This is a genomic window from Kitasatospora sp. GAS204B (assembly GCF_029892155.1).
GTDB lineage: Bacteria > Actinomycetota > Actinomycetes > Streptomycetales > Streptomycetaceae > Kitasatospora.
This window is the reverse complement of the sequence record NZ_JARZAG010000006.1, coordinates 1-114,186: the sequence shown is the minus strand read 5'-3', so window position 1 is coordinate 114,186 and position 114,186 is coordinate 1. Positions and strand designations below refer to the sequence as shown.

At 73.0% G+C, this 114,186-nt stretch carries 99 protein-coding genes, 1 tRNA gene and 3 pseudogenes; 53 read left to right on the top strand and 50 right to left on the bottom strand.

Annotated elements, in window-relative coordinates:
- Positions 1 to 72 precede the first annotated feature (72 nt).
- From P3T41_RS10380 to P3T41_RS10370, 3 genes are all read left to right on the top strand, one after another.
- Entirely contained in the window at positions 73 to 3,582 is a 3,510-nt protein-coding gene (locus P3T41_RS10380) for a BTAD domain-containing putative transcriptional regulator (RefSeq protein WP_280689368.1), read from the top strand.
- A 65-nt stretch (positions 3,583 to 3,647) separates the two neighbouring features.
- The gene (locus tag P3T41_RS10375) at positions 3,648 to 4,076 is read left to right on the top strand and encodes an RDD family protein (protein ID WP_280689367.1); all 429 of its coding nucleotides are present in this window, start codon (positions 3,648 to 3,650) and stop codon (positions 4,074 to 4,076) included.
- Between the two features lie 169 nt (positions 4,077 to 4,245).
- A complete protein-coding gene (locus P3T41_RS10370) occupies positions 4,246 to 5,130 on the top strand; it encodes an alkaline phosphatase family protein (protein ID WP_348533639.1) in 885 nt (294 codons plus the stop codon).
- A gap of 77 nt (positions 5,131 to 5,207) precedes the next feature.
- Here P3T41_RS10370 and P3T41_RS10365 read toward each other — a convergent pair whose 3' ends face one another.
- Positions 5,208 to 5,750, bottom strand: a complete 543-nt coding sequence (locus tag P3T41_RS10365; RefSeq protein WP_280689366.1) for a GNAT family N-acetyltransferase — start codon at positions 5,748 to 5,750, stop codon at positions 5,208 to 5,210.
- 146 nt (positions 5,751 to 5,896) lie between these two features.
- Here P3T41_RS10365 and P3T41_RS10360 point away from each other — a divergent pair, with 146 nt between their 5' ends.
- The 4 genes from P3T41_RS10360 (at position 5,897) to P3T41_RS10345 (ending at position 11,501) form a co-directional block, all read left to right on the top strand.
- Entirely contained in the window at positions 5,897 to 6,988 is a 1,092-nt protein-coding gene (locus P3T41_RS10360) for a hypothetical protein (RefSeq protein WP_280689365.1), read from the top strand.
- 21 nt (positions 6,989 to 7,009) lie between these two features.
- Positions 7,010 to 8,458 (top strand): pyridoxal-dependent decarboxylase, encoded by a 1,449-nt coding sequence (locus P3T41_RS10355; RefSeq protein ID WP_280689364.1) that lies wholly within the window; start codon positions 7,010 to 7,012, stop codon positions 8,456 to 8,458.
- A gap of 93 nt (positions 8,459 to 8,551) precedes the next feature.
- Positions 8,552 to 9,988, top strand: a complete 1,437-nt coding sequence (locus P3T41_RS10350; protein ID WP_280689363.1) for a GNAT family N-acetyltransferase — start codon at positions 8,552 to 8,554, stop codon at positions 9,986 to 9,988.
- Positions 9,989 to 10,229: 241 nt separating this feature from the next.
- Positions 10,230 to 11,501 (top strand): MurT ligase domain-containing protein, encoded by a 1,272-nt coding sequence (locus P3T41_RS10345; protein WP_280689362.1) that lies wholly within the window; start codon positions 10,230 to 10,232, stop codon positions 11,499 to 11,501.
- Here P3T41_RS10345 and P3T41_RS10340 read toward each other — a convergent pair.
- A complete protein-coding gene (locus tag P3T41_RS10340) occupies positions 11,456 to 11,908 on the bottom strand; it encodes a hypothetical protein (protein WP_280689361.1) in 453 nt (150 codons plus the stop codon). The genes P3T41_RS10345 and P3T41_RS10340 overlap by 46 nt on opposite strands.
- An 18-nt stretch (positions 11,909 to 11,926) precedes the next feature.
- Between P3T41_RS10340 and P3T41_RS10335 the strand changes: the two genes are divergently transcribed.
- The 4 genes from P3T41_RS10335 (at position 11,927) to P3T41_RS10320 (ending at position 16,254) form a co-directional block, all read left to right on the top strand.
- Positions 11,927 to 12,658, top strand: coding sequence for a glutamine amidotransferase (locus tag P3T41_RS10335; protein WP_280689360.1), 732 nt, complete (start codon positions 11,927 to 11,929; stop codon positions 12,656 to 12,658).
- A 440-nt stretch (positions 12,659 to 13,098) separates the two neighbouring features.
- On the top strand, positions 13,099 to 14,124 hold the full coding sequence (locus P3T41_RS10330) for a 6-phosphofructokinase (RefSeq protein WP_280689359.1): 1,026 nt from the start codon (positions 13,099 to 13,101) through the stop codon (positions 14,122 to 14,124).
- A 195-nt stretch (positions 14,125 to 14,319) separates the two neighbouring features.
- Positions 14,320 to 15,285 (top strand): cytochrome c oxidase assembly protein, encoded by a 966-nt coding sequence (locus P3T41_RS10325; protein ID WP_280689545.1) that lies wholly within the window; start codon positions 14,320 to 14,322, stop codon positions 15,283 to 15,285.
- 276 nt (positions 15,286 to 15,561) lie between these two features.
- Positions 15,562 to 16,254 carry a phosphoribosyltransferase gene (locus P3T41_RS10320; protein ID WP_280689544.1) on the top strand — a complete coding sequence of 231 codons (693 nt, stop codon included), beginning with the start codon at positions 15,562 to 15,564 and terminating at the stop codon, positions 16,252 to 16,254.
- Between the two features lie 115 nt (positions 16,255 to 16,369).
- On the opposite strand, the gene P3T41_RS10315 is transcribed toward P3T41_RS10320, so the two are convergent.
- Both P3T41_RS10315 and P3T41_RS10310 read right to left on the bottom strand, forming a co-directional pair.
- Entirely contained in the window at positions 16,370 to 17,005 is a 636-nt protein-coding gene (locus P3T41_RS10315; RefSeq protein WP_280689358.1) for a DUF2637 domain-containing protein, read from the bottom strand.
- Positions 17,006 to 17,093: 88 nt separating this feature from the next.
- Positions 17,094 to 17,351, bottom strand: a complete 258-nt coding sequence (locus P3T41_RS10310; protein ID WP_280689356.1) for a hypothetical protein — start codon at positions 17,349 to 17,351, stop codon at positions 17,094 to 17,096.
- Positions 17,352 to 17,875: 524 nt separating this feature from the next.
- Here P3T41_RS10310 and P3T41_RS10305 point away from each other — a divergent pair.
- Positions 17,876 to 19,081: an IS21 family transposase gene (locus P3T41_RS10305; RefSeq protein ID WP_280689355.1), complete on the top strand. Its 1,206-nt coding sequence runs from the start codon at positions 17,876 to 17,878 to the stop codon at positions 19,079 to 19,081.
- Positions 19,082 to 19,120: 39 nt separating this feature from the next.
- Here the strand turns inward: P3T41_RS10305 and P3T41_RS10300 are convergent, their stop codons facing one another.
- The 3 genes from P3T41_RS10300 to P3T41_RS10290 form a co-directional block, all read right to left on the bottom strand.
- Positions 19,121 to 20,257, bottom strand: a complete 1,137-nt coding sequence (locus P3T41_RS10300) for an oxygenase MpaB family protein (RefSeq protein WP_280689354.1) — start codon at positions 20,255 to 20,257, stop codon at positions 19,121 to 19,123.
- A gap of 167 nt (positions 20,258 to 20,424) precedes the next feature.
- Positions 20,425 to 20,910: an SRPBCC family protein gene (locus P3T41_RS10295; protein WP_280689353.1), complete on the bottom strand. Its 486-nt coding sequence runs from the start codon at positions 20,908 to 20,910 to the stop codon at positions 20,425 to 20,427.
- Positions 20,910 to 21,446, bottom strand: coding sequence for a gamma carbonic anhydrase family protein (locus P3T41_RS10290; protein ID WP_280689352.1), 537 nt, complete (start codon positions 21,444 to 21,446; stop codon positions 20,910 to 20,912). The genes P3T41_RS10295 and P3T41_RS10290 overlap by 1 nt, the downstream gene beginning before the upstream one ends.
- 266 nt (positions 21,447 to 21,712) lie before the next feature.
- Here P3T41_RS10290 and P3T41_RS10285 point away from each other — a divergent pair, with 266 nt between their 5' ends.
- Positions 21,713 to 22,423 (top strand): DedA family protein, encoded by a 711-nt coding sequence (locus P3T41_RS10285; RefSeq protein WP_280689351.1) that lies wholly within the window; start codon positions 21,713 to 21,715, stop codon positions 22,421 to 22,423.
- A gap of 29 nt (positions 22,424 to 22,452) precedes the next feature.
- Here the strand turns inward: P3T41_RS10285 and P3T41_RS10280 are convergent, their stop codons facing one another.
- Both P3T41_RS10280 and P3T41_RS10275 read right to left on the bottom strand, forming a co-directional pair.
- A complete protein-coding gene (locus P3T41_RS10280; protein WP_280689350.1) occupies positions 22,453 to 23,520 on the bottom strand; it encodes an AI-2E family transporter in 1,068 nt (355 codons plus the stop codon).
- On the bottom strand, positions 23,517 to 23,642 hold the full coding sequence (locus P3T41_RS10275) for a hypothetical protein (RefSeq protein ID WP_280689349.1): 126 nt from the start codon (positions 23,640 to 23,642) through the stop codon (positions 23,517 to 23,519). The genes P3T41_RS10280 and P3T41_RS10275 overlap by 4 nt, the downstream gene beginning before the upstream one ends.
- A gap of 309 nt (positions 23,643 to 23,951) precedes the next feature.
- Between P3T41_RS10275 and P3T41_RS10270 the strand changes: the two genes are divergently transcribed.
- The 4 genes and pseudogenes from P3T41_RS10270 to P3T41_RS10255 all read left to right on the top strand — a co-directional run bounded on the left by P3T41_RS10270 (position 23,952) and on the right by P3T41_RS10255 (position 28,489).
- Positions 23,952 to 24,614 (top strand): transglycosylase family protein, encoded by a 663-nt coding sequence (locus P3T41_RS10270; protein ID WP_280689348.1) that lies wholly within the window; start codon positions 23,952 to 23,954, stop codon positions 24,612 to 24,614.
- Between the two features lie 152 nt (positions 24,615 to 24,766).
- Positions 24,767 to 25,351: pseudogene (locus tag P3T41_RS10265) on the top strand (GNAT family N-acetyltransferase); the annotation flags it as partial.
- A 69-nt stretch (positions 25,352 to 25,420) separates the two neighbouring features.
- Entirely contained in the window at positions 25,421 to 26,119 is a 699-nt protein-coding gene (locus tag P3T41_RS10260; protein ID WP_280689543.1) for an alpha/beta fold hydrolase, read from the top strand.
- A 138-nt stretch (positions 26,120 to 26,257) separates the two neighbouring features.
- A complete protein-coding gene (locus P3T41_RS10255; protein WP_280689347.1) occupies positions 26,258 to 28,489 on the top strand; it encodes a trehalose-6-phosphate synthase in 2,232 nt (743 codons plus the stop codon).
- Here the strand turns inward: P3T41_RS10255 and rpmF are convergent.
- The 4 genes from rpmF to rpmB form a co-directional block, all read right to left on the bottom strand.
- On the bottom strand, positions 28,455 to 28,619 hold the full coding sequence (gene rpmF, locus P3T41_RS10250; protein ID WP_280689346.1) for a 50S ribosomal protein L32: 165 nt from the start codon (positions 28,617 to 28,619) through the stop codon (positions 28,455 to 28,457). The genes P3T41_RS10255 and rpmF overlap by 35 nt on opposite strands.
- A 62-nt stretch (positions 28,620 to 28,681) precedes the next feature.
- Complete coding sequence (locus P3T41_RS10245) at positions 28,682 to 29,869, bottom strand: GTP-binding protein (protein ID WP_280689345.1); 1,188 nt, start codon at positions 29,867 to 29,869, stop codon at positions 28,682 to 28,684.
- A 14-nt stretch (positions 29,870 to 29,883) separates the two neighbouring features.
- Positions 29,884 to 30,189 (bottom strand): 30S ribosomal protein S14, encoded by a 306-nt coding sequence (rpsN, locus tag P3T41_RS10240; protein WP_280689344.1) that lies wholly within the window; start codon positions 30,187 to 30,189, stop codon positions 29,884 to 29,886.
- Entirely contained in the window at positions 30,189 to 30,425 is a 237-nt protein-coding gene (gene rpmB, locus P3T41_RS10235; RefSeq protein ID WP_280689343.1) for a 50S ribosomal protein L28, read from the bottom strand. Before rpmB ends, rpsN begins: the two co-directional genes overlap by 1 nt.
- Positions 30,426 to 30,585: 160 nt before the next feature.
- On the opposite strand from rpmB, the gene rpmG reads away from it, so the two are divergent.
- Positions 30,586 to 30,750 carry a 50S ribosomal protein L33 gene (rpmG, locus tag P3T41_RS10230; protein ID WP_280689342.1) on the top strand — a complete coding sequence of 55 codons (165 nt, stop codon included), beginning with the start codon at positions 30,586 to 30,588 and terminating at the stop codon, positions 30,748 to 30,750.
- 40 nt (positions 30,751 to 30,790) lie between these two features.
- Here rpmG and P3T41_RS10225 read toward each other — a convergent pair whose 3' ends face one another.
- The 8 genes from P3T41_RS10225 to P3T41_RS10190 form a co-directional block, all read right to left on the bottom strand.
- A complete protein-coding gene (locus P3T41_RS10225) occupies positions 30,791 to 31,108 on the bottom strand; it encodes a metalloregulator ArsR/SmtB family transcription factor (RefSeq protein ID WP_280689341.1) in 318 nt (105 codons plus the stop codon).
- A gap of 111 nt (positions 31,109 to 31,219) precedes the next feature.
- Positions 31,220 to 31,522 (bottom strand): hypothetical protein, encoded by a 303-nt coding sequence (locus P3T41_RS10220; RefSeq protein ID WP_280689340.1) that lies wholly within the window; start codon positions 31,520 to 31,522, stop codon positions 31,220 to 31,222.
- A 228-nt stretch (positions 31,523 to 31,750) separates the two neighbouring features.
- Positions 31,751 to 32,539: a class I SAM-dependent methyltransferase gene (locus tag P3T41_RS10215; RefSeq protein WP_280689339.1), complete on the bottom strand. Its 789-nt coding sequence runs from the start codon at positions 32,537 to 32,539 to the stop codon at positions 31,751 to 31,753.
- A gap of 158 nt (positions 32,540 to 32,697) precedes the next feature.
- Complete coding sequence (locus tag P3T41_RS10210) at positions 32,698 to 33,999, bottom strand: MFS transporter (RefSeq protein ID WP_280689338.1); 1,302 nt, start codon at positions 33,997 to 33,999, stop codon at positions 32,698 to 32,700.
- Positions 34,000 to 34,065: 66 nt separating this feature from the next.
- A complete protein-coding gene (locus P3T41_RS10205) occupies positions 34,066 to 35,331 on the bottom strand; it encodes an ATP-grasp domain-containing protein (protein WP_280689337.1) in 1,266 nt (421 codons plus the stop codon).
- Between the two features lie 39 nt (positions 35,332 to 35,370).
- Positions 35,371 to 36,555 carry an aminotransferase class V-fold PLP-dependent enzyme gene (locus P3T41_RS10200; RefSeq protein WP_280689336.1) on the bottom strand — a complete coding sequence of 395 codons (1,185 nt, stop codon included), beginning with the start codon at positions 36,553 to 36,555 and terminating at the stop codon, positions 35,371 to 35,373.
- Between the two features lie 13 nt (positions 36,556 to 36,568).
- Positions 36,569 to 37,888 carry a pyridoxal-phosphate dependent enzyme gene (locus P3T41_RS10195; RefSeq protein WP_280689335.1) on the bottom strand — a complete coding sequence of 440 codons (1,320 nt, stop codon included), beginning with the start codon at positions 37,886 to 37,888 and terminating at the stop codon, positions 36,569 to 36,571.
- On the bottom strand, positions 37,885 to 39,348 hold the full coding sequence (locus P3T41_RS10190) for a Y4yA family PLP-dependent enzyme (RefSeq protein WP_280689334.1): 1,464 nt from the start codon (positions 39,346 to 39,348) through the stop codon (positions 37,885 to 37,887). The genes P3T41_RS10195 and P3T41_RS10190 overlap by 4 nt, the downstream gene beginning before the upstream one ends.
- A 182-nt stretch (positions 39,349 to 39,530) precedes the next feature.
- Here P3T41_RS10190 and P3T41_RS10185 point away from each other — a divergent pair, with 182 nt between their 5' ends.
- From P3T41_RS10185 to kdpA (P3T41_RS10135), 11 genes and pseudogenes are all read left to right on the top strand, one after another.
- A complete protein-coding gene (locus P3T41_RS10185) occupies positions 39,531 to 39,701 on the top strand; it encodes a hypothetical protein (RefSeq protein ID WP_280689333.1) in 171 nt (56 codons plus the stop codon).
- A complete protein-coding gene (kdpF, locus tag P3T41_RS10180) occupies positions 39,698 to 39,787 on the top strand; it encodes a K(+)-transporting ATPase subunit F (RefSeq protein WP_280689332.1) in 90 nt (29 codons plus the stop codon). Before P3T41_RS10185 ends, kdpF (P3T41_RS10180) begins: the two co-directional genes overlap by 4 nt.
- Before the next feature lie 9 nt (positions 39,788 to 39,796).
- Positions 39,797 to 41,458 (top strand): potassium-transporting ATPase subunit KdpA, encoded by a 1,662-nt coding sequence (gene kdpA, locus P3T41_RS10175; protein ID WP_280689331.1) that lies wholly within the window; start codon positions 39,797 to 39,799, stop codon positions 41,456 to 41,458.
- On the top strand, positions 41,455 to 43,566 hold the full coding sequence (gene kdpB, locus P3T41_RS10170; RefSeq protein ID WP_280689330.1) for a potassium-transporting ATPase subunit KdpB: 2,112 nt from the start codon (positions 41,455 to 41,457) through the stop codon (positions 43,564 to 43,566). Before kdpA (P3T41_RS10175) ends, kdpB (P3T41_RS10170) begins: the two co-directional genes overlap by 4 nt.
- A gap of 15 nt (positions 43,567 to 43,581) precedes the next feature.
- Positions 43,582 to 44,211, top strand: a complete 630-nt coding sequence (gene kdpC, locus P3T41_RS10165; protein ID WP_280689329.1) for a potassium-transporting ATPase subunit KdpC — start codon at positions 43,582 to 43,584, stop codon at positions 44,209 to 44,211.
- Between the two features lie 43 nt (positions 44,212 to 44,254).
- Positions 44,255 to 45,379 (top strand): annotated as a pseudogene (locus P3T41_RS10160) (universal stress protein); the annotation flags it as partial.
- Positions 45,380 to 46,174: 795 nt separating this feature from the next.
- Complete coding sequence (locus P3T41_RS10155; RefSeq protein WP_280689328.1) at positions 46,175 to 46,594, top strand: SAV_915 family protein; 420 nt, start codon at positions 46,175 to 46,177, stop codon at positions 46,592 to 46,594.
- Between the two features lie 123 nt (positions 46,595 to 46,717).
- Complete coding sequence (gene kdpF / locus P3T41_RS10150) at positions 46,718 to 46,807, top strand: K(+)-transporting ATPase subunit F (protein WP_280689327.1); 90 nt, start codon at positions 46,718 to 46,720, stop codon at positions 46,805 to 46,807.
- Positions 46,807 to 48,957, top strand: a complete 2,151-nt coding sequence (kdpB, locus tag P3T41_RS10145) for a potassium-transporting ATPase subunit KdpB (protein ID WP_280689326.1) — start codon at positions 46,807 to 46,809, stop codon at positions 48,955 to 48,957. The genes kdpF (P3T41_RS10150) and kdpB (P3T41_RS10145) overlap by 1 nt, the downstream gene beginning before the upstream one ends.
- Before the next feature lie 2 nt (positions 48,958 to 48,959).
- The gene (locus tag P3T41_RS10140; protein WP_280689325.1) at positions 48,960 to 49,859 is read left to right on the top strand and encodes a potassium-transporting ATPase subunit C; all 900 of its coding nucleotides are present in this window, start codon (positions 48,960 to 48,962) and stop codon (positions 49,857 to 49,859) included.
- A 3-nt stretch (positions 49,860 to 49,862) separates the two neighbouring features.
- Entirely contained in the window at positions 49,863 to 51,515 is a 1,653-nt protein-coding gene (kdpA, locus tag P3T41_RS10135; RefSeq protein ID WP_280689324.1) for a potassium-transporting ATPase subunit KdpA, read from the top strand.
- A 67-nt stretch (positions 51,516 to 51,582) separates the two neighbouring features.
- Here kdpA (P3T41_RS10135) and P3T41_RS10130 read toward each other — a convergent pair whose 3' ends face one another.
- Positions 51,583 to 52,164, bottom strand: a complete 582-nt coding sequence (locus P3T41_RS10130; protein ID WP_280689323.1) for a nuclear transport factor 2 family protein — start codon at positions 52,162 to 52,164, stop codon at positions 51,583 to 51,585.
- Positions 52,165 to 52,286: 122 nt separating this feature from the next.
- On the opposite strand from P3T41_RS10130, the gene P3T41_RS10125 reads away from it, so the two are divergent.
- Positions 52,287 to 52,835 (top strand): MarR family transcriptional regulator, encoded by a 549-nt coding sequence (locus P3T41_RS10125; protein WP_280689322.1) that lies wholly within the window; start codon positions 52,287 to 52,289, stop codon positions 52,833 to 52,835.
- 7 nt (positions 52,836 to 52,842) lie between these two features.
- On the opposite strand, the gene P3T41_RS10120 is transcribed toward P3T41_RS10125, so the two are convergent.
- Positions 52,843 to 53,685 carry a hypothetical protein gene (locus tag P3T41_RS10120; RefSeq protein ID WP_348533638.1) on the bottom strand — a complete coding sequence of 281 codons (843 nt, stop codon included), beginning with the start codon at positions 53,683 to 53,685 and terminating at the stop codon, positions 52,843 to 52,845.
- A 312-nt stretch (positions 53,686 to 53,997) separates the two neighbouring features.
- Between P3T41_RS10120 and htpG the strand changes: the two genes are divergently transcribed.
- Positions 53,998 to 55,920, top strand: coding sequence for a molecular chaperone HtpG (gene htpG, locus P3T41_RS10115; RefSeq protein ID WP_280689321.1), 1,923 nt, complete (start codon positions 53,998 to 54,000; stop codon positions 55,918 to 55,920).
- A gap of 187 nt (positions 55,921 to 56,107) precedes the next feature.
- Positions 56,108 to 56,980 (top strand): polysaccharide lyase, encoded by an 873-nt coding sequence (locus P3T41_RS10110; protein WP_280689320.1) that lies wholly within the window; start codon positions 56,108 to 56,110, stop codon positions 56,978 to 56,980.
- A gap of 13 nt (positions 56,981 to 56,993) precedes the next feature.
- Here P3T41_RS10110 and P3T41_RS10105 read toward each other — a convergent pair whose 3' ends face one another.
- Complete coding sequence (locus P3T41_RS10105; RefSeq protein WP_280689319.1) at positions 56,994 to 57,434, bottom strand: MarR family transcriptional regulator; 441 nt, start codon at positions 57,432 to 57,434, stop codon at positions 56,994 to 56,996.
- 159 nt (positions 57,435 to 57,593) lie between these two features.
- On the opposite strand from P3T41_RS10105, the gene P3T41_RS10100 reads away from it, so the two are divergent.
- Both P3T41_RS10100 and P3T41_RS10095 read left to right on the top strand, forming a co-directional pair.
- Complete coding sequence (locus P3T41_RS10100; protein ID WP_280689318.1) at positions 57,594 to 59,591, top strand: aldehyde dehydrogenase family protein; 1,998 nt, start codon at positions 57,594 to 57,596, stop codon at positions 59,589 to 59,591.
- Positions 59,592 to 59,702: 111 nt separating this feature from the next.
- Positions 59,703 to 60,599, top strand: a complete 897-nt coding sequence (locus P3T41_RS10095) for a universal stress protein (protein WP_280689317.1) — start codon at positions 59,703 to 59,705, stop codon at positions 60,597 to 60,599.
- A gap of 192 nt (positions 60,600 to 60,791) precedes the next feature.
- On the opposite strand, the gene P3T41_RS10090 is transcribed toward P3T41_RS10095, so the two are convergent.
- Positions 60,792 to 61,229: a universal stress protein gene (locus P3T41_RS10090; protein ID WP_280689316.1), complete on the bottom strand. Its 438-nt coding sequence runs from the start codon at positions 61,227 to 61,229 to the stop codon at positions 60,792 to 60,794.
- Between the two features lie 98 nt (positions 61,230 to 61,327).
- On the bottom strand, positions 61,328 to 62,368 hold the full coding sequence (locus P3T41_RS10085) for a nitroreductase family protein (protein WP_348533637.1): 1,041 nt from the start codon (positions 62,366 to 62,368) through the stop codon (positions 61,328 to 61,330).
- 134 nt (positions 62,369 to 62,502) lie between these two features.
- Between P3T41_RS10085 and P3T41_RS10080 the strand changes: the two genes are divergently transcribed.
- A complete protein-coding gene (locus P3T41_RS10080; protein ID WP_280689315.1) occupies positions 62,503 to 63,513 on the top strand; it encodes a zinc-dependent alcohol dehydrogenase family protein in 1,011 nt (336 codons plus the stop codon).
- Positions 63,514 to 63,572: 59 nt separating this feature from the next.
- Here the strand turns inward: P3T41_RS10080 and P3T41_RS10075 are convergent, their stop codons facing one another.
- Positions 63,573 to 63,986, bottom strand: a complete 414-nt coding sequence (locus P3T41_RS10075; RefSeq protein WP_280689314.1) for an ArsI/CadI family heavy metal resistance metalloenzyme — start codon at positions 63,984 to 63,986, stop codon at positions 63,573 to 63,575.
- Positions 63,987 to 64,073: 87 nt separating this feature from the next.
- Between P3T41_RS10075 and P3T41_RS10070 the strand changes: the two genes are divergently transcribed.
- The 3 genes from P3T41_RS10070 to P3T41_RS10060 are packed head-to-tail and all read left to right on the top strand — an operon-like array spanning position 64,074 to position 65,671.
- Complete coding sequence (locus tag P3T41_RS10070; protein ID WP_280689313.1) at positions 64,074 to 64,463, top strand: metalloregulator ArsR/SmtB family transcription factor; 390 nt, start codon at positions 64,074 to 64,076, stop codon at positions 64,461 to 64,463.
- Positions 64,460 to 65,206 carry an MIP/aquaporin family protein gene (locus P3T41_RS10065; protein WP_280689312.1) on the top strand — a complete coding sequence of 249 codons (747 nt, stop codon included), beginning with the start codon at positions 64,460 to 64,462 and terminating at the stop codon, positions 65,204 to 65,206. Before P3T41_RS10070 ends, P3T41_RS10065 begins: the two co-directional genes overlap by 4 nt.
- A gap of 45 nt (positions 65,207 to 65,251) precedes the next feature.
- A complete protein-coding gene (locus P3T41_RS10060) occupies positions 65,252 to 65,671 on the top strand; it encodes an arsenate reductase ArsC (RefSeq protein WP_280689311.1) in 420 nt (139 codons plus the stop codon).
- Between the two features lie 156 nt (positions 65,672 to 65,827).
- Here the strand turns inward: P3T41_RS10060 and P3T41_RS10055 are convergent, their stop codons facing one another.
- From P3T41_RS10055 to P3T41_RS10025, 7 genes are all read right to left on the bottom strand, one after another.
- Positions 65,828 to 66,556, bottom strand: a complete 729-nt coding sequence (locus P3T41_RS10055; protein ID WP_280689310.1) for a hypothetical protein — start codon at positions 66,554 to 66,556, stop codon at positions 65,828 to 65,830.
- A gap of 43 nt (positions 66,557 to 66,599) precedes the next feature.
- The gene (locus P3T41_RS10050) at positions 66,600 to 67,196 is read right to left on the bottom strand and encodes a hypothetical protein (protein ID WP_280689309.1); all 597 of its coding nucleotides are present in this window, start codon (positions 67,194 to 67,196) and stop codon (positions 66,600 to 66,602) included.
- A gap of 1,133 nt (positions 67,197 to 68,329) precedes the next feature.
- On the bottom strand, positions 68,330 to 69,157 hold the full coding sequence (locus tag P3T41_RS10045) for a hypothetical protein (RefSeq protein ID WP_280689308.1): 828 nt from the start codon (positions 69,155 to 69,157) through the stop codon (positions 68,330 to 68,332).
- Positions 69,158 to 69,237: 80 nt separating this feature from the next.
- A complete protein-coding gene (locus P3T41_RS10040) occupies positions 69,238 to 71,067 on the bottom strand; it encodes a serine/threonine-protein kinase (protein WP_280689307.1) in 1,830 nt (609 codons plus the stop codon).
- 420 nt (positions 71,068 to 71,487) lie between these two features.
- Positions 71,488 to 72,084 (bottom strand): dihydrofolate reductase family protein, encoded by a 597-nt coding sequence (locus P3T41_RS10035; protein WP_280689306.1) that lies wholly within the window; start codon positions 72,082 to 72,084, stop codon positions 71,488 to 71,490.
- 177 nt (positions 72,085 to 72,261) lie between these two features.
- Positions 72,262 to 73,194 (bottom strand): peptidase, encoded by a 933-nt coding sequence (locus P3T41_RS10030; RefSeq protein WP_280689305.1) that lies wholly within the window; start codon positions 73,192 to 73,194, stop codon positions 72,262 to 72,264.
- A gap of 20 nt (positions 73,195 to 73,214) precedes the next feature.
- Complete coding sequence (locus P3T41_RS10025) at positions 73,215 to 74,561, bottom strand: VWA domain-containing protein (protein WP_280689540.1); 1,347 nt, start codon at positions 74,559 to 74,561, stop codon at positions 73,215 to 73,217.
- 182 nt (positions 74,562 to 74,743) lie between these two features.
- Between P3T41_RS10025 and P3T41_RS10020 the strand changes: the two genes are divergently transcribed.
- Positions 74,744 to 75,001, top strand: coding sequence for a DUF6296 family protein (locus P3T41_RS10020; RefSeq protein WP_280689304.1), 258 nt, complete (start codon positions 74,744 to 74,746; stop codon positions 74,999 to 75,001).
- 323 nt (positions 75,002 to 75,324) lie between these two features.
- Positions 75,325 to 77,538 carry an alpha-galactosidase gene (locus P3T41_RS10015; RefSeq protein WP_280689303.1) on the top strand — a complete coding sequence of 738 codons (2,214 nt, stop codon included), beginning with the start codon at positions 75,325 to 75,327 and terminating at the stop codon, positions 77,536 to 77,538.
- Positions 77,539 to 77,637: 99 nt separating this feature from the next.
- Here the strand turns inward: P3T41_RS10015 and P3T41_RS10010 are convergent, their stop codons facing one another.
- Positions 77,638 to 80,430: a SpoIIE family protein phosphatase gene (locus P3T41_RS10010; protein ID WP_280689302.1), complete on the bottom strand. Its 2,793-nt coding sequence runs from the start codon at positions 80,428 to 80,430 to the stop codon at positions 77,638 to 77,640.
- A 133-nt stretch (positions 80,431 to 80,563) separates the two neighbouring features.
- On the opposite strand from P3T41_RS10010, the gene ligA reads away from it, so the two are divergent.
- Complete coding sequence (gene ligA / locus P3T41_RS10005; RefSeq protein ID WP_280689301.1) at positions 80,564 to 82,639, top strand: NAD-dependent DNA ligase LigA; 2,076 nt, start codon at positions 80,564 to 80,566, stop codon at positions 82,637 to 82,639.
- Between the two features lie 133 nt (positions 82,640 to 82,772).
- A complete protein-coding gene (locus P3T41_RS10000) occupies positions 82,773 to 84,263 on the top strand; it encodes a glutamate synthase subunit beta (protein ID WP_280689300.1) in 1,491 nt (496 codons plus the stop codon).
- Positions 84,264 to 84,299: 36 nt separating this feature from the next.
- On the opposite strand, the gene P3T41_RS09995 is transcribed toward P3T41_RS10000, so the two are convergent.
- Positions 84,300 to 85,202, bottom strand: coding sequence for a hypothetical protein (locus P3T41_RS09995; protein ID WP_280689299.1), 903 nt, complete (start codon positions 85,200 to 85,202; stop codon positions 84,300 to 84,302).
- Positions 85,203 to 85,463: 261 nt separating this feature from the next.
- On the opposite strand from P3T41_RS09995, the gene P3T41_RS09990 reads away from it, so the two are divergent.
- Positions 85,464 to 86,555, top strand: a complete 1,092-nt coding sequence (locus tag P3T41_RS09990; RefSeq protein ID WP_280689298.1) for a right-handed parallel beta-helix repeat-containing protein — start codon at positions 85,464 to 85,466, stop codon at positions 86,553 to 86,555.
- Positions 86,556 to 86,643: 88 nt separating this feature from the next.
- On the top strand, positions 86,644 to 87,675 hold the full coding sequence (locus P3T41_RS09985) for a methyltransferase (protein ID WP_280689297.1): 1,032 nt from the start codon (positions 86,644 to 86,646) through the stop codon (positions 87,673 to 87,675).
- 237 nt (positions 87,676 to 87,912) lie between these two features.
- Here the strand turns inward: P3T41_RS09985 and P3T41_RS09980 are convergent, their stop codons facing one another.
- The 10 genes from P3T41_RS09980 to P3T41_RS09935 are packed head-to-tail and all read right to left on the bottom strand — an operon-like array spanning position 87,913 to position 97,010.
- A complete protein-coding gene (locus tag P3T41_RS09980; RefSeq protein ID WP_280689296.1) occupies positions 87,913 to 89,298 on the bottom strand; it encodes an acetyl-CoA carboxylase biotin carboxylase subunit in 1,386 nt (461 codons plus the stop codon).
- 35 nt (positions 89,299 to 89,333) lie between these two features.
- Positions 89,334 to 89,927, bottom strand: coding sequence for a biotin/lipoyl-containing protein (locus tag P3T41_RS09975; protein ID WP_280689295.1), 594 nt, complete (start codon positions 89,925 to 89,927; stop codon positions 89,334 to 89,336).
- The gene (gene accD, locus P3T41_RS09970) at positions 89,924 to 91,630 is read right to left on the bottom strand and encodes an acetyl-CoA carboxylase, carboxyltransferase subunit beta (RefSeq protein ID WP_280689294.1); all 1,707 of its coding nucleotides are present in this window, start codon (positions 91,628 to 91,630) and stop codon (positions 89,924 to 89,926) included. Before accD ends, P3T41_RS09975 begins: the two co-directional genes overlap by 4 nt.
- Before the next feature lie 34 nt (positions 91,631 to 91,664).
- Positions 91,665 to 91,997 (bottom strand): TcmI family type II polyketide cyclase, encoded by a 333-nt coding sequence (locus P3T41_RS09965; RefSeq protein WP_280689293.1) that lies wholly within the window; start codon positions 91,995 to 91,997, stop codon positions 91,665 to 91,667.
- Between the two features lie 18 nt (positions 91,998 to 92,015).
- A complete protein-coding gene (locus P3T41_RS09960) occupies positions 92,016 to 92,501 on the bottom strand; it encodes an SRPBCC family protein (RefSeq protein ID WP_280689292.1) in 486 nt (161 codons plus the stop codon).
- Between the two features lies 1 nt (position 92,502).
- Entirely contained in the window at positions 92,503 to 92,760 is a 258-nt protein-coding gene (locus tag P3T41_RS09955) for an acyl carrier protein (protein WP_280689539.1), read from the bottom strand.
- A gap of 55 nt (positions 92,761 to 92,815) precedes the next feature.
- Complete coding sequence (locus tag P3T41_RS09950) at positions 92,816 to 94,072, bottom strand: beta-ketoacyl synthase N-terminal-like domain-containing protein (protein WP_280689291.1); 1,257 nt, start codon at positions 94,070 to 94,072, stop codon at positions 92,816 to 92,818.
- Positions 94,069 to 95,337, bottom strand: coding sequence for a beta-ketoacyl-[acyl-carrier-protein] synthase family protein (locus tag P3T41_RS09945; RefSeq protein WP_280689290.1), 1,269 nt, complete (start codon positions 95,335 to 95,337; stop codon positions 94,069 to 94,071). The genes P3T41_RS09950 and P3T41_RS09945 overlap by 4 nt, the downstream gene beginning before the upstream one ends.
- Positions 95,334 to 95,762 (bottom strand): cupin domain-containing protein, encoded by a 429-nt coding sequence (locus P3T41_RS09940; RefSeq protein ID WP_280689289.1) that lies wholly within the window; start codon positions 95,760 to 95,762, stop codon positions 95,334 to 95,336. The genes P3T41_RS09945 and P3T41_RS09940 overlap by 4 nt, the downstream gene beginning before the upstream one ends.
- Positions 95,763 to 95,765: 3 nt before the next feature.
- A complete protein-coding gene (locus P3T41_RS09935; protein WP_280689288.1) occupies positions 95,766 to 97,010 on the bottom strand; it encodes a SchA/CurD-like domain-containing protein in 1,245 nt (414 codons plus the stop codon).
- Positions 97,011 to 97,246: 236 nt separating this feature from the next.
- Between P3T41_RS09935 and P3T41_RS09930 the strand changes: the two genes are divergently transcribed.
- Positions 97,247 to 98,875 carry an FAD-dependent monooxygenase gene (locus P3T41_RS09930; protein WP_280689287.1) on the top strand — a complete coding sequence of 543 codons (1,629 nt, stop codon included), beginning with the start codon at positions 97,247 to 97,249 and terminating at the stop codon, positions 98,873 to 98,875.
- A 24-nt stretch (positions 98,876 to 98,899) separates the two neighbouring features.
- Here P3T41_RS09930 and P3T41_RS09925 read toward each other — a convergent pair whose 3' ends face one another.
- Entirely contained in the window at positions 98,900 to 100,027 is a 1,128-nt protein-coding gene (locus P3T41_RS09925) for a multicopper oxidase domain-containing protein (protein ID WP_280689286.1), read from the bottom strand.
- 261 nt (positions 100,028 to 100,288) lie between these two features.
- Between P3T41_RS09925 and P3T41_RS09920 the strand changes: the two genes are divergently transcribed.
- Positions 100,289 to 100,690 (top strand): SHOCT domain-containing protein, encoded by a 402-nt coding sequence (locus tag P3T41_RS09920; RefSeq protein ID WP_280689285.1) that lies wholly within the window; start codon positions 100,289 to 100,291, stop codon positions 100,688 to 100,690.
- Between the two features lie 110 nt (positions 100,691 to 100,800).
- The gene (locus P3T41_RS09915; protein ID WP_280689284.1) at positions 100,801 to 102,831 is read left to right on the top strand and encodes a glycoside hydrolase; all 2,031 of its coding nucleotides are present in this window, start codon (positions 100,801 to 100,803) and stop codon (positions 102,829 to 102,831) included.
- A 58-nt stretch (positions 102,832 to 102,889) separates the two neighbouring features.
- Here P3T41_RS09915 and P3T41_RS09910 read toward each other — a convergent pair whose 3' ends face one another.
- A complete protein-coding gene (locus P3T41_RS09910) occupies positions 102,890 to 103,579 on the bottom strand; it encodes a response regulator transcription factor (protein ID WP_280689283.1) in 690 nt (229 codons plus the stop codon).
- Between the two features lie 151 nt (positions 103,580 to 103,730).
- On the opposite strand from P3T41_RS09910, the gene P3T41_RS09905 reads away from it, so the two are divergent.
- Positions 103,731 to 103,804, top strand: a tRNA-Met gene (locus tag P3T41_RS09905).
- Positions 103,805 to 103,875: 71 nt separating this feature from the next.
- Here the strand turns inward: P3T41_RS09905 and P3T41_RS09900 are convergent.
- Positions 103,876 to 105,354, bottom strand: coding sequence for an FAD-dependent monooxygenase (locus tag P3T41_RS09900; RefSeq protein WP_280689282.1), 1,479 nt, complete (start codon positions 105,352 to 105,354; stop codon positions 103,876 to 103,878).
- A 294-nt stretch (positions 105,355 to 105,648) separates the two neighbouring features.
- Between P3T41_RS09900 and P3T41_RS09895 the strand changes: the two genes are divergently transcribed.
- The 4 genes and pseudogenes from P3T41_RS09895 (at position 105,649) to P3T41_RS09880 (ending at position 112,277) form a co-directional block, all read left to right on the top strand.
- On the top strand, positions 105,649 to 107,262 hold the full coding sequence (locus P3T41_RS09895) for a peptide chain release factor 3 (protein ID WP_280689281.1): 1,614 nt from the start codon (positions 105,649 to 105,651) through the stop codon (positions 107,260 to 107,262).
- A 317-nt stretch (positions 107,263 to 107,579) separates the two neighbouring features.
- Positions 107,580 to 109,526: pseudogene (locus P3T41_RS09890) on the top strand (APC family permease); the annotation flags it as partial.
- Positions 109,527 to 110,173: 647 nt separating this feature from the next.
- Positions 110,174 to 111,448, top strand: a complete 1,275-nt coding sequence (locus P3T41_RS09885; protein ID WP_280689280.1) for a bifunctional GNAT family N-acetyltransferase/ATP-binding protein — start codon at positions 110,174 to 110,176, stop codon at positions 111,446 to 111,448.
- Positions 111,449 to 111,530: 82 nt separating this feature from the next.
- Complete coding sequence (locus P3T41_RS09880) at positions 111,531 to 112,277, top strand: class A beta-lactamase-related serine hydrolase (protein ID WP_280689279.1); 747 nt, start codon at positions 111,531 to 111,533, stop codon at positions 112,275 to 112,277.
- 245 nt (positions 112,278 to 112,522) lie between these two features.
- Here P3T41_RS09880 and P3T41_RS09875 read toward each other — a convergent pair whose 3' ends face one another.
- Entirely contained in the window at positions 112,523 to 112,816 is a 294-nt protein-coding gene (locus tag P3T41_RS09875) for a hypothetical protein (RefSeq protein WP_280689278.1), read from the bottom strand.
- Positions 112,817 to 113,035: 219 nt separating this feature from the next.
- Between P3T41_RS09875 and P3T41_RS09870 the strand changes: the two genes are divergently transcribed.
- Entirely contained in the window at positions 113,036 to 114,043 is a 1,008-nt protein-coding gene (locus tag P3T41_RS09870) for a DUF3048 domain-containing protein (RefSeq protein WP_280689277.1), read from the top strand.
- The last annotated feature ends 143 nt before the right edge of the window (positions 114,044 to 114,186 follow it).

Below are 114,186 nucleotides of genomic sequence, written 5' to 3'. Positions count from 1 at the left end.
GGCACCAACCCGGCCGGGCTCGGTTGCCCTGAGCCTGCCGGAGGCCGCTCACGGGCGGGTAACATCCGGATAATGGACCATCAACAAGGGCCCGCAGACGCCGTTTCCCCCACCCCTGGCTCGACCGACCTGGCTTCGGCCGAGCCCGTGCGCACCGGCCCCCGCCTGCGGTTCGGCCTGCTCGGGCCGCTCACGGTCCAGGAGCAGGGCGGCGCCACGTTGCCGGTCAGCTCGCCCAAGTGCCGAGCCCTGCTGGCGATGCTGCTGCTGGAGCCGAACCGGGTGGTCTCCAGGGACCGGCTGACCGCGGCACTGTGGGGCGAGCACCCGCCGGCCACCGCACCGACCTCGCTCAACAACCACGTGGTCCAGCTGCGCCGGCTGCTCGACCGCGGCAGCCGGGGCCGCCTGCGCACCGTGCCGCCCGGCTACCTGCTGCAGGTCGACGACGAGGAGCTGGACAGCCGGCTCTTCACCACCCAGCTGGACGCCGCCCGCACCGCTCGCCGGCAGGAGGACTGGCAGGGCGTCAGCCGCCAGGCCGGCGCGGCGCTGGCGCTGTGGCGCGGCACCCCGCTGTCGGATCTGCCGACCCTCGCCGAGGAGGCGCTGCCGCACGTGCAGCGGCTGCAGGAGCTGCGACTGCAGGGCCTGGAGTGGTTCATCGACGCCGAGCTGGAGCTGGGCCGACCGCACGCGGTGGTCCCGGAGCTGAACCGGCTGACCGCCCAGCACCCGCTGCGCGAGTCCTTCCACCGCCAGCTGATGCTGGCCCTGCACCGCACCGACCAGCGGGCCGAGGCGCTGGCCGTGCACCGACGGCTGCGCCGCACCCTGGTCGAGGAGCTCGGCATCGAACCGGGGCCGAGCGTGCGGGCCGCCCATCAGGAGATCCTGCGGGCCGAGGCCACGACCGCCCCGCCGATGGTGCCGCCGCAGCGCACCGCCGAGCCCGTCCGCCCGGCGCCGGCCGAGGCGCCTGCGGTGGTGGCCGCCGGCGCCGGGCTGCCCAGGGACGTGGCCGGCTTCACCGGGCGCTCCGAGGAGCTGGAGCGGCTGCTCGCCGCCTGCCGGGCCGACGGCGCGGACGGCCAGGTAGTCGGGATCCACGCGGTGGACGGGATGCCCGGGGTCGGCAAGAGCGCGCTCGCGATCCACGCCGCGCACCGGCTGGCCGCCGACTTCCCGGACGGGCAGATCTTCCTGCCGCTGCACGCCCACACGCCCGGCACCCCGGCCGTGGAGCCCGCGGACGCGCTCACCGCGCTGCTGCTCACCATCGGCGTCTCCCCGCAGCAGATCCCGCCGGACCTGGACGCCCGGGCCAACCTGTGGCGCAGCCGGCTGGCCGGGCGGCGGATGCTGCTGCTGCTGGACGACGCCCGCAGCAGCGAGCAGGTCCGCCCGCTGATGCCCGGCACCCCCGGCAGCCTGGTGCTGGTCACCAGCCGGCGCCGGCTGCCCGCGCTCGGCGACGCGCTGCCGGTCACCCTCGGGGTGCTGCCGCCGCACGAGGCGGCCGCGCTCTTCACCGCCACCGCCGGCCGCCCCGACCTGGCGCCGGACCAGGAGGCGGTGATCGAGGTGGTGCGGCTCTGCGGCTACCTGCCGCTGGCGATCCACCTGACCGCCGCGCGGCTGCGGCACCGGCGTGCCTGGTCGGTGGCCGACCTGGTGCCAGACCTGGCCGCTGCGGCGGGCCGGCTGGGCGCGCTGCGCGCCGAGGACGTCTCGGTGGCCGCCGCCTTCGACCTCTCCTACCGGGATCTGACGCCCGCTCAACGCCGGCTCTTCCGCCGGCTCGGCCTCTTCCCGGGCGACGACTTCGACGCCCGGGCGGCGGCCGCGCTGGACGACAGCGAACTGCCCACCGCCCGGCGCCTGCTGGAGGAGCTGGAGGACCACCACCTGGTCGACGAGCCGGTGCGCGGCCGCTACCGGATGCACGACCTGATCCGCGAGCACGCCCGGGCGCTGAGCACCGAGGACGAGCCGGCGGCCCGGCACGCCGCGGTGGCCCGGCTGCTGGACTCCTACCTGGCGCTCGCCATCGAGGCCGGCGGACACCTGGCGATCCGCTGCCCGGGCCGGCCGAGCAGCGGCGAGCTGCCCACCGAGGAGGCGGCCCGGGCCTGGCTGCGCGCCGAGCGCGGCAACCTGCGGGCCGCCGTCGAGTACGCGGCCAGCCACGGGCACCCCCGGCACGCGGTGCAACTGCCCTCCGCGCTGCACGACTTCCTGCGCACCCAGGGCCACTGGAACCAGGCGCAGGCGCTGCACCGGATCGCGCTGGAGACCGCGCGGCTCACCTGCGACTGGCGCGGCCTGGCCGAGGCCCTCACCCACCTGGGCACCTTCCAGCGGCTGACCGGCGAGCACGAAGCGGGTGCCGACCACCTGCGCCAGGCGCTGGACCTGTTCCGGTCGCTCGACGAGCCGGGCGGGCAGGTCGCCGTGCTGATCCAACTCGGCGCGATGGAGCGCACCTTCGGGGACAACGGCAGGTCCCGGGAGCACTTCGCGCAGGCGCTGACCCTGGCCAGGAGCGCGCAGGACCGCCCCGGCGAGGCCGAGACGCTCAGCCAGCTGGCCATCCTGGGCCGGATCACCGGCGAGCACACCGAGGCGACCGAGCACGCGGTACGGGCGCTGGCGCTCTTCCAGGAACTCGGCAACCGCACCGGCCAGACCGCGGCGCTCAGCGAGCTGAGCCTGATCCAGCAACTGACCGGCGACCTGGCCGGTTCCGAGGCCAGCCTCTGCCAGGCGCTGGAACTCTGCCGGGCCCGCGACGACCGGCCCAGCGAGGCGTACGCGCTGGCCAGCCTGGGCTCGCTGCAGCAGCTGACCGGGCGCTTCCAGGAGGCCGAGCGGACCCACCAGCAGGCGCTGACCCTCTATCAGGGCCTGGGCAACCGGATCGGGCACGCCAACGCGCTGATGGCGCTGGGCGCGGTGCGGCTGGTCACCGGGCAGTACGCGGCGGCCGAGCGGGACCTGGGGCGGGCCGGCCTGATGTACCACGAGCTGGACGAGGCCCGCGGGCGGATGAACACCCTGGCGTACCTGGGCGTGCTGCGGCAGGCGACCGGGCGGCACCAGGAGGCGGTGCTGAACCTGCGTCAGGCGCTCGCGCTCTACCGCGAGCAGGGCGACCTGCTCGCCGAGTCCCGGGTGCTCGCCTACCTGGGCGACGCGCTGGTCTCCACCGGTGAGCACGCGGCCGCCGCCGACCACCTCGGGCAGGCGCTGACGATCTGCCAGGAGCGCGGGGACCAAGCCGGCGAGGCGGAGGTGCGCAACCTGCTGGGCCACCTGCTGACCGTGACGGGCGAGCAGGCCCGGGCGCACACCGAGTTCGCCGGCGCGCTGAACAGCGCGCTGGCCGCCGGCTCTCCGCTGGAGGAGGTCCGCGCGCTGGCCGGGCTGGGCGCCGGCGACCTGCGGGCCGGGCGCCGCTGCGAGGGCACCGGCCGGCTGCGCCAGGCGCTGACCCTGGCCCGCCGGCTGGGCGTCCCGGAGGCGGCCCGGATCGAGGCGTTGCTGGCGGAGCTGCCGGCGGGCCTGGCCGCCGCCGGCTGACGGCGGGTCAGCCCGGCCGGCGCAGCCGGGCTTGCGGCGCACAGGTCGACTGGCAGGCTGGAGGCGTGGCGGACCTGGAGGAGAGCACGGTGAGCAGCGCGCTGGCCTATACCCACTGGTCGGTGCGTGTGGTGTCCTTCGTGATCGACATGCTGGCCTGCTGGTCGCCGAACATCATCGCGGGGGCGATCGACTCGCACAACGGCGCGCTGCAGGTGGGCATGCTGGCGGTCTCCGTGGCGCTGCTCGGGTACAACCGCTGCCACCTGGCCGGGCGCACCGGGCAGAGCTGGGGCAAGCGCCTGATGGGGACCGACCTGGTGGGTCTGGACACCCAGGAGCCGATCGGTGCACGGCGGGCGTTCCTGCGTGATCTGGCGCATCTGCTGGACACGCTGTCCTGCTTCCTGGGCTGGCTCTGGCCGCTCTGGGACGACCGGAAGCAGACCTTCGCGGACAAGCTGGCCGCCACCGCGGTGCTGGGCGGCGACTGAGCGCGCCGCGCACCGCCGCCGGGCCCCGGTCACCGCCCCGATCCGGGCACCCGGTTCCGGTCCTGCCGGCGTGGCGGTTAGGGTGCGGTTCACGTCCGGTTGGCTGTGCAACTCCGAGCTGTGCAACTCCGACCGGATGACGTCTGCACCTGAACGATCGGAGTCACCCGTGTCCAGCCTCTGGCCCGCCGGCCCGCGCCGCGTCCTGGTCGTCGGCATCGACGGCGTCCGCCTCGACCTGCTGCCCGAGCTGGACACCCCGCATCTGGACGCGGTGGCGGCCGACGGCTTCCTGGCCCCCGTCGAGGTGGACGAGGCCACGCCCACCATGTCGGGACCGTGCTGGGCGACCATCGTCACCGGGGTGACGGTGGCCAAGCACGGCGTCTTCGGCAACCACTTCGGCGGCAACCGGCTGGACGTCTTCCCGGACTTCACCACCCGGCTGGCCGAGGTGCACCGGCGCCGGACCTTCGCGGTGGGCGGCTGGGAGCCGCTCTTCCTGGCCCGCCAGGGCGGCCCGCTCTTCGCCGCGCCCGGCCGGCTCTCCTACATCGCCCCGCTCGAGGACACCCCGCAGGCCTGGGAGGTCTGCGACGAGCGGGCCACCACCGAGGCGGTCGCCGTGCTGACCGGTGACGAGGAGCCGCAGGCCGGCTTCGTCTACCTGGGCGCGGTGGACGAGACCGCGCACTTCCTGGGCTGCGGCGAGGAGTACCGCCGCTCGATCGAGGCCGCCGACGTGCGGCTCGGCCGGCTGCTGGCCGCGCTGCGGGCCCGCCCGGGGTACGCCGAGGAGGAGTGGACGGTGATCGTGGTGACCGACCACGGCCACGTCGACCAGGGCGGCCACGGCGGGCGCAGCACCCTGGAGCGCACCGCCTGGGTGGCCGCCAGCGGCCCGGGGCTGCCGCCCGGCGGCGAGGTGCTGCCGGTGCGCCACGTGGACGTGGCCGCGCACGTCTACGCGGCGCTGCAGATCGTCCCCGACCCGCACTGGACCCTGGACGGCCGGCCGTTCACCCCGGTGAGCGCCATGGAGCCGGCCCGCTGAGGCCGGTACGGGCCCAGACTTCGACGGGCTCAGACTTCGACGGGCCCGGACTTCGATAGGCCCGGACTTCGACAGGCTCAGACCAGCGCCTTGACCAGCCGCTCGAAGGCCAGGTCAGGGCGCTTCGGCACACCGAAACGCTCGTCGCCGTACGGGAACGGCGAGAGTTCACCGGTGCGGGTGAAGCCACGGCGCTCGTACCAGGCGATCAGGTCCTCGCGCTGCACGATCACCGTCATCTCCAGCTCGCCGGCGCCCCACTCGGCGCGGGCGAACCGCTCGGCCTCGGCGAGCACCGCCCGGCCCACCCCGCCACCCTGCTGGGCGGGCCGGACCGAGAACATCCCGAAGTACGCGCCGCCCGGGCGCCGCTCCACCGTGCAGCAGGCCAGCAGCTCGCCGGTGTCGGCCCGCTCGGCGAGCAGCACCCGGGTGTCGGGGCGGGCCAGCGTCTCGGCGACGGAGTGCTGGTCGGTGCGCTGCCCGTCCAGCAGGTCGGCCTCGGTGGTCCAGCCGACCCGGCTGGCGTCGCCGCGGTAGGCGGACTCCACCAGGTCGACCAGTGCGGGGATGTCCTGCTCGGTCGCGGGACGGAAGGCCAGCGGGGCGGCGGTTGCCATGGGCGTGCTCCAGACGGCAGACAAGGCGTCCTGGCATGGTGCCACGGCGACCCCCCGGATGGACCAGTAGGGCGCGGGGCTGGGCCGGTCGCGGGTGAGGATGAGACGGTCCGTAACCGTCCGATCACCCGGGAGTGCTGAGCCGCATGCAGCCGCGCGTCTTCGCCATCATCACCGCGGTCCTGCTCGGGGCGCTCGGCCTCGGGGCGGTGGCCGTCACCGACTGGACCCCGAGCGCCGCCTCGACCGCGGGCCGGGCCGCGCCGGCCGCGAAGGCGGTCGCCGCCTCCGCCTCCCCCACCGGCGATCCGGCGGTCTGGACCCGCAGCACGCTGCGCAACAAGCTGATGGCCGAGATGGCCGCCACCGACCCGGGTGTCGCGCTGGCCGACCTGGACAAGATCACCAAAGCGAAGCCGTACACCGTCCGGTTCTGCCACCCGATCGCGCACGAGCTGGGGCACACGGCGGTCAAGCGGTACGACTACGACTTCGCCAAGGTGCTCTCCTTCCCGCACGACACCTGCGCGTCCGGGTACCTGCACGGCGCGGTCGAGGAGATGCTGGCCGCCTCCACCGACCCGGGCACCGACCTGCTGAAGCTCTGCCAGCCCCAGATGACCGGCCCCTGCGTGCACGGCACCGGCCACGGCACGATGTTCGTCACCAAGCAGAACGTGCCGGCCGCGCGCGACCTGTGCAGCAAGTACGGCTCGCAGAACCGGATCATCACCTGCTCCGAGGGCCTCTTCATGCAGCTCTTCGGCCCCGACGAGGAGGACGAGAACGCCAAGGCGCAGCTGCCCGCCGACAAGCTGGCCGCCGAGCCGCTCTATCCCTGCCCCGAGCAGCCGTCGCTCTTCCAGTCGGCCTGCTACTTCTACGCGCCGACCTTCTTCCTCTCCTCGCACGACTACCCGAACCACCCCGAGGTCTACGCCCAGGCGCTCAAGTGGTGCCTGAACGCCCAGGCCACCGGCGGCGCGGGTGACTGCAGCCGCGGGGTCGGCTCGCGCACCATGAAGTACAACCTGGACCGCGAGGACTGGGTGGGCCAGCAGTGCGCGAGCGCGGCGGACAGCTGGCAGCGCAAGTCCTGCGTGGACGGGATGGTGAGCTACTACACGGTCAACTACACCGACCCGGGCGCCGCCGGGCGGCTCTGCGCCAAGCTCACCGACCAGGAGATCGCGCGGGACTGCCGCTCCTCGGCGCACCTGTCCGGATCACTCGACTGACCGGCACGTAGCATCGGCGGCATGTCCGAGCCGTCCTTCCGCGAAGCCGCCCACGCCACCGCCGACCTGGTCGCCGACTACCTGGCGGCGGTGCCCGAGCGGCCGGTCTGGCAGCCGATGGACCCCCGGGCGCGGGCTCGGCTGCTGGACGCGCCGCTGCCCGGCGGCGGGCGCGACCTGGCGCAGCTGCTGCGGGTGATCGAGGCCGAGGTGCTGCCCGCGCCGATGGGCAACGGGCATCCGCGGTTCTTCGGGTGGGTGAACTCGGCGCCCGCGCCGGCCGGCGTGCTGGCCACGCTGGCCGCCGCCGCGATGAACCCGAGCTCGGCGGGCGGCGACCACGCGGACGTGCACCTGGAGCGGGCGGTGGTGCGCTGGCTGGCGGAGCTGGTCGGCTTCCCGCACCAGCCCGGCGCCGGGCTGCTCACCTCGGGCACCTCGATGGCGACGATCGTCTGCCTGGCCGCCGCGCGCGGCCGGGCGGCGGCCAGGGCCGGGCACGACGTGCGGGCCGACGGGTTGGCCGGGCTGCCCCCGCTGGTCGGCTACCTCAGCGCGGAGACCCACTCCTGCGTGCGCAAGGCCGCCGAACTGCTGGGCCTGGGCAGCCGGCAGCTGCGGGTGGTCGCGGGTGACGCCGAGGGGCGGCTGGACGCCGCGGCGCTGCGCGCGGCCATCGCCGAGGACCGGGCGGCCGGGCGGCTGCCGTTCCTGGTGGTGGCCTCGGCCGGGACGGTCAACACCGGCGCGGTGGACCGCTTCGAGCCGATCGCCGACCTCTGCGCCGAGCAGGGCCTGTGGCTGCACATCGACGGCGCGTACGGGGCGTTCGGGGTGCTGGACCCCGCGATCGCGCACCGCTACGCGGGTCTGGCCCGGGCCGACTCGCTGGCCCTGGACCCGCACAAGTGGCTGGGCGTGCCGGTGGACTGCGGCTGCGCGCTGGTGCGGGACGCCGAGCAGCTGCGCGGGACCTTCAGCCTGGTCCCGGCCTATCTGCGCGACGAGGAGGCCGGCGGTCTGGGCTGGTCCTCCGGGTTGGGCTGGTTCTCCGAGTACGGCATCGAGCAGACCCGCCCGTTCCGCGCGCTCAAGGTCTGGGCCACCATCGCGCACCGGGGCCGCGACGGCCTCGCGGCCGACATCGCGCACTGCACCCGGCTGGCCCGCCGGCTCGGCGAGCTGGTCGAGGCCGATCCCGAGCTCGAGCTGCTGGCGCCGGTGGAGACCTCGATCGTGGCCTTCCGGGCCCGCCCGGCCGGCCTGGCGCCGAGCGAGCTGAACGCGCTCAACCAGGCGCTGCCGCTCGCGGTGCAGCGCCGCGGGCAGGCCTTTGTCACCGGCACCGTGCTGGCCGGTCGGGAGGCGTTGCGCGCCTGCCTGCTGAACGCCGCCACCACGGAGCCGGACCTGGCCGTGCTGCTGGCCGAAGTCCACGCCGCGGCAAGCGATCTGACTACCCGACAGTAGGGACGACCAGCACCGTTGGTTTCTTCGCAGACATTTACCGTCCGGTCATAACAGATTCGTGATCGTGAAACACCAGCGCGTCATGGTGGGGGCATGACTCGATCGCCGTTCCCTGCCCAGCACCCCGACCAGCCCGCCGGCCGGCCGGCCCAGCGGCCCTCCCGGGCCCAGCGCCGGCGGGCCAGGGCCGACCGCTGGCGCCGCGAGACCGTGGAGCTCGCGGCCGTCTTCATCGCGGTGGCCACCGCCGACCTGATCGCCAACGTGGTGGTGCACGGCCACGACGGCCCGGTGCTGCTGGCCGCCTCCGCCGTCGCACTGCTCGGCACAGCGGTGTTCCACAGCTGGTGGGCACACCGCCATCCCGAAGGACCGCCGGGCCCCGATCCACTGGCCGGGCCGGAGCCGGCCGCCGTCGGCCCGGCCGGCCCGCTGCCCGAGCAGACCCGGCTCTGGCGGCTGCGGGCCACCGTCTCGGACGCGCCCGGCTCGCTGGCGGCCGTCAGCACGGCCCTGGCCGAGCTGCGGATCAGCATCATCTCGCTGCAGACCCACCCGCTGCCGGACGCCACGGTGGACGAGTTCCTGCTGCGCGCCCCGCGCTCGCTGCCCCGCCCCGCCCTGACCGAGGCGGTGGCCCTGGCCGGCGGCCGGGAGATCTGGACCGAGCCGGCCGACGCGCACGACCTGGTGGACGTGCCGACCCACGTGCTGGCGCTGGCCACCCGCACCGCGCTGGACGCCGCCGAGCTGCCGGTCGCGCTGCGCCAGCTGTTCGGGCAGGTCACCATCCGGCAGTTCCCGGCCCGCGGCGAGGACCAGCGGCCCGCGCCGAGCCTGGCGGGCCCGGTGATGCTGCTGCCCGCGCCCGGCGGCGAGCTGATCGAGCTGTCCCGTCCGCACCTGCCGTTCACGCCGACCGAGTTCGCCCGGGCCAAGGCCCTGGTCGAGCTGGACACGGTGCTCGGCCCCCGGGTGCCCAAGGTCGAGGACCACCTGCGGCTGCCGGGCGGCGGGCCGCACGGCGAGGAGCTGACGGTCCGTCGGGCCCGCTCCGACGACCGGGCGGCGGCGCTGGCCATGCACCGACGCTGCTCGCCGGCCACCCTGCGCCGCCGCTACCACGGCCCGGTCGCGGACGCCGACCGCTACCTGGGCCACCTGCTCGACCCCCGGCACGGCCAGACCCTGACCGTGGAGACGGCCGACGGGCGGCTGGTGGCGCTCGCCCACCTGATGTGGGACGGCGACAGCGCGGAGCTCGCCGTCCTGGTGGAGGACGCCTGGCAGCGCCGGGGTCTGGGCCTGGACCTGCTACGCCGGATGGCCGCGCTGGCCGCCGAGGCCGGCGTGGCCACCGTCTACGCGGTCACCCAGGCCGGGAACACCGCGCTGATCAGCGCGATGCGGCGGCTCGAACTGCCGCTGGACTACCAGGTGACCGACGGCACCCTGGTGATCACCGCGCACCTGGCGGGCGCGGCGGAGCAGCTGCCGAGCCCGTGGCCGTCGGTGCCCGGGGGACGCTGAACGGACGCGTCGGTGCGGGCGGGCCCGGTGGACCGGGCCCGCCCGCACGGCGTTCGCACCGGGCGGCGGCCGCGCGTTCGCGCCGGTCGAAGGGGTGTCAGGCGCCCGACCAGGCACGGCAGCAAGGGGGCCGTGGCTCGGTCTGCTTCCGATGAGCCGTTAGGCTGGCCCCGTCCATGCCACCCGACGGCCCCGTGCGAGGTCAGAGGGGGGTCGTCGCCTAGAGGAGGAACCCCTGAGCATGCCAGGCACCGGATCGGAGGCCGCAGCCACCGGCGCGCGCGACTCCTCACTGCCCGCCCGCTCCAAGCTCGCCGTCACGGCGGGCAAGGTGGCTGCCGCCGCCTCCCGCTCGGTCGGCCGCGGCAGCGGCTCGGTGATCGGGGGCAAGGTCGCGCTCAGGCTCGACCCCGACCTGCTCGCCCGCCTCGCCGACCACCTGGACGTGGTCCTGGTCAGTGCCACCAACGGCAAGACCACCACCACCCGGCTGATCGCCGAGGCGCTGCGCGCCGCCGGTCCGGTGGTCTCCAACGCGCTGGGCGCCAACATGCCGGCCGGCATCACCTCCGCGCTGGCCGGCGGCTCGGACGCGCGCTACGGCGTGATCGAGGTGGACGAGAAGTACCTGGCGAACGTCGCCCGGGACACCCACCCCAAGGCCATAGCGCTGCTCAACCTCTCGCGCGACCAGCTGGACCGGGCCGCCGAGACCCGGATGCTGGCCGAGAAGTGGCGCGAGGGCCTGCAGGGCACCGACGCCGTGATCATCGCCAACGCGGACGACCCGCTGGTGACCTGGGCCGCCTCCTCCTGCCAGCGGGTGGTCTGGGTGGCCGCCGGGCAGGCCTGGAAGGAAGACGCCTGGTCCTGCCCGTCCTGCGGCGGCGTGATGCAGCGCCCCGGCGACGACTGGTACTGCCAGGAGTGCGGCTTCCGCCGACCGCAGCCGCACTGGGCGCTGCAGGGCGGCCACGTGATCGACCCGAACGGCGCCGCCTGGCCGATCCACCTGCAGCTGCCGGGCCGGGCCAACCTGGCCAACGCCACCAGCTCGGCCGCGGTGGCCGCGGTCTTCGGCGTGCCGCCGCAGACCGCCCTGGAGCGGATGCAGTCGGTCACCGCGGTGGCCGGCCGCTACGACGTGGTCAACTACCAGGGCCGCGACGTGCGCCTGCTGCTGGCCAAGAACCCGGCCGGCTGGCTGGAGACCTTCTCGCTGATCGACGGCCCGCCCGCGCCGGTGATCCTCTCGGTGAACGCGCTGGACGCCGACGGCACCGACACCTCCTGGCTGTGGGACGTGGACTACGAGCGGCTGCACGGCCACCCGGTCTTCGTGATGGGCCAGCGCCGGCTGGACCTGGCGGTGCGCCTGGAGGTGGCGGGGCTGCAGTTCCACGTGGTGGAGACGCTGGAGGAGGCGGTCCGGATGGCGCCGCCCGGGCGGATCGAGGCGATCGCCAACTACACCGCGTTCCAGCAGCTGCGCAAGGCGGTGGCCGGGTCATGAGCACTCCCCCGCAACAGCCCGGCTACGGTCAGCAGCCCGGCTATCCGCAGCAGCCGGGCTACCCGCAGCACCCCGGCCACCCCCAGCAGGGCGGCCAGCAGCAGGGCCACCCCCAGCAGGGCGGCCAGCAGCACCCCGGATACCCGCAACAGCAGCCCGGTCAGCCGTACCCGGGGCAGCCGTACCCGGGCCAGCAGCCGCCCGCCGGCTACCCCCAGCAGGGCGGGCCCCAGCACGGCGGCCCCCAGCAGGGCGGTCAGCACCCCGGATACCCGCAGCACGGCGGCCAGCAGCCGGCCTATCAGCAGCCGGGCCAGCAGCCCGGCTACCCGGCCCAGCCCGCCCAGCCCCAGGCCGTCCAGCAGCAGCCCGCGCAGCCGGGCCGGCCACAGCCCGACCCGCAGCACTATGGAAGGCCTTCCAGGATGAGCGACAGCAGCCTGCGGCTGGTCTGGATCTACCCTGACCTGCTCAGCACCTACGGCGACCGCGGCAACGCGCTGGTCGTGGAGCGCCGGGCCCGCCAGCGCGGGCTGAACGTGCAGCGGGTCGACGTGCGCTCCGACCAGCCCGTCCCGACCAGCGGCGACATCTACCTGATCGGCGGCGGCGAGGACCGCCCGCAGCGCCTGGCCGCCGAGCGGCTGCGCCAGGACTCCGGGCTGCCGCGCGCGGTGGACAACGGCGCGATCGTCTTCTCGGTCTGCGCGGGCTACCAGATCCTGGGCCACGAGTTCATCAACGACCTGGGCCAGCGCGAGCCGGGCCTGGGCCTGCTGGACGTCTGGTCCACCCGCGGCGAGGGCGCCCGCAACGTCGGCGACGTGCTGGCCGAGCCGGACCAGCGCCTGGCCCTGCCCACCCTGACGGGCTTCGAGAACCACCAGGGCGTCACGCACCTGGGCCAGGGGGTCGCGCCGCTGGCACACGTCACCGCGGGCGGCGGCAACGGCGACGGGACCGGCACCGAGGGCGCCTGGCGGGACACCGTCTTCGGCACCTACCTGCACGGCCCGGTGATGGCCCGCAACCCCGCGGTCGCCGACCTGCTGATCAAGCTGGCGCTGGACGTCAACGCGCTCCCGCCGGCCGACACCACCTGGTACGACGCGCTGCGCACCGAGCGGATCGCGTCCACCAGCCGCCAGCCCGCCTGACCCGCCCGTCTGACCGGCCCGCCTGACCAGCGGGTCGCACCGGCCCACCGGGCGGACCCGCCGGCCCGCGACGTTCAAGGGATCGTCGATCGGGCCGGTCCACCCTCGGGGGCGTCCTGACAGCCCGTCAGTCGGTCCGAGTGAACGTTCTCCGCCCGCCGGGTGTCCAGCATCCGGCGGCGGAAGATTCCGCGTCGCGAAATTGCGACAATAAGCTCGTCGGATGCAACCCTCCTCGGCAGCCGGCACTTCAGCACGGACGCGCCGACGACGCCGCCCTCCGTGCCTGCTCCCGCCCGGCCGGAGGTGGGGGCCGCTAGGATCAGTTTCGGGCCGATATGCCCGATTCTGACCCCGCCCTTCCAGGTGGTAGTCCGGCCATCCGGTCCTTCCCCCAGCCTGCCGGCTGGGAGGTGCCCCCAGGGGAGTTGCAGAGAACGATGCGTATTGGTGTGCTGACCAGCGGCGGCGACTGCCCCGGCCTGAACGCCGTGATCCGCTCCGTGGTCCACCGGGGAGTGGTCGACCACGGCGACGAGATCATCGGTTTCCAGGACGGCTGGCGAGGCCTCCTCGAAGGTGTCCACCGCCCGCTGACCCTCGACTCGGTCGGCGGCATCCTGGCCCAGGGCGGCACCATCCTGGGCTCCTCCCGCGTCCAGCCCAGCCACCTGCGCGACGGCGTGGAGCGGGCCAAGCGCTACTGCGCCGACCTCGGCATCGAGGCGGTGATCCCGATCGGCGGCGAGGGCACCCTCAAGGCCGCGAAGCTGATGAGCGACGCCGGACTGCCGGTGGTCGGGGTGCCCAAGACCATCGACAACGACATCGCCTGCACCGATGTCACCTTCGGCTTCGACACCGCCGTCTCGGTGGCCACCGAGGCGCTGGACCGGCTGAAGACCACCGCCGAGTCGCACCAGCGGGTGATGGTGGTCGAGGTGATGGGACGCCACACCGGCTGGATCGCGCTCAACGCGGGCATGGCGGCCGGCGCGCACGCGATCGTGGTGCCCGAGCGCCCGTTCCACATCGACAAGCTCACCGAGGTGGTGCGCGCGCGCTTCGAGCGGGGCAAGAAGTTCGCCATCGTGGTCTGCGCGGAGGGCGCCAAGCCCGAGGCCGGCACCATGCACTGGGAAGAGGGCACCCGGGACATCTACGGCCACGAGCGCTTCACCGGCATCGCCACCCAGCTCTCCGGCGAGCTGGAGCACCGCCTGGGCAAGGAGGCCCGCCCGGTGATCCTCGGCCACACCCAGCGCGGCGGCACGCCCACCGCGTACGACCGGGTGCTCGCCACCCGGTTCGGCTGGCACGCCGTGGAGGCCGCGCACAAGGGCGCCTTCGGGCACATCACCGCGCTGCAGGGCACCCAGATCAACCTGGTGCCGCTGGCCGAAGCGGTGGCGGACCTGAAGACGGTCCCCGCCGAGCGCTACGTCGAGGCCGAGATGGTCATCTGAACCACCCTTCGTCCCGGCGCCTCCTGATGCCCCGCCACCGCGGCGGGGCATCAGCCGTCGACGCCCCGGGGGCGCCCGCAGCCGCCAGGTAGGACGGCCGTAGTCTGGGTGCCGACGAAAAACGGACGAACCGGACCTGAGGCGGGGCCGGGCCGGCCGCGGGCACGACGGAAAGCGGGACCGCCGATGGACGGCATGGCAGGGATGCACCACGGGAACGAGCTCGGCCCGTTCTCGCTCCACTCGGTGCTCACCTGGTCGCCCGACTGGCCGTTCCTGCTGGGCTGCCTGCTGGCGCTCGGCCTGTACGGCGCGGGTGTCGTGCGGATGGCCAGGCGCGGCGACCGCTGGCCGATCGGGCGCACGGTCGCCTGGACGCTCGGCGTGCTGACCGTTGTCGCGGTGACCTGCTCCGGGCTGAACGACTACGGCATGGTGCTGTTCAGCGCGCACATGATGCAGCACATGGTGCTCAGCATGCTGGTGCCGATCCTGCTGCTGCTCGGCGCGCCGATCACGCTGGCGCTGCGGGCGCTGCGCCCGGCCGGCAAGGGGCGCCCGCGCGGGCCGCGCGAGCTGCTGGTGGCGTTGCTGCACAGCCGGTACGTGAAGATCATCTCGCACCCGGCCTTCACCATCCCGCTCTTCATCGCGAGCCTCTACGGCCTCTACTTCACCCCGCTCTTCGACACGCTGATGCAGACCCGGATCGGACACATCGCGATGATGGTCCACTTCCTGGCGGCCGGCCTGCTCTTCTTCTGGCCGATCATGGGCGTGGACCCGGGCCCGAACCGGCCCGGGCACGTGATGCGGATCATCGAGCTCTTCATGGGGATGCCGTTCCACGCCTTCTTCGGCGTGGCGGTGATGATGGCCACCAGCCCGCTGGTGACCACCTTCAGCTCGGCCATGGCCCCGCCCGGCACCGATCTGATGGCTGATCAGAAGATGGCCGGCGGGATCACCTGGGCGTTCGGCGAGATCCCGACCGCGGTGGTGCTGATCGCGCTGGTCTTCCAGTGGGCCAAGTCCGAGCAGCGGCACGCCGTCCGCACCGACCGGGCCGCCGAGCGGGACGGCGACGCGGAGCTGGTCGCGTACAACGCCTACCTGGCCTCGCTCGACCAGCGCGGCAAGCGGTCGCCCCAGGCGGGCTGAGCGCCGCGCGACAGCTGACCGAGGACCCCGTTCGCCGACCAGGCGGGCGGGGTCCTGCGGTGTGGTGGTGCTTCGCCGCAGCGCGGAGCGAGCGGGCTGATCAGGACGCGAACGGTGACCGTGACGGTGACCGTGTCGGGGTCGGCGCCCGGAGAAACCCCCCAAGGCCAATCTGACAGGCCGTCAGGTGTCTCCCGGACCGACCGCCCGGGCGCCGCGCTCGTCCTCGGCCGCCGGATGGTGGCAGGCTGGAGGGGCTGGCAGGCGGTGATCGCGATGACGGTGTTCTACGGCAACACGCACCACGGACGGACCTTCCGGGACCGCGCCGAGGCGGGGCGGCAGCTCGGCCGACGGGTGCTGGAGTGGGGCTCCGACGCCCCGATCGTGGTGGGCCTGCCCCGGGGCGGCGTCCCGGTGGCCTACCAGGTGGCGCTGGCGCTCGGCGCGCCGCTGGACATCCTGGTGGTCCGCAAGATCGGCGCACCCGGCCAGCCGGAGCTGGCGCTGGGCGCGGTCGGCGAGGGCGGCATCCGGCTGTACAACCACGACATCATCGCCGCGCTCGGGATCACCCCCCACCGGCTGGAACGGCTCACCGACGCGACCGCCACCGAGGTCGCCGAGCGGACCGAGCGGCTGCGCGGACCGCTGCCCCCGCTGGAGGTGACCGGGCGGGCGGTGCTGCTGGTGGACGACGGGATCGCCACCGGCGCGACCGTGCGGGCCGCGATGGCGGTGCTGCGCCGCCGGGAGGTGAGCGAGCTGCTGCTGGCCGTCCCGGTGACCGCGCCCGAGGCGCTGCGGCTGCTGGGCCCGCTCGCCGACGACCTGGTCTGCCTGACCGCGCCGCCCTCGTTCCAGGCCGTCGGCCAGTTCTACAACGACTTCGAGCAGACCACCGACCACGAGGTGCGCCGGCTGCTCGACCTGGCGGCAGCCCGGGACGACACGGGCGCCCCGGGGTGACGCGCCGGGGAGATCTCAGCCGACCCGTGCGGGGACGGGGGTCACCCCGATCTGGTTCTGACGCTCCGTCAGGCCATTCCGCGGCGGTCGAGCCATCGGGCGCCGTGTGCCGCCCTCAGCGCGGTGCCCGATGGGTGGCCGGGCTGCCCGGCGGGCGGCGCGCGCCCCGGGTGGTGATCAGCTGGCGGACCAGCTGGTGCAGCGAGATGACGGCGGTGAGCGGGGGCAGTCCGGCGACGACCAGGTCGGGCACCGTCCGCGAGACGTCGGCGATGCACAGTCCGGTCGCGAGGCCGGAGAACAGCACGACCACCACCCAGGAGTGCACCGGCTGGCGCCCGTGCAGCGCGGCCCGCAGGACGGACAGGCAGCCCACGAGCCACGGCCCGTAGACGATCACCGGCCACAGCTGCGACAGTCCGCGCGGCACCCGGGAGAGGGCCAACTCCCGCAAGGGGTCGTAGGAGAGGGCCCAACCGAGCACGCACACCGCGGTCACCGTCACCGCCGTCAGCGCGCCGAACACCGAGCCGACCACGTCCGGCCAGGACGGCGCGGGCGGCCGGGTCCGGCGCCGGTGCCGGGAGACCGAAGGCTCGGCCGACATCGGCGCGGGCCGGTCGGCCGACAGCCGATCGGGCTCGCCGTAGACCGGGGCGGTTGCGTAGGCGAGGTCCCACAACTCGTCCGCCGGATCGGCGTAACCGGTCATCGCGCGCGCCGCGAGAAGGTCACTCAGCTGGTCGTACATGGCACATCCCCCACTCGATCGTCATGCCGCGGCTCGCTCCGCTCCGGCATCCCGGCGCCCGCCGGGAACCCCGGCCCCGGCGAGGGCGTCATGCCTCGACCGGGAACGCGAGGGAGCCGATCCGCGCGGCGAAATCGCTCTCCAGCTGACGGAGCTTCCTCAGGTAGGCGGCCAACAGGCCCGAGGAGTGCGGCAGGACGACCCGCTCGCCGTTGCGCGACAGGTAGCCGGTGCGCACGTCACCCGCGGGGTTCTGCCGGTCGGGGACGAAGAGCCACGTCCCGACGCTGGTGACCGGGTCCCGGTCGGGGTGCGGGGCGGTGTAGGGCAGGCATGGTGAGTTCACGCTTGATCAAACGAGAGGGCGGCAAACGGGTTTGTACCCCTCCCGGGCGTCGTTTCATATTCGCCACCGGAGATACTCTCCGAAATTAACCCGGGGTGGCGCGTGGGGTGGTACTTTCCGGTCCACCGTTCACCATGTCCGAGATGCCCGAAAGCCAAAGGTCATCCCATAATCCCGAGTGATGCCGCTCGCCGAAACTCCGCAGCAAGATAATTCAGCCGAAACGTTTCTCCAGGTTGACCGTCCGCCCCGCCGTGCTATATTTCCGGATTGCCTCCGGCATATTCAGCGTATTGACGGCACACCGATGTGAACGATCAGGGGATCTCTTGCTCAGCTGGGAGGAATACATGGAAGCGCTCCGACTCAGCGGTCACGGCTGGTCCGTCGCCCGGATTTCCCGACAGCTCGGGCGCGACCGGAAAACGGTCGGATCGTACCTCAGCGGAAAGCGGATCCCGGGCCTCCGAAGTCATTCCCAGGACGGTTTTCTCCGTTTCCTGCCGTACTGCCGCCAGCGGCTCGTGGACGATCCGCACCTGCTGGCCACCACGCTCTTCGAGGAGATCGTCGAACTGGGCTACACCGGCGGCTACTCGACCTTCACCCGCGCGCTGCGCAAGCAGCAGGCGCGGCCGGTCTGCGGGGAATGCCAGGAGACCGGCCCGACCGGCAGCGGGCCGGCCGCCGCACGATCGAGCGAGCAGGCCATCCGCTTCGACTGGCTCGAGCTCCCCACCCCGCCCGCCGGGTGGGGCTGCGGAAATCAGGTGCACCTGCTGCTGGGCCTGCTCACCCCCTCCGGCCGCTGGCGTGGGGCGCTGGCGGCCGACGAGGAGTTGCCGCAGCTCGTCGAGGCCATGGAGCACGTGCTCAGACGGCTGGGCGGCACCCCCGAGTGCTGGCGGTTCGACCGGACACCGGCCGTGCACAGCCCCAGCACCGGACAGCTGACGCCCGACTTCCGGCAGGTGGCCAGGTACTACGGCGTGCGCGTCGAGTACCGCCCGCGGGACGACCGGCCGAGCCCGGCGTACGACACGGTGGAGGAGATCGCCCGGAACTGGTGGCACGCGATCGGGCGCGACTCCACCGTCCAGGCGGCACAGGACAGCCTGGACCGGCTCGCGAGCCGGCTGGAGGCGCCCGGCTCGACCGCCGACGGCGCACCTGCCGCGGACGACCCGCGCGCGGCCACCCAAGGCCTTCGTGCCCTGCCTCCCGCACCGTTCCCGATCTGGATCCACGCCCGCCGCACCGTCGACGCCCAGGGCCTGGTTCCGTTCGAAGGCAACTTCTACGCCGTGCCGGAGCACCTGGTCGGCGCCGTGGTGGAGGTTCGGCGGCGCCTCGACGAGCCCTACCTGTCCATCGCCGCCACCGCCGGCGCCGTCATCGCCCGCTACGCGCTCGCTCCCGCCGGGGCCGGATCGGTGGTCGTCGAGCGCAGCGGCGTCGTCGTCGTGCTGGAGCGGCACCCGACGCCCGTGCAGCCCGACGTCCCGGCCTGCCGACAGCTGACGCCGCGTCCGCTCTCCGAGCAGGCGCTGGCCGAGGCCGACGCGCTGCGCGGGTCGGCCGAGCACCCGTCGTCCGACGGCAGGCCGGCTGACAGTGCTTCGCCCGACCCGCCGTCCGACCACCCACCGCCCGACCACCCGACCGTCTGCCGGCAGCGGGCGGCGCCGGGCAGCACGACCGGGCGGGTGCCGCCCCAGCGGGAGCGCTGAGGCAGGGCCGCGATGGCGGAGCCGGGCAGCACGGCCCGGCTACCCGGCTCCGCTGCCGCGGGCCGTCGGAACCTGCGGGGCGGCGAGGGTGGCAAGGCTCGCCGGGATGTCGAACTCGGTGCTCTGCCCGTGCGTCACGCGCCGGACCTCACCCTTGAGCAGCACGCGGCCGACCTGGTCGAGCACCCGGCGCGCCAGCACGTGGTGCTCCTCCGCCTGGTGCACGTGCTGCTCGACGTGGGCGAACTCCGCCACCGCCTTCTCCCAGTGGCTGTGCGGCACCTGCATCCAGTCCGCGATCTGCGGGCCGACCATCTGGCGCAGCACGGCCGGGATCGCCCCTCGCGTCCCCGGCGGCGCGAGGTGGCGGTAGAAGTCCAGCAGGCCCTGGGTGAGTTGGATGCCCTCCGGGGACGGTCCGAGGTGGCGCGCGGCCAGCTCGGCCCGCACCCGGCGCCCCTCCGCCAGGGTCGGCGGCATGACCTCGGGCCGCAGCCCGAGCAGCACGGCGACCACCCGCCAGACGTAGTAGTAGTCCTCGGCCGCCTGCTCGGTGCAGTGGACGCCGATCCGGTCCATCCCGTCCAGGGTGTCGACCGAGAAGCTCAAGGTGGCGCCGAGCAGGTCCTCCTGGCAGATCGGGACGCCGTGCCCGGCGACGTCCCAGTGGCGGCCACGGATCAACAACTGCCGTACCGCCGCGTGGATCAGGCGCACCTTCTGGATGGTGGGGATCAGCTCGCCGTGCGGCCCCAGCGGATCGTCGGCCATCAGGTGCAGCATGAACTGCGTGGTCTCGGACAGCCGCCGGTGCGGGTGGTCGAGGCGGTGGGTCGCGGACAGCTGCTTGGCGCCCAACGGCGCCGCGTAGCTGCAGACCAGGGCGCCGAGCGAGAGGGCGGAGACGACGTGCACCCCGTCGTGCCGGAAGAAAGCGTGCACCCGCGCGATGCGCTCCGCGTCCACCCAGTCGGGCACCGTCCGGGTCCCCGCGAGGTGCTCGCGCAGCACGGCCGGCAGGTCCTGCGGCACCAGCTGGTCGTTCTGCCGCAGTCCGTGCAGCACCTGGTTGGCATGGGCGATCTCGCCCGAGTCCAGCAGCTCGGCGACCACCCGGTCGGCCGGCGGATCCCCCTCGATTCGCAGCTCGTCCAGCGACGATGTGGCGAACTCCACAGCAGACACTCCCGCCCTCGGCACCAGGGCGGCCCCTGACGTGCCGACCCTGCCTCCAGCTTGGCGACGCGCGGGCCGGGCGCGACCACGAATCCGGCACACCCCATCCGATCGGGTGGATCGCCGACCGCCGGGGTTTGCGGCGGACGTCCGACGTGCCGTTCGGGTCAGCCGGCGGCGCCCGCCGCCGCCTGCGCGAGGCGGGCCAACGTGGTGCGCATCCCGGCGCGGTTGACCTCGATCCGGCGCTCGGCACCGGTGCCGGCGAAGAGCACGCCCAGCAGTCGGGCCAGGCCCCCGGCTCGCCCGGTACGCAGGTCCTCCCAGGACTCGGTGACCCGGGTTCCGGTGCCCGCCGGCTCGAACCGGTAGCGCCAGCGCGCTATCGGCAGGCCGAACACACCCACGTCGAAGGCGAATTCGGCGGCCTCCCGCGCCGCGATCACCCGGCCCGTGGTGCACCAGACGAACGGTCCGCGCCGGTTGAAGCCGACGAACCGCGAGCCCGCACGGACCGCCGGCCCCGCCGACCAGACGCGGCGGCACTCCGGACTCCAGCGGCCCATCTGCCGCAGGTCGGCCACCAGCCCGTACACCGTCGCCGGGGCGGCGTCCACCAGGATGCTCTCCGACAGATCCGGCTGACGCTCCATCAGCTCTGCCGCCCGTCCGGGATCGCGGCGTGCGCCTCGGCGAGCAGCAGGTAGCCCGCCGCGTTCGCCTTGATGCCGGCCGTCTCCTCCGCGGTGAGCGGGCGCCGGACCTTGGCGGGCACGCCGGCCACCAGCGAGCCGGGCGGCACCTCGGTGCCCTGGGTCACCACGGCACCGGCCGCGACCAGCGAACCCGCGCCGATCCGGGCGCCGTTGAGCACCCGCGCCCCCATGCCGACCAGCACGTCGTCCTCGACCGTACAGCCGTGCAGGACGGCGTTGTGCCCCACCGTGACCCGCTCGCCGACCGTGAGCGGGAACCCCGGGTCGGCGTGCAGCGTGCAGTTGTCCTGGATGTTGGAGTCCGCGCCGACGGCGATCGACTCGGCGTCACCGCGCAGTACGGCCTGGTACCAGACGCTCGACCGCGGCCCCAGCCGCACCGAGCCGACCACCACGGCCGTCGGCGCGACGAAGGCCGCCGGGTCCACCTCCGGCTCGCGTCCTGCCACGCCGATGATCAGCGCCTCAGCCATGGGCTCACTGCTCCCTCTTCGCTCTCGTGGACCGGCGACTCGGGGCCGGCGGGCCTCACCCTACCGACCGGTAGGCCGCGCGGCTTCGGGCCCCGGGTCACTTCGCCGACCCACGCGGTGACCGGCCCGTTCACCGCGTTCCTCCGGGTGTCGAGCGGCAACCGCGCGCAGTCGCCGGTGCGATGATGCTCTGACGCACTCACGGGCGGCGCGGCCCCGGTCAGGACCGTGCGGCGGAGATCGCGAAGCAGAGATGGAGCGCGCTGATGCACTCGATCACCGACTGGCTCGGCCGCCTGTCCGGACCGGTCATCTACGCGGTCGTCGCCGGCCTGGTCTTCGCCGAGGACGCGCTGTTCGTCGGCTTCGTGCTGCCTGGCGAGAGCGCGGCGGTGATCGGCGGCGTGCTCGCCCACCAGGGCAAGGTCTCGATCGGCTGGCTGACCCTCGCCGTGGTGGCCGCGGCCATCCTCGGCGACACCGTCGGCTACGCGATCGGCCACCGGTTCGGCCCGACGATCCTCCTGGTGCGACCGCTGCACCGCCATGCCGACCGGATCGGCAAGGCGCAGGACCTGATCCGGCGGCGTGGACCGGCCGCCGTCTTCTTCGGCCGCTTCATCGCGTTCTTCCGCGCGATGATGCCCGCGCTGGCCGGCATCTCGCGGATGCCGTACCGCCGCTTCCTGCTCTACAACGCGCTCGGCGGCCTGGTCTGGGGCGTCGGCTTCACCCTCCTCGGGTACTTCGCCGGCGCCGCCTACTCCCGGGTCGAAGCGCAGGTCGGCCGGGCGCTGGCCCTGGTGCTGGCCGCGGTGGTCGTCATCGCCCTGATCGGATGGCGGCTGCGCCGCCGGCGCGCGGAGAACCGCGAGTCGGGGCCCGGGCCGGGGCCCGACGACGGCGACGGCATCGACGGCATCGACGGCAGCGACGACGGCAGCGACCGCGACGACGACGGTGCCGGCGGGCCCTGAGCCGCCGGTCGGCGGTGGCTCCGCCGACCTCAGCGGGCCCGTAGCTCCCGGTAGACCGCCCACGCCACCGACACCAGCGGCACCGCGACGACGGCGCCGATCACGCCCTCGACCAGCGTGCCGACGGCCACCGCGAGCGCGACCACCACGGGATGGATCCGCACCGCCCAGCTCAGCACCAGCGGGTGCAGCACATGCCCCTCGATCTGACCGATCACCACGATCAGGATCAGCAGGATCAGCGCGGTCAGCGGCCCCTGGGTGGCCAGCGCGACCACCGAGGCGACGGCCAGCGCGATCGGCGACCCGATCAGCGGGATGAAGGTGGCGAGGAACTCCAGCAGCATCAGCGGCACCACCAGCGGAACTCCCAGCAGCAGCAGCGCGATGCCCACCAGCACGGCGTTGGTGGCCGACACGATCACGATGCCCCGGGTGTAGCCGGCGAAGGTGCGCCAGGCCACCCGCCCGCCCAGCTCGAAGCGCGGGCGCGCCCGGGCCGGCAGCAGCGCGGCGGCCCAGCGCCACATCCGGTCGCCGGAGTAGATGAAGAACACCGCGCAGAACAGCGCCAGCGCACCACCCGTGATGGCCTCCACCAGGCGGCCCGCGCTGCTCACCGCCGTGCTGATCAAGGACGAGCGGTGCGCGGAGAGGTAGCTGCCGACCTTGCTCCGCAGGCCCGACACGGCGCCGGCCCGCAGGTGCAGCGGCGGTCCCTGCAACCACCGCTCGATCCGGTTGAGGCCGCCGCGCACCTCGCCGCGCAGCTGGTTCCAGTCGGACGCCACCAGTTCACCGGCCAGCGTGAGCAGGCCGGCCACCAGCACGACCGCCGCCACCATGACGATCGCCACCGCCACGCCGCGTGGCACCAGCTTGGCCAGGGCGTCGGCCGCCGGCCGCAGCACCGAGGTGACGACCAGCCCGAGGAAGACGGCCACGGCGACCAGTTGCAGGCGCTGCAACACCACGAACGCCGCATAGCCGGCCACGCCGACCAGCAGCAGCCGCCAGGTGTAACCGGCCGTCAGCACCAGCCCGGGCGCGACCTTGCCGACCCGGCGTGGACGGTCAGGTCGGCGCCGGAGCGTCATGGGCGGACGACCAGGGCGCCACCAGGACGCCGGCCACCGGCTTCGCCGCCGGTGTCGCCACCGGGTGCGCTGCCGGTTTCGCCGCCCGCTTCGTCGGCCTGCTGGACCTGTCGCTCCGTCACCTGCCGCCAGCTCCCGGTTCTCTGACAGCCCGCCCGCTGCCCGCCTGTGATTCCCTCATCAACCGTCATCGCCATGGCCTTGTCCAGGGTCCGCGCCGTACGCCCGGGCAGTTCGCCTCGGACGGCTGCCGGCCCCGGCCCGACCACGGCCCGGGGCCGGGGCAACGCCCGCTGGCCCGTGCGGGTATGCCCGCTGCGCCGACCGGGCGACTCGCACACCGTGCCGCCGCGTACTGCCGGGTCGAACGTGCATCGCTGGACAACGGGCGCCCCGGTGCCCGGCCTTGTCGTCGAGCCTGTGGAGCACGCGTGCCGCTGTCCCGATCGTCCTGCCGCAAAGCCCTCGACCATGCTCTGGTCACCGTGTCCGTGGTCGGCCTGCTGGCGATCCCCGTGATCCAGGCACAAGCGGAACCGGTGCGGGGAGCGCCGGCCGACGACGTGGGGGCGATGGCGGACTGGGACGCGGTGGCCCGCTGCGAGAGCGACGGCGACTGGGCCGTCAACACCGGCAACGGGTACTTCGGCGGCCTGCAGTTCGACCGGGCGACCTGGCGGGAGAACGGCGGCCTCGGCTACGCACCGCGCCCCGACCTGGCCACCCGCGACCAGCAGATCGCGGTGGCCGACCACCTCGCCCGCAGTCGCGGCCTCGCCCCGTGGCCGATCTGCGGGGCCTGGGGGAACCTCGACCCCGCAGCCCGGCCGAGCGCCGCCGGGTCCGCGGGCAGCGGGGACGGCCGCCGCCCGCTCGCGCCGCCCGCCGGCGGATCCGACGACGCGGGCGCCGTCCCGTCGTCCACGGATCCGGACGGCTACCGCACGGTCCGCGACGGCGACACCCTCAGCGGTATCGCCGACGCCTACCGGCTCAGCGGCGGCTGGCCCGCCCTGTTCCACCTCAACCAGCAGACCGTGGGCGAGAACCCCGACGCGCTGACGCCCGGCGAGGTGCTGCGCCTGCGGCCGTGACGCGGCGCGGTGCACCACGCGCTTCGCGGCCGACGTGCCGGCCGGCCCGCTCACCAGGCGGCCGGCCGCGCCGTCCAACGGCCACTCACCGGCCATCCCGCAGCATCGGGCGGCCATTGCGTCCGTCACCCGGTCCCGCTACCGTCCAGCCCATGATCGCCAAGACCCCCGTGCCCATCACTCTGACCGGACGTCACATCCGGTTGGAACCCCTCTCCTCCGGGCACCTGTCGGATCTCTTCGAGGCCGGCGGCCACGATGACGAGGTCTGGCGCTGGCTGCCCGCCCCGACGCCGCGCAGCGAGGCCGAACTCGCCGTCGCGCTCGACGGACGGATCGCCGCGAGCGAACGCGGCGAGTCCGTCGCCTTCGCCGTCGTCACGCTGCACGACGGCCGGGCCGTCGGCTGGACCACCTACAACCAGATCCACGCCCTCGACGAGTGGCTGGAGATCGGCTGGACCTGGTACGGCAGGGCCAGTTGGCGCACTGCGGTCAACACCGAGGCCAAACTACTGCTGCTCGCCCACGCCTTCGAGGAACTGGGCATGGGCCGGGTGAGGTTGAAGACCGACGGCCTCAACGAGCGTTCGCAGCAGGCGATACGCCGCCTCGGCGCACGGTACGAGGGCGTCCACCGACGCGAGAAGCGTCGCCAGGACGGGACGTTCCGCGACAGCCAGTACTTCGCGATGCTCGCCGGCGAGTGGCCGGCGGCCAGGGAACACCTGCTGGCACGGCTCGGCGCCCACGAACCGCAGTCGACCGACCTGGCGGTTCCGGCGTCGAGGCGTCAGGTCGAGGCGGTGCAGCAGACCCTGGCGGTCGACGGGGAGAAGATCGCCTGCGGCGTGCTGCTACCGGTCGGCGAAGCGGCGGGCCGCACCGCGGTGCTGCTGCACGGCGCGGGCACGGCCGACCGGTCCGTGCACGGCGACCTGGCGCGACTGCTGGCCGAACGCGGCTGCCGCGTGGTCACGTTGGACTTCTCGGGGCACGGTGCCAGCAGCGGCCGGCTGCAGAAGCTGAGCCTGGCGCGGCGGTTGCGGCAAGCCCGGTCGGTGATCGACGAGCTCGCCCCCGAGACCGATCAACTGCTGCTGGTCGGCGCGAGCATGAGCGGCCAGACCGTCGCCGACCTGCTCGGGCACTACGGCAGCCGGGTGGCGGCGCTCGGCCTGCTGGCCCCGGCCGTCTACCCGCGCCGGGCCTGGGACCTGGCCTTCGACGCGGGCTTCACCGAGGTCATCCGCACCCCTGACGCCTGGCGCGACTCGGCCGCCCTGGAGATCTACGCCGCCTTCACCGGTCGGGCGGTGCTGGCGGTGCCCGCCGAGGACCACGTGATACCGCCCGCCGTGAACCAGGCCCTCGTCCAAGCACTCGCCAGGCGGGCCGACTTCACGCATCTGGTGTTCCCCGACGCCACCCACCATCTCGGCCGGTACTTCCGGTCCCACCCTCGCGAGTGCGCCCAGGTCGCCGACCTGCTCGTCGGCGCCTGACCCGCGCGCCCTGCCGGCCTGCTCAACTCGCCACCCCGCCGGGGCGAAGGCGTCACTGCGGATATGACTGTCTGTCAGCTGACTGTCCATCAGTGTTAACGTCGCTCTGATCCGCGACGAGCGCCTGGGGGCACGGCTGTGACAGATCCGATCCTGGTCACCGACCTCGACGGCACGCTGCTGGGCGGCACCACCCGGGACCGGCGGCGCCTGCGGGACACGCTGGCCCGCCACCCGGAGCTGACGCTCGTCTTCGCGACCGGGCGCGGGCTGCCCTCGGTGCGCGAGGCACTGCGCGACCCCTTGCTGCCCCGTCCGCACTGGGTCATCGCCGACATCGGCGCGAGCGTCCTGGACGGCACCGACCTGTCCCCGGTCCGACCGCTGCAGGCCCGGTTGCGCGCCGGCTGGCCCGGGCCCGAGCGGGTGCGCCGGGCGCTGCGCCGCTTCCCCGCGCTGGAGTACCAGGACGGGGTGGCCCAGGACGGCCGTTGCTCGTACTACCTGCGGCCCGACCGGCTGACCGAGCAACTCACCGATGCGGTGCGGGCATTGGGGTGCTCATGGATCTACTCCGGCGAGCGGTACTTCGATGTGCTGCCGCCGGGGGCGTCCAAGGGCGGCGCGCTGCGGGCGCTGGCGGAACAGTCGGGCTGGCCGATGGACTCGATCCTGGTCGCCGGCGACAGCCTCAACGATCTGTCGCTGTACGGGCTGGGCGCGCACGGCGTGATCGTCCAGGGCGCCGAGCCCGCCCTGCTGTCGGCCGTGCCTCCGCAAGCCGCGGCGCACCGGCCGGCGCGGGCGGGTGCCGGGGGCATCCTGCGGGCGCTGCTCGACCTGGGCTGGGTGGAACCCGAGGTCCCGCTGGTGATCGGGTACCACCGGCCACCGGCGACCTGGACCCGCGAGCACGGCTGGCGGGAACCGGCCAGTCCCAACGGGATCCTGCCCACCCTGCGGCACCTGCGCGGCAACGGCGGCGGTCGTGCCGCCGGGCCGGATGCCGGGCTGACCGCTGGGCCGGACACCGGGTTGGACGCGGTCTGGGTGGCCGCCACCGTCGCGGCGGACGGGACGCCGCCCGACCGGCTGCCGGCGGGGCACGGCACCGGCCTGCCGCTCTCCTTCCTGCCGCTGAGTCCGCGGCAGTGGGCCGGCTACGTCCACCGGGTCTGCAAGGAGACGCTCTGGCCGGTGCTGATGTCCGAACCGCAGCGGCTGCGCTTCGACCCCGCCGGTTGGGCGCTCTACCGCACGGTGAACGAGCGGTTCGCCGACCGGATCAGCAGCCACGCGGCGGACGGCGCCACGGTCTGGCTGCACGACTACAACCTGTGGCTGGTCCCGGGCCTGCTCCGCGCGGCCCGTCCCGACCTGCGGATCGGCCTCTTCCATCACACGCCGTTCCCATCGCCGGAGGTCTTCGCCACGCTGCCGACCGCGGCCGAGATCCGCGCCTCGCTCGGCTGCCTGGACTGGGCCGGGTTCCACACCGCCGCGTTCGCCGAGCATTTCCGGCAGGTCCTCGCGGTCGATGCCGGGCGGGTGGACACCGGCCGGTTGCCGCGGCTCGGTGTCCACCCGCTCGGCATCGACCGCGACGCCGTCGCCGCGCTGGCCCGCGCCCGGGCCGGGGCCAGCGCTGCGCGACCGCGTCGGCGGCAAGGTCCGCAGGCCGGCCCGCTGGTGCTCGCCGTCGAACGCCTCGACTACGCCAAGGCCCCGGTGCAGAAGGTGGCGGCGATCGGGGCGCTGCTCGCCCGCCGCCCCGATCTGCGCGGACGGCTGCGCTTCCGCCTGGTCTGCCCGCCGCCCGAGCCCGGTATCACCGCCTACGACGCCACCCGCCAGGCCCTGGAGCAGCGCGTCGCCGAGGTCAACCAGCAGTGGGGCACCGACTCCTGGCAGCCCGTCGAGTACCTTCCGAAGTCGCTGCCGTTCCCCGAAGTGGTCGACCACTACCTGGCGGCCGACGTGCTCTGGGTGACCTCCCTCCAGGACGGTATGAACCTCACCGCCAAGGAGTTCGTCGCCGCGCAGGCGGCGGTGCACGGATCCGGGGTGCTCGTGCTGTCCCGGCACATCGGCGCGGCCGAATCGCTGGGCTCGGCGGCGATCCTCACCGACCCCCGCTCCCCCGAGGACCTCGGCGACCGGCTGGAACTGGCCCTTGCCCTGCCACCGGCCGAGCGGCGCGAACGCCTCGCCCGGCTCGCCGACCGGCTGGGACGCGAGCCGCGGCCGGCCGCCTGGGCGGCCCGGATCATCGCCGCGATCGGCGGCGCCGAGCCGCCGGCCGGCTCGGCGGTCGGGCGTACCGCGCCGCTCGGCGTCAGGGGACGAGCAGTCCGCGCTCGTACGCCTTGACCAGGTTGCGCGGCACCAGCAACTCCTGGCCCTGGACGGTGATCGGGACGAGCTGCGGGGCGCTCGCCTTCCACTGCGCGCGGCGGTGGCGCGTGTTGCTGCGGGACATCTTGCGCTTGGGGACGGCCATCTGGGTTCTCCGGAAAGGTGGTTGGGATCAGCGGGTGGTATTTCGGGGTGGCGAGGGGGAAATCAGGACGGCGTGTCCAGCAGATCGGCGAACGCGTCGGGCAGCGCCTTCCAACCCGGCTCGCCGGCCACCAGTTCGGCGTCGGTGAGCAGGCAGGAGTCGAGGAGTTCGACGATGCCGTCGGCGTCCAGGCCCTCAGCGGTGAAGCTGAGTTGCTGGACCCGGTCGCCGTGCAGCGGGTGCCAGTCCAGGGCGGCGGCGGCCCGGCGGGCGGGCGGGTAGAGGTCCCAGGCGGCGTCGGGCAGTGAGGCCAGCCAAGGGCCGCACTCCTCCACCGCCAGGTTGGCCCCGGCGGCGTCCCAGGCGAACATCAGGTCGGGACGGTTGGCCAGCCAGAACCGGCCGCGGCTGCGCTGGGCGGCGGGGACCAGCTGTTCGAGCGCCTCGTGCAGCCGGGTCGGGTGCAGCGGACGCCGGCGCTCCCAGACCACGGTGGCCACGCCCGCCGCGTCCTGTTCCTGCGGCAGCTGGGCGAGCGCCGGGTTGACCCGGTCGCGCGCGGCGGCGACGTCGAAACCGCCGAGCGCCGCCCGGATCAGCTCACCGGTGCCGAGCCGCACCACCCGGGCGGTGGAGTGCAGTTGGTGGAGCATCGCGAGACCCGCCCGCCGTTCGGGCGCCTCATCCGTCTGGCCGGCTCGCGGCACGGCCAGCACGGTGGCGTACTCGAGCTGGTGGGCGAGCGCCTCGGCACGGGTGCGGCCGTCGTCGGCGCAGGTGTGCAGGGCGTGCTCGACCAGCTCGTCCGACACGGACAGCTCGCCGATCAGCCGCAGCGGGTCCAGCACGCCGACCACACCCGCGAGTTCGACCACCTCGTGCATGCAGCGGTCGCCCACCTCGCCGCCCGCGATCAGCTCCACGATCGGGTGCGGGTCACTGCCGCCCCACAACTCGACCACTGCGAGGCCGTACTGCCCGGCCTCGGCGATCCGCAGCAGTTCGGGCAGCAGGTCCTCGCGCGCCGCGCAGCAGGGGCAGTCGTTGGTCAGCGGGACCGTGACGGGCACGAAATCGCCCTTGTCGTCGTGGATGTGACGGTGCACCAGACCGCTGGACGCGTCCCGCAGGTCGTGCTGGAGGACCACGGCGTCGACGCAGCCCGCCAGCAGTTCGCGGACGGCCTGGCGGCGCTCGGCCGCGTGCAGCCCGGCGACCACCACCACGGGCAGCCTCAGGTCTTCGGGCACGGCTCCTCCTTCGGTCACCAGCTGGACTTGCGGACACCGGGCAGGTGGCCGGCATGGGCGAGGGTGCGCAGGTTGATCCGGGAGAGGCCGAAGGCGCGCTGATAGCCGCGCGGGCGGCCGTCGACGGCGTCCCGGTTGCGCAGCCGGGTGGCGCTGGCGTCCCTGGGCTGGCGGCTCAGCTCCTGCTGGGCGGCCGCCCGTTCGGCCGGCGTGCTGGTCGGCCGGGCGATGATCCGCTTCAACTCGGCGCGGCGATCGGCGTAGTGGGCGATGGTCCGGCGGCGGGCCTCGTTCTTGGCGATCTTGCTCTGCTTGGCCATCAGACCTTCTCCCCTCGGGCACGGATCCGCGCGACGGCGGCCTCGACGCCGATCACGTCGACGGTCTTGAGCCCCTTGGCGCTGAGGGTGAGCCGCACGTACCGGCCCTCGCTCGGCAGCCAGTAGCGCCTGCGCTGGATGTTCGGGTCGAAGCGGCGCGGGGTGCGACGGTGGGAGTGGGAGATGGCGTTGCCGAAACCGGGCTTGCGGCCGGTCAGTTGGCAGTGGGCGGACATGGCGGTCTCCGGTGGGCGGGCGCGGCGGGGCAGCGCGGCAGGGTGGGCGGGCGCACGGCCCGTCCTGGCGGAGCCAACAATACCTCAGATGAAAACGACTTCCATTTCGGTATAGTGACTCGACCGATCCAGCCCACCCTTCTCCGAGAGGACGATCCCGATGGCCCGCAACGAACTGCGCCCGATCATCAAGCTCCGGTCCACCGCCGGCACCGGCTACACCTACGTGACCCGCAAGAACCGCCGCAACGACCCGGACCGCCTGGTCCTGCGCAAGTACGACCCGATGGTCCGCCGCCACGTCGACTTCCGCGAGGAGCGCTGACGGGCTGATACACCGTCAGGCCGCTTGCCGAGGGCGCGGACTACGCCTCGGCGGCGTGCCGGATGGCGTCCAGCACGATGTGCGCCACGTGCTCGTCGGTGAGCGAGTACTCGATCTCGCGGGACTTGCGGTGGGCGGTGACGATCCGCGCGGCGCGCAGCAGCCGCAGGTGCTGGGAGACCAGCGGCTGGCTCACGCCGAGCGCGGCCACCAGCTCGTGGACCCGCCGGTGGCCGTCGGCCAACTCCCGCACGATGCCCAGCCGGACCGGCGCGGCCAAGGCGCGCAGCAACTCGCTGGCGGCCTGCAGCTCGGCCGACGACGCACCGGGAGTACCGGGGGCTGGGTCCATTGCCATATGCATACCTTAATACCTGGGAATGAGTATCAATCCCACCCCAGGACCGGCAAACACGCCGAGGGCGGGCCGGGGATCACCCCGACCCGCCCCCATGCGCACCAGCAGGACTCAGTGGTCGTCCCAGTGGCCCTGGTGACTCGCGTGCCGGTGCCCGTCGTGGACGTAGTCGACGTGGTCCTCATGCGGCACGGCCACATGCCCGCAGTCCACGCCGTGCTGGTGCGCGTGGTCCGAGTGGACGGCGTGCTCGGCCTCGGCGCACTCGTCGACGTGGTCGCCGTGCACCCGGTGCAGGTGGTTGTCGTGCGCGTAGTCGACGTGGTCGCCGTGCGGGATGGCGACATGACCGCAGCCCTCCCCGTGGGCGTGCGGGTGCTCGGCGTGGGTGCGGTGCAGCGTTGCGGCAGACATCGAAGGTCCCTCTCGCGTATGGCGCCGGGGCGGGCAGCCCGAAGCCGCGTCCGCCACCGACCTGACTGCTCGGTGCATCTAGATGTCAGCATATAACGATGTCTGCATATGTCGAGCATGCCACGCGACCCCTTCCCGGCGGCCCGGTCGATGTCCCCCACGGTCATCGACCGGGCCGCTGTCCGATGACGCCCCCACGGCGTCACCGGCGCCGTCGCCGCACGCCGCTCAGCGCACGGCGACCAGAACGCAGCTGCTCCCGTACTGCCAGACCGGCCCCACGTGCCGGAAGCCGGCCTCCCGGAGCAGCTGTTCGTGCTGGGCCGCCGACAGGCCGTTGCCGTCGCCGGCGGCCGGCGCGAGCTGCCGCTCGCGTGCCGTGAGCAGGTCGGCGAACTCGGGATTCCGCCGGGCGTCGGCCCACCAGGTCGTCCAGTCCTCGGCGTCGTCCACGCCGTGTCGCCCGGCGTGGCGGCGGCCGACCAGCTCGGCGAGTGCGGCCAGCACCGGATCCTCGGGCATCAGGTGGTCGCCGTTGACCAGGACCCCGCCGGGGCGCAGCACGCCCGCCAGGTCCCGGTAGATCTCCCGCAGGCTCGCCGGCTCCGGGTAGTGCAGGGCCGTGCTGGAGACCGCCGCGTCCAACGGGCGGTCCAGCTCCAGCGCTTCGATCCACCCCGGCTGGCCGATCAGCACCTCGACGAAGCGGACCGCGTCCGCGTGCCGGGTGCGGCCCAGCTCGAGGAGCAGCGGATCGATGTCCGCCGCGACGATCCGCGCCCGGGGCAGGCGGGTGGCCAGACGAGCCGAGAGCGAGCCGGGGCCGCTGCCGAGGTCCACCAACAGCGGGCGGTCCTGACCCTCCGTCACCCGCTCGACCACGTCGGCGATCACGGTGAACCGCTCCTCGCGGTCCACCGCGTACCGCTCCTGCTGACGTTCCCAGCGCGCCACCCAGTCGACCGACCAGGCCGGTCGCTGCGGATCGGCGGACTGCAGCCGGGCGTTCTCGGGCATGGCGGGCGGGTTCCTCTCGGCTGCGGGCGGGATCGATGCCCACCCTACATCAGATGGAAACGAAAACCATTTCGCTTCTCAGTTCGGTCACCGGTGCCCTGACCTGCCGAACGCCGATGCCCTGACCTGCCGACAGGAAGGCCAGCCCGCCAGGCATTTCAGCCCACCACCACCGGGTCCTCCGCGTGCCCGGCGCGCTCGTCCCGGCGGGCGGCCAAGGCGCCCGGCCAGGCCGCCACCCCGGCCGCGAGCGCCGTCGCGCCGGCCGCGGCGAGGAACCCCCAGGCCCACCCGCCCGGCTGATCCACGATCACCCCGCCGGCCGCGGAGCCGAGAGCGGCCATCGACAGGTTGGTGGTGGTCAGCCAGGTGTACGCCTCGTTCAGCATGCTCTCCGGCGCCAGCCGGGACACCAGGCCCGCCTCGACGGTCATGGCGGGCGCGATGACCGCGCCGGTGAGCAGCAGCAGCACACCGAGGGCCGCCGAACCGGGCATCAGCGCCCAGAGCGCGTAGCCCACCGCCAGGCCGATCAGCAGCAGCACGAACTGGCGCACCTGCGAGGTCTTGAACTGCCGGGTGCCGTACCAGAATCCGGCCAGTGCGCTACCGATGCTCCAGACCGCGATCAGCACGCCCGTCACGCTGTCGGCGGCGCTGCCGTCGTGCGCCCGCGCATAGGCCGCCAGGGCCACCGGCGAGGCCCCGAAGGAGAACGCGATGCCGGCCACGCAGAGCAGCAGCATCGGGAAGCCCGGCGCTCGCAGCGGGCCCAGTCCGCGGGCGCGGACGCGCGCCGCGTCGGGGCGCAGGCCCCGCATCGCCCGCCCGGTGGTCAGCGCCAGCGTGCCGAGACCGGTGAGGACGGCCGAACTCGCCAGCGCGGCGGCCGGACCGGCGATCGCGGCGGTGGTCCCGAAGGCCGAGCCGAGCGGCCGGCCGATCAGCATGACGGCCGAGACCAGCAACGGGCCGACCACGAAGACCACTTCGAAGAGCGTGGACTCGGCGGCCATCGCGGCGGTGCGCGCCTCGCTGCGCCCACTGTCCGGGCCGGTCAGCACCGTCCAGGCCGCGCGCAGCGCCGGGCCGACCGAGGGGAAGAAGGCTCCCGAGAGCGCCGCGATGGCACAGAGCAGCGGCACCGGCAGGCGGTACAGCACCGCTGCCAGCAAGCCCAGTTGGGTCAGCGAGTAGACCGTGGCGAAGCCGAGCAGCACCCGGCCGGGGCCGAGGCGGTCCGCCAACCGCCCGCCGATCGGGGCCGCGCACGCGGTGGCGATGGAGGTGGCCGCGCCGACCGAGGCGGCCAGGCCGTAGCTGCCGGTCGTCTGCTTGAGCAGCAGCAGCCACGCCAGGACGGTGATCCCCATCCCGAGTCGCGCGATCACCCCGCCGACCAGCAGCAGCGGGGCCCCGGGGACCCGCCAGACCTGCCCGTACTGCCCGGTTGAGAACATCTGCGGCTCCACGGTGTCGAGTGGGTGCGGCCCGCCGGGGCAGGCGGAGGGACTGACGGCGCCAGGTCAGGGCGCGACGCCGACGGACTCCAGCTCGTAGAAGCCGCGGCCGTCCAGGTAGCAGAGCGTCCCGAAGTCGCGGGCCACCACCTCCTCGACCGGGTGGGCCAGCGTCACCATCATCGGCTCCGAGCTGTCGTCGACGGTCACCGGCAGCCGGTCGCCCGGCTTCACCGTCATGCGCAGGTCGTGGAAGCTCTCCAGCTGCTCGACCTGGTCGAGCAGGGGGTACGAGCGCAGCACGCCCTGGACCGGCGAGGTGAGGAAGGCCAGCGCCACGTGCCGCTGGATCCGGTACGGGGCCTGGTGGTTCGCGAGGAACCGGGCCGGGTCGGTGTAGGCGTCGACCGTCCACTCGATCTGCGACTCCCCCGCCGCGACCTGCGCGTAGTAGGCCGTGTCGGCGCCGCAGAGCCGCACCCCGACCTCCACCAGGCACGGCCCGTCGGGGGTCAGCATCACCTCCAGGTGCGCCGGACCGTGCCGGACCCCGAGGGCGTCGAGCACCGCGAAGGCGTACGGCACCAGTTGCTCGCGGGCCCGGCTCGCGGACGGCACCAGGAGCGCACCGCTGATCCGGTCGCGGACACCGTTGGCCGACAGCTTCGTGTACTTCCACAGGTCGGTGGCCCGGTGCCGGCCGTCCCGGCTCACCGTGTTGACCACGTACTCCGCCCCGACCAGGTACTCCTGCGCGACCACGCCCTCGTTGCGGTTCGCGAAGATGTTGGTCCGGTCCTTGACGGCCCGGTAGGCGGCCACCGACTCGGTGGGGGTGTCGCAGAACACGACCCCGTCGTTGCCAGCGCTGCGAATCGGCTTGACCACCACCCGGCCGCCGATCTCCCGGTGCCAGTCGGCCAGTTCGTCCGCGCTGTCGACCAGCAGCTGCCGGGCGCCGCGCAGTCCGGCCGCCTTGATCGTGTCGATCTGGACGTACTTGTTGCGCCTGGCCTCGCTGAGCGCGCTGCCGTTGGTCGCCAGCCCCAGCGATTCGCTGATCCGGTCGGCGAGTTCGACCCCGAGCTCGCCGCCGGTGAGCACCGCGATCGGTCGATGGGCGGCGACCGCCGCCACCGTCGCGGCCAGGTCGCCCCGGTGGACGATGTTGTCGCTGAACCGGTCGAGGCTGACGCTCGCCCGGTAGACCGGCGGCGCCTCCAGGGTGCTCTGCACCCGCACGCAGGTGTACCCCGCCTTGCCGAACGCCTCCGCCAGCCGAATGGTCGGCGCGTAGACGTCGACCAGCACCACCGTGCCCTTGCTGTTCACGGTTCCCCACCTCACAGTTCTTCAGTAGCTGACACACCGTCACATCGTGGCCAGGACGGCGAGCAGGCGGTCGATCTCCGCCACCGTGTTGTACGCGTGCAGGCTCACCCGCACCGAGCTGTCCCGCTCGCCGGCCCGGCCCTGGCAGTGGCCGTCGGCGCGCACCATGAAGCCGTGGCTGGACAGGATGAAGCCCAGGTCGTTGGAGCTGATCCTGTGGTGCCGGAAGGTCACGATCCCGGCCCGCTGCTGGACCTCGGAGTCGGCGGCCAGGCTGAGTTGGCAGCCGAGGATCTCGTAGCTGTCCAGCCCGCGCAGCGTATCGGTGAGGCGGGCGGCCAGCGCGACCGTCCACCGCTCGATCCGCTCCGGGCCGGCCGCGTCCAGCCAGTCGAGCGCGGCCTCCAGGCTCGCGATGCCGCTGGTGTTGGGCGTACCGCTCCAGCCGCCGGGTCTGAACTCCGGGCCGCGCAGGTTCCGCGCCCAGAGGGCGCCGGTGCCGGGCAGGGCCATCGCCTTGTGACCGGAGAAGATCACGAAGTCGACGTCGAGCGCGCCGGCGTCCACCGGCAGATGTCCGACGCTCTGCGCGGCGTCCAGGCAGATCGGCACGGACGGGCCGACGGCCGCGCGGATCCGGTGCACGTTCATGTTCCCGCCGTAGACGTGGTGCACGTGGGTGGCCGCCACGAACGCGGTCCGCTCGGTGACCAGTTCGGCCAGGGCCGCCTGGTCGTAGTCGTGCGACGCGCTCTCGTAGGGCAGTTCGCGCACCGCGATGCGCACGCCCTGGCGCGCGAGCGACTCCTGGGCCTCCAGCCAGGGCAGCGCGTTGGCCTGGTGGTCGGCGAAGGGCACGATGATCTCGTCCCCGTCGTGCAGGTACCCGGGCAGCCAGTCCCGGGCCACCGCGCGCAGTCCTTCGGTGGCACCGCTGACGAAGTGCACGCCCGAGCGCTGCGGGTCCGGGTCCCCGAGGAACCGGGCGACCCGCTGCCGGGTCCGCTCGACCAGCGCGGTGGTGTCGTTGGCCCAGCGGTAAGTACCGCGACCGGCATTGGCGTTGGCCGTGGTCAGGTAGCTGTGCACGGCGTCGAGCACGGCCTGCGGCTTCTGCGAGGTCGCCGCGCTGTCCAGGTAGGCCTGCTCGGGGTTGCCCACGACGATCGGGAACTGGGCCCGCAACTCGCGCTGCCAGTCGCGGAGATCGTCGAGCACGGTCATCGGACCCACCCCCTCAGTCCCGGACCAGCGGCGCGCCGGCGTCGCGCCAGCCGATGATGCCGCCGGCCAGGCTGCGCACGTCGGGGTGTCCCATCCGGGTCAGCAGGGCCGCGTACCGCACCGACTTCTCACCGACCGGGCAGGCCAGCAGCACCGGCTGCTTCTTGCCGAACGGCAGCCCTCCGTACAGGAGTTCGTCGAACAGCTCGTCGACGATGTTGATCGAGTCCTCGATGCGCAGCGCCGCGTACGCGAACGGGCCGCGCAGGTCGATCACCAGCGGTCGGTCCTCGGCGATCCACTTGCGGGCCGCGTCCACGTCCAGCGCGGTGACCTCGGCCAGTTCGGCCTCGGTCAGCGTCGCCACCGAGTTCTGCCTGGGCGGCTGGTTCAGCAGCTCGGGCCGGCGCTTGCGGATGTAGCTCAGATAGCTCTCGACCCGGTCGCAGACGATGAAGACCGCGGTCCTGCGCTCGGTCAACCCCTCGTCCAGCGCCCGCAGATGGCGCACCGCACCGTGGTACGCGCCACCGCCGGTGGGGCCGGCCAGCAGGCCGCAGCGGCGGACCAGGGTCAGCAGGCCGTCGATCGCGTGGTCGGCGGTCACCGTCTCGATGCTGTCGTAGGTGGCGGGGTCGAAGAGACCGACCTCGTGGACCTCGTCGATGTTGCGGATGCCCGGGATGAAGTCCGACTTGTCCGCGACCAGACCGACCACCTCGATCCCCGGGTTGGCGGCGCGCAGCACGGTCGCCACCCCGGTCGAGGAGCCGGCCGTGCCGACGCAGGCGATGATGTAGTCGGGGGCCCGGCCGTCGAGGTCCCGCAGGATCTCCGGCCCGGTGCCGGCCAGGTGCGCCTCGAGGTTGAGCGGGCTGTAGTACTGGTCGGTGTGCAGGTAGCCGCTCTCCGCCTCGGAGAGCATCCGGTGGATCCTGGTCAGCGGGTCGTCGGTGTTGCTCGGGTCCAGGCACTCGCTCTGGCCTGGCAGTTCCTCGATCTCCGCGCCGAGCAGCAGCAACAGGTCCTTGATCTCCGGCACCTTCATCCGGTTCGTCACGCTCTTGAACGGCAGCCCGTGCATCCCGGCGATCACGGCCAGGGCCTTCGCGGTGTTGCCGCTGGACAGTTCGACGATCGCGTCACCGCGCTCGACCGCGGTGGCCAGCTTCGGGCGGGTCATGCTCCACGCGGCCCGGTCCTTGACCGAGCCGAACGGGTTGAGCATCTCCAACTTGGCGTACAGGTCGATGTTCCGCAGGCCGTGCACCGCCGGGCTGATCCGCACCAGCGGGGTGTCGCCGATCACGTCGGTGATGCTGTCGTACCTCACTGCTGTTCCCCCGTAGCGAAGTCGGGCCAGTACTGGGTGTCCAGCCGCCAGCGCCAGGAGCCGTTCTCCCGGTACGCGGCGACCTTGCGGGCGATCGGCTGGTGCAGCGCGTGGTCGGCGCTGAAGTCCATGAAGTAGCCGGCGGTGTTGGCGAAGGCGAGCAGATCCCCCGGGCTCGGCAGGGCGGGGAGGTGGACCAGCCGCCGGGTGATCAGGTCGGCCTCCAGGCAGAGGTTCCCGATCAGGTACACCGCCACCGGGTCGGTGCCGGACGGACGCCCGCCGCCCCGCGGGATGACGATCGGGTCCATCAGCACCCCGTGCTCTTCGAGGCTGACATCGCGCGCGTTCATCTCGACCCGCACCAGGCAGTCGCCGCCCGGGGTGTGCCGGACCTCCAGGACCTTCGCCAACGCGACGCCGCACTGGTCGACCAGTGCGCGCCCCGGCTCGATGTGCAGGTCGTAGAGGTTCTCCAGCAGCAGGGTGGCCAGTGGGCGACCCAGCGACGGCGCCGGGGAGGCGAGCAGCTCGTCCAGGTAGGCCTCGGCGGCGATCGGCCGGTGGGCCGGGTACAGACCCAGCGCCCCGCGCAGGGTGCCGGCCTCGGCGCGCAGCCCGTATCCGTGCCCCTGCCAGGTCAGCGCGGGCCGCCGGCCGAGCACGGCACTGGTGAGTTCGCTCGTGTAGCGCTCCCACTGCCCCGCGTCGGCCAGGTAGTTGACGCCGAAGCCGCCACCGATGTCGATGACCTGCGGGCGCAGGCCACGGCGGCGGCACTCGTCCATGACCCTGACGCAGGTTTCGAGGGCCACCGCCTTCTCGGCCACCCCGACGGTGTCCAGGTGGTAGGCGACACCGATCAGCTCGACGGCGTCGCGGTGCCGCTCGACCGCCTCCAGCAGACCCGCCACCTCGCCGACCGGGGAGCCGAAGCGGCTCGGCCGGCTGAGCACCGTGACGCCGGGCGCCTCGAAGCCCGACAGCCGCAGCAGCACCCGCACCCGGGGCAGCCCGTACTTGCCGACCAGCACGGCCAGTTCCAGCAGCTCGGCCCGCGAGTCGACGCCGACGGTGACGCCGGTGCGGGCGGCCAGCCAGCGGAACTCCGGGTTCTTGGGCCCGGTGGCCAGGATCCGGTCCGGGGTGAAGCCCGCGCCGAGCGCGTGCTGCAGCTCGCCGAGCGAGGCGACGTCGATGCCCGCCTCGGTCACCGTGAGCTGCCGCACCAGGGCGCTGGACCGGTTCGCCTTGTGAGCGAAGAAGATCCCGCCCGAGAGGTGATGCCGCTGGTAGACGGCACGGAACCGGGCCACGTTCGCCGCGATCTGCTCGGGCAGCACCACGTTGAGCGGCGAGCCGAGGGCATCCACCAAGGTGTGCAGGAAGTCGGCGGACTCCAGCACCGAGCGGAGCCGTGGCTCCAGCCGGGGTTCCAGGTACAGCGGCGATGAGCGCATGGCGACGTGACCCCCCGTGAGAATCCGCTACGTGCGGTGCGGGTACGACGCGACCCCCCACCACCCTCTGTTCGTAACGATAACTGTTTTCATGATCAGTTGACAGTCTTATCGTTGCACCGCCGCAATGCTCCCGTCATGGTCGGTTTCCCGGTCGGCCCAGGAAAACTACGGACCGTCAGATGCGCGACCCGACAATCGGAGAGAGCGGCTCAGGCAGCTCCCACGACCCGCAGCCGGCGGGTCCCGACACTCCGGTTGGAGCCTTCATGGCGGACCTGGCCTTCGTCGTCGTCACGCTCGCCGTGTTCGGCGTCCTCGCACTGATCGCCAAGGGGGTGAGCCGGCTGTGACGGCGGACAACATCGTCGGGCTGATCGTCGCGGCGGCCCTGGTGGTCTACCTGCTGCTGGCGCTCACGCACCCGGAGCGGTTCTGAGGTGGCCCGGTGACTCCCACTCTGGCGGGCGTGCTGCAGGCCCTGGCCCTGGTCGCCGCCCTCGCGCTCTCCTACCGGCCGCTCGGCGACTACCTCGCCCACCTGCTCAGCAGCCCCAAGCACCTGCGGATCGAACGCGTCGGCTACCGGCTGATGGGCGTCCACCCGGACCACGACCAGCCATGGCTCGGCTACCTGCGCAGCGTGCTGGCCTTCTCGGCGGTCTCGGTGCTCTTCCTCTACGCCTTCCAGCGGCTGCAGAGCCACCTCTGGCTCTCGCTGGGTTTCCCCGCCGTCCCGGCCCCCACCGCCTTCAACACGGCGACCTCCTTCGTGACCAACACCAACTGGCAGTCGTACTCGGGTGAGACGACCATGGGCCATCTGGTGCAGATGGCGGGCCTGGCGGTGCAGAACTTCGTCTCGGCCGCCGTCGGCGTGGCGGTGGCCGCCACGCTGATCCGGGGCTTCGCGCGCAGCCGGACCGACCGGGTGGGCAACTTCTGGGTCGACCTGACCCGGATCACCCTGCGGGTGCTGCTGCCGGTCTCGGTGGTCTTCGCGATCGTCTTCGTGGCGAGCGGGATGGTGGAGAACCTGCACGCCGCGCAGCAGATCACCGGGCTGGCGGGGCAGACCCAGTCGATCCCCGGCGGCCCGGTGGCCTCCCAGGAGGTGATCAAGGAGCTGGGCACCAACGGCGGCGGCTTCTACAACGCCAACTCCGCCCACCCGTTCGAGAACCCCACCGCGTTCACCAACTGGCTGGAGATCTACCTGCTGCTGGTGATCTCCTTCGCGCTGCCGCGCACCTTCGGCCGGATGGTCGGCGACAACCGTCAGGGCTACGCCATCGTCACGGTGATGGCCCTGTACTGGGTGGTCTCGGCCATCCTGATGACGATCGCCGAGTGGCGCCATGAGGGCAGCGCGCTGCAGGCGGCCGGCGCGGCGATGGAGGGCAAGGAGGTCCGGTTCGGCATCGCGGGCTCCACCCTCTTCGCCGCCTCCACCACGCTCACCTCCACCGGCGCGGTGAACTCGATGCACGACTCGTACACCGCGCTCGGCGGCGGGTTGACCATGTTCGACATCATGCTCGGCGAGATCGCCCCCGGCGGCACCGGCTCGGGCCTGTACGGGATGCTGGTGCTGGCCGTGATCACGGTCTTCGTCGGCGGGCTGATGGTCGGCCGCACCCCGGAGTACCTGGGCAAGAAGCTCGGCGGCCGGGAGATGAAGTTCGCCTCCCTCTACATCCTCACCACCCCCGCCATCGTGCTGATCGGCACCGGGACGGCGATGACCTTCAAGGCCGAATGGTCCGCCGCGCTGAACGGCGGGCCGCACGGCTTCTCGGAGGTGCTCTACGCCTTCGCCTCGGCGGCCAACAACAACGGCTCCGCCTTCGCCGGCCTGACCGCCACCAGCACCTGGTGGAACACCGCGCTGGGCCTGGTCATGCTGTTCGGCCGGCTGCTGCCGATGGTCTTCGTGCTGGCGCTGGCCGGCTCGCTGGCCGGCCAGCAGCCGGTCCCGGCGACCGCGGGCACGCTGCCCACGCACCGCCCGCTCTTCGTCGGCATGCTCGCCGGCGTCGTGCTGATCGTGGTCGGTCTCACCTACTTCCCGGCGCTCGCGCTGGGTCCGCTCGCGGAGGGGCTCAAGTGATCCCGGTGAACGGCGCGCAGGAGCAGGAGGAGCACGAGGCGCACCGCGTCTCGGGCGGGCTGCTCGACCCGAAGCAGCTGATCGAGTCGCTGCCGAACGCGGTGCGCAAGCTCGACCCCCGGGTGATGGTCCGTCACCCGGTGATGTTCGTGGTCGAGGTCGGGTCGGTGCTGACCACCATCTCGGCGATCCGGCACACCAGCGTCTTCGCGTGGGTGATCGCGGTCTGGCTCTGGCTGACCGTGGTCTTCGCCAACCTGGCCGAGGCGGTGGCCGAGGGCCGGGGGAAGGCGCAGGCCGACACGCTGCGCAAGACCCGCACCGAGACGGTCGCCCGCCGGCTGACCGACTGGCGGCCGGGCGCGAGCGCGGTGGCCGAGGCGGAGATCGCGGCCGCGCAGCTGCGGCTCGGCGACCACGTGGTGGTCGAGGCCGGGCAGATCATCCCCGGGGACGGCGACGTGGTCGAGGGGGTCGCCAGCGTGGACGAGTCGGCGATCACCGGCGAGTCGGCGCCGGTGATCCGCGAGTCGGGCGGCGACCGCTCGGCCGTGACCGGCGGCACCAAGGTGCTCTCCGACCGGATCGTCGTCAAGATCACCTCGGAGCCCGGCAAGACCTTCATCGACCGGATGATCGCGCTGGTCGAGGGCGCGGCCCGGCAGAAGACGCCGAACGAGATCGCGCTCGACATCCTGCTGGCCTCGCTGACCATCGTCTTCCTGCTGGCCGTGGTCACCCTGCAGCCGATGGCCGCCTACGCCGGCGCCGAGCAGACCACGGTGGTGCTGATCGCGCTGCTGGTCGCGCTGATCCCGACCACGATCGGCGCGCTGCTCTCCGCGATCGGCATCGCCGGCATGGACCGCCTGGTGCAGCGCAACGTGCTCGCCCTCTCCGGTCGGGCCGTGGAGGCCGCCGGCGACGTCTCCACCCTGCTGCTGGACAAGACCGGCACGATCACCTTCGGCAACCGGCAGGCCGCCGAGTTCATCCCCATCGGCGCGGCGGAGCTGGCCGAACTGGCGGACGCCGCCCAGCTGTCCAGCCTGGCCGACGAGACCCCCGAGGGCCGCTCGATCGTGGTCCTGGCCAAGGAGCGGTACGGCCTGCGGGCCCGCACCCAGGGCGAACTGGCGCACGCGGCCTGGGTGCCGTTCACCGCGCAGACCCGGATGAGCGGCGTGGACCTGACCGAGGACGGCGAGCACCATCGGATCCGCAAGGGCGCGGCGGCCTCGGTCGCCGCCTTCGTGGTGCAGCACGGCGGCACGGTGGGGCCCGAGGTCGACGCCGCGGTGCAGCGGATCTCCTCCGGCGGTGGCACCCCGCTGGTGGTGGCGGTCCACCCCGGCAGCCGGCCGGCCCGGGTGCTCGGCGTGATCAACCTCAAGGACGTGGTCAAGCACGGCATCAAGGACCGCTTCGAGGACCTGCGCCGGATGGGCATCAAGACCGTCATGATCACCGGCGACAACCCGCTGACCGCCGCCGCGATCGCGGAGGAGGCCGGGGTGGACGACTTCCTGGCCGAGGCCACGCCCGAGGACAAGATGGCGCTGATCCGTCAGGAGCAGAGCGGCGGCAAGCTGGTCGCGATGACCGGTGACGGCACCAACGACGCCCCGGCGCTGGCCCAGGCCGACGTCGGAGTGGCGATGAACACCGGGACCTCGGCCGCCAAGGAGGCCGGGAACATGGTGGACCTGGACTCCAACCCCACCAAGCTGATCGAGATCGTCGAGATCGGCAAGCAGCTGCTGATCACCCGTGGTGCGCTGACCACCTTCTCGATCGCCAACGACGTCGCGAAGTACTTCGCGATCATCCCGGCGATGTTCGCCAGCGTGTACCCGGGGCTCAGCAGCCTCAACGTGATGCACCTGCACAGCCCGACCTCGGCGATCACCTCGGCGATCGTCTTCAACGCGCTGATCATCGTCGCGCTGATCCCGCTGGCACTGCGCGGCGTGCGCTACCGGCCGTCCTCGGCCTCGGCGCTGCTGCGCCGCAATCTGGGCGTCTACGGGGTCGGCGGGCTGATCCTGCCGTTCCTCGGCATCAAGCTGATCGACCTGGTCGTGCAGTTCATCCCCGGACTGCGCTGAGCGAAGGAGCGCCTCGTGGCGAATCCGCTGGCCACCCTGGCCAAGCTGCATCTGACCGGCCTGCGCGTGCTGCTGGTCTTCACCGTGCTCTGCGGGATCGCCTATCCGCTGGTCATCGTGGGCCTCTCGCAGGCCCTGCTGCCCGGGCAGGCCAACGGCTCGCTGGTGCGCCAGAACGGGCAGGCGGTCGGTTCGGGACTGATCGGCCAGAACTTCACGCTCCCCGCGTCCGGCCCGAGCGCGGCGCCGCAGCCGGACCCCAAGTGGTTCCAGCCGCGTCCCTCGGCGGCCGGGAGCAGCGGCTACGACGCGAGCGCCTCCGGCGGCTCCAACCTCGGGCCGAACGACCCGGGCCTGCTGAAGTCCGTCCAGCAGCGCCGGTCGGCCGTCGCCGCCTTCGACGGGGTGGACCCGGCCCAGGTGCCGCCGGACGCGGTGACCGCCAGCGGCTCGGGCCTCGACCCGGCGATCTCCCCGACCTACGCTTATCAGCAGGTCGACCGGGTCGCCAAGGCCCGCGGCCTGGACCCGCAACGGGTCCACCAGCTGGTCGCCGACCATGTCGAGGGCCGGGTGCTCGGCTTCCTCGGCCAGCAACGCGTGGACGTCGTGACGCTCAACCTGGCGCTCGCCCGGCTCGGCTGACCGCGCGCCACCACGCGTGACCGCGCCTGCGAGGAGGACTGCGATGGCCGAGCCGCAGCAACCGGCCCAGGCGGCTCCCGTGCGCACCGGACGGGGTCGGCTCAAGGTCTACCTGGGGGCCGCACCCGGGGTCGGCAAGACCTTCCGGATGCTGGAGGAGGGCCACCGGCGCGCGGCCCGGGGCACCGATGTGGTGGTGGCCTTCGTGGAGTGCCACGGCCGGTACCGCACCGAGGAGATGCTGCACCCGCTCGAGGTGCTGCCACGCGTCGAACGCGACTACCGCGGCGGCCGGTTCGACGAGTTCGACCTCGACGCGGCGCTCGCCCGGCGGCCCGGGGTGGCGCTGGTCGACGAACTCGCCCACACCAACATCCCCGGTGGGCGGCACGAGAAGCGCTGGCAGGACATCGAGGAACTGCTGGACGCCGGCATCGAGGTCATCACCACGGTCAACATCCAGCACCTGGAGTCGCTGAACGACGTGATCCAGAAGATCACCGGTGTGCCGCAGCGGGAGACGGTGCCGGACGAGGTGGTGCGCCGGGCCGAGCAGATCGAGCTGGTCGACATGCCGCCGGAGGGACTGCGCCGGCGGATGGTGCACGGCAACGTGTACGCGCCCGACCGGGTGGACGCGGCGCTGGCCAACTACTTCCGGATCGGCAACCTCACCGCCCTGCGCGAGATCGCGCTGCTCTGGCTCGCCGGCCGGGTGGACGACGCGCTGCGCCGCTACCGGGTCGACCACGGGATCGACGAGACCTGGGAGACGCACGAACGGGTGGTGGTCGCGCTCACCGGGGGCCCCGAGGGCGACACCCTGATCCGCCGGGCCGCCCGGATCGCCGCGCGCGAGAGCGGCGGCGACCTGCTCGCGGTGCACGTCGTCCCCGGTGACGGGCTCGCCGACGTGGCCTCCGGCACGCTGGCCGCCCAGCGACGGCTGGTGGAGTGCCTGGGCGGCAGCTACCACCAGGTGGCGGGCGAGGACGTCCCCGCCACGCTGCTCGGCTTCGCCCGGGACCACGAGGCGACCCAGCTGGTGCTCGGCACCAGCCGCCGCAGCCGGCTGCGGCGCAGGTTCACCGGGCCCGGCATCGGCGAGACCACCACCGAGCTGTCCGGGGACATCGACGTGCACCTGGTCACCCATGCGCACTCGGGGCACCAGGTCCGGCAGCACCAGGGGCCGCACGAGCCGGCGGCCGTCGAGGCGGGCGAGCCGCCGCGGTCGGGCGAACGGTTGCCGAGCACCGGACAGGCGGTCGCGGAATCCGCCGGCCCGGCGGACGAGCTTCGCCGGGCGCTGGCCACGGCCCTTCGGGCTGTTGATGAACTCGCTGCTTGCTATAGCAAACTGACGGATGATCAGCGGGCCGAGCTGGCGGCCGCGCAGACCTCGCTCAAGGAACTCGGCGGCCTGGCGGACAGGTTCCCGGCGCCCTGAACGGCGACCGCACGACCCGCCGAGGCCCTAGACCACTATGCAGGGCCCGGCCGCCATGCCAGGCCCTGCATCGGTCCCCCACCACCTCGCCGCCGCGGTCGATCAGCAGAATCGCCGCGCGCGGACGGGCACCGGCCCTTCTCCCCCACAGAGTCGAACGGCGCCCTCGAACGTCGACGCTAGGGCGCGTCACCGTTCCGACCCCGGCCTCCTGACGCGATCTTCACGACACCGTGGCGCATCTTGACGACTCCTTGGCGCTGCGCTGCGCAGCGCTGCGCGGCGCCGCCGGCCGCCGCACGCCGTTTCAGCAGGTCCTACGCGCTCGGGCGGCGTCTCGGCCAGGGTTGGCGCCACCGATATCAACACCGTGTCAGGAGAACGGGCTTCGGGATCAAGGAGCCGTCAGGACCGCTGCGTATCCACCGGCCGCCGGGCATAGCGTCACTGCTGCGCCCCGGTAGCCCGGACCAGCGCGGTACCCATCCCGTTCCACCTGTGTGGAGGTATGCCATGAACCAGCGTCAGGACGCCGAGGCCCCCGAGCCCAACGAACCCGTCCCGACCGGACAGTTGCTGGTCCCCGTCCGGTCGGGTCCGCTGGGCCACGCGCCCCGCTTCTTCCGCAGCCCGCTCGGTGCCCGCACCGCGGTCGCCTTCAGCACCGAGCGGCAGCTGACCGAGGTCCTCGGTCCCGACCAGCCCTGGATCGTCCTGGCCGAGTCCGCGCTGCGCGCGCTGGCCGAGCCGCTGGGCGTCACCGCGCTCACCGTCGACCCGCAGCTGGCCACCCCCGCGCCGTCGCCGCTGCCGGCCGGCTTCGCCGTACCGGCCACCGCGCCGTGCGAGCGTCTCCCGCAGACTCCCGACCCCGATCACTGGCCCGCGGCCGCCTTCGCGCCGCGCCCCAGCCGGGTCGGTCGCGCCGCCTGACGGCGCCCCGATACCCCTCCGGGCGGTCGCCGGCTCCTCACCAGGTGGCCGCCCGGAGGAGAGCTGTGCCCACCCGTCCATGTGCCCTTCGTGGTTCCCCCCTGCTCGATCGAGGCCCCCCCAATGAGCGTCGAGAACGCCGTCGGCCTGCTGATCGCGGTAGCCCTGGTCGGCTACCTGATCCTGGCCCTGAAGTACCCGGAGAAGTTCTGATGTCCGCGGCAGCTCCGGTGAAGCCGGACACCGACTCCGTGATCCCGCCCCCGCCCACCGGCCCGCGCCGGGTAGGGGCCGGCGTGCTCGATCCCAAGCAGCTCTGGCGTGCCCTGCCCGAGGCGCTGCGCAAGCTCAACCCGGTGACCCTGGTGCGCAATCCGGTGATGTTCGTCACCGAGGTCGGCGCGGCGCTCACCACCGTGCTAGCCGGGCGCCACCCCTCGCTCTTCGGCCTGCTGATCGCCGGCTGGCTCTGGCTGACCGTGGTCTTCGCCAACCTCGCCGAGGCGGTGGCGGAGAGCCGGGGCAAGGCCCAGGCCGACACGCTGCGCCGCACCCGGCAGCAGACCACCGCCCGCCGGCTGACCGGCTGGCCCGGCAGTACCGCCGAGGAGTCGGTGGCGGCCGCCCAGCTCCGTCGCGGCGACCATGTGCTGGTCGAGGCCGGGGAGTTGATCCCGGGCGACGGCGACGTGGTCGAGGGTGTGGCCAGCATCGACGAGTCCGCGATCACCGGTGAGTCCGCCCCGGTGATCCGCGAGTCCGGCGGCGACCGCAGCGCGGTGACCGGCGGCACCCGGGTGCTCTCCGACCAGGTGGTGGTCCGGATCACCCAGGAGCCCGGCGACAGCTTCCTGGACCGGATGATCTCGCTGGTCGAGGGGGCGAACCGGCAGAAGACGCCGAACGAACTGGCGCTCAACCTGCTGTTGACCATGCTGACCTTCGTCTTCCTGCTGGCGGTCGTGACGCTGCAGCCGATGGCGGTCTTCTCCAAGCACTACAACGTGGCCGCCCACAACACCGCCGTGCTGAACGGCGACGGCGTCACCGGGATCGTGCTGGTGTCGCTGCTGGTCTGCCTGATCCCGACCACGATCGGCGCGCTGCTCTCCGCGATCGGCATCGCCGGCATGGACCGGATGGTGCAGCGCAACGTGCTGGCGATGTCGGGGCGGGCCGTGGAGGCGGCGGGCGACGTCAACACCCTGCTGCTCGACAAGACCGGCACCATCACCTTCGGCAACCGGCAGGCGTCGCAGTTCCTGCCGGTGGGCGACGTCGCACAGCGGCGCCTGGCCGAGGCCGCGCTGCTCTCCAGCCTGGCGGACGAGACGCCCGAGGGCCGTTCCATCGTCTCCTTCGCACGCACCCACTACGAGTTGACGGAGCATCAGGACGAGGGTGCGGCCTTCGTCCCGTTCAGCGCCACCACCCGGATGTCCGGGGTGGACCTTCCCGGTGGCAGCTGCCTGCGCAAGGGCGCGGCGGCCGCCGTCGCCGCCTGGGTGCGCGAGCGCGGCGGCGAGGTGCCGCCCGCGCTGGGCGCCGCCGTGGACCAGGTGTCGGCGGCCGGCGGCACCCCGCTGGCGGTGGCCGAGCACGACGACTCCGGGGCACCGGCCCGGGTGCTGGGGGTGATCCACCTCAAGGACGTGGTCAAGCCCGGTCTCAAGGAGCGGTTCGACGAGCTGCGCCGGATGGGCATCCGGACCGTGATGATCACCGGCGACAACCCGGTGACGGCCAAGGCGATCGCCGCCGAGGCCGGCGTCGACGACTTCCTTGCCGAAGCCACCCCCGAGGACAAGCTCGCGTTGATCAAGCAGGAGCAGGCCGGCGGCCACCTGATCGCGATGACCGGGGACGGCACCAACGACGCGCCGGCGCTCGCGCAGGCGGACGTCGGGGTGGCGATGAACACCGGCACGTCGGCCGCCAAGGAGGCCGGCAACATGGTCGACCTCGACTCCGACCCGACGAAGATCATCGAGATCGTCGAGATCGGCAAGCAACTGCTGATCACCCGAGGGGCGTTGACCGCCTTCTCGATCGCCAACGACATCGCCAAGTACTTCGCGATCCTGCCGGCCATGTTCGGCGCGGTCTACCCCAGCCTGCACGCGCTGGACATCATGCACCTGCACTCGCCGATGTCCGCGATCCTGTCCGCCGTCATCTTCAACGCGGTGGTGATCGTGGCGCTGATCCCGCTCGCGCTGCGCGGCGTGCGCTACCGCCCGTCCAGCGCCTCGGCGTTGCTCACCCGCAACCTGTGGGTGTACGGGCTGGGCGGCGTGCTGGTGCCGTTCGTCGCGATCAAGCTGATCGACCTGCTCTTCGTCCAGTTCATCCCGGGGATCTGACCATGAACCGACTGCCCGTGTGGCTCTCCCAACACCTGGCCGCGCTCAGGGTCGTGCTGGTGCTCACCCTGACCACCGGCCTGCTCTACCCGCTCGGCATGACGGCGCTCGCCCACGTCCCCGGGCTGGCCGCCCCCGCCCAGGGTTCCGGACTCAAGGGCCCGGACGGCTCGATGGTCGGCAGCAGCCTGATCGGCCAGGCCTTCACCGACGGCAAGGGCAACGCGCTGCCGCAGTACTTCCAGTCCCGCCCCTCGGCGGCGGGCAGCGGCGACGGCTACGACCCGACCGCCTCCGGTGCGAGCAACCTCGGCGCCCAGAGCGTCGTGGACACCCTGGAGACGAACAACGACCCGAAGACCTTCAAGCCGAGCCTGCTCACCCAGGTCTGCGCGCGCAGCGCGGCCGTCGGCGCGCTGGAGCACGTGGACGGCTCGCGCCCCTACTGCACCGCGGACGGGGTGGGCGCCGTGCTCGGCGTCTACTACGACGGTGGCACCGGCGGGACGGCCACCAAGGTGGTCAGCCTCGACCAGGCCTGCCCGGCCAAGCCGTTCCTGACGGAGTATCAGGGACTTCCGGTCAGCTGCGCCACCCCCGGCGAGGGCTACAGCGGCGCGGTCACCGTGCCGATCCGCGGCGACGCGCCCGCGCACCCCGTGGTGCCGCCCGACGCGGTCACCGCCAGTGGCAGCGGCCTGGATCCGCAGATCAGTCCGGCCTACGCCGCGCTCCAGGTGCCCCGGATCGCCGGCCGGCGCCACACCAGCGAGCAGAACGTCCGCGCGCTGGTGGCCGAGTACACCACCGGGCGGGCCCTGGGCATCCTCGGGGATCCGGGCGTCAACGTGCTCGAACTCAACCTGGCCCTCGACCGCAGCTACCCGAACCAGGGGGCCTGACCCGTGATCGCCCTGATGCAAGCCTTCCTGGTGATCGCCGTGGTGGTGGGACTGCACGTCCCGCTCGGCGACCACCTGGCCCGCCAGCTCGACGGCGGCCGTCACCTGAAGATCGAACGGACCCTCTACCGCGTCTGCGGGATCGACCCGGACCGCGAGCAGGACTGGCGGCACTACCTGCTCGCCCTGCTCGCCTTCACCGTGATGAGCATCGCCGTGCTCTTCGCGCTGCTCGTCGGCCAGGGCCACCTGCCGTGGTCGCGCGGGATCGGCGGGATGCCGTGGCGCACCGCGCTGCACACCGCGGTCAGCTTCACCACCAACACCAGCTGGCAGAACTACGTGCCGGAGACCGGCACCGGGCACTTCGCGGTGATGGCGGGCCTGGGCGTGCAGGCGTTCGCCTCGGCGGCGGTCGGCATCTGCGCGGCCCTGGCGCTGATCCGCGGCCTGGTCCGGCACGGCACCGACGAGCTGGGCAACTTCTGGGTCGACCTGATCCGCACCATCGGGCGGGTCCTGGTGCCACTCGCCGTGGTGGCCGGACTGCTGCTGATCGCGCTCGGCGTCGAGCAGAACCTGGGCGGCAGCCACACCGTCACCACACTGACGGGCGGTCAGCAGACACTGATCGGCGGCCCGGTGGGCTCCTGGGAGTCCGTCAAGCTCTTCTCCGGCGACGGCGGCGGCTTCTTCAACGCCAGCAGCGCACACCCGTTCGAGAACCCGAACGCGGCCAGCAACCTGATCGAGATCGTGCTGATGCTGCTGATCCCGACGGCGTTCATCCGCACCTTCGGACGGATGGTCGGCAGCCTCAAGCAGTCCTGGACCCTGCTCGCGGTGGTCGGCATCCTGTTCGGCCTGCTGCTCGCGGCGGCCTCGCTCGCCCAGCACTCGACCCACAGCCCGGTCGCGGCGGCGGTCGGCGGCCAGTACGAGGGCACCGAGACCCGCTTCGGCATCCCCGGGACCACGCTCTTCGGCATCTCGGCCACCGGCAGCGCGGACGGCGCGGGCGGCGGCTCCTACGACAGCTTCTCCAGCCTCGGCGGCGGGGTGCTGCTGGCGGCCATGATGCTCGGCGAGATCGCCCCCGGCGGCACCGGCAGTGGCCTCTACGGCCTGCTGATCGCCGTGCTGATCGCGGTGTTCATCGGCGGCCTGATGGTCGGCCGCACGCCCGAGTACCTGCGCAAGCGGATCGGGCTCGGTGAGATGCGCTACGTGGTGATGTACGCGCTGGTCGCGCCGACCGTCATCCTGGTCTGCTCGGCCGTCTCGGTGGGCCTGGGCCAGGACGGCGCGGCCGACATGGGCAATCCGGGCCCGCACGGCCTGACCGAACTGATCTACGCCTACACCAGCAACACGCAGAGCAACGGCAGCGCGATGTCGGGCTTCAACGGCGCGACCGACTTCCACAACGGCCTGATGGTGGTCGCCATGCTGCTCGGCCGCTACGTCCCGATCGCCTTCGTGCTCGCCCTGGCCGGCAAGCTGGCCAGGCAGCGCCCGGGCGTCGTGACGGCCGGCACGCTGCGCGCCTCCGGGGTCAACTTCGTCACCCTGGCCACCGGCGCGGCGTTGATCCTGGCGCTGCTCAACTTCCTGCCCGCGCTGGCCCTCGGGCCGCTGGCGGAGGGCCTGAGGTAGCGCCGACACGCTCACTGCGCCCCCGCGCCGTCGGTCCGTCCGGACCCGGCGCGGGGGCGACGGGGTGTCAGGCGTGCAGCCAGGCCAGCACCTCGGCGTAGAACGCGTCGCGAGCCTGGGGCTCGTCGTCGCCGAGCAGCCCGTCGCCGATCGAGTAGCCGCGGGACCGCAGGTAGTAGGCGAGGAGCGCCAGGGAGGGACGGAAGGGTGCGAGTCGCGCCGGCGGGATCGTGATCGTCGTGCCGGGCACCACCGGGGCGATGGTGTCGCGCTCGTAGATCGCGTCGAGCGAGAGGATCCTCCACACGCCGTCACGGCGCTCGACGCGGTAGTTGAGGCGGACCCAGGAGACGAGGTCGACGAGGACGCCGTTGATCACCACGCGGAGTTCGACGCCTGCCGGGGCCTCGACGTAGCCCCGGTCGCCGGCGAGGTGGACGGCCGGCGGGGACATCCGGTGCACGCTCTGGTCGCCCCGCCCGACCATGTCCCGCGAGCCGGCCACGAAACCGGGGCCGCTGCCCGTGTACCAGCTCAGGCTCACCCGGGAGTCCGGCCAGTAGGCCGCCGCCAACTGCTCCCACCAGCCACGGTCGCGCCCCTGGCGCTCGTGCAGGATGAGCTGGGTGATGCGCTCGGTGTCGCTCATGGTGCCCCACTCCCTCGGTCGCGCTCGCGCGGCGCAGTTACCTTTCGTGAAAGATAGTTCGAAAGCAATTAGGATGCCAGCGCGGGAGGCGGACGCCGACGAGGACGAGGGAGTGGGGCACCATGAACGATCAGGACCGGGTGGACGCCCTCACCGCGTCCTGGCTGGCGGAGCAGCCGGAGGTCGTCCAGGGCGAGTTCCAGAGCGAGTTCGAACTGGTCAAGCGCGTCGCCCGCCTGCACGTGCTGCTCGAGGAGGTCCTGCTGGAACGGCTGCGGCCCTACGGTCTCAGCAAGGCCGAATACGACATCCTCAGCACCCTGCGCTCGGTCGGCGCCCCCTACCGGCTGCGCCCGTCCGAACTCGCCGAACGCATCCTGATGACCTCGGGCGGCATCAGCAACGCGCTCCGCCGCCTCGAGGGGCGCGGACTCGTCGGCCGGGCCACGGATCCCGCCGACGCCCGCTCCTCCCCCACCCGCCTGACCAGCGCGGGAGCCGACCTCGCGCTGGAGGCGGTCCGGGATGTGGTCGGCGCCCAGACCGCGCTGCTGCGCCGGGGCGCCCGACCGGTCACCGGGACGGCCGAGGCGAGCCAGGCCCTGCGCGCCGTGCTCATCGCCCTCGGCGACACCGCGCCGCGATCCCGGACTGCCACCGCGCTGGATTGACGCACCGTCAGTCCGCTTCCGGGCCGCCCGGATCGCCCCGGTCGTCGTGCTCGCGGCGCGAGCCGAGTTGCTCCCGGGCGGAGTGCCAACGCGATCGCATCTGCTCGACCACGGTGTCCCACTGCCGGCGGATCTCGTCGTCGGCCGGTCGCTGCCCTCGGCGGATGCGGCCGAGTTCGTCCTGCACCTCCCGCCCGACGGCTGCCGAGCCGACGGTCACCAGCATCACGATGAAGAGCGCCGAGATCATCGCGAAGACCGCGCCCACCACGCCGTAGCGGGTGGCGTAGGAACTGAAGAGGCGGGGCAGGTAGATCGTCGCGCCCACCGCGTAGAGCGCGGAGAGGACGGCGGCGATCACCCCGAACGGCAGCAGGTCCCGCCAGGCGATCCGCTTCGCGGAGAGCACCCAGCCGGTCCAGACCAGGAACGCCGCCGTCACCGGCAGCTCGGCGACGGCGGCGGCCAGTCCGAGGTACCCCCAGCCCAAGGCGGCCTGGAGCCAACCGGTGACCAGCAGGTAGCCGGCGAGGCCGGCCACCCAGCGCAGGCCGTTCGTCGTGTTGCGCACGCTGAGCGGCTTGAGCTGCCAGGTCTGCTCGAACAGTCGCTGGGTCGCCCGGGTGAAGCTCAGCAGCGAGATCACCAGGAAGATCGTGCTCACGACGCCCGCGCCGGCGTCGGCGTTCGGCGCGAACAGCTGGCGGACCGCCTCGGCGCCACCGCCGGTGAGGCCGTAGCGGCTGATGATCCGGCCCGCCAGGTCCTGGTGCCCGATCCTGGTCAGCACGGTGCCGCCGAGGATCGCGAGCGGGACCAGCGCGGTCAGCGCGCTGGAGGCCAGGGCCATCGAGCGGTCGAAGCCGACGACGGTCTGGAAGCGGCTGACGACGCGCAGCGCGAAGGTCGGGCGCAGCCAGAACGTCAGCGTCCTGGTGAGGCGTTCGCGCGTGATGTGAGCCGTCCCGCCCTCCTGACTCCCCGCGGCGTGATGCCGGCTCCCGCAGCTTCGTGACGGGGCGAGTGTAACGTGACGGACCGTCAGCGGAGCGCTGCGACGCGGAGTGCTTCACCCGCCCGACCACTGATGTCGACCGGTTGATCTACAGTGCTCAGGTCAGCTTTCCGTCACCCCGGTGACTTGAGGAGGGAATCGCAAGCCATGGCGGCTGAGACGTTTGAGTTCCAGGTGGAAGCTCGTCAGCTCCTGCAGATGATGATCCACTCGATCTACTCGAACAAGGACGTGTTCCTGCGCGAGCTCGTGTCCAACGCCTCCGACGCGCTGGACAAGCTGCGCCTGGAGGCCCTGCGCGACGACACGCTCGGCGTGGATGTGTCCGATCTGCACATCGCCGTCGAGGCCGACCGGGACGCCCGCACCCTGACGGTGCGCGACAACGGCATCGGCATGTCGTACGACGAGGTGGTCAAGCTCATCGGCACGATCGCCAACTCCGGCACCGCGACGTTCCTGCGCGAGCTGAAGGAGGCCAAGGACGCGGGCGCCGCCGAGGGCCTGATCGGGCAGTTCGGCGTCGGCTTCTACGCCAGCTTCATGGTGGCCGACGAGGTCGAGCTGCTCACCCGGCGCGCCGGCGAGAGCCAGGGCACCCGGTGGACCTCCACCGGCGAGGGCACCTACACGATCGAGACGGTGGCCGAGGCGCCGCAGGGCACCGCGGTCACGCTGCGCCTCAAGCCGGTGGACACCGAGGACGGGCTGCACGACTACACCGCCGCCTGGCAGATCCGCGAGATCGTCAAGCGGTACTCGGACTTCATCACCTGGCCGGTCCGGATGGTCCCCGAGGCCGCCACGGACACCGAGGGCGAAGCGGACCCGCAGGCCGCGCGCGAGCCGGAGACGCTCAACTCGATGAAGGCGCTCTGGGCGCGTTCGCGGGACGAGGTGTCCGACGCCGAGTACCACGAGCTGTACAAGCACATCAGCCACGACTGGCTGGACCCGCTGGAGACCATCCGGCTGCAGGCGGAGGGCACCTTCGAGTACCAGGCCCTGCTGTTCATCCCCTCGCACGCGCCGCACGACCTGTTCACCCAGGGCCACCAGCGCGGCGTCCAGCTCTACGTGAAGCGCGTCTTCATCATGGACGACTGCGAGGCGCTGCTGCCGAGCTACCTGCGCTTCGTCAAGGGTGTGGTCGACGCCCAGGACCTGTCGCTCAACGTGTCGCGCGAGATCCTCCAGCAGGACCGCCAGATCCAGATGATGCACCGCCGGCTGGCGAAGAAGGTGCTCGCCGCGGTCAAGGACCTGATGGCCGGCTCCGCCGAGCGCTACGCCACCTTCTGGCGCGAGTTCGGCCGGGTGGTCAAGGAAGGCCTGCTCAGCGACTTCGACAACCGCGACGCCATCCTCGGCATCTGCTCGTTCGCCACCACGCACGACCAGGACGAGCCGACCACGCTGAAGCAGTACGTCGAGCGGATGAAGGACGGGCAGGAGCACATCTTCTACCTGACCGGCGAGTCCCGGCAGGCCATCGAGAACTCCCCGCACATGGAGGCGTTCCGGGCCAAGGGCATCGAGGTGCTGCTGCTGACCGACCCGGTCGACGAGGTGTGGGTCGAGGCCGTCCCGGCGTTCGACGGCAAGCAGTTGCGCTCGGTCGCCAAGGGCGAGGTCGACCTCGACACCGAGGAGGAGAAGCAGCAGGCCGCCGACGAGCGGGAGCAGCGGCAGCAGGAGTACGCGGGGCTGCTCAGCTGGCTGACGGAGCAGCTGGGCGAGCAGCTCAAGGAGGTGCGCCTGTCCACCCGGCTCACCGTCTCGCCCGCCTGCATCGTCTCGGACACGCATGACGTGACCCCGGCGCTGGAGAGCATGTACCGGGCGATGGGCCAGGAGGTGCCGCGGGTCAAGCGCATCCTCGAACTCAACCCGGGGCACGCGCTGGTCAGCGGCCTCAACAAGGCGCACGGCGAGCGCGGCGGCGCGGCCGACCTCGCCGAGACCGGTGAACTCCTCTACGGCATGGCGCTGCTGGCCGAGGGCGGCGAGCTGAGCGACCCGGCACGGTTCGTCAAGCTGATGGCGGACCGCCTGGAGCGGGTGCTGTAACGGTCCGGCCTACTGCCCTCGGGGCCGACAACCTGCCACGCACCGTGGCGGGTTGTCGGCCCCGACGCATCTGCGGCGGGCGCCGCGCCTCTTGACAGCTTGGCGGGTCAGCGTCAAGCTCCGTGAATGGTTAGGAAAAGTTCCTAACTCAGCTCCCGCTTGGCTCTGACACCCAGGAGTCGATCTGATGGCTCGCCAACTCCGCCGCCGCTCGGCCTCACTGGCCCTGGCCGCAGCCGCCGCCCTCGCCCTCACCACGACCTTCGCCACCGCCGCGAGCGCCGCCCCCCGCGCCGCGACGCCCGCCTGGACCGGCCAGTTCACCGGCTATCCGGGCAGCGCCTGGCAGCACGCGTGGGGCGTGGCCGGCAGCGGCGGCTGGGGCGCCGCCGACCTCGCCAAGGCCGGCGACCCGACGGCGCCCGGCGACGGCTCGGCGCTGCGCGTCACCTACGGCAAGGGCTCCTCCGCGAACAGCTGCTCCGACTGCCCCACCCCCGGCGGCGGGCAGTACTACACCGACCTGACCGCGATGGGCCTCGGCTCGCTGAAGAACTCGGCCACCCTGGACCTGCGGTACCACCTCGAGTTCCCCACCGGCATGGACTGGGGCAAGGCCGGCAAGCTGCCCGGCCTGTACGGCGGGACGATCGGCCAGGAGTCCGGCGGCAACCACGGCAACGGCTGGTCCACCCGCTACATGTGGCGCGGCGCCAACGGGGTGCCGGACAACGGCGAGGTCTACCTCTACACCCCGACCAACTCCGGCCCCACCGGCTACGGCGTCGACGAGGGGCTGGGCAGCTGGAAGTGGCCCGCCGACGGCGGCTGGCACACCGCGGAGCAGCTGGTGAACCGGAACACCGGCGACGTGACGGTCTGGCTCGACGGCCGGCAGGTCTACCTCGGCAAGGGCATCGCCTCCGGGATCAAGGGCATCCCGTTCTCCGGCGTCCTCTTCTCGACCTTCTACGGCGGGCACGACACCAGCTGGGGCCCGCGCTCCACCCAGCACGCGTACTTCGCCGACTTCTCGCTGTCCACCGGCATCCAGCACTGAGCTGCCCGCCCGGTCACCCAGCCGCGTCGGGGAAGACCCGGTCCAGCAGGTCCTGGAGGCTCGACCGCTCCTCCGCGCTCAGCCGCTCCAGGCCGGTGAGGCCGGCGCTCACCCGCGCGCGGATCCGGCGAACGGCCCGCTCGCCCTCCTCGGTCAGCAGCACGTTCTTGATCCGCCGGTCGGCCGGGGAGACCTCACGGCGGACCAGCCCGCGGGTCTCCAGGCGGTCGACGATGCCGGTGATGTTGGAGGCGTCGCAGGCGAGCAGCTCGGCGAGGCTGCGCATCGATTTCGGCTCGCGCAGCAGGCTGAGCGTCTTGCCCTGCATCAAGGTCAGGCCGCTCTCCGCCGCCATCGCGGCGAACTGCCGGTAGTACGCCGCCGCGGCCCGGGCCAGCTGATCCATCAGCCGGTCGGGCGTGGCGGCGGCAGGCAGCACGGTGGGCTCGGTCATGGTGGAAGTGTACGGGAGATTGCTTGACATCCTCAATCTTTCAGGTCTACCTTCGACCTATTGCTTGAAGACATCAACCATCTAGGACTTCAAGCCCCAGGCCCGTTCCGCCTCCCGCGCGGCCGGACCTCAGCCACTGCCAAGCCTGGAGCACCACCCATGACCTCCGTTCTCTTCGTCGTCACCGGCGCCACCCACTGGACCCTGGCCGACGGCACCGCGCACCCCACCGGCTTCTGGGCCGAGGAGCTCGCCGAGCCGCACCGGATCTTCAGCGAGGCGGGCTACCGGATCACCGTCGCCACCCCCGACGGTGTCGCCGCCCCGGTCGACCAGGGCAGCCTGAGCGCCGCCGCCAACGGCGGCCAGTCCCAGGCCGACCGCGTCGCCGCCTACCTGGAGGGCATCGGCGAGGTGCTGGCGCACCCGGCCAAGCTGACGGAGATCGACCCGGACGACTACGACCTGGTCTTCTACCCGGGCGGCCACGGCCCGATGGAGGACCTCGCGGTGGACGAGGCCTCCGGTCGGATCCTCACCCGCACCCTGGAGTCGGGCCGGCCGCTGGGCGTGGTCTGCCACGCACCCGCCGCGCTGCTCGCCGCCCGCCGGCAGGACGGCGGCTGGCCGTTCGCCGGCTACCGGATGACCGCCTTCAGCAACGCCGAGGAGGCCGCGGCCGGCCTCGCCGAGAAGGCCCGCTGGCTGCTCGAGGACCGCCTGGTCGAGCTCGGCGCCGACTTCGTGGCGGCCGCGCCGTTCGCCCCGCACACCGTGGTCGACCGCAACCTCTACACCGGCCAGAACCCCGGCTCCTCCGCCGAGTTGGCCCGGATGCTGGTCCGGGCCGCCGCCACCGACCCGGCCGACGTGGTGGCACGGCTGCGCGGCACCTTCGAGACCGGGCGGACCAGGCCGCTCGCCTGGCGGCTGGCCCAGCTGGCCGCCCTGCGCGCGCTGCTCACCGAGCGGTCCGCGGAGTTCCTCGCCGCGCTCCACGCCGACCTGGGCAAGAACGAGGCCGAGGCGTACCGCAGCGAGATCGGGTTCACCCTGAACGAGCTGGACCACACGGTGGCGCACCTGGAGAAGTGGCTGGCCCCGCGCCCCGCCGCCGTCCCGGCCGCCTTCCAGCCCGCCGAGGCCCAGGTGGTCCGCGACCCGCTCGGTGTGGTGCTGGTGATCGCGCCGTGGAACTACCCGCTGCAGCTCGCCCTGGCCCCGGTGGTGGGCGCGCTGGCGGCCGGCAACACCGTGCTGGTCAAGCCCAGCGAGCTGGCCCCGGCGACCTCGGCGGCGCTGGCCCGGCTGCTGCCGCGCTACCTCGCCCGGGAGGCCGTCGCCGTGGTCGAGGGCGCCGTGCCCGAGACCACCGCACTGCTGGAGCAGCGCTTCGACCACATCTTCTACACCGGCAACGGCATGGTCGGACGGATCGTCATGACGGCCGCCGCCAAGCACCTCACCCCGGTCACCCTCGAACTCGGCGGCAAGAGCCCCGCGGTGGTCGAGCCGGGCGCCGACCTGGCGGCCACCGCGCAGCGGATCGCCCGCGGCAAGTTCCAGAACGCCGGCCAGACCTGCGTCGCCCCCGACTACGTCCTCGCGATCGGCGACACCGCCGCCGCGCTGGAGGCCGAACTGGCCACCGCCGTCGAGGCGTTGTACGGCCCCGACCCGGCGGCCAGCCCCGCGTACGGCCGGGTCGTCAACGAGCGCCACCACGACCGGCTGACCGCGCTGCTGGGCGACGGGCGCCTGGTCACCGGCGGCGGGCACGACCGGGCCGCGCGCTACCTCGCGCCGACCGTCCTCGCCGACGTCTCCCCCGAGGCGCCGGTGATGCGGGCGGAGATCTTCGGGCCGGTCCTGCCGATCGTCGCCGTCCCCGACCTCGACGCGGCGATCGCCTTCATCAACGAGCGCGACAAGCCGCTCGCGCTGTACGCCTTCACCGCCTCGGAGCGGACCAAGCAGCGGCTGACCCAGGAGACCTCCTCCGGCGGCCTGGTCTTCGGCCTGACCGTCTCCCACCTGGCCGTCCCCGAGCTGCCGTTCGGCGGCGTGGGCGAGAGCGGCCTCGGCCGGTACCACGGCGAGTACTCGATCGACACGTTCAGCCACCTCAAGGCGGTGCTGGACAAGCCGCTGGGCTGACCGACGGCACGGGCCGCGCACGGCGATCGGGGTGCGCGGTCCGAGCCTCCGTGAGCACGATGGAAGACGGACCCGCCACTACGTATGGCGGCCCGGCACCGGAGGCAGGCCGTGAACAGAGTGATGATCGCCGGATTCGACGGATCGGACGCGAGCCGCGCGGCCACCGAGTGGGCCGCGCGCGAGGCGGAGCGGCGTGAACTCCCGCTGGAGATCCTGCAGGCCTGGCCCTGGGGACACGGCAAGGCCCCGAGCACCGGGCAGGCCGAACAGTGGGGCCGCGAGCAGCTGACCGCGCGGGCGGACGAGATCCGCTCCCGGTTCACCGATCTCGACGTACGCGAGACCCACGTGCGCAAGGACCCGGTCGGCGTGCTGGCGGCCGCCGCGGACCGGGCCGCGATCCTGGTGCTCGGCTCGCGCGGGCTCGGCGCGCTGCGCGGCTTCCTGGTCGGCTCGGTGAGCCACCAGGTGCTCACCCAGGCGACCTGCCCGGTGGTGCTGGTGCGCGCGCCGTCCGGCGGACCGACCGGGGACGACGGCCCCGCGTCGCACGGCACCGCCGGTGACGACAGTGCCGGCGAGGGCGTGATCCTGGGCCTGGACCTGGCGTATCCGTGCCAGGAGGTGCCGGCCTTCGCCTTCGAGACGGCCGCGGAGCGCGGGGCGCCGCTGACCGTGGTGCACGCCTGGGGACCGCCGGCCGGCAGCGAGTACCTGCACTTCGGTGCGACCGGCGAGCTGCAGCAGGAGCCGACCGAGGCCGAGCAGCGAGCCCTGGAGGAGGCGGTGACCCCCTGGCGGGAGCGCTATCCCGACCTGCCCACGGCGACCGCGATGCTGCGCGGGCACGCCGGGCTCACCCTGGTGGACGCCGGTGCGACGGCCGAACTGCTGGTGGTCGGCGCCCACCGCCGGCGCAGTCCGGCGGGCACGCACCTGGGGTCGGTGGCCCACGCGGTGATCCACCACGTGGGCTGCCCGGTCGCGGTGGTGCCGTACCACTGAGCCAGGCCGGTTCAGTCGGCCTCAGGGCCTAGGGCCTGTACGGCGGATCTTTCCGGGCCCGCGACGCCGGGCATCCCGGCTGGACGCACGCCCGAATCGCCCAAGTACGTCCAGTACGAGGACGACTCGGGCGCACGCCCAGCCGGGCGCCCAACGCCGCGGGCTCATCCGAAAAGATCCGCCGTACAGGCCCTAGTCCGCCCGGACGATCACCACCGGGCACGACGCGTGCAGCGCGCACCGCTGGCTGACCGAACCGAGCAGCGCCCGGGCGAAGGTGCCGTGCCCACGACTGCCGACCACCAGCACCTCCGCGCCGCGAGCCGCCTCGACCAGCGCCTCGGCCGGGTTCCCGCGCACCAGCGACTCCCGTACCTGCACCGGCCGGTTCCCGTCGAACACCGAGTCCAGCTCCTGGGTGAAATTCCGCCGGGCCGTCTGCTCGTCCAGCGAGGTGTCGACCACCGGGGCCGACCAGCCGTAGTTCAGTGGGACCTCGATCACGCCGACCGCGTCCACCAGTGCGCCGAGCAACTCCGCGTAGCGCACCGCCCACCGGACGGCGGCCCGTGACGAGGCCGAGCCGTCGACGCCGACCACCACCCGAGGCGTCTCCTCTGCTGTGGCCACGCTGCCTCACCTCACTCGCTTCTCCTGCTGCCCCCTTCCACGCTGCGCTCTGTCGGGTGCGCGCGCACGTCAACCGCCTGGGGTCAACCGTCCCGAGGTCAGCCGTCCCGGTCGAGGACCTCGGCGACCGGGGCACGGGGCGTCGGCGCACCCTCGGGCCCGTAGCCGAGCCTGATCAGCATCTGGACGTGCCCGGGACCATGGCGCGGATCGCGCAGCGCCCAGCGCAGGTCGGACCACTCCAGCGCCTGGCTCAGCAGCGAGGCGCGCAGACCGTGCGCGGTGGCCAGCAGCAGCACGCGTTCCAGTGCCTGCCCGGCGCGCAGCCAGTCGGCGGGTTCGTCGCGCGCAGTGCCGAGCACGGCGACCCGAGGGCGCGCCTCGAACGCGGCAGTGCGCTGGTGCTCGCCGGGGCGCAACGCCGCGAAGTCGCGCTGCGGCAGGCGCCCTTCGGCGTCCAGCGGGCCGATCGCCTCGGTCGGGATGCCGTAGTGGCGGCTCGGGTCGTCCTGGACCGCCTGCCAGCGCTCCCGGCGCCGGCCCGGCTCGGAGACGGCGCGGCGCTCGCCCTCCGCCGTCGCCGCCAGCAGCCGGTGGATCTCCTGCTCGCTCGGCAGTTCCAGGAAGGCCTCCTCCGCGCGGGCGGCTTCGGCGAGTTCGGTCAGGATCGCGGCGGGCACCGGCGCGTCGGTGAAGGGCAGCCGGCTGCTGTGCCGTCGCCAGATCGCCGAGTAGAGGTCCCGCCCGCCGCCCTCGGGCGGCCGGCTCGGGCCGGCCAGGCGGACCGCCGCGAGCAGGTCGGGCTCGGGCGTCCTGGGCAGCAGCCGGACCACCGGCTCGTGGCCCGCCTGCCGGATGGCGACCCGCAGGTTGAACACCGCGGCACCGACCGAGAGGTGCAGGCCGCGACCGCTGGGATCGGTGATCCGCAGCGCCGGTTGCGGCACCGCGTGGACCTCCAGCGTGGTGGTGTCGGGGCGGAATCGGAACCGCCAGGGCTGGGTGTTGTGCAGCGACGGCGCGGCGACCGCGGCGGAGACCAAGCCCTCCAGGGTCGCGGAGTCGAGTTCCGAGGTGAGCATGACGGCCTCCATGAGGTGCCGGGCGTCCGGTGGCGGCACGCCCTGCGCTGCTCCCATCGTGCGCCCTTCGGGCCGTTTACGAACCAGCCGACCGGCCCTCGGCCCGTGACGGCGGACGGCAGGTTCCCGGCGGACGATGGAGAAGGGCGAGCAGCCACCCGCCCCACTGCCGAACCCCCGAGGAGCGCGTCATGCCCGATATCGCAGCCTGGGTGGTGGAGCACCCGGGCCCGCTCGGCTCCGCACCGCTGCGCCGGGTGCGGCGACCGGTGGCCGAACCCGGTCCCCGGGAGCTGCTGGTCGAGGTGGCGGCGTGCGGGGTGTGCCGTACCGATCTGCACCTGGCCGAAGGGGATCTCACGCCCCGCACGCCCCGCTGCACGCCGGGCCACGAGGTGGTCGGCCGGGTGCTGCGCACCGGCGCCGAGGCGGCCGGCTTCGCGCCCGGCGACCGGGTCGGCGTGGCCTGGCTGGCGAGCGCCTGCGGGAACTGCCGGTACTGCCGGGGCGGGCACGAGAACCTCTGCCCGAACTCCCGCTACACCGGCTGGGACCGGCACGGCGGCTACGCCGAGCAGTTGCTGGCGAACGTCGACTTCAGCTACCGGCTGCCCGAGGGCCCGCCGGCCGAGGAACTCGCGCCGCTGCTCTGCGCCGGCCTGATCGGCTACCGGGCACTGCGGCGCGCCGACCTGCCACCGGGCGGCCGGCTCGGCCTCTACGGCTTCGGCGCCTCCGCGCACCTCACCGCCCAACTCGCCCTCGCCGAGGGCGCCACCGTGCACGTGCTGACCCGCTCCGAGCCGGCCCGGCGGCTGGCCCTCGAACTCGGCGCCGCCTCCGCCCGCGACGCCTACGAGACGCCCCCGGAACCGCTGGACTCCGCCATCCTGTTCGCCCCCGTCGGCGACCTGGTCCCGGTCGCGCTCGGCGCCCTGGACCGCGGCGGCACCCTCGCGGTGGCCGGCATCCACCTCACCGGCATCCCCGTACTCGACTACCAGCGCCACCTGTTCCAGGAACGCACCCTTCGCAGCGTCACCGCCAACACCCGGGCCGACGGCCGGGCCTACCTCGACGCGGTCGCCCGCACCCGACCGCAGGTGCACGTCCAGCGCTATCCGATGGACCGCGCCGACGCCGCGCTGGCGGACCTGGCAGCGGACCGGATCACGGGCGTCGCCGTCCTGCTGGCCACCTGACCGACCGTCAGCACACCGCTCGACGTCGGCTCGCCGCCATGCCCCCGCCTCTGCGAGCCTCAGCAGCAGGTGTCACCGGCGGGGGTGGCGCTCGTGCCGATCCGGTCGGCGTCGGCCTTGACCACGTACACCTCCCAGGGCTCCTTGCCCGGCCCGTGCACCCAGACCTTGTCCTGGACCGCATAGCAGCACGAGGTGTTGTTCTCCTCGAAGGTGGCCAAGCCGGCCTCACTCAGCCGGTCGGTGGCGGCGGTCACGTCCTCGCTGGTGGCGACCTCGACGCCGAGGTGGTCCAGGCGGGTGTCCTCGCCGGCGACGCCCTCGAGCAGGACGAGCTTGAGCGGGGGCTCGGTGATGGCGAAGTTGGCGTAGCCGGGGCGGCGCTTGGCGGGCTCGACGCCGAAGAGCTTGGCGTAGAAGGCGATCGAGCCTTCGAGGTCGGCGACGCGAAGGGCGAGCTGAACGCGGGACATGGTGGTCTCCCCGATCCGAGTCCTGTATCGACAGATGTCGATACAGCCGAGATTGCCACTCGATTAGATGACTGTCAACATAGACGTATGTCGAATCTGGAACTGCCGGTGCTCGGTCAGGACGAAGCGGTGGCGTGCTGCTCGCCGATGGTCCGCGAGCCGCTGGGCGAAGCGGCCGCCACCGACCTGGCGAGGATGTTCAAGGCTCTGTCGGACCCGGTGCGGCTGCGGCTGTTGTCGCTGATCGCCTCGCACGAGGGCGGCGAGGCCTGCGTCTGCGACCTGACCGGCCCGTTCGACGTCTCCCAGCCGACCATCTCCCACCACCTGAAGGTGCTGCGCGAGGCCGGACTGGTCGACTCCGAGCGACGGGGGACCTGGGTCTACTACTGGGTGCTGCCCGCAGCCCTCGCCCGCCTGTCCTCGCTACTGGAGGCTCCGACCGGGGCAGTCCCGGGTGCGGGGGCTGCGAGATGACCGCGCCCGCCCGGCTGGGCCGCCGCACCGCCGTCGAGTTCGTCGGGACGGGCGCGCTGGTCGCCATCGTGGTCGGCTCCGGCGTCCAGGCCGCAAAGCTCTCCCAGGACGTCGGCGTGCAGTTGCTGGCCAACTCCCTGGCCACCGTCTTCGGTCTGGGCGTGCTGATCGCCCTGCTCGGTCCGGTCTCCGGCGCCCACTTCAACCCCGCCGTCACCCTGGCCGCCTGGTGGACCGGCCGCCGCGCAGGCGGGGGCCCGACCCTGCGCGAGGTCGCCGCCTACGTGCCCGCACAGATCGCCGGAGCGATCGGCGGCGCGGTGCTCGCGGACGCGATGTTCGCCGAGCCGCTGGTGCGCTGGTCCACCCACGACCGCTCGGCCCCACACCTGTGGCTGGGCGAGGTCGTGGCGACCGCCGGCCTGATCCTGCTGATCTTCGGCCTGGCCCGCACGGGTCGCGCGCACTTCGCGCCTGTCGCCGTCGCCTCCTACATCGGCGCGGCCTACTGGTTCACGTCCTCGACGAGCTTCGCCAACCCCGCGGTGACCGTCGGCCGGGCCTTCACGGACACTTTCGCCGGCATCGCCCCCGGCTCGGTGCTGGCGTTCATCGCCGCCCAACTCGTCGGCCTGGCCGTCGGCGTCGCACTGGTCGCCGTACTGTTCGGCCGACCCACGCCCGCCGGTGAGGACGTCGTCGTCCCGCACAGCGAGCACCACCTCGCCGCCTCCGGCCGCTGACCGGCCCTCCCGCATCTCTCTTCTCGATCAAGGAAGCACCCTGCCGTGAGCACTCCCGCCGTTCCGTCCGTGCTGTTCGTCTGCGTCCACAACGCCGGGCGATCCCAGATGGCCGCCGCCTTCCTCGCCCACCTCGGACAGGACCGTGTCCAGGTCCGCTCGGCCGGCTCCGCCCCTGCCGACACCGTGAACCCGGCGGTGGTCGACGCCATGCGCGAGGCCGGTATCGACCTCTCCGCCGAGACGCCAAAGGTGCTCACCGTCGAGGCCGTGCAGAGCTCCGACGTCGTGATCACCATGGGCTGCGGCGACGCCTGCCCGCACTTCCCCGGAAAGCGCTACCTGGACTGGAAGTTGGCGGACCCGGCCGGGCAGGGCGTCGATGCGGTCCGCCCGATCCGCGACGAGATCGAGCGGCGCGTCCGCGGCCTGCTCACCGAACTCGGCGTCGAGGCACGGGCATGACCCCCGGTATCCGGATCGCCAGGACGGTCGAACGCCGCAGCCCTGTGGTGTCCTGACGTCCTCACGCCCAACAGCAGTGCGAAGGCCCCCGGCCCCTCACCTTCGAGGGACCGGGGGCCTTCGCACTGCGGGCCGACTCAGCTCAGCGTGACCGGCTTACCACCAGCGGTGGTTGGAGCTCCAGCTCCAACCGTGGTGGCCGTGGCGCGAGGCGGTGCCGCCGGTGCTGCCACCCGTACCAGCGGTACCACCGGTGGTACCCGTGGCGCCGCCGGCCGGGGCCGGGGCCGGAGCGGGCGCCGGGGTCGGAGCGGGAGCGGGAGTCGTCGTGGTGGGGGCCGCGCCCGAGATGTTGTTGTAGCGCAGCGGCGTGTACGAGCTGGTCGGCCAGCCGGCCACCGAGCTGGAGTTGAGGTCGCCCTGGTACTCGTTGGTCAGGACCCGCGAGTTCTGCTCGGAGTAGTAGTTGAAGGTCCCGGCGGACTGGTCGATCCAGCCGCCGAACAGGATGACGTGCTCGTCGGTGTAGTCGAGGGCGTCGCCCGGCTGGAGCTGGCTGCTGGCGATCTGGGTGGAGACGCTCGGCAGCGTCTGGGTGACCAGGCTGTCGGACAGGTGCCAGGCCATCGAGACGAAGCCGGAGCAGTCCTCGCGGTAGCTGCCGTTGCTGTCGGTGTAGTTGGCGCCCTGGTTGTACGGCACGCCCTCACTGACCCAGCTCTGGGCCCGCTGAATGACCTCGGTGGGCGAGATCGTGCCGTCGACGGACGAGGCGGCGTGCGCGGGGACGGCGGCGAGCAGGGAGGCGGCGCCGGCGCCGACCAGGCCGACGGCCCAGCGGCGGACGTGCTTGCGATGCGAGGGCATCTTGCGGTGCGAAGGCATGCTTGTCTCCAGGGACGGGAGAGGTGGCAGGAGAGTGGGTGAATCAACCGAGCCGGTGGGCGACCGCGGTGAGCAGGTCTCCGTCGGCTTGGGTGCTGTAGGGGGCGGCGGGGACGCCGGCCCATTCGTCGAAGTGGACGATGGCGAGGATGCTGCCCTGCTGGACGGCATAGAGGTGGTCGGTCTGCAGGCCCGCTGCGGAGATTCCTTCGACCCCGTTCCAGTGGCGTGACCAGGCGGTGCCCTGGTCGGTGCCGGCGGTCTGGACGACCTCGGCGTCGGCGGTGCCGAGCGACTTGGTCTGCAGGGCGCGGGACTGGGCCTGGCAACTGCCCATCTGGGTCAGCAGGTTCTGGTACGCGGACCGGGCGGACGCGGCGTCGCGGAAGCTGAACAGGTCCTGCTCGGCGGGCGTCTGGTACGTGCTGACGTAGCCCAGCTGCTGCCAGGAGACACCACCGGTGACCGACGCGCACTCGTTGACCTGGACGGCCTTGGTCATCGCCGAGGTGCGCGGCGCGGCGAGCGGCTTCCACTGCTCGACCGAGCCAGCGGGCAGCTCGGCCGCCGTCAGCGACACCCCGGCGAACGCCGCCGCCGACGGTCCGGCCGACGACGATGACGCCGGGGCCGACGACACCGCTCCGGCCGGCGACGGAGAGGCGGACGACGACGGCGAGGCGCTCGCGCCCGGAACGCCGGCCGCGACCGTGCTCGGCCCGGTAGCCGGCTGCCCCCCGGCGCTACCGGCGCCGCCTCCCCCACCACAGGCACTGAGCAGGACGGCCAGCAGACCGACCGTGCCGACGACACCGCAGACGATGCGGCGACGAGCACGTCGACGGGCACGTCGGGCACGACGGGGCGGGAGAGCGGAAGGGGGCATCGGGTCTTCCTCGTGAGGTCGCCGGCCCGCTGAGCGGGCACGGGTGATCAAGGCATGGCGGTGCCGGGGCACTGATATCGGTGAAGGTCTCCGACGGTCGTTGTGGTGGCTGTCCTCTGGCTGAGGAACCGCCGGGTGCCCGGATTCTTGCCCGATCGTTCGAGTACTGTCAATCGAGCGGCGGGCCTGCGGCAGTGTGTTCAGAACCACTCCTCCGATCCCGCCGGAAGACGGTAGCTTGGGTCGGTCGTGGCGTTCGCGCTCGCTGCGACATGACGAAGGCGCCCACCGTGACGGTGGGCGCCTTCGTCATGCGGCAGGGTCGGCCGGGGCGTGGAGGCCGCCGCTGAGCGGTTGACCCTCGGCCACCAACGGCCAGGTGTGCCAAACCTGCTGATGATCCGTCAGACGTTCGGGCGGCAGGTGGGGCCCTCGTCGACCCTGATCACCTGCACCCTCCGGGCACGGCGTGTCCAGCAACCGGGCGAAGGGTGTGTCCAGCTCGGCGTCGCTGCTGTGCAGCCGGCGACCACGACGGTGCTGCGGCCGGCCGGCTCGGATGTGACGTGGACCATTCGCACGGCCGTTGCGGATCTTCGCGAAGTGGGCGCTGGGTCAGGAGCCGCTCACCGGGTGTCGACAATGTGGGCGGCCTCACCCCGCACCGGCGGTGACGGCCACCACATCCACCACCCCCACCCCGCCCACGACCGCGAGTTCTCGCGCCCCCGACCCCCGCCTACCGCCGGCAATCCGCCCCCGACCTGCGGCCATCCCCCCAACCCTTGCCCTGACCCCCGCACGGCTGAGCGCCCGCCAGTGAACCCAACGGGGACCGCTGCACGCGGTGAGCCCGGTCAACCCTGACTGACCGACCGTCAGAAGACTTATTGGCAGCTGTAGTCGAACGAGGCCGCCGCACTGCGCGGATCCGGCGAGAGGACCTCCAGGGTCGCGGTGGCCGCCATGGCCCCCTTGCCCTCGAAGGTCCAGCGGAGCACCACATCGGTGTGCCGGCTGCCCTTGGGAACCGGCTGGGTGAGGTCGGCGGAGACCGTGCCGTCGCTACGCCGCCAACGGTAGGAGACGGTTCCCGCCCCGCCGTCGGTGTCCAGGGTGCCGGTCACGACGGCGGTGCCATCGCAGGCCGGGCCGGCCGGATCGGTACGCACCGAGACCCCGGTGACCGCGAGCGGATTCGGCCACCACTGCCAGATCAGGACGGCCAGCACCGCCAGCAGGATCAGCACCGGCACCAGCCACCGCGAGCCCCGGCGCCGGGGCGACTGCTCGGTGGGGGCCGGCGGCTCGACGCCGCGCCACCGGGCGGCGGCCAGTGGCGGGATGGCCACAGTGGCCGAGCTCGGCACGCCCGGACCGAAGCGGCGCAGCCCGTCCTCGTCCTCGGGCAGTTCAACCGTGGCGGCCGGCTCTGCGGTCGTGCCCTCGGGCAGCTCGACGGTGGCGGCCGGGGTGTCCCAGACCTCCTCGTCGAGCAACGTGGCGCTGTCCACCTCCGGATCGACCGGGCGGGGTGCGGCGGGCGGGAGCTCTTCGGTGGACAGCTCGCCCGCCGGGAGTTCGACAGTGGACGGCTCGACGGTGGACAACGCGCCCGACGGCAGCTCCATGGTCGGCAACTGGCCCGACGGCAGCTCGACAGTGGACAGTTGGCCCGACGGCAGCTCGACGGTCGGGTCCTGAGGTGTGGACATGCTCTCTTCCTGGCGGCTGGTCTTGGCCGGTCTGCGGCCGCGGTTCTGCGAAACGGTCAGCGGAGTGGTCGGCGGAGTGGTCAGCGGGGCGGGTTGCACAGGTAGGCGGCGACCTCCTGGTAGCCGCCCTGGCCCCGGACCGCAGCCGGGTCGGTGGCGACCTGCAGTCCCCAGAACGTCGCGCTGTCGGCGAAGGTGTGGCTGACCGGGAACGCGGTCCGGGTCTGCCCCTTGGCGAGGGTGAAGGTCTGGCTCGCGACCCCCTTGCGCGATCCGCCGTCGTCGTCCACCCAACTGACCGTCAGCGTCCCGGCGGCGGCGCCGTCCGAGGTGACGTCGACGGTGCCGCTGGTGCCGTAGTTCCCGTAGCAGCCGTAACCGGTGATGCTCACTGCGAGCACCCGCAGCGGAGTCGGCGCCGCCGAGGGCGTCGCCGGCACGGACGAGGACGGCGAGGTCGGCGCCACGGTGGGCACCGCGGTGGGCCCCGCACTGGGCGCGGTCGACGGACCAGCGGCCGGCCCGCCGGTCGAGGTGGGAGCTGGTCCGGCCGCAGCCGACCGGCTGCTGCTCGGAGCCGCGCCGCCGCCGCGTTGCGGCGATGCCGTCGCCGAAGCCGTTGCGGACCCGGACGGGGACGCGGCAGCGGAGGGACTCGGCGAGCCGGACGCGGACGCCGAGGTCGACGCCGATACCGAAGCGGCCGCCGAAGCCACGGCAGCAGCCGAGCCCCCCGCCGCCACATCGGCCGCCGGCGCGAGCGAGGTGGTCAGCTCGGCCGCCGGGCCGGCCGTCGTGATCCTGGTCGCGCCCCAGGCGCCCGGCCCGTCGGCGACGGCGACGTCGACCATCGCCCCGCCCAGCAACGCCACCCCGACCGCACCGGCCAGCACCTTGGCCCGGCGGCTCAACCCCGTTCTCGGAACGGCGAGTTGGTTGCCAGCCGGAGCGAAGTCGGCGGCCCCGCCACCCAGCACGGTGGTGGCCAGCGCCGTGCTGCCCGCCGCCGCGCTGCCGCCGGACGGAAGCAGCAGCAGCGGCAGCAGCGCGACCAGCGCGGCGAGCGCGTCCCGCCCGCGCTCCTCCCACTTCGCCCCGTACCCGGCGTGCGCCACCAGCTCCAGATGCTCGACCAACGCGGCCGCACTGGCCGGCCGCTCCCCCGGCGTCTTGGCCAGCCCCGCGCGGATCAGCGACCGCACCGGTTCCGGGGCCAGCTGGTCGGGGATCGGGGCCTCGGTGTGCTGAGCGGCCAACTCGGCCAGTGTGGTGCCGTTGTAGGGCTTGGCCCCGGTGAGGCACTCGAAGAAGGTGGCGGTGGCGGCGTACACGTCCGCCGATGGCGAGGCCGGCCGGCCCGCCCACTGCTCGGGGGCCATGTACACCGGGGTGCCGGCGATCTTCCCGGTGGCGCCGTGCGGGACCGCGATGCCGAAGTCCACCAGTTTGGACGACCCGTCGACCGTGACCAGCACGTTCTCCGGCTTGTAGTCACGGTGCACCACCCCGGCGGCGTGCGCGGCGGCCAGGCCCAGCAGTGAGCCCTTGAGCACCACCAGGGCTGCCTCGGGCGAGGTCGCACCCTCCTGGCGCAGCAGCGCGCGCAGGGCGATGCCGTCCACCAGCTCCATCACGATGGCGGCGCCGCGCGGGCCCTCCACGTACTCGTAGAGCCGGGCGACCTGTGGGGAGCGCAGCGCGCCGAGCAGCTCCGCCTCACGGCGGAAAGCGCTGGTGTCGCCGACCGCCGCGCTCAGGTACTTGACCGCCACCCGGCTGCCGGTGGCCTCGTGCCGGGCCAGCACCACGCGCCCGCTGCCCCCGGCACCGAGTTCGCGTTCATGGGTGTAGCCGGGCAGGGTCCACGGGCCGTCGGCCCCGGCCGTGCTCTCGTCGGTCAGGCCGTTCATAGTCGTTCTCTGGTTCCCTCTGGTCTCGATGCCGCCTGGCCGCGCGTGCGTGGCCGACCGCGCGCGTGCGCGGCGATGCCTGCGACGTGCACCGTAGGGCCTCGGGTTCCCATCCGGCACGGATCCTTGATCACGATTCGGGTGCTTCGCACACTGGCGATCTCCTTCGTACACCGGCCTGTTCGGGCGGTCGGCGCACGGACGGTACCCTGCCCGCCAAACGGCCGGTGGCTGGGTCGGCCGGATCGCCCTCACCAGGATCGACAGCGCCCCGGTCGAGCCCCGCAGGCCCGAGCCCCCGCGCACCGGCCGCAGCACCGCGCGGACCGGCCTGACGGCGGCCGGCGTGGGGCTGCTGCTCTCGGTCCTGCCGTTCTGGCCCCTCTGGATGCGGCTCGGCTGACCGGCCGCGGACCGCGGCTACTTCGATCCGGCCGGCCGGTAGGTGCACACGTTCACGCCGGTGCCACTGGTGACCGTGGAGACCAGCTCCAGCGTGCGCAGCGCGCCGTCCTCCGGGAAGATCGTCTTTCCGCCGCCGAGCAGCACCGGCATGACCATCAGCCGCAGTTCACCGACCAGGTCCTCGCGCAGCAGGGTCCGCGCCAGGGTGGGGCTCCCCATCACCAGCAGGTCGCCGCCGTCGCTCTCACGCAGCTCCCGGATCCGGGCGACAGCCTTGTCACCGGGGATCCGCGTGCTGTTCTGCCAGGTCAACTCGGCGTCGCCGAGCGTCTGGGAGACGACGTACTTCGGGATGCTGTTCATCCGATCGGCGAACGGGTCGCCGGCCCGATCGGGCCACGCCGCGGCCATGGTCTGCCAGGTGCGGCGCCCGAACAGCAGCGCCTCGGCCTTGGTCAGCGCGTCGGCGAAGGCGCCGCCCACCACCTCCGGGTCGAAGAAGGGATGCGTCCAACCGCCGTGCGCGAAACCGCCGTCGGTGTCCTCCTCGGGCGCGCCGGGCGCCTGCACCACGCCGTCCAGACTGATGAACTCATTGATCACGATGCGCACGGGACTTGCTCCTCTTCCGGGCAGTTCGGGTTCACGACCACGACCTACGACCTACGACCTGACGAAGCGTCGCACGCCGCACCGACATCATGAGGCTCGTTCGGTCCCGCGGCGGTGAAGCGCGGGGCCCGGCACGCCGAAGCGTGCCGGGCCCGGAGCGGAGGGCCTGACGTCAGGTCAGGACCGCTCGGTGTGCGAGTGCGGCGGTCGCGGCGACCAGGGCCGCCGGCCCCGCGGATGCCGGGTCAGGGTGTACCCGCCGACGCCGGCCAGCGAGGCGAGGGCCGCGCCGCCCAGGGTCCAGAACCACCGGGTGTTCCAGCCCGAGAACAGCCCGGAGTACCAGTGGGAGGCGGGCGTGCTCGGCGCCGCCACGGCGGCACCGCCGGGCGTCGACGCCACGGCGGACGCCGAGGCTGCCGCGCTCGGCAGGCCGGTGGCGCCCGGCGCCACGGTCGCGCCCGGATTGACCGGCGGCACCAGCGCGGCCTTGAGCGCGCCGCCCTCCGGCTGCGCCTCGTCCGCCCCGCCGGTGGCGCCGACCCGCACGTTCACCTGGGCGGCCAGGCCCAGGTCGGACTGCTGCACGTCGGAGGTCGACAGCCGGACGTAGTAGGTGCCCGGCAGCGGGTCGCCCGACCAGGGTTCGGCCCAGGAGCGGATCTGCCGCAGGGTGCAGCTCATCGAGAGCGAACCGGCCGTCTGGTCGGCGGTGCCGTTCTGCGGCCCGGCCGTGCAGGCCTGCCGGCGGCGCAGGCCGTCGAAGAGGTCCACGGTCCAGGTCTGCGGGCCGTGCCGCTGGGCCGCCGGCGGCAGCGTGACGTCGACCGTGACGGTGTCGGTCTGGCCTGCCGAGGCCGCGAACGCCCAGTAGAGGTAGTCGCCGGTGGCGGCGGCGACCCGGGCGGCCTGGCCCGGGGCGAGCGTGGTGGCGGTCAGGAAGGAGGTGCCGGAGCTGGTCACCGGCGCCGCCGAACCGCTCGCGGACGCCGAGGGAGAGGGCGAGGCCGAGTCGGCCTGCGCCGCGGGCGCCCCCAGCACCAGCACGGCCCCTGCCGCGACGCCCACGGCGGTCAGGGTGGTCAGGGCGGTCGAGATTCTGCCACGCATCGTCAGTTCCCCATGCCTCATCAGTTCGCCCGCCAGACCGCGATCCGCCAGCGCGCGACCCAGCCCCAGAGCAGGCCGGTGACCAGCCCCGCACCGGTGAGCACCAGCAGCATCACCCAGCCCCGGCCCAGGCCCAACGCCGGACCGTCCGGCGCCGGCGAGGCCGCCACCACGTCCACCGTCAGCTCCAGCGGCAGGCCGGGATCGGCCTGCACGCCGGGCTGACCGGCGAAGGAGTTGCTGACGGTCAGGCAGACCACCTGTCCGGTGTTCGGGTCGGTCGCCGGGACGCCGGCCACCGACGCGGTCGGCGAGGCGGTCGCCCCGACCGATCCCGGCGCGGACCACCGCAGTCCGGTGGACGCCACGTCGGTGCGCCCGCTGCCCGCGTCCGTCCCGCGCACCAGCTCCTGCCCGCCCACGTCGGTCGCCCGCAGCAGCACACCGTAGTCCGGCGCCACCGCGCGGTCCGGCGTGACGCTCACCGAGGCGCGCAGCTCCTGGCCCGGCTTGACCGACACCCGGTAGAACCGGTGCTCGGCGAACTTCTCCCGGTCGGCGTAGACGCCGGGGGTGAGCAGCGGCGCGCCCGCGCAGCTGTCCGCGCCGGCGATGTCGGCCGGAGTCGCCCGGTAGCTGGTGTCCGACCGGGTGACCAGCTGCTGCACCCGCTGGCTGAGCTGCTGCTGGGTGTGGACGTCGGTGTAGGTCCCGCCGGTGGCGTTCGCGATGCAGAGCAGCTGCTGGCGGACCTGGTCGTCGTGCGCCAGGCCCAGCGTGTCCACCACCAGGTGGGTCCCCTGGGCGGCCAGTTCACGGGCCACGTCGCAGGGGTCCGGCGGCGAGCAGTCGTCCTCACCGTCGGTGATCAGCACTATTCGTCGGGTGGCCTGCCCGGTGCCCAGGTCCTGCGCCGCGCCGCGCAGCGCCAGTCCGATCGGAGTCCAACCGGTGGGGCGCAGGGTGGCGACCGCGGTCTTGGCCTCGACCTTGTCGGTCTTGCCGACCGGGTAGAGCACCTGGGTGTCCTTGCAGCCGTCCGTCTTGTCGCTCACGGGGTAGGTCGCGCCCAGCGTGCGGATGCCGAACTCGGCCTCCGGCGGCAACGCGTCGATCACCTCGTCGATGGACTGCTGGGCCACCGAGATCCGGCTTCTGCCCTCGATGTCCTGGATCCCCATGGAACCGCTGACATCCAGGATCAGGTCGACCTTCGGTGCCTCGGTGGTGCTCGTCGGGGCGCTGGGCCCGGCCGTGGGCTGGTCGGCGTACGCGGGCAGGCCGCCGCCGAGGACCGCGAAGGCCACGGTCAGCAGGGCGGCGAGCAGGGCGGCGGGCCGGGTCGGCCATCGTCGTCTGATGATCATCACGGCCCGCATCTTATGGATCATCAGTTCGGAACTCACAATGCACCCCACCGCCGCCCGCCGGCAGCCCCGCGGCAGCACGCCCGGAATCCGGGCCGGCGGACGTTTCCACCGGCCTCCCCAGGGAAGGCGAGCTCTCAGGGGAGGCGACACGCCGCACGCTGGCGGCGAGGAGGCCACTGATGAGCGAGAACGACGGACCGCTGTACGAACTGGTCTTCGCCCACGCCGAAACCGATGCCGCGACCAGCGAGCCGTACGACGTGGTCCTGGTCCGCCCGACCGGAGCCCGCGGCCCGGCGGGCCACCCCGTGTACGGCGACGCGACGGGGATCGTTCGCGCGGAGATCAGCGACCAGGGCGAGGTGCGGATGCTGCTCAGCGGCGGGCACCAGGCCCCGCGCACGCCACTGACGGTCCGCCGGGTCGACCCGTCCTGACCCGATCCGGCGAAACGCCGAACGAATCCCCGCCGAAACACCGCCGAACACGGCCGCACTCAAACTGACGCAAGCTAACATTTGCGCACAATGGTGAGCTCCCGCCGAAGTCATGTCAAGAGACCGCACAAGGCCTGCGGGACATCCACCCGGCCCAACGCCCACTTCTGCGCGAGGCCTTGACATCGGTACGCAACCTGGCTGTCATATGTCCAGCCGTTTGAACCTGTTTATTTCTGTCGGTTCCTGTGCCTGCTTCGCCACCCGCTCGCCCCCCATCCCCATCCCGCCGCACCCCTCCCCCACCACCTCGGAGGCCACCCTTGCGCACCTCCCCCGCCGGCCTGCTGGGCCGACTGATCCGGCCGGCCCTCGTCCTCGCGCTCGCCGCGGCCGCCGCCGCACCGCCCCTGCTGCTCAGCGCCGCCACCCCCGCCCAGGCCCAGGACAACGGAGCCTCCGTCACCCCGCCGATGGGGTGGAGCAGTTGGAGCTTCCTGCGGAAGGACCCCACCGAGGCGAACGTCGAGGCGCAGGCCAAGGCGATGTCGACCTCTGGCCTCGTCTCGCACGGCTACCGCTACGTCAACATCGACGACTTCTGGTACCTCAACCCGGCCAACACGGTGGACGGTTACGGCCGCTGGGCGACCGACCCCAGCCGATTCCCGGACGGCATGGGCTCGGTGGGCAGCTACGTCCACAACCTGGGCGAGAAGTTCGGGATGTACCTGACGCCGGGCATCCCGGTGGCCGCCTACAACCAGAACACCCCGATCGCCGGCACCTCGTTCCACGCCCGCGACATCGTCTCGAACACCCTCGGCTTCGAGACCAACTACAACTACGGCTACGGCTCGATGTACTACATCGACTACGCCAAGAACCCACCCGCCGCCCAGGCGTACCTGAACTCCTGGGCCGATCAACTCGCCTCCTACGGCATCGACTTCCTCAAGATCGACGGGGTCGGCGACGGCGACGTCGCCGACATCCAGCACTGGTCGCAGGCCCTCGACCAGACCGGCCGGCCCATCCACCTCGCGCTGTCCAACTCGCTGGACATCAACAACGCGCCCACCTGGCGCGCCAGCGCGAACAGTTGGCGGATCGACGGCGACATCGAGTGCTACTGCGCCAGCGGCTCCTACCCCCTGACCGACTGGAACAACGTCGCCGGCCGCTTCCAGGACGCCCCGCCGTGGGCGCCCTTCGCGGGCGCCGGTGGCTGGAACGACCTGGACTCCGTCGAGGTCGGCAACGGGAACAACGACGGTCTGACCCCGGACGAGCGGCAGAGCCAGCTCACCTTGTGGTCGATCGAGAACGCCAACCTGCTGCTCGGCACCGACATGACCAACCTGGACAGCGGCGACCTCGCACTGCTCACCAACGACGAGGTCCTCGCCGTCGACCAGGCCGGCCACCCGGCCACCCCGGTCGACCGGACCACCCAGCAGCAGGTCTGGTCCGCGCCGAACGGCGACGGCAGCTACACGGTCGCCCTCTTCAACCTCTCCTCCTCCGCCGCGACCGTCACCGCGCACTTCCCCGACCTCGGGTTCAGCGGCTCCGCCACCGTGCGCGACCTCTGGAGCCACACCGAACTCGGCAGCTCCACCGGGACGTTCAGCGCCACCCTGAACCCCCACGCCAGCCGCCTGCTGCGGGTCACCCCGAGCACCGGCAGCCACTACACAGCCCTGCACTACAACCTGGTGAACGCGGCCTCGGGCCAGTACCTGGGCGTCAGCGGAGCATCGACCGGCAACGACGCCGGCCTGATCCAGGCGCCGGCCGACGGCACCGCCGACCAGCAGTGGCAGCTGGTCCCGACCGGTGACGGTTCCTACAAGATCGACAACGTCAACAGCGGCCTGCTCGCCAACATCCCCGGCAACAGCACCACCACCGGCACCCAGCTGGTCCAGTACCAGGACGACAACGCCGCCAACTCCCGCTGGAAGCTGACCAGTACGGGCAACGGTTCGTACACCGTCACCGCCCGCTCGGACGGCCAGAACATCGACGTGAACGGCACCTCGGTCGTCCAGGCCGCCCCGAACGGCGGCGCCGACCAGCAGTGGAAGCTGGTCCCCGTGCCCGTCGCCGGGATGCGGTACAAGCTGGTCAACGCCCTCACCGGCGGCCGGATGGACGTCAACTACGACTCCACCGCGGACAGCGCCGGGATCGTGCAGTGGCAGGACAACGGGCAGACCGACCAGCTGTGGACCGTCACGGCCACCGGCTCCGGCTCGTACACCGTCGGCAACGTCAACAGCGGCAAGCTGCTCAACATCCCCGGCCCGAGCACCCTCCAGGGCACCGGGCTGATCCAGTACCACGACGACGGCAACAGCAACTCCCGCTGGACGCTGGTCGACGCCGGCCCCAACCAGGTCCAGCTGACGAGCGCCTACGACGGGCAGCTGGTCGACGTCTCCAACGGCTCGCTGAGCGACGGCGCCACCGTCCTGCAGTGGCCGAACAACGGTGCCGGCAACCAGAAGTGGATCCTGGTTCCCACCTCCTGACCCGGCCGCGTCCGACCACGTCCCGACCAGGTCCGACCACGGCGGCCGGGCCGGAGCTCCCCACACTCCGGCCCGGCCGCCGCTCGACGCGCCCGGCCGCTACTCGGCGTCCAGCTGCCACATGGCACCCAAGTCCGGTTCCCCGCCCAGCTGTTGCTCGGCCCAGATCACCTTGCCGGTCGCGGTGTGCCGGGTGCCCCAGCGCTCGGCGAACTGGGCGACCAGGAAGAGCCCACGCCCGCCCTCGTCCATGGTGGCGGCGTACCGCAGGTGCGGCGAGGTGCTGCTGCTGTCGGACACCTCGCAGATCAGCGTCCGGTCGCGCAGCAGGCGCACCTGGATCGGCTCCGTCGCATAGCGGATGGCGTTGGTGACCAGCTCGCTGAGAATCAGCTCGGTCACGAACGCCATCTCCTCCAGCCCCCACCGGGCCAGCTGCCGGCTGACCGCCGCCCGGACCTCGCCCACCGCCGCGCGGTCCGAGGGCACCTGCCACTGCGCGATCTGATCACCCGTCAGAACCCGGGTCCTGGCCACCAGGAGCGCCACGTCGTCGGTCGGCCGGGCGGGCAGCAGGGCGGCGAGCACCGCCTCGCAGATCTCCTCCGGCCCCCTGCCGACCTGCCGCAGCGAGCGCGCCAGCAGGTCGAGGCCCTCGTCGATGTCCCGCTCCCGGTCCTCCACCAGCCCGTCGGTGTAGAGCACCAGCGTGCTGCCCTCGGGCAGGCAGAGCTCGGCCGCGGCGAACGGCAGCCCGCCCAGACCCAGCGGCGGCCCGGCGGGCACCTCGGGAAACTCCACCCTGCCGTCCGGGTGGACCAGCGCGGGCGGCGGATGGCCGGCCCTGGCCATCGTGCAGAGCCGCGAGACCGGGTCGTAGATCGCGTAGAGGCAGCTGGCTCCGGTGACGGCGTCGCTGTCCGCGCCCGCCGACTGGTCCTGGTCGAGCTGGTTGACCAACTCGTCAAGGTATCCGAGGAGTTCGTCCGGCGGCAGGTCGAGGGAGGAGAAGTTGAGCACCGCGGTCCGCAGCCGTCCCATGGTGGCGGCGGCGTGCAGGCCGTGGCCGACCACGTCGCCCACCACCAGTGCGACCCGGGCGCCCGGCAGCGGGATGACGTCGAACCAGTCGCCGCTCACGTCCGCCTGGGCGGGCAGGTAGCGGTAGGCGACCTCCAGCGCGGTCTGCTCGGGCAGGCCGTGCGGCAGCAGGCTGCGCTGGAGGGTCACCGCCATGGCGTGCTCGCGGGTGTAGCGGCGGGCGTTGTCGATGCTCAGCGCCACCCGGGCGACCAACTCCTCGGCGAGCGACTGGTCGTCCTCGTCGAAGCGGGCCGACCCCTCGGCCCGCCAGAACTTGGCGAGCCCCAGCAGCACGCCGCGGGCCCGCAGCGGGACCCTGACCACCGAGTGGATGCCGAACTCCAACAGCTCGCCGGCCCGTGCCGGGTCCTGGGTCAGCCAGGCGGTCGAGGAGCGCAGATCGGGGTCGCGCACCGCGTGCCCGGTGTCCAGGCTCCAGGCCTGCGGGGTGGCCGGCCGGATCACGATCACCTCGCCCACCGGGTAGAACGGCGCGTCCTGCCGGATGCCGCTGACCGCCACCCGGCGCATCGGCGCGGCGATGCCGCCGGGCGGCTCCGCCCCGTTCAGCACCGGCTCCGCCAGGTCGACGGTGACGTAGTCGGCGAAGCGCGGCACGGCGAAGTACGCGAGTTCCTCCGCGGTCCGGGTCACGTCGAGGCTGGTGCCGATCGCCACGGTCGCGTCGTAGAGCAGCTTGAGCCGTCGGCGGGCCGCCTCCGCCTTGTCCGAGAGCGCGTGCAGTTCGGTGGAGTCGCGCAGCGTCGCCACGCTGCCGGGCGGACCGCCGGCCTGGTCGGTGGGCCGGATGTTCACCAGCAGCAGCCGCTCGCCGGTGACCAGCACCTCGTCACTGATGAGCTGCCCGGAGGCCAGCTGCTCGGCCGCCTCCTGGTCCAGGCCCAGCTCGGTGATCAGCCGCCCCTCGGCGTCCGGTGGCAGGCCGAGCAGCCGGCGCGCCTCGTCGTTGGCCAGCAGCAACCGTCCGTCGCCACCGACCACCAGCACGCCCTCGCGCACCGCGTGCAGCACCGCGTCGTGGTGCTCGTACATCCGGGTCATCTCGGTCGGCCCGAGCCCGCGCGTCTGGTGCAGCACCCGTCGGCTGGCCAGCGCGGTCCCCGCCGTCGCCAGCACCAGCGCGCCGGCCGCGGTGCCCAGCACCAGCGGCAACTGGTGGTCGACGACCCCGCTCACCTTGCTGACGGTGATCCCTGCGGAGACCAGGCCGACCACCTTGCCGGTGGGGTCGTACACCGGGACCACGGCCTGCACGATCGGCCCGATCGTCCCGTTGAGCCGCTGGATGACCACCTGCCCCTGCAGGGCCGGCTGGTAGGTGCCGACGAACTTCTGCCCGATCCGGGCCGGGTTGGGATGGGTGTACCGGATGCCGTCGGTGTTCAGCACCACGATGAAGTCCACCCCCGAGGCGACCCGGGCCGCCTCGGCCTTCGGCTGCAGGATGGCGGTCGGGTCCGGGGACGCCAGCGCGGCCACGATCCCCGGCGAGTTGGCGAAGGTCTGGGCGACGGCCACCGAGCGGTTGCGGGCCTCCACGTTGCTGTCCCGCTGCGACTCCAGCACCAGCGCCAGCACGGCCGCCAGCACCAGCAGCAGCACCACGACCACCTGCAGCAGGAACACCTGCCCGGCTACGCTGCGGATCCCCCGGCCGAACCGTGACCGCCGCTTCGGGGACTGCGGATCCTTCGGGGACTCCGGATCCGCAGGCGGGGGCTCCCGCCGACTCCCCCGGTATCGGCCGGTGAGCAGAGCGGTCGACGATCGGACCGGCACCCGAACCATGCCCTTGGTGTACCCCCGATTGACCGCGCCAGGCCACCGGAGGCCGATCACAACGCCGCGCATACGCTGCCGCCGCCGCGGTGGCCGCGCTCCGTCGAGCCGAATGTCAGTACGGTTCGAGACGATGGGCACCATGAACGAGACCGCCGCTCTGGCCACTCCCGCCGCCTACGCCGACGCCGTCGCCACCACCGTCCGCGCCGCCGCGGCGTACTACGCCGACGGCGCCACCACGCTGGGCGACGACGAGTACGACGCGCTGGTCCGCGCCATCGAGGCCTACGAGAGCGCCCACCCGGACCAGGTGCTGCCCGACTCCCCCACCGGCAAGGTGGCCGGCGGCGCCGCAGTCGGCGAGGTGCCCCACTCGGTCGCGATGCTCTCGCTCGACAACGTGTTCTCCGCCGAGGAGCTCGCCGGCTGGGCCGCCGGTCTGGAGCGCCGCCTGGGCCGTCCGGTGGCCGGCTGGTGCGTGGAGCCCAAGCTCGACGGTCTGGCCGTCGCCGCCCGCTACCGGGCCGGTCGTCTGGTCCAGCTGCTGACCCGGGGCAACGGCCTCGCCGGCGAGGACATCACGCATGCCGCTGACGCCGTGCTGGGCCTGCCGGCCGCCCTCGCCCAGCCGCTCGACCTCGAACTGCGCGGCGAAGTGCTGCTCACCCAGCAGCAGTTCGAGCACGCGAACGCGGTCCGGACCGAGCACGGCGCCACCCCGTTCGCCCACCCGCGCAGCGGGGCCGCCGGCACGCTGCGCGCCAAGGACCGCCCCTACCGGATCGAGCTCACCTTCTTCGCCTACGGCGCCGTGGGCCTTGCCCCGCTCGGCCTGGACACCCTGGGCCACGCCGAGCTGCTCGCCCACCTGGCCGGGCTCGGGGCCAACACCGCCGCGACCACCGCCGCCCACCCGCTGCGCTGCACCACCCTCGACGAGGTCCAGCAGCGGATCGAGCGGATCGCCGCGCTCCGCGCCGAGCTGCCGTTCGGCATCGACGGCGTGGTGGTCAAGGCGGACGCCGCCGCCGACCAGGAGCAGGCCGGCAGCGGCTCCCGCGCGCCGCGCTGGGCGGTCGCCCGCAAGCTCCCCGCCCAGCACAAGGTCACCCGGCTGCTCGCGGTCGAGTGGAACGTCGGACGCACCGGCGTGATCGCACCGCGCGGCGTGCTCGAACCGGTGGTGATCGACGGTGTCACCGTCACCTACGCCACCCTGCACAACCCCGGCGACATCGAGCGGCGCGGGCTGATGCTGGGCGACCAGGTCTTCGTCCACCGGGCCGGCGACGTGATCCCCCGGGTGGAGGCTCCGCTGGTCGAGGAGCGCACCGGCGCCGAGACGCCGATCGCCTTCCCCGAGGTGTGCCCCCGGTGCGGCGACGCGATCGACCGCTCGGAGCAGCGCTGGCGCTGCGTGCGCGGCCGCGGCTGCCAGGCCGTCGCCTCGATCCGCTACGCCGCGGGCCGCGACCAGCTGGACATCGAGGGCCTCGGCGGCACCCGGGCTGTCCAGCTGGTCGAGTCCGGCCTGGTGCGTGACGTCGCCGATCTGTTCACCCTGACCAAGGCCCAACTGCTCACCCTGGAGCGGATGGGCGAGACCAGCGCCGACAACCTGGTCGCCGCCCTGGAGACCGCCCGGCGCCAACCGCTGCACCGGGTCTTCTGCGCGCTCGGCGTCCGTGGCACCGGCCGCACCATGTCCCGCCGGATCGCCGCGCACTTCGGCAGCATGGCCGCGATCCGGGCCGCCGACGCCGAGGCGCTGGCCCAGGTCGACGGGATCGGTACCGAGAAGGCCCAGCTGATCGTCAGCGAGCTCACCGAGCTGGCCCCGGTGCTCGACCGGCTGATCGCCCAGCAGGTCGGCACGGCGGTCACCGAGCCCGCCGGCGCCGCCAGCGGCTCGCCGGCCGCGGCGCAGCACGCCGAGCCGACCGGCCCGCTCGCCGGCCAGGCCGTCGTGGTCACCGGCAGCATGACCGGCGCGCTGGCCGAGCTGTCCCGCACCGAGATGAACGAGCTGATCGAGCGGGCCGGCGGCAAGGCCTCCTCCTCGGTCAGCAAGCGCACCACCCTGCTGGTCGCCGGGGAGAAGGCCGGCTCCAAGCGCGCCAAGGCCGAGGAGCTGGGCATCCCGATCGTCACCCCGGAGGCGTTCGCCGATCTGGTCGCCGAGCTACTCGCCGACCAGCCGGCCGATCAGGGTTGACCGCCCGGTCAGGGTTACCCCTCCGATCAGGGTTACCCCTCCGATCAGGGTTGAAAGGCGGAGGAACGAGCATAAACGGGCCAAAAGGGGGCGGGTGACAGGCGCCGGATCTCAAGGTTGACGGAGGCCGCCGATGGCCGATCCGAAGGGCTTTCTGACCACCCCGCGCCGCCCCAGGACTCGTCGTTCGGCCACCGCGCGGGTAGCGGACTGGAACGAGGTCTACGAGGGGCAGAGCCTGCTGCCGATCGTCGGCGGGCAGGCCGGGCGCTGCATGGACTGCGGCATCCCGTTCTGCCACGACGCGTGCCCGCTGGGCAACCTGATCCCGGACTGGAACGACCTGGTCTACCGCGACGACTGGCAGGCCGCCGCCGCCCGGCTGCTGGCCACCAACAACTTCCCTGAGTTCACCGGCCGCCTCTGTCCGGCGCCCTGCGAGAGCGCCTGCGTGCTCGCGATCGACTCCGATCCGGTCTCCATCAAGAACGTCGAGATCACCATCGCCGAGCGCGCCTGGCAGCTGGGCCACGACCGTCCGCTGCCGCCGCTGGACCCCTCCGGGCACCGCGTGGCGATCGTCGGCTCCGGCCCGGCCGGCCTGGCCTGCGCCCAGCAGCTGACCCGGGCCGGCCACCGCACGGTCGTCTACGAGCGGGCCGACCGGATCGGCGGCTTGCTCCGCTACGGCATCCCGAACTTCCGCCTGGAGAAGCACTACCTGGACCGCCGGATCGAGCAACTACGCTCCGAGGGAACCGAGTTCCACACCGGGGTCACGGTCGGCAGCGACGTCTCGGCCGCCGAACTGCGCGCCGGGTGCGACGCCCTGGTGATCGCGGTCGGCGCGACCCGCTGGCGCGAACTGCCGGTGCCGGGCCGCGAACTGGACGGCGTCCACCAGGCGATGGAGTACCTCCCGCTCGCCAACCGGGTGGTGGAGGGCGACTTCGGCACCCCCGCGATCGACGCCGAGGGCAAGCAGGTGGTCATCGTCGGCGGCGGCGACACCGCCGCCGACTGCCTGGGCACCGCGCTGCGCCAGCACGCCGGCGCCGTCACCCAGCTCGACATCAACCCGCGCCCGGGCGAGCACCGCACCGCCGGGCAGCCCTGGCCGGTGTACCCCAGGACCTACCGGATGACCACCTCGCACGAGGAGGCCGAAGCCCTCACCCGCACCGCCCCGCAGGCCGGAGCCGACGCCCGGATCTTCTCCGCCACCACCCTGCACCTCGAAGGCGACCCGCACGGCCACGTCACCGCCCTGCGCCTGGCCGAGGCCGAGCCCGCCGACCGCCGGCCGCGGACCGGCACCGACCAGGTGATCCCGGCCGACCTGGTGCTGCTCGCCCTCGGCTTCCACGGCCCGGACCCGGACAGCCCACTGCTCCAGGACCTGTCCCTGGACCTCACCGACGACGGCACCATCGCGCGCGACACCCGCTTCGCCACCCACCACGACGGCGTCTTCGTGGCGGGCGACGCGGGCCGCGGCCAGTCCCTGATCGTCTGGGCGATCGCCGAAGGCCGCTCCGCGGCCGCCGCCGTCGACCGGTACCTGACCGGCCGCACCGCCCTGCCCGCCCCGATCACCGCCGCGGACCGCCCCTTGACGCTCTGACCCGGGCCCCGGACGGCGCGGATCCACCGCTGCCCCTCACTGCAAGGTGACGATCCGGTGCATGCCGAGCACGGCGTGCATGAACCCGAGCCGCTCGTCCGGCACCGTGCAGATCAGCGCGTAGCTGCCCGGCTGGAGACCGTGCGCCTGGATCGAGGCGCTGTGGTCCGGCGACAGCACACCGAGGCCGGTGGCCGGGCCGGTGAACGGGGACTTCGGCTGCCGGCCCGCGGCGATCCCGGCGTAGTAGATCCGCAGGTCCTCCTCGGTGGTCCCCGGGGCGACCGGGCGCAGCTGCAGCTCGTGGAGTTCGGCGGACTCGTTGTGCACCAGGTAGGCCAGGTGCGCGTGGTCCATGTCCTCGGTCTGGAACCGGGGGCCGGCCGCCTCGTCCCGTTCGATCACCATGCCGTCGTCGAAGCGGGCCTGGTTGGCGCTCTGCCCGCTGGTGCCGACCAGGTCCAGGCGCTTCATCACCGGATGAGCCGGGTCCGCCTGGAACGCCGTCAGGTCCAGCAGGTAGACGGCGCCCGGGGCCACCTCCTCGGTGAACTGCTCGTGGACGGCCGAGGTCACCATCGCGCCGCCGAGTGCCTCCGCCTCGCCGCGCACCGCCCGGATCCCGGCCGCCGCCGTGCCGCCGGTCACGCTGAACGAGTCCGCGAGGTCGTGCAGCACCTTGTCGATGGTGACGCCGGCGTGCGGGCGCAGCAGCTGCAGCTGTCGCCCGGCCGCGTCGTCGGTGGCGATCCGGAAGCTGACCAGGCCGCCCTGGTGGCTCTCCGGCGCCTGGATGCCGGCGGCATTGAAGGTCACCTCGATCGGGTGGTCCTCGGGCGAGGCCGCGTTGGCCGGGCACGTTGCGCCGACCACCGCGGTCAGGGTGAGGGCGGAGACCGCGACGGCCCGGGTGGCACGGCTGCGCAGCTGCTGCGACATGGAAGTCCTCTCGACGTGTGGTGCACGATCGATCCCCGGTCGAGCCGCACTCCAGCGGCCCCGGCGCAGAGATGATCCGATCGGCGTACCGGCGAGACGGCGCGGAGAGTGAGCACGAGTGGCGCGCTGTGATGAGCGCCCATAGCTTCGGGTCAACGGACACGCGCAGCCGGGCATCGAGCGCGGCGTCGCCGGCGGACTGCGACCCGTCCGCCGCTGAGCACGGAGACTCCTTGCCAGGGTCCTGGAAGGCAGGAACTCATGCCCACACGACGGCCCACACGACTGCCCACCCGGCGGGCGCGTCAGCTGGCGGGCGCCGCCGCCGGTCTGCTCATCGGCCTGGGCACCGCGCCGCCCGCACACGCGGCGACGGTCCGTGTCGTCCATCCGGGCCAGTCGATCCAGCAGGCCGTCGACGGTGCCCGCCCGGGGGACACGATCCTGGTGCTGCCCGGCACGTACCACGAGAGCGTGCTGCTCACCGCCTCGGACGTGACGCTGCGCGGAGCGGGCCGGCTGACCGTGCTCAGCCCGCCGGCGGACCCGGCTGCCGGGTCCGCCAACGCGTGCGCGCAGGCGGGCGCCGGCATCTGCGTCACCGGATCGGCGGGTCACCGGCTCACCGGTGACCGGATCGAGTCGCTCACCGTCTCGGGCTTCGCGAAGAACGGCATCTCGGCCTCGGAGACCGACCGGCTGACCGTCCGTGAGGTGCTCGCCGAGCGCAACGGTTCGGAGGGGATCAGCCAGGAGAAGTCCACCCGGGGCCGCTTCCAGGGCAACGTGTCCCGGGACAACGGCCAGGCCGGCATCTTCCTGGCGAACATCGCCTACGGCAAGGGCGGCGCGATCGACACCGAGGGCGCGGTGATCAGCGACAACCAGCTCTCCGGGAACCGGATGGGCGTGGTGGTCCGGCGGGTGCGCGACCTCACCGTCGAGCGCAACGCGATCACCGGCAACTGCGGCGGCGTCTTCGTCGTGGGCGACGACGACCGGCCGCGCACGGGCGCCCTGAGCGTCAGTCACAACCGGGTGGACCGGAACAACAAGTACTGCCCGCCGAGCGACATGCTGCCGGCCATCCAGGGCGCCGGCATCGTGCTGACCGGCGTCGAGTCCACCCTGGTGGCCCACAACCAGGTCGACGACAACACCGGCAGCACGCCGATGTCCGGCGGCATCGTGCTGTTCCTCAGCTACAACGGCGGCCCCAGCGCCGACAACACCATCAGCCGCAACGTCGCCACCGGCAACGGCCCGGCCGACCTGGCCGACCGGGACGGCGGACCCGGCAACGCGTTCACCGAGAACCAGTGCCGCGTCTCCCAGCCCGCCGGTCGGTGCTGACCGGCCGGCAGTCGACGGACCGACCGCCGTGCTCTGCCCAGGAAACCCCCGAACCCATCACGAGAGACTCGAAGAGATTGGCGGCGTCATGACCACCGCACCTTCCAACGTCGCACCCGCGGACATGCGGCTGCGCGAACTCGTGTTCGGCGCGGCCTGTGCCGCGGCCGTGCGCGCGGCAGCCGGCCTGAGAGTCGCGGACGCTCTCGGCGACACTCCGGCCACGGCCGACGAACTGGCGACGGCGCTGGGCATCGAGCCGCGGCCGCTGGCACGTCTGCTGCGGGCCCTGTCCTGCTACGGGATCTTCGCCGAGACCGCGGACGGCGGCTACGTCCATACCGAGATGTCCCGGTTGCTGCGCGAGGACGCTCCCGACAGCCTGCGCTACATCGCCCTCTGGTGCACCGCCCCGTGGACCTGGGAGGCCTGGCCGCGCCTGGACGACGCGGTCCGCTCGGGCGCGAGCGTCTTCCCCGGCCTGTACGGCAAGGAGTTCTTCGACTACCTGCACGACGACGCCTCGGACTCGGCCCGGGTCTTCGACAAGGCGATGACCCACTCCAGCCGTCAGTCCGCCGATGACATCGCGGCCTTCGTCGACCTGACCGGCGTGGCCTCGGTGGCCGACATCGGCGGCGGCCAGGGGCACGTGCTGGCCGGTCTGCTGGAACGCTACCCGCAGCTGCACGGCACGCTGCTGGACCTGCCGGCGGTGGTGGCGCACGCCGATCCGCGCCTGCGCGACGGCGGCCCGCTCGCCTCGCGGGTCCACCTGGTGCCGGGCGACTGCCGCACCGAGGTCCCGGTCCAGGCCGATATGTACATCATCAAGAACATCCTGGAGTGGGATGACGACAGCACCCGCCGCACCCTGCGCAACGTGGTCAAAGCCGCGCGCCCCGGCGCCCGGGTGCTGGTGATCGAGAACCTGGTCGACGACAGCCCGTCCATGCGGTTCACCACGGCCATGGACCTGTTGCTGCTGCTCAACGTCGGCGGCGCCAAGCACTCCAAGGACAGCCTGCTGGCGCTGATGGCGGAGGCCGGTCTGGAGATCGGCGACGTCCGTCCGGTCAACTCCTACCTGCACGCCTTCGAGAGCACCGTCGCGGGATAGCTCCGAGCCGCGCGGACGGCGGCGGCGGCCCCCCCCTACGGGGCCGGCGCCCCCGCCCGCCGCCGCGGCCACGCCCCCCCCCCGGGGCGCGGGGGGCGGGCCGGGGGGTGGGGGGGGCGGCCGGCGGGGCGGCCGGGGGGGGGGACCCCGCCCGCCCCGGCCCGCCCCCCCCCCCCCCCCCGCGGGGGGGGGCCCCCCCCCCGGGGGGGGGGCCCCCCCCCCCCGCCCGCCGCCGCGTCAACCGACCCGCGCCGGCTCCTCGGTGGCCGGGCCCGTCGCCTCGTGCCTGCTGCCGACCAGCCCGGTGGTGTGCCGGGCCGTGCGGAAGAGCGGGTGCGCGAGCATCTCCCGCAGGAAGCCGAGGGTGGTCCGCACGCCGGATCCGGCGACCTGGAACTCGCCCAGGGCGCGATCCATCCGGGCGATCGCCTGGTCGCGGTCCGGGGCCCAGACCGAGGTCTTGGCCAGCAGCGAGTCGTAGTCGGGCCCGACCCGCCAGCCCGGGAAGGCGTGCGTGTCGACCCGGACGAAGGGGCCGCCGGGTGGCACGAACTCGGCCAACAGGCCCGGCGCCGGAGCGAAGTCGCGCTCCGGGTCCTCGGCGTTGACACGGCACTCGATCGCCACCCCGCGGACCGTGACGTCCTCCTGCCGGACCGAGAGCGGCAGTCCGGCGGCGATGGTGATCTGCTCCCGCACGATGTCGACGCCGGTGACCAGCTCGGTGACCGTGTGCTCCACCTGCAGACGGCAGTTGATCTCCATCAGGTAGAACTCGTGCTCCGGTGTCAGCACGAACTCGAAGGTGCCGGCCCCGACGAAGCCCACCGCCGCCGCACCGCGCACCGCCGCCGCCCGGAGCGCGTCGCGCACCGCCGGTGAGAGTCCCGGCGCCGGCGACTCCTCGATCAGCTTCTGGTGCCGGCGCTGCACCGAGCAGTCGCGCTCACCCAGGTGGATCACCGAACCGTGCGTGTCGCAGAGCACCTGCACCTCGACATGGCGCGCGTCCTCGACGAACCGTTCGAGGTAGAGCCGGTCGTCGCCGAACACCGCCCGCGCGTGCGCCTGCGTCTCACGGTAGGCGAGCCGCAGTTGGTCGGCGCCGCGCACCACGGCCATGCCCCGACCGCCGCCGCCGGCGACCGCCTTGAGGATCACCGGATAGCCGACCTCGCGGGCGAGTTCCTTCGCCTCTGCCGCCGAGGTCAGCGCACCGATGCTGCCCGGCAGCACCGGCAGCCCGGCCCCCGCCATCACCGTGCGGGCCACGGCCTTGTCGCCGAGCTGCTGCATCACCGGCGCGGGCGGCCCGATGAAGACGATCCCGTGCATCTCGCAGATCTCCGCGAAGTCCGGGTCCTCCGACAGGAAGCCGTAGCCGGGGTGGATGGCCTGCGCCCCGGTCTGCAGCGCCGCCTCGATGATCGCCGGAACGCTGAGGTAGCTGCCCCTGGATGGCGGCGGCCCGATGTGCACCGCCTGGTCCGCGAACCGGACCACCGCCGAGTCGCGGTCGGCGGTGGAGTACACGGCCACCGTCCGGATGCCGAGCTCGCGGCAGGCACGGGCCACCCGCAGCGCGATCTCGCCGCGGTTGGCGACCAGGACGGTCGAGAACATCGGACTCACCTCGGTGGTCGGGACGGCCTGGGCACTCAGCGTGCGTCCTCGTCGGCGGCCACCGGCTCCAGCGCGATCAGGCGCTGGTCGAACTCCACCGGCTGGGCGTTCGGTGCGAGGATCTCGACGACCCGGCCACCGGTCTGCGTGGTGATCGTGCTCATCATCTTCATCGCCTCCAGGACGCCGACCGGCTGCCCCGCTTCGACCAGGTCACCGACCCGGACGAACGGCGGGGCATCCGGCGCACTAGCGTGGTAGAAGGTGCCCACCATCGGGGCGCGGACGTAGCCGAGCGCATCCGGCGCCTCGGCGTCCGGGCCGGCCGCCCGCTCGTCGGCGGCGGCGGCGGCCAAGGCGGCCGGCGATACGGACGCGACGGGGCCGGCGACCGGATCGGGCCACTCCACCTCGACGGTGGTCTGCCCGTCCTGCAGGCGGATCCGCCGGGGCGGGGCCCCGGTGGCCTGGGCCAGTCGCACCACGTTGCGGCACAGCTCGTCCAGCGCCACACCGCCCGAGGGCAGCGGCCGTACCGGCCTGGGCGCATCCACGTCCCCGTCGGCCCGGCGGTCGCTCTCGCGGCGCTCGCCCGCCCGGCGTTCCCACTCGGCACGTTCTGGCTTCACAGGGCCCCTCCTTCAGCACTCGGGTCGGGGTCGAGACCGAAGCGGTGGAAGCGGCCGCCGCGTTCGCGGAGCAGCCGTTGCGGCTCCCACGACTCCAGCTCCTGCAGGGCGGCGGTCACGGCAGCACCCAGCAGCGCGGCAGCTTGCGAGTGATCCGTATGCGCACCTTCCGGTGGCTCCGGCACGACTCCGTCCACGATACCGAGGCGGAGCAGGTCCCTGGCGTCGACACGCAGAGCCGCCGCCGCGGTCGGCGCCGCCTGCGCGTCCTTCCACAGAATGGCCGCACAGCCCTCGGGACTGATGACCGAGTAGATGCCGTTGGCACAGATCAGCACGCGGTCCGCGACGGCCAGCGCCAGCGCGCCGCCGCTGCCGCCCTCGCCGGTCACCACGGCGACGATCGGCACCGGCAGCCGCGACATCAGCCGCAGGTTCTCGGCGATGGCGACCGCCTGGCCGCCGCGCTCGGCGTCCGGCCCCGGGTTGGCCCCCGGCGTGTCGATCAGCGTGACCACGGGCAGGCCGAGCTTGGCCGCCATCCGCATCAGCCGGGCCGCCTTGCGGTAGCCGCTGGGACTCGGCATGCCGAACTTGCGACGCTGGCGTTCGAGGAGGTCGCTGCCGCCCTTCTGATGCCCGATCAGCATGATGGGCCGGCCGTTCAGCCGGCCGGGCCCACCGACCACCGCCGCGCAGTCCTCCGCGATCCGGTCGCCGTGCAGCTGGTGGAAGCCGTCCAGCAGGTGCGTGGCGTAGTCGAGGGTGGTGGGCCGCTCGGGATGGCGGGCGAGTCGCACCGCCGTCCAGGCGTCGGTCTGCGGCAACTCCTCGGCGCGGCGCAGGATTCGGCCGCCGTCCTGCCCCGCCGGGGCGGCGCCCTCGGCGGCGGGCGCGTGCAGGCCGAGCAGTTGGGCGAGCGTCGCCCGCAGGGCGGCCCGGGGCACCACGTCGTCGACCAGCCCGTGGTCGAGCAGGAACTCCGCGGTCTGGAAGCCCGGGGGCAGGCTCTCGCCGATGGTCTGTTCGATCACTCGCGGCCCCGCGAAACCCAGGCGTGCGCCCGGCTCGGCGATGATCACGTCGGCGAGCGTGGCGTAGGAGGCCGCCACGCCGCCGTAGGTCGGGTCGGTGATCAGCGAGAGCACCAGGATGCCCGCCTCGTCCAGCTCGGCCAGCGCCTGACTGGTCTTCGCCATCTGCATCAGGGAGAGCACGCCCTCCTGCATCCGCGCCCCGCCCGAGGCGGTGATCAGCAGCAGCGGGATCCGCCGCCGCAGGCTGGTGCGGGCGGCCTCGGTGATCAGCGCGCCGACCCCGCACCCCAGGCTGCCGCCGAGGAAGCGGAAGTCCATCGCGGCGGCGACCACCGGCCGGCCCTCGATGGTGCCCTGCACGCAGAGCACCGCCTCGCGCAGGCCGGTGGCGGCCTGCGCGTCCGACAACCGCTCCGGATACGGCCTGGTGTCCACGAAACCGAGCGGATCGCTCACGCACTCGACATGGTCGAGCGGCTGTGCCGAGCCCGGGTCGAGCAGCTGGTCCAGCCGCTGCTGCGCGGTGAGCCGGGCGTGCGAGCCGCAGTCGGGGCACACCTGCAGCGCCCGGCTGAACCGCTTGCCGTAGATCAGCGTGACGCAGCCCTCGCACCGGATCCACGGGGCGGCGGCCGGGGCGGCCGGCGAGTTCTCTGCCTCGATCACGAGGGTGTCCTTCCAAGCTGCCGGAGCAACACGGTCACGCGGTGGTTCCGCGCTCCCAGCGGTAGAACTCGCGGGCCATCGCGTCCTTCGGCTCCCGCCAGGTCTGCGGGTCGTACGCCTGGACGTAAGCGGCGAGCCGCTCGCTGACGCTGCGGAACTCCGGATGGCCGTTCAGTTTGGCCACCTGGGGGCCGGGCGGCTGCTCGGCCTCGATCAGATGCAGGTACAGGTCGCCGAACTGGAAGAGGCTGCGGCCGGTCACGCCGATCAGCTGGGGCAGCTCCCCGCGATCGGAGTCCGCGAAGGTGGCGGCGATGTCCTGGGCCGCCCCCGGCTTCATCCGGGCGACGATCAGAGCACGGTGCATGACGATCCTCCTGCGGGCTCAGCGGGGCATGGCCGCGGGGGCGTCCAGGCCCGTCTCGCGGGCATGCTGTTCGACCTTGTCGCGGATCAGCTCCATCTGGATCTTGGAGTTGCGGTTGATGTGCGCGGTCATCCCGGCGTCGTCGACCGGCGCGGTGGGCTTCATCGCGAAGTCCTGGATCCAGCGCATCGAGGTGCCGCCGGTGACCGCCTGGTACTCCCACTTGATGTTCATGTGCTCGAACGGGCCGGTCTCCACCCGGCGGGCCAGCACGGTGAGCGCCGAGCGGTCGGCGTGCCGCTCGGAGACCCAGCTCCAGACCTTGCCGTTCTCGTCGGGGTGCATGGTCAGCCGGAAGGTGACCTTGTCGCCCGCCCGGTCGAGCACCTCCACCGAGGCATACTCGCTGAACAGCTGCGGCCAGCGCGCCAGGTCGTTGGTCAGGTCCCAGGTGAGCTCCAGCGGGGCCGCGATCAGGATCTTGTTGTCGGTGTGTCCGGTCATCTCAGGCTCCAGCGGTGAGTTGGTCGTTGACGAGGTCGAGGAAGTCCCCCGGGGTCTTGCAGAGTTCCGGCTCGTTGCCGATCGAGTGGCCGTAGCGGTTCTCCAGCTCGGCCACGATGCCGAGCAGGCCGAGCGAGTCGAGGCCGAACTGCTCGAAGGGCGTGTCGGGCCGGTCGGCCATCGCTTGGGGATCGACCGACAGACCCGCCCGCCCCTTCATCAGGGTGGCGAGTTCGTCGAAGGTCACGGGGTCGGTCAGCATCGGGTCTCCTTCGGTCGGGGCTGTGACGATGGATCAGGTGGCGGTCGGGGGGTCAGGGCCGCTCGTCGGTGTCGCGACGGAGCACCAGCGCCGCGTTGCAGCCCATCAGGCCGCGGCTGAGCACGAGTGCGGTCCGCAGCGGGACCCGGCGGGCGTGCCCGGTGACCAGGTCCAGGTCGTGGCGCACCTCGGTGATGTTCGGCGTCGGCGGCACCACGCCGTGCTCCAGCGCGAGCACCGCCGCGGCGACGTCCAGCGCCGAGGCGGCGGAGTAGGCGCGGCCGAAACCGGTCTTGGGCGCCGTCACCGGGACGCCCACGGCGTGCGGGCCGAGCGCGTCGGCGATCGCCAGCGCCTCCGCCTGGTCCGCCGCCGGCACGCCCAGGGCGTCCGCGAACACCACGTCGACCTGGTCGGCGGTGCAGCCCGCGTCGTCCAGCGCTCCCTGGATCGCCCGCGCCAGGCCGTGCCGGGAGTTTTCCCAGCCGTCGGTGCCGGTGAAGGTCGCGGCGTGGCCGGCGACCACCGCCCGGATCCGGGCGCCGCGGCGGCGCGCGGCGCCCTCCTCCTCGACGACGAACATCGCGCCGCCCTCGGCCGGCGAGAAGCCGCAGGCCTCGTCGGTGAACGGCAGGTAGGCCCGCTGCGGGTCGCTCGCCAGGCTGAGTTCGGGGTAGCCGAGCTGGCAGACCACCGAGTACGGGGCCAGCGGCGCCTCGGTGGCGCCCGCGACCACCGCGTCGGTGCCGTGCCGGATGGTCCGGGCGGCATGCGCGAAGATGTCCAGACCGCCGGCCTCATCGTTGGCCAGCACGCCGCACGGCCCCTGGAAGGCGCCGCGGATCGAGATCTGGCCGGTGCTGGCCGCGTAGAACCAGGCGATGGACTGGTAGGGCCCGACGAAGTGCGGGCCCTTGCCCCACAGGCGCTGCAGTTCACCCTGGCCGAACTCACCGCCGCCGGAACCGGCCGCCGTCACCACGCCGATGCCGAACGGCGCGTTCGGGTCGGCGGTCAACTGGGCGTCGGCGAGCGCGAGTTCAGCCGCAGCCATGGCGAAGTGGGTGAACCGGTCGGTCTGGACCAGGTAGCGGTCCTCGATCAGGCCGGCCGGATCGAAGCCGCGGACCTCTCCGGCCACCCGCAGCGGCAGGTGGGTGCAGCCCTCCCGGGAGACCGGGCCGAGCGAGACGGTGCCCTGCTGCACCGCCTTCCAGAAGGCGTCGGTCCCGACGCCGCCCGGCGCCACCACGCCCATGCCGGTGACCACCACCCGCCGCTGCGCCGGCTGCTGCTCCACGCTGCTCATCCCGACCTCCCGTCGGCGTGGGTGAGGACCACCGCGGACTGGAAGCCGCCGAAGCCGCTGCCCACCGAGAGCACGGTGCGCAGCCGGGCCGTGCGGGCGGTCCTCGGCACGTAGTCGAGGTCGCATTCGGCGTCCGGGGTCTCGTAGTTCGCGGTCGGCGGCACCACCCCGTGGGTGAGCGCGAGCGCGCAGGCGACCAGCTCGATCGCGCCGATGGCGCCCAGCGAGTGGCCGACCATCGACTTGATCGAACTCATCGGCACGGCGTACGCGTGCTCGCCCAGCGAGCGCTTGACGGCCGCGGTCTCGTGCCGGTCGTTCTGCTTGGTGCCCGAGCCGTGCGCGTTGACGTAGTCGACCGCGGTGGGGTCCAGGCGGGCCTGGGCCAGGGCGCGATCGATCGCCTCCGACATCTCCCGGCCCTCCTGGGTGAGCCCGGTCATGTGGTAGGCGTTGCCGAAGGTGGCGAAGCCGCGGATCTCGCAGTAGATCCGCGCGCCGCGGTCGCGGGCGTGCTCGAACTCCTCCAGCAGCAGCACGGCGGCGCCCTCGCCGAGCACGAAGCCGTCCCGGTCGGCGTCGAACGGGCGGGAGGCGTGGGCGGGGTCGTCGTTGCGGGTCGAGGTCGCCTTGATCGCGTCGAAGCAGGCCACCGTGATCGGGGAGATCGGCGAGTCCGAGGCGCCGGCCACGATGATGTCCGCCTTGCCCTCCGCGATGGCGTGGAAGGCGTGTCCGACCGCGTCCAGGCCGGAGGTGCAGCCGGTGGAGACGGTCTGCACGGGGCCGTGCGCGCCGATCTCCTCCGCGACCTCGGAGGCCAACGCGCTGGGCGAGAAGGCCCGGTGCAGGTGCCGGCCGGCGCCCCGGTGGTCCACGTCCCAGCGGTCGCCCGAGGCGCTGACCGCCACGTAGTCGTGCTCCAGGCGGGTGGTGCCCCCGACGGCGGATCCGAGCGACACGCCGACCCGCCACGGGTCCTGCAAGCCGAGGTCGAGCCCCGAGTCCCGGACCGCCTCACCGGCCGCCGCGAGCGCGAACTGCACGTAGCGGTCGGCGCGCTCGGCCCGCTCCGGGTCCAGACCGCAGGCCAGCGCGTCGAAATCGCACTCGGCGGCGATCCGCGAGCGGAAGCCCTCGGGATCGAAGAGGGTGATCCCCCGGGTCGCCGTCTGCCCGGAGGTGAGCAGTTCCCAGAAGGCACGCACGCCTATCCCACCGGGCGCGACCACGCCCAGCCCGGTGACCGCGACCCGCCGCGTCACGTCCTCGCCCCCGTCACGTCCTCGGTCGATTCGGCCGTGTGGGTGTCCTCGGTGTCGACGTGGCCGAGCTCGGGGCGGGGGGCCAGCGGACCGAGGTGGAAGACCATCCGGGCCTCGGTGCGGCCCACGTTGCGGAAGCGGTGCCGGACGTCGCGCGGGATCATCAGGCCCTGGTCCGGCCGCAGCGGGTGGGGGACACCGTCCAGATCCACCTCCAGCTCGCCGCTGACCACGAAGACGAACTCCTCGGAGTACGGGTGGTAGTGCTCCCCGATCCGCTCGCCGGGCTGGACGATGGCCAGCCCCATGAATCCGCTGGTGGCGCCCACGCTGGTCGGCGTGAGCAGGGCGCGCAGGTCGCCGCCGCGGCGGCGGTTGGGCTGCGTCTCGTCGAGGTGCACGATGCGTACGGGCTGGCTGGTCATGGGTCACTCTCCGGTGGCAACGGTGGCAGCGGTGGACGGTGCGTCGCCGGCGGTGTGCGACTCGGGTGGTGGGGCGTGGCGGTCGGTGACCAGCTCCATGGCGCAGTCGGCCAGGAAGCGGGTGATCCCCGCCTCGGTGCCCAGGTCCGTCGCGGCGTCCAGGTCCAGGCACTGGCTCAGCGCGGCACTGGCGCGGTCGGGCGCGATGCCGGCCGCCTGCGCGGGGGCCTCCTGGTAGGGGACCCGCAGGTCGACCAGGCGGACCAGGACGCCGTCGCGCAGGAACATCGTGCTGCCCGCGAGCGGTCGGCTCCGGTCGTCGCCGACGACCGCCCGGTCCCGCTCGGCGAGCAGCTGCGCGGCCGCCTCGCCGCGGCCCGGCTTGACCGGGTAGAGGAACGCCAGGCGGATGAGCTCGGCGTCCGCCACGTCGAGGCCGGCCCCGACGTGGTGCACCGCGGGCAGCGCCGCGCGGGCGAAGAAGGCGCGCGCCGACGATGGGTCGCCGAGGTCGCGGGCCTCCTCCAGGTACGGGTTGACCGCTTCCTCGACCGCCCGGACCTCGGGCTGCATGGCGACGTGCCGCAACGCGTTGCCCAGGTCGCCGCGGACTTCGACGGCGCGGACCACGCGGTTGCCGCGCATGAACAGCGAGGTGCGGCAGAGCCGCATGGTGGCGTCCACCTGGGCCTGCGGCGAACGGTAGCCGGCCAGGATCTCGGCCACCGCCCGCTCGCTGCCCGGCTTGACCGTGAAGGTGAGCGCGTGGCGCACCAGGCCCCCGCTGGACAGCGGCGGGGTGGGCAGCGGGTCGGTGCCGGCCACCCGGGGCCGCTGGGGCGCGCCGGTCGGGCCGTGTTCGGCCACCCGGGTGAGCGGCCGGTGCGGCCCCGGCGTCCCGGGCTCCGGGGTCTCCCGGGCGATGACGAAGCGCAGCGAGCGGGTGTCGCTGACACACGCGTGCAGCGGTTCCACCACCGCGCGGTGGGCGGAGCTCTCCACCCAGCTGAGGAAGGGTTCGGCGCTCTCCCACTCACTGGTGATGAGCCATTGGGAGGAGTTGCCGAGCGACTGGCAGAGCTGGTCGCTGATGTGGCCGGGCACGCTGGCCACCTGATGGCGGATCTGTTCATAGGCGGCCAGGAAGTTCTGCTCCTGGCCGTCGTGCACGTCCAGCAGCAGCACGACTCGAAGCCGGGACGTCGCGAGGGTGGCGGGTGGGGCCGGCCTGTCGGACAGGGTCGTCACGGTGCTTGTTTCCTCTCGCTCGATCCAGGCCGCCGAGTGCGTTCCGGGGCCTGATCGCATGCGTTCGATACTACGTACCGCCATGGGACGTGCACGATGCGTGAGTCGCGCGGGTGAAGATCCGGTCAACCGCACCCTCGGCGGGAATAGAGCAGCGCAGGCAGCACGACCCGTCGACCGCGCGCCGCGCGCCCCTCGACGGCCACACCCCAACTCCCGCACGGCTGGAGAGACTCATGACATCGGAAGTCGACGACCGCGTGCCCGTCCTGATCGTGGGCGGTTCCCTGGTGGGGCTGTCCGCCTCGCTCTTCCTCGGTCGCCTCGGCGTCGAGCATCTGTTGGTCGAGCGGCATCCGCGGACCTCGCACCATCCGCGCGGACGCGGCAACAACGTGCGCACCATGGAGCTCTACCGGACGGCCGGGGTGGAGCCGCTGATCCGTGAGGCCGCCTCCGTGCTGGCGGAGAACCACGGCATCCTGCAGGCCGAGACGCTGACCGGCACCGACCAGGAGTGGCTGTTCAAGAAGATCGACCCGGGTGGCGCGCTCTCCCGGCTCAGCCCGTCCGGCTGGTGCCTGTGCAGCCAGAACGACCTGGAGCCGGTGCTGGTGCGCTGCGCGCGGGAGCTCGGCGGGCAGCTGCGGTTCGGCACCGAGCTGGTCTCCTTCGAGCAGGACGGCGACGGGGTGACGGCCGTCGTCCGGGACCGGGAGAGCGGCGACACGCGGACCGTCCGGGCCGACTACCTGGTCGCGGCCGACGGACCGCGCAGCCCGGTCCGGGAGGCGCTCGGCATCGGGCGCAGCGGGCCCGGCGACCTGTTCCACAACGTGAGCATCACGTTCCGGGCCAAGAAGCTGGCCGACGCGGTGGGCGACCGGCGCTTCATCGTCTGCTACCTCACCAACCCCGCCGGGTCCGGCGCGCTGCTGCCGGTCGACAACCAGCAGCACTGGGTCTTCCACGCGCCCTGGCACCCGGACCGCGGCGAGACGCTGGAGGACTTCACCGACGAGCGCTGCGTGACGCTGATCCGGGCCGCCACCGGCGTGCCGGACCTGGAGGTCGAGGTCACCGGCAAGGCCCCCTGGCACGCCGCCGAACGGGTGGCGCAACGCTACGGCGCCGGGCGGGTCTTCCTGGCCGGGGACAGCGCGCACGAGATGTCCCCGACCGGGGCGTTCGGCTCGAACACCGGGATCCAGGACGCGCACAACCTCGCCTGGAAGCTCGCGGCGGTGCTCCGTGGCTGGGCGGGGCCGCGGCTGCTGGAGACGTACGACGCCGAACGGCGGCCGGTGGCGCTGGCGACCGGCGCGCGGGCCTCGGCCCGGTCCGCCGAGCACCGGCACCCGGGCTACGACGTCAGCCCCGGCACCGGCCGGCAGGCGGGCATGCTCGCCGTGGTGCTGGGCTACCGCTACGCCTCCAGCGCCGTGCTCGGCACCGAGGACCGGGCCCAGGCGATCCCGGAGGACTTCCGGCCGGTCGCCGAACCCGGCGGGCGGGCGCCGCACATGTGGCTGACCCGGGCCGGGACCAGGATGTCGACGCTGGACCTGTACGAGCGGTCCCTGGTGCTGCTCTGCGGTCCCGAGGACCGGGCCTGGCAGGCGGCCGGGCAGCGCGCGGCCGAGCGGCTGGGCGTGCCGCTCAGCTGCCACCGGGTGGGGCGCGACCCGGCGGACACCCTGGCGCCGGAGGCCGGCGCCGACTGGGCGGGGCTGCACGGCGTGGCGGCCGACGGTGCGGTGCTGGTCCGCCCGGACGGGTTCGTCGCCTGGCGGGCACCGACCGCCGCCGACGATCCCGAGCGGACCCTGGTGGCGGTGCTGGAGCAGGTCCTCAGCCGGGAGTGACGGCGGCCCGGGGCCGCTGCCGGGTCACCTGGTGACGCGGTAGCGGCCCGCCATCCCGCCCATCATGTGGTGCGCGACGTGGCAGTGGTAGATCCAGTCGCCGGGGTTGTCCTCCAGGTACTCGACGGTCAGCGTGCTGGACGGCCCGATCAGCTGGGAGTCCACCCAGCCCTGGTAGCCCTGGCCGCTGCGCCAGCGGTGCCCGTGCAGGTGGAACACGTGGAACTCGGAGCCCAGCGAGGCGATCCGCCAGCGCACCCGGTCACCGACCTTGGCGGTGAAGGTCGGGGTGTTGTCGAGGTAGGCGCCGCCGTTGACCAGGTTGAGGTTCTGCACGAGTGACGGGACGTCGGACCTGTAGAGGTCGTGCAGGAAGACCACGAACTCGCGGTCCACCGCCGGGGTCTTCTGGTCGGTGACCACCAGGACGCCGAACAGGCCGAGTTCCGCGCCGATCTCCATCATCGGCTCGGCACCCGCCCGCACGGCCTGCGGCGCCGCGTGGTCGTGGTAGGGCCAGGTGCCGACCGAGCCGGGTGGGCAGGTCCAGGTGTAGGTGTAGCTGCCCCCGAACGGGACCGCCGTACCCGGGTGGTCGGGATCGTCTGCCAGCCAGCCGCCGTCCGCGTCACGGCCGTAGCGCACGCCGTGCGGGTGCAGGCTGTGCGGCCACTTGTAGTGCTCGTCGTTGTTGCGGAAGTGCACCCGCAGGACGTCGCCGACCTCGGCCCGCAGCACCGGACCGGGGATGCCGCCGTTGGCGCCCACCCCCTGCGGCCCCGTGTCCGCGTCCAGCAGCCGCCCCCACCCCTCGGTGTAGGCGCGCAACCCGATCGCCCAGAACGTGCTCTGCTCGGGCTTGATATGACGGCCCATCATGGCGTCGTAGCCGTTGGGTACCGCGTTGTGCTCGAAGGACTCGGCCTGGATCCAGTACTCGCGCACCCGCCCGCTCGCCCGGAAGGTGTCCGCCGCGAACGGGTCCGCCCCGGTGGCGGCGGACGGCTCGGTCAGGGCCTCGGCCGAGGCCGGGAGCGTTGCCGAACCGATCAGCGCGGTGGCGGCACCGCCGGCCAGCAGCGTGCGGAGCGCGGACCGGCGGCCGTGGTCGTCGTTCCGGGTGGTCTCGGGTGATGCCTGGTCAGCCGACATGGGTCCCTTTCGGTGGGGACGTGGGGTGGGGGGCGGGGGGCGGGCCGACTCGACCGCCCGCGCGGAGGATCGGCACTCCTCTGGCGAGGCTAGGCACAGTCCGCCGCCAGTCCCGGTACCTGCCCTGGCGCAATCGCCCGGTCGGCCGAACCGGTTGCTCCGGGCAGTCGTCCTGGGTCGCCGCAGGTCGCTGGCGCTAATACAAGCTGATATGCCTGTTTTGTCCGCTCGCATCGGGCGAGCCGCGCCCAGGAGCCACCGGTGACCAACTACCCCATGCTCAACCTGTTCTGGACCATGCTGGAGTTCTTCGTCTGGCTGCTCTGGCTCTTCCTGCTCTTCAAGGTCATCACCGACATCTTCCGCAGCCACGACCTGAGCGGCTGGGGCAAGGCCGGCTGGATGGTCGTGGTGATCCTGCTGCCCTTCCTGGGCGTGCTGCTCTACGTGATCTTCCGCGGCAAGGCCATGGCCGAACACGACCGGGAGCAGGCCCAGCGCGCGGACGAGGCCGCCCGGCAGTACATCCGGGAGGCGGCCGGGCCGTCCGCCGGCGGATCCGGCTCGCACGCCGACGAGCTGGCCAAGCTGGCCGATCTCAAGGCCAACGGCGCGCTGACCGAGCAGGAGTACCAGCGGGCCAAGGAGAAGCTGCTGGCCTGACCGGCCCGCGGCATCCCGCCGCTTCTCATGGGAGCCCCGCCGGACGGATCGATCCGTCCGGCGGGGCTCCCATAAGAAGCGCTCTTAGGAGAGCTCGCCACCCTGGGAGCATGACTACCACTACCTCTCATCGGGCGGTGCGCAGCCGGCGCCGCCGGGCATCGATGGCGGCGCTCGCGCTGGCGGGCGCCACCGCGCTGGGCGGGCTGAGCTGGCCGTCCGCGTTCGGCGCGACGACCGCTCGACCCGCGGTGCGCCAGCACGACGGTGTCGTCGAGATCCCGATCAGCGGCGGCACCGCCGAGCTGCGGACCGACTCGCTGGCGGTGACGGCGCGTGGCGGCGACGGCCGGACGCTCGTGCTGTCCGCACCCGCCGCGCAGCCGCTCGGGCGGCCCGGCAAGGTCACGGTCAGCGGCGGCACGGCGAGTTGGACGCTGCCCGACCAGGGCCTGCGCGTCACCGCGGCGGCCGTGCGCGGACGACTGCAGGTCACCGTGCACGACGACCGGGACGGGGCCAAGTTGTCCTGGCCGGTCACCGGCACCGATCCGGCCGCCGCCCAGTTGCAACTGCCGCGCGGCGAGGGGCTGGGCATTGCGGTCGCCGACCCGTTCTGGAACGCGAGCGACACCGGGGTGGCCGGTGCCTCGTACGATCTGGAGACCGATCTGAGCCTGCCCCTGTGGGGGTACACGTTGGGCGGACGCGGGGTCAGCTACCTGGTCCCGCAGCCGATCGGCACCTCGCTGGGCCTCAGCTCCCAGGCCGGGCGGCTGGACGGCACCGCCGTGCACACCTTCGCGCGGCGCGAGGGCACCCAGGACTACACCGTCACCTTCGCGCTGACCGACCCCTCCCCGGTCGCTCCCGCGCAGGACTACCGCCGCTGGCTCACCGAGCACGGCCAGCTGGTCACCCTGAGCAGCAAGATCGCCGCGAATCCGCAGGTCGCCAAGCTGCTCGGCGCCTTCCACGCCTACACCTGGGGCACCGCCCGCACCGCCCAGGGCATCCAGCAGATGCAGGCGCTGGGGCTGTCCCGGATGTGGCTCGGCTACGACGCCGACGCGCAGCCGATGGACGCGACCGCGGTGGCCGCCGCCGAGCGGGCCGGCTACCTGGTCGGCCCGTACGACTCGTTCGCCAACGGGCAGGACCCGGCCACCGCCGACTCGCCGACCTCCGCCTGGCCGGCGCCGGTCTACCCGGACTTCTGCGTCCACCAGCAGGACGGCTCGGTGCTGGCGGGATTCCACGATCGCGGCTGCTACCTGAGCTCGCAGGCGTTCGCCCAGCACGACCAGTACCTCGCCCAGCGCACCGCGCAGATGACCGCCAACGGGGCCGACAGCTACTTCCTGGACGTGGACGCGGCCGGCGAGCTGTACGACGACTTCAGCGCCGACCACCCGATGAACCAGCAGCAGGACCAGGCCAATCGGATCGCCCGAATGCGCCAACTCTCCGGTCCCGACAAGCTGGTGCTCGGCTCCGAGGCCGCGCACAGCTGGGCCGCGCCGGTGATCGACTTCAGCCACGGTTCGCAGACCGTGCCGGCGGACGGGCTGTGGCCGCTGGAGAAGAACAAGGACGTCTGGGGCGGCTACGTGCCCGCCGCCGCGCCCGGAATCTTCTTCAAGCCGGTGACGCTGCCGGCCGACCTGTCCAAGGCGATGTTCGACCCGGTGTACCGCGTCCCGCTGCTGGAGACCGCGCTGCACGACTCGCAGGTCAACCTCGACCGGTGGGAGCTGTCGTACACCAAGATCCCGGCCCTGGAGCAGGACCGGGCGCTGCAGGCGATCCTGGACGACACCCCGCTGAACCTGGTGCTGGACGGCCCGACGCTCGCCACCGACGGCAAGCAACTGGCCGCGCTGCAGCAGTACTTCGCACCGCTGCACGAGGCCGCCGGGACCGCGCCGATGACCGGGTTCCGGTATCTGAGCGCCGACCACCAGGTGCAGCACACCGAGTTCGGCGACGGCGTGCTCCAGGTGACCGCCAACTTCGGGACCAGCAGCTACGGTTCGGGGCCCGACGCGCTGCCGGGCGGGTGCGTGGACGCCAAGCTCAAGGGCGACCGGCAGCCGCGCCGGCTCTGCCCCGGCACGCTGCCGCAGGCACCGCTCAACTGAGCACCCGGATCAGCGGCTGAACGCCGGCCGCGGCCGCGCCCCGCCGTCCGGCGCTCGGTCATGACACGTCCAGCCGGTAGCCGATCCCGTGCACGGTGTGCACCAGGCGAGGCTCGCCGCCCGCCTCCAGCTTGCGGCGCAGGTAGCCGATGTAGACGGCGAGGGAGTTGGAGCCAGGACCGAAGTCGGCGCCCCAGACCCGGTGCATGATCGCCTCCCTGGTCAGCACCTGTCCGGGGTGCCGCAGCAGGAGTTCCAGCAGCGCGAACTCGGTGCGGGAGAACTCCAGCGGCCGGCCGCCCCGGCTGCCGGTGCGGCTCTGCGGGTCCACCGTCAGGTCCGCGAAAGCGCGATCGTCGCGCTCCGCCGGGCCGGACCCGGTTCGCCGCAGCACCGCGCGCAGCCGGGCGGTCAGCTCGTCCAGTGCAAACGGCTTGACCAGGTAGTCGTCGGCGCCCGCGTCCAGCCCGGCCACCCGCTCGCTCACCGAGTCGCGGGCGGTGAGCACGATGATCGGCAGCCGGTCCCCCGCCGCCCGCAGCCGGCGGCACACCGCCAACCCGTCCAGTGCCGGCATCATCACATCCAGCACCACGGCGGCCGGCTCCCAGCGGGCCACCTCGATCAGCCCGGCCAGGCCGTCGGCGGCGCCGCGCACCTGGTACCCCTCGATCTCCAGTCCGGTCTCCACGGCGGCCCGCACCTCGGGGTCGTCGTCGACGACCAGCACCCGCAGCCCACTGCCCACGCCGCCCCCGCCTCTTCGACCCTGCTGCTCCTGCGGCCCCGATCGACGGGGCCGTCCACCAGCGAGGCGACGTCACCGGGCCCGCTTCCGGTTCCGTCCGGGGAACGGATTTCGCTTCTGGTCCGCACTGCCGTACAGTCGGGTTCACCGACGCGGGGTGGAGCAGCTCGGTAGCTCGCTGGGCTCATAACCCAGAGGTCGCAGGTTCAAATCCTGTCCCCGCTACTACATGTGGCACGTGAGGCCCGGCACACCTGGTGTGCCGGGCCTCGTCGCGTTAGGTCTCGGCGTTCGGTTCAGTCGCGGCCGATCAGCGCCAGATAGGCCGGCAGCTGTGCCGGATCGCGGGTGGCCAGACCCAGATAGCCGTCCGGCCGGATCAGGAAGAGCCCGGGTTCGAAGAGCGCCGGCTGCGCGAACTCCCGCACCAGCAGCCCGGGAGCGCGCACCTCGGGCGCCGGGCGCCCCACCGCGAGGAGGGTGGCGTGCGGGCCGCGCAGCAGGTCGAAGAGGCGGCGGCCGGCCAGGGCGGTGTCCGGGACCCGGTGGCCGGCCCGCAGTGCGTCCTCGGGCAGGTCGTGGCGGGTCTCCACGCTGAGCGGGCTGTCGGGGTAGCCGATCTCCAGTTGCGAGGTCTGCGCGGCCCGGCGCACCACGGCGGGCCTGCGGCCGCGGTAGGAGTGGTGCAGCCGGCTGCTGAGCTCCAGCACGTCGGCGGCCACCGGGCGGCGCTCGGCCTGGTAGCTGTCCAGCAGCGTCGGCGGCGCGCCGTGCCGCAGCACCCGGCCCAGCTTCCAGCCGAGGTTGTAGGCGTCCTGCACGCCGGTGTTCAGCCCCTGGCCGCCGGCCGGCGAGTGGATGTGCGCGGCGTCCCCGGCCAGGAATGCGCGGCCGACCCGGAACCGGTCCGCCAGCGCCGCGCGCGGGCGGTAGTCCGAGGTCCAGAGCACCTCCAGCACCGCCTCGGCGGGCAGCGAGGTGCGGGCCGCGATCACCGCGCGAACGGCCTGCGGCGAGGTGTCGACCGGGCCTTCGCCGGTCCGGCCTTCGTCGATCGGGACGGAGAGCGCGAAGTGGTCGGTCCCGGGCAGCGGGCAGAGCGAGAGCGTGTCGCCCGGCGCTCTCGTCCACATGTGCCAGTTGCCGCGGTCGAGCCCTGTTAGCCGGACGTCGGCGACCAGGGACGAGCGCCGGTCGAGCGTTTTGCCGGTCATCGTCACCCCGAGCGCCGCACGCACCGTGCTGCGTCCGCCGTCCGCGCCGACCAGGTAGTCGGCGCGCACCGTCCTGGTGCTGCCGTCAGCCCGGGTCAGTACGGCCCGGACCGAGCACTGATCCTGCGTCAGCGAGAACAGCGCCGTGCCGAATTCGACCTCGCCGCCGAGCTCCCGCAGGCGGGCGTGCAGGATCTCCTGGGTGCGCCACTGCGGGAGCATCCAGCCCACCGGGTAGGGCACGCCCGCTCGGGCCGGGGCCGGCGCCACCAGGTCCCAGACCTTCCGGGTCGCGTCCGGCAGGCGGCTGAGGACCCGCGGCAGCGGGCCGCCGGCCGCGCGCACCGCGTCGATCACGCCGAGGTCGTCGAAGACCTCCTGGGTCCGCGGCTGCACCCCGCGACCGCGCGAGCCGGGGAAGAGCGCGTCACTGCGTTCGATCACCAGGGCCCGCACGCCGCGCCTGGCCAGGTCACAGCCCAGGGTCAGCCCGGTGGCGCCGGCACCGACCACCAGCACCTCGCAGGTCTCGTCCTCGTTCCGCGCATCGCTGAAATCCATGCGGGGAGCCTGGGTCAGTGCCGACTGATCGTCAAGTGGCCACCGGCGCGGCGACGATGAGGCGGCTCGGCGCCGCGCGCGGGAGGCGGCGATCCCCGGGGGCGACCGGTTCACGCGGGGCGCTCAGCACGAGGTTCGAGGTCACACCGTCCGGCCTAATAGAATCGACCCTCGGGCCTGCGGACCAGACGCCGGGCTCAGCAGGTACGGATCAGCAGGTACGGAGAGGCATCACCGGCCTGATGCCCTCCCCCAGCCTCCGGCCGGGGGGACCCCCAGCCCGCGAGGAGACACGTGAGCAACGAACAGCCCGTCCCCGTCCAACAGGTCCTCAACGAGGCCGGCCGCCGGCGGACCTTCGCCGTGATCAGCCACCCGGACGCGGGCAAGTCCACGCTCACCGAGGCGCTGGCGCTGCACGCGCGGGCGATCACCTCGGCGGGCGCGGTGCACGCCAAGGGCGGGCGGCGCGGGGTGACCAGCGACTGGATGGAGCTGGAGCGCGAGCGCGGCATCTCGGTGACATCGGCGGCGCTGCAGTTCGACCACCGCGGGCACGTGATGAACCTGGTCGACACCCCCGGGCACGCCGACTTCTCCGAGGACACCTACCGGGTGCTGGCAGCCGTCGACTGCGCGATCATGCTGGTCGACGCGGCCAAGGGCCTGGAGGAGCAGACCCGCAAGCTCTTCGCGGTCTGCCGCCACCGCGGTGTGCCGGTGATCACCTTCATCAACAAGTGGGACCGCCGCGGTCGCAACGCGCTCACCCTGCTGGAGGACATCGAGACGCACCTGGGCATCACCCCGGTGCCGGTGGTCTGGCCGGTCGGCGACGCCGGCAACCTGCGTGGCCTGGTCGAGGCCGAGAACACCGAGCAGATGCTGCGGTACACCAAGGTGCCGGCCGGCACGCACGCGGCGATCGAGGAGAAGCTGACCGCCGAGCAGGCCGCCGAGCAGGAGGGCGAGGACTGGGCGAACGCCCTGGAGGAGCTGGAGCTGGTGCTCTCCTCCGGCCCCGGCTACGACCAGGAGGCCTTCGAGTCCGGCAAGATCAGCCCGGTCTTCTTCGGGGCCGCGCTGACCAACATCGGCGTGAAGCTGCTGCTCGACGCCGTGGTCGACCTGGCACCGGCGCCCGGCCCGCGCCCGCTGGCCAAGGGCGGGGCGCGCGAGGTGGGCGAGGAGTTCTCCGGCCTGGTGTTCAAGATCCAGGCCAACATGGACCCGGCGCACCGCGACCGGATCGCCTTCGTCCGGGTCTGCTCCGGCGTCTTCGAGCGCGGCATGAACGTGACCCGCGCCGCCAGCGGCCGATCGTTCGCGACCAAGTACGCGCACACCGTGTTCGGTGCCGAGCGCACCGTGGTCGACACCGCCTACCCCGGCGATGTGGTCGGCCTGATCAACGCGAGCCAGCTGCGGGTCGGCGACACCCTCTTCACCGGCCGGAAGGCGGAGTTCCCCGCGCTGCCGGCCTTCGCCCCCGAGTACTTCGCGGTGGCCCGTCCCAAGGACATCAGCCGCTCCAAGCAGTTCCGCAAGGGCGTCTCGCAGCTGGACGAGGAGGGCGTGGTCCAGGTGCTGGTCTCCGACCGGCGCGGTGACCAGGCGCCGGTGATGGCGGCGGTCGGCCCGATGCAGTTCGACGTCGTGCTGCACCGCATGGAGCACGAGTTCTCCTCCCCCATCACGCTGGACCACCTCTCGTACCGGCTCGCCCGGGTCACCGACGCGGCCGGCGCCGCCGAGCTCGGCAAGGCCCGGCTGACCGACGGCGAGGTGCTCACCCGCCGTTCGGACGACGTGCTGCTGGCACTGTTCGCCGACAAGTGGCACCTGAACGCCTTCCAGCGCGCCAAGCCCGAGGTGCTGCTGGAACCGCTGATCGCCACGGCCGACTGACCGAGGGCGGCGCCACCCACGAAGACGGACCGAGACGGCTGAGCCCCGAGCAGGGGGCTCAGCCGTCTCGGCTTTCCCGGCCGCCGTCCTCGGGACGCCGACGTCGAGAACACGCGAAGAGCACGCCGAAATAACGCGGCTATAACACCAAGTGAGTTGCGCCACACCGGGCCCGATAAGAACGCGTCAAGAATGGGCAGCGACGCGCCGCCAACTGGCTTTTGACGTCAAGAACGCGCTAAGCAGTGCAGGTGCAAAATGACAATGCGACCGCCGTGGCGCCGGAGCGCCCCCCTGGCGCGGCCACCGGACCCGGCGTGCTGCCGCCTGAAGTCGACCTGCCGGAGAGCCTCGGCTACCGGGTGAAGAAGGTCCTGCTCGGGCCGCCGCTGGTGACTTCGGAGCTGCACAACGAGAAGCTCTCGAAGCCGATCGCCCTCGGTGTGCTGGCGCCGGACTGCATCAGCTCCAGTGCGTACGGCACCGAGCAGATGCTCACCGTGCTGGTGCCGACGTTCGGCGTGCTGGGCTTCGCGCTGGTGATGCCGGTGACCGGCGTCATCCTGGCGCTGCTGCTGCTGCTCACGCTCTCGTACCGCGACGTCGTCATGACGTACACCCGGGCCGGCGGCTCGTACGTGGTGGCCCGGGAGAACTTCGGCCCGCGGGTGGCCCAGGTCGCCGCGGTCGCACTGCTCATCGACTACATCGTCACGGTGGCCGTGCAGACGGCGGCCGGCACCGACGCGGTGGCCTCGATGCTCCAGTTGCTGTTCCACACGAACATCGACTCGGAGAAGCTGTACATCACCCTCGGTGTGGTCTGCCTGCTCTGCTACGGCAACCTGCGCGGCATCCGCGAGGCCGGCAAGGCCTTCTCGCTGCCCACCTACCTGTTCATCCTGGCCACCGGCCTGACCGTGGTCGTCGGCATCTTCCGGCTGATCACCGGCAGCCTGCCGCAGCTGTCCACCGCCGACCTGCACGCCTCCGGCGTGATCGACATCGGCCATTCGACGAACGGGCTGCTGACCTTCGCCTCGCTCTTCGTCCTGGCGCGCGCCTTCGCCAACGGCGGCTCCTCGCTGACCGGCCTGGAGGCCATCTCCAACGGTGTCAGCGCGTTCCGCGAGCCGCAGGGCAACAACGCCCGCCGCACTCTGGTGATCATGAGCGCCACGCTCGGCACCCTGGTGCTCGGCGTCTCCGTGCTGGCCTGGCAGACCCACGCCGTGCCGTTCAGCTCGGGCAGCCCGACGGTGCTCGCCCAGGAAGCGCACCTGGTGTTCGGCCAGAGCGGCTTCGGCTCGGTGATGTTCGCCTTCGTCCAGATCGCCACCGCGCTGATCCTCTACACCGGCGGCAACACCTCGTTCAACGGCTTCCCGTTCCTGGCCAGCTTCGTCGCCGAGGACTCCTTCCTGCCCCGGCAGCTGACCATCCGCGGCCACCGCCTCGCCTTCTCCAACGGCATCATCGTGCTCACCGGCGTGTCGCTGGTGCTGCTGCTGGTCACCCGCGGCAACCTCACGCAGCTGGTGTCGCTCTACGCGATCGGCGTCTTCACCGGCTTCGTGATGGCGGCCAGTGGGCTGGTCAAGTACCACTGGAACCGCCAGGAGAAGAACCGGATGGCGAAGGTCGCGGTGAACGCCGCCGCCGCGGTGGCCTCGGCCGCCGTCGTGGTGATCTTCGCCGTCACCAAGTTCACCGAGGGTGCCTGGACGGTCGTGGTGATCTTCCCGATCGGCGTCTGGGCACTGATCCGCACCAACTCCCGCTACCGGGCCGAGAGTGCCGCGCTGGCCACCGCGCCCGCCTCGGCGAGCCTGCCGAGCCCCAACCGCAGCACCGTCTTCATCCTGGTCGACCGGCTCGACCTGTCCGTGCTGCGCGCCCTGCACCACGGCCGCAGCCTGCGGCCCACCGAGCTGCGCGCGGTGCACTTCATGGTCGACGACCGGGCCGCCGAACGGCTGCGCGCCCAGTGGGACGAGAGCCGCGCCGCGGACGTCCCGCTGGAGATCATCGACTGCCCCGACCGCCGGCTGCGCCGGGCCACCGCCGAGCTCGCGGCCCGCGCCACGGCCGACGGCCGCACCCGGGTCACCCTGGTCATCCCGCGCCGCGCGTACGGCACGCTGATCGGCCGGCTGCTGCACGCCCGGGTCGGCGACCGGATCGCCCAGGCGGCCAGCCGACTGCCGAACGTGGCGGCCACCATCGTGCCGTTCGACGTCAGCCAGGCGATCGACGACCTGGACACCGACAGCCAGCAGGGCGTGGCGGCGGACCTGGCTGCCCATACGGCCGGAGGTGCCCGCCCCGCCGAGCACCGCGTGCAGGCCCTGCCGGTCGACGCGCCGACCGCGGACCCGCAGACCGTGCCGGCGCCCCGCGCCGACGGTCTGACCCAGATGCGCGACCTGGTCTGGCGCGAGCGGGCCAGCGTCGAGGGCCAGGTGCGCTCGGTGCACGTCACCCCCGTCTCGGGCGTGCCGCAGCTGCAGTGCCAGCTCTACGACGAGACCGGCGGCATCACCCTGGTCTTCTTCGGCCGCCGTGACGTGCCGGGCATAAGCCCCGGCGTGCGGCTGCGCGCCGAGGGCATGATCGGCAACACGGACGGGAACCTGACGATCGCCAACCCGACCTACACGCTGCTGCCCAAGACCGAGGGGCAGCCGGCGGGCTGACGGACGGCGACGGTTTCGCCGAGGAGCGGCGGTGTCGGGGTTTCCCGGCGCCGCCGCTTCGCGTTTCCCGTCTGCTGCGGGCTGTGGCGGCATTTCGGGCCAGGGGCGATTCGTCGGGTTGCCGGCCGTGGCTTGTCCGCTCTGTCCAGCGACCTCGATCCGGCGGTGGCCCTAGCGTTCGGGGACCACGGCGGACGGACGAGAGGGTGGCACGCGTGAACTGGCTGATCCACGACTACCGCGAGGAGGACCTGGCGGCGGTCGTCCACCTGATCGACAGCACGGCCGGCCTCGGCCAGGAGTCGGTCTTCTCGCCCGCCGAGTGCATCGGCGCGCTGACCGGGCGGCAACCCGCCGTGGTCGCCGTCCACCAGGGCACCCCGATCGGGGCCGCGCTCGCCTGCCTGGCCGGCGACCGCGGCTGGGTGATGCGGATCGCCATCGCGCCCGCCTGGCGCGGCCGGGGCCTGGCCAGCGCGCTGCTGCGGGAGCTGGAGCGGCGACTGGTCGCCGCGCGGGTGCGGCGGATCGCCTACGTGCTGCCCGAGGAGGAGCTGCTCGGCGAGGGCCTGCGCAACGCCGGCTACCAGCGGCGCCCGGCCGCCGCGTACTTCGAGAAGGTCGAGCCGGCGGGCGGCTCGGCCACCGACCTGCTGGAGGAGCTCGGCGGCCGGCTGGTGTCCGGCGACCTGTGGGCCGCCGTGGCCGGCATGGCGGCCGAGAAGGACCTGATCGAGCGCCGCGTGGTCCTGCCGCTCGCCGAGCCGGAACGCGCCGCCCGGCACGGCGTGCGGCCGCCGCGGGCGATCACCCTGTTCGGCCCGCCCGGCACCGGGAAGACCACCTTCGCCCGGGCCATCGCCTCCCGGCTCGGCTGGCCGTTCGTCGAGCTGCTGCCCTCCCGGCTCGCGGACGAGGGCAATCTCGCCGCCGCGCTGCGCACCGCCTTCGCCCGGATCGGCGAACTCGAACGGGCCCTGGTCTTCATCGACGAGGTCGAGGAGATCGCCCCGGTGCGCGGCGACGGCCCGGCCGCCGGCAGCGGCATGCACGGCGTCACCAACGAACTGCTCAAGCTGATCCCCCGCTTCCGCGAGGGCGACGAGCGCCTGCTGGTCTGCGCCACCAACTCGATCCGCAGCCTCGATCCGGCCTTCCTGCGCCCGGGCCGGTTCGACTACCTGATCCCGATCGGCACCCCCGACGCCGCCGCCCGCGCCGCCATCTGGACCCGGTACGCCGGGCCGAGGACGGACGTCGACCTCGACGTCCTGGTAGCGGCGAGCGAGCTGTTCACCCCCGCCGACATCGAACACGCGGCCCGGATCGCGGCCCAGGCGGCCTTCGAGCGCGACCTGACCGGCCCCGGCCAGCCCGCGGGTGCGGGGACCGACGACTACCTGGGGGCGATCGGCCAGTGCCGGCCGACCGTCACCGCGGCGATGATCGAGGAGTTCACGGCGGACATCGGCTCGCACGCTCGGCTGTGACGTTCCCGCCCGGTCGTGACGTGGCCGTCGGTATGGTGACAGCCTGTCACCATACCGAGCGCGCCAAGGCGTAGCATGAGGCGTGCTCTCGATCGCCCTCGCACCCTGGCGCGGCTCCCCGGTCCTGCTGCGGAACGCCGACGTGCCGCACGTGGCGGCCAGCACGATGAAAGTGGCCGTGCTCGCGGCCCTGTACCGCAGCGGGATCGACCTCGACCTGCCGGTTCCGGTCCACAACGACTTCGTCTCGGCAGTCGGCGGCCACTACGCCAACTCACCCGACCAGGACAGCGATCCGCGTCCCTGGGGACTGCTCGGCGCGAGTGCACCGCTGCGCTGGCTCGCCGAGCGGATGATCACCCACTCGTCGAACCTGGCCACCAACCTCTGCCTGGCGCAGGTGGGGGTGCCGGCGGTGGCCGAGGTCTGGCAGCGGGCCGGCGCCACCGGCAGCAGCACCCCGCGCGGCATCGAGGACTCCCCGGCCAGTGCCGTCGGGCTTCTCAACCGGGTCACCGCCCGTGACCTCATCCGGCTGCTGGAGTCACTGCACGCCGAGGAGTTGGCCGTTCTCGAAGGAAATGTGCACCGCGTGGACCTCGCGGCCGGGCTGCCACCGGGCACCCGGACCGCGTGCAAGAACGGCTGGATCGACGGAGTTCGCAACAGCGTCGCGCTGGTCCACCCCGAGGACGCCGCGCCCTACACGCTCGCCGTCTGCTACACCGGCCCGCTCGCCTCGGGCGACGACGTGGTCGACCCGGCGGCCCGGCTGCTCGCCCGGATCTCGTCCCAAGTATGGGAACGCCGCGGCGGGTTGATGCCATAGCCGGCTGTGCTGCTCGACGGACCGGGAAGGGCCGCGCACACCCCAGGACCCGCAAGGTGGGCTCCCTGCGCCGGCATTGTCCGGGTCAGGTGGTGGAGGTCGCCTTCCGGTCTCACAGACCTTCCAGCCTCTCAGCCCGGCCGGTCCAGCACAGTCCCGGCCGCGAATCCCCACTCGCCGTCCGAGACCCTCATCCGGTCGAACTCCCTCGCTCGCCCTGCGGGCCTCGTTCCAGGATACTCCCGTCACTCCCGGCGCAGCGACGGCACCGACAGCGGACTGCGCACGTCATCGGCCCGTGCGAGACACGTCAGGGACTCCCGGTACTCCTCGCGCGCGACCAGCCCCGCCAGCAGCGCCGCGGCCAGCAGGCACTCGGCCTCCTCCCGGGTGAGCCCCGGGCCGACCACGGCGGGCAGCGCGCGCAGCTCCGCCGTTCGACGCCGGCGCCGCCCGATGAACCGCACCAGACCTCGCACCGCCCGCCCCACCCACCTGCCCGCCAGCACGGCCGCCATCAACACCAGTACCACGATCACGACGGCCACCTCCGCACCAGCCGAACCCTCTCCCCTCCAGCCTCCTCCCTCGAGCCGCATCCCACAGTGCGCGCCGGGTCGGCGGGCGGGAGCGGCGATCCGGCCTGCTCTCGCCCGGTCGGCGCTCGGTACCCACCGGGCTTGCCCGGTTCCCCAGTTGCCCGCGCCCGGTCCGAACGGGCCCATTACAGTGAAGCGGGGGCAGGAGGTGGTCTCGGAATGCCGAACTTCCCGCGGCGCAGGTTCGCCGCTCCCGTGGCCGCGGCCTTCGCACTGGCGCTGATCGGCGTCGGCGGCTGCGGCAGCAGCGCGACGTCGCACCCCACGACCTCGCCGACACCCAGCGCGTCGTCCAGCACCGCCGGCGGGCTCTCACCGCTCACCGGACTGCCAGGCCCGGCCGGGCAGATCGTCGCGGTGAAGGTCGACAACATCGTCAACGCCCGCCCGCAGACCGGGATCAACTCGGCCGACGTGGTCTACGCGATCGAGGTGGAGGGTGGGCTCTCGCGGTTCCTCACCATCTTCGACAGCAACCACCTGCCGCCGGGCGACAGCGTCGGCCCGGTGCGCAGCGCCCGCGAGAGCGACCTGCCGATCCTGCAGCAGTACGGCAAGGTCGACTTCGCCTACTCCGGCGCGCTGAGCCGGTTCCTGCCGGTGCTGAGCGACGCGAACATCTTCAACGCCTCTCCGCAACAGGACAGTTCCTCGTACTTCCGGGGCACCGGCAACGTCGCTCCGTACAACCTGTACGTGCGGCCCTCGGGGATCCTGCACACCTTCCCGGACTCGGCCCAGGCCAAGGACATCGGGTTCAAGTTCGGCCCGGCGCCGGACGGCGGTACGCCGACCGACAGCTTCACCGCGACGATGCCGGCCGCCTCGTTCACCTTCACCTGGTCCGCCGCGCAGGACAAGTACCTGGTGGCGATGGACGGCAAGCCGGCCATGACCACCGACGCCGGGCAGATGGGCGCGCCGACCATCGTGGTGCAGAAGGTGGCCGAGACCACGTCGCCGCGCGGCTTCATGGACTCCCCCGGGGTGCTCTCCCCCTACGCGCCGACCGTCGGCAGCGGGCAGGCGGTGGTGCTGCGGGACGGCAAGGCGTACCAAGGCAGTTGGTCCAGGACCGACCCCAACGGCGGCACCTCGTTCAGCTTCGCCGGGCAGCCGTTGAACTTCCACCCCGGGCAGGTCTGGGTGGTGCTGGAGCCCCAGTGAGCTGACGTCGACTGACCGCCGATCGGATCCGATCGGCGGTCAGTCGACGTCAGGCAGGCCGGCGGCGGCAGTCGGCGGTGATGGAGGTTTGGGGGTGGGGCGGGGTGTTCAAAGCGGCCCCCGCCGCCCACGCCCCCCCCCCC

What these genes read in the sequence shown, in the direction of transcription:
- P3T41_RS09995 (WP_280689299.1), bottom strand. Translation starts at nt 85,202, where the DNA reads ATGTCGCAGCAGCTGCGCAGCCGTGCCACCCGGGCCGTCGCGGTCTCC.
- P3T41_RS10350 (WP_280689363.1), top strand. Translation starts at nt 8,552, where the DNA reads ATGACTCGATCGCCGTTCCCTGCCCAGCACCCCGACCAGCCCGCCGGC.
- P3T41_RS10190 (WP_280689334.1), bottom strand. Translation starts at nt 39,348, where the DNA reads ATGCGCTCATCGCCGCTGTACCTGGAACCCCGGCTGGAGCCACGGCTC.
- P3T41_RS10055 (WP_280689310.1), bottom strand. Translation starts at nt 66,556, where the DNA reads ATGCCTTCGCACCGCAAGATGCCCTCGCATCGCAAGCACGTCCGCCGC.
- P3T41_RS09925 (WP_280689286.1), bottom strand. Translation starts at nt 100,027, where the DNA reads ATGTCGGCTGACCAGGCATCACCCGAGACCACCCGGAACGACGACCAC.
- P3T41_RS09980 (WP_280689296.1), bottom strand. Translation starts at nt 89,298, where the DNA reads ATGTTCTCGACCGTCCTGGTCGCCAACCGCGGCGAGATCGCGCTGCGG.
- rpsN (WP_280689344.1), bottom strand. Translation starts at nt 30,189, where the DNA reads ATGGCCAAGCAGAGCAAGATCGCCAAGAACGAGGCCCGCCGCCGGACC.
- P3T41_RS10085 (WP_348533637.1), bottom strand. Translation starts at nt 62,368, where the DNA reads ATGGGAGCAGCGCAGGGCGTGCCGCCACCGGACGCCCGGCACCTCATG.
- P3T41_RS10360 (WP_280689365.1), top strand. Translation starts at nt 5,897, where the DNA reads ATGCAGCCGCGCGTCTTCGCCATCATCACCGCGGTCCTGCTCGGGGCG.
- P3T41_RS10355 (WP_280689364.1), top strand. Translation starts at nt 7,010, where the DNA reads ATGTCCGAGCCGTCCTTCCGCGAAGCCGCCCACGCCACCGCCGACCTG.
- P3T41_RS09915 (WP_280689284.1), top strand. Translation starts at nt 100,801, where the DNA reads ATGACTACCACTACCTCTCATCGGGCGGTGCGCAGCCGGCGCCGCCGG.
- P3T41_RS10225 (WP_280689341.1), bottom strand. Translation starts at nt 31,108, where the DNA reads ATGGCAATGGACCCAGCCCCCGGTACTCCCGGTGCGTCGTCGGCCGAG.
- P3T41_RS10290 (WP_280689352.1), bottom strand. Translation starts at nt 21,446, where the DNA reads ATGGCTGAGGCGCTGATCATCGGCGTGGCAGGACGCGAGCCGGAGGTG.
- P3T41_RS10120 (WP_348533638.1), bottom strand. Translation starts at nt 53,685, where the DNA reads ATGGCCCTGGCCTCCAGCGCGCTGACCGCGCTGGTCCCGCTCGCGATC.
- kdpB (WP_280689326.1), top strand. Translation starts at nt 46,807, where the DNA reads ATGTCCGCGGCAGCTCCGGTGAAGCCGGACACCGACTCCGTGATCCCG.
- P3T41_RS10020 (WP_280689304.1), top strand. Translation starts at nt 74,744, where the DNA reads ATGAGCGAGAACGACGGACCGCTGTACGAACTGGTCTTCGCCCACGCC.
- P3T41_RS10280 (WP_280689350.1), bottom strand. Translation starts at nt 23,520, where the DNA reads ATGACGCTCCGGCGCCGACCTGACCGTCCACGCCGGGTCGGCAAGGTC.
- rpmG (WP_280689342.1), top strand. Translation starts at nt 30,586, where the DNA reads ATGGCCCGCAACGAACTGCGCCCGATCATCAAGCTCCGGTCCACCGCC.
- P3T41_RS10080 (WP_280689315.1), top strand. Translation starts at nt 62,503, where the DNA reads ATGCCCGATATCGCAGCCTGGGTGGTGGAGCACCCGGGCCCGCTCGGC.
- P3T41_RS10215 (WP_280689339.1), bottom strand. Translation starts at nt 32,539, where the DNA reads ATGCCCGAGAACGCCCGGCTGCAGTCCGCCGATCCGCAGCGACCGGCC.
- P3T41_RS10000 (WP_280689300.1), top strand. Translation starts at nt 82,773, where the DNA reads ATGGCCGATCCGAAGGGCTTTCTGACCACCCCGCGCCGCCCCAGGACT.
- P3T41_RS10130 (WP_280689323.1), bottom strand. Translation starts at nt 52,164, where the DNA reads ATGAGCGACACCGAGCGCATCACCCAGCTCATCCTGCACGAGCGCCAG.
- P3T41_RS10125 (WP_280689322.1), top strand. Translation starts at nt 52,287, where the DNA reads ATGAACGATCAGGACCGGGTGGACGCCCTCACCGCGTCCTGGCTGGCG.
- P3T41_RS10200 (WP_280689336.1), bottom strand. Translation starts at nt 36,555, where the DNA reads ATGACCGTGCTCGACGATCTCCGCGACTGGCAGCGCGAGTTGCGGGCC.
- P3T41_RS09930 (WP_280689287.1), top strand. Translation starts at nt 97,247, where the DNA reads ATGACATCGGAAGTCGACGACCGCGTGCCCGTCCTGATCGTGGGCGGT.
- P3T41_RS10100 (WP_280689318.1), top strand. Translation starts at nt 57,594, where the DNA reads ATGACCTCCGTTCTCTTCGTCGTCACCGGCGCCACCCACTGGACCCTG.
- P3T41_RS10155 (WP_280689328.1), top strand. Translation starts at nt 46,175, where the DNA reads ATGAACCAGCGTCAGGACGCCGAGGCCCCCGAGCCCAACGAACCCGTC.
- P3T41_RS10320 (WP_280689544.1), top strand. Translation starts at nt 15,562, where the DNA reads ATGACGGTGTTCTACGGCAACACGCACCACGGACGGACCTTCCGGGAC.
- P3T41_RS10045 (WP_280689308.1), bottom strand. Translation starts at nt 69,157, where the DNA reads ATGTCCACACCTCAGGACCCGACCGTCGAGCTGCCGTCGGGCCAACTG.
- P3T41_RS10315 (WP_280689358.1), bottom strand. Translation starts at nt 17,005, where the DNA reads ATGTACGACCAGCTGAGTGACCTTCTCGCGGCGCGCGCGATGACCGGT.
- P3T41_RS10335 (WP_280689360.1), top strand. Translation starts at nt 11,927, where the DNA reads ATGAGCGACAGCAGCCTGCGGCTGGTCTGGATCTACCCTGACCTGCTC.
- P3T41_RS10330 (WP_280689359.1), top strand. Translation starts at nt 13,099, where the DNA reads ATGCGTATTGGTGTGCTGACCAGCGGCGGCGACTGCCCCGGCCTGAAC.
- P3T41_RS09965 (WP_280689293.1), bottom strand. Translation starts at nt 91,997, where the DNA reads ATGCACCGTGCTCTGATCGTCGCCCGGATGAAGCCGGGGGCGGCCCAG.
- P3T41_RS10285 (WP_280689351.1), top strand. Translation starts at nt 21,713, where the DNA reads ATGCACTCGATCACCGACTGGCTCGGCCGCCTGTCCGGACCGGTCATC.
- P3T41_RS10210 (WP_280689338.1), bottom strand. Translation starts at nt 33,999, where the DNA reads ATGTTCTCAACCGGGCAGTACGGGCAGGTCTGGCGGGTCCCCGGGGCC.
- P3T41_RS10105 (WP_280689319.1), bottom strand. Translation starts at nt 57,434, where the DNA reads ATGACCGAGCCCACCGTGCTGCCTGCCGCCGCCACGCCCGACCGGCTG.
- P3T41_RS10070 (WP_280689313.1), top strand. Translation starts at nt 64,074, where the DNA reads ATGTCGAATCTGGAACTGCCGGTGCTCGGTCAGGACGAAGCGGTGGCG.
- P3T41_RS10075 (WP_280689314.1), bottom strand. Translation starts at nt 63,986, where the DNA reads ATGTCCCGCGTTCAGCTCGCCCTTCGCGTCGCCGACCTCGAAGGCTCG.
- P3T41_RS10295 (WP_280689353.1), bottom strand. Translation starts at nt 20,910, where the DNA reads ATGGAGCGTCAGCCGGATCTGTCGGAGAGCATCCTGGTGGACGCCGCC.
- rpmF (WP_280689346.1), bottom strand. Translation starts at nt 28,619, where the DNA reads ATGGCCGTCCCCAAGCGCAAGATGTCCCGCAGCAACACGCGCCACCGC.
- ligA (WP_280689301.1), top strand. Translation starts at nt 80,564, where the DNA reads ATGAACGAGACCGCCGCTCTGGCCACTCCCGCCGCCTACGCCGACGCC.
- P3T41_RS09960 (WP_280689292.1), bottom strand. Translation starts at nt 92,501, where the DNA reads ATGACCGGACACACCGACAACAAGATCCTGATCGCGGCCCCGCTGGAG.
- P3T41_RS10345 (WP_280689362.1), top strand. Translation starts at nt 10,230, where the DNA reads ATGCCAGGCACCGGATCGGAGGCCGCAGCCACCGGCGCGCGCGACTCC.
- P3T41_RS09950 (WP_280689291.1), bottom strand. Translation starts at nt 94,072, where the DNA reads ATGAGCAGCGTGGAGCAGCAGCCGGCGCAGCGGCGGGTGGTGGTCACC.
- P3T41_RS09900 (WP_280689282.1), bottom strand. Translation starts at nt 105,354, where the DNA reads ATGGATTTCAGCGATGCGCGGAACGAGGACGAGACCTGCGAGGTGCTG.
- kdpF (WP_280689327.1), top strand. Translation starts at nt 46,718, where the DNA reads ATGAGCGTCGAGAACGCCGTCGGCCTGCTGATCGCGGTAGCCCTGGTC.
- htpG (WP_280689321.1), top strand. Translation starts at nt 53,998, where the DNA reads ATGGCGGCTGAGACGTTTGAGTTCCAGGTGGAAGCTCGTCAGCTCCTG.
- P3T41_RS10010 (WP_280689302.1), bottom strand. Translation starts at nt 80,430, where the DNA reads ATGGTTCGGGTGCCGGTCCGATCGTCGACCGCTCTGCTCACCGGCCGA.
- P3T41_RS10380 (WP_280689368.1), top strand. Translation starts at nt 73, where the DNA reads ATGGACCATCAACAAGGGCCCGCAGACGCCGTTTCCCCCACCCCTGGC.
- P3T41_RS09985 (WP_280689297.1), top strand. Translation starts at nt 86,644, where the DNA reads ATGACCACCGCACCTTCCAACGTCGCACCCGCGGACATGCGGCTGCGC.
- P3T41_RS10110 (WP_280689320.1), top strand. Translation starts at nt 56,108, where the DNA reads ATGGCTCGCCAACTCCGCCGCCGCTCGGCCTCACTGGCCCTGGCCGCA.
- P3T41_RS10185 (WP_280689333.1), top strand. Translation starts at nt 39,531, where the DNA reads ATGCGCGACCCGACAATCGGAGAGAGCGGCTCAGGCAGCTCCCACGAC.
- P3T41_RS10140 (WP_280689325.1), top strand. Translation starts at nt 48,960, where the DNA reads ATGAACCGACTGCCCGTGTGGCTCTCCCAACACCTGGCCGCGCTCAGG.
- P3T41_RS09990 (WP_280689298.1), top strand. Translation starts at nt 85,464, where the DNA reads ATGCCCACACGACGGCCCACACGACTGCCCACCCGGCGGGCGCGTCAG.
- P3T41_RS09870 (WP_280689277.1), top strand. Translation starts at nt 113,036, where the DNA reads ATGCCGAACTTCCCGCGGCGCAGGTTCGCCGCTCCCGTGGCCGCGGCC.
- P3T41_RS10220 (WP_280689340.1), bottom strand. Translation starts at nt 31,522, where the DNA reads ATGTCTGCCGCAACGCTGCACCGCACCCACGCCGAGCACCCGCACGCC.
- P3T41_RS09940 (WP_280689289.1), bottom strand. Translation starts at nt 95,762, where the DNA reads ATGACCAGCCAGCCCGTACGCATCGTGCACCTCGACGAGACGCAGCCC.
- P3T41_RS10025 (WP_280689540.1), bottom strand. Translation starts at nt 74,561, where the DNA reads ATGATCATCAGACGACGATGGCCGACCCGGCCCGCCGCCCTGCTCGCC.
- P3T41_RS10065 (WP_280689312.1), top strand. Translation starts at nt 64,460, where the DNA reads ATGACCGCGCCCGCCCGGCTGGGCCGCCGCACCGCCGTCGAGTTCGTC.
- P3T41_RS10040 (WP_280689307.1), bottom strand. Translation starts at nt 71,067, where the DNA reads ATGAACGGCCTGACCGACGAGAGCACGGCCGGGGCCGACGGCCCGTGG.
- P3T41_RS10030 (WP_280689305.1), bottom strand. Translation starts at nt 73,194, where the DNA reads ATGCGTGGCAGAATCTCGACCGCCCTGACCACCCTGACCGCCGTGGGC.
- P3T41_RS10365 (WP_280689366.1), bottom strand. Translation starts at nt 5,750, where the DNA reads ATGGCAACCGCCGCCCCGCTGGCCTTCCGTCCCGCGACCGAGCAGGAC.
- rpmB (WP_280689343.1), bottom strand. Translation starts at nt 30,425, where the DNA reads ATGTCCGCCCACTGCCAACTGACCGGCCGCAAGCCCGGTTTCGGCAAC.
- P3T41_RS10325 (WP_280689545.1), top strand. Translation starts at nt 14,320, where the DNA reads ATGGCAGGGATGCACCACGGGAACGAGCTCGGCCCGTTCTCGCTCCAC.